Source organism: Streptomyces sp. NPDC046349 (assembly GCF_055587885.1).
The window spans coordinates 1-112,973 of the sequence record NZ_JBVJFK010000005.1 but is presented as its reverse complement, the minus strand read 5'-3'; the positions used below and the strand labels follow the sequence as shown (position 1 = coordinate 112,973).

Here is a 112,973-nt window from a genome sequence, read left to right as displayed (position 1 = left end):
CACCGCAGCCCGGGCTCGACGGCCGCCGTACCTACGAGCCGCGCGGGAAGGCCCCCGGCGGCAGCAGCAACCTCTACATCATGATGCACATCCGCGGCCACGCCTCGGACTTCGACAACTGGGCCTACCAGGGCGCGGCCGGCTGGGCGTACGAGGACGTGCTCCCGTACTTCGCCCTGCTGGAGGGCCAGGAGGACGTCACCGCCGCCACCACCGGCACCCGCGGCCCGCAGCGGGTCACCAACGCCGGGCTCCACGGCCCCAACCCGGTCTCCCGTGCCTTCATCGACGCGGCCGTCGAACTCGGGCACGAGGAGATCGCCGACTTCAACACCGACGGGCCCCGGCGCGGCCTCTTCGGCACCGGCTGGCACCACATCGACGTGGCCGACGGCCGCCGCCAGGGTGCCCTGGCCGCCTATCTGGAGCCGGCGCTCGACCGGCCGAACCTGACCCTGCGCACCAACGCGCACAGCAGCCGGCTGCTCTTCGACGGGGACACCTGCACGGGCGTCGAGTACGTCCAGCTCCAGCCGCCCGCCCCGCCTGCGGACGGCGGCGTACCCGGCCGGACCGTCCGGGACGGCCACAGCAGCGTCTCCGCGCCCGGACTGCACACCGTACGGGCGCGGCGCGAGGTGGTCGTGGCCGCCGGGGCGATCGAGTCGCCGAAGCTGCTGCTGCTCTCCGGCATCGGCCGGCCGGAGCAACTGCGCGAGCACGGCATCGAGGTCACCGCGGCCCTGCCCGGGGTCGGCGAGAACTTCCACAACCACGTCCTGACCGGGCTGATGGCCGAGGTCACCCAGGAGCTCCCGCCGCCCGCGCAGAACCTCTCCGAGAGCGCTCTGTTCCTGTCCTCGCAGCCGGGTCTGCCCGCCCCCGACCTGCAGATCGCCTTCGTCCACGTGCCGTTCGACGTGATCGTCGGCAGGGACCACCCGAACACGGTGTCCATCCTGCCCGGCGTCGTACGCCCGGTCTCGCGCGGCTGGATCAGGCTGGCGAGCGCCGATCCGCTGGCCCACCCACTGATCAACCCGAACTACCTGGGCGACCGGTGGGACCTGGAACGCATGGTGCAGGGCGTCAAAATCGCCCGGGAGATCTTCGCGACCTCGGCGTTCTCGCCCTGGTACAAGCAGGAGCTCCAGCCCGGTCCGGGCCATGCGTCCGACGACGAGCTGCGCACCTTCGTGAGGCAGAAGTCGGAGAGCTACCACCACCAGGCCGGATCCTGCCGCATGGGCATCGACGACCTCGCCGTCGTCGACCCCGAGCTGAGGGTGCACGGCGTGCGCAACCTGCGCGTCGTGGACGCGAGCGTGATGCCCGCGGTCCCGTCGGGCAACTGCCACACCGCCATCGCGATGATCGCCGAGCGCGCGGCGGACTTCCTGAGGGGGATCTCCCGTGCCTGATGCCGTCCTGCGCGAGGGCGCCCTGTCCGGGACCCGGATCGCGGTCCTGGTCGAGAGCGACTACTACGAGCCGGAGATCTTCTACTACCGGCACCGGTTCGCGGAGGAGGGCGCCGAGGTCGACTTCCTGACCCGGCTGTGGGGCAACGACTCCATCACCTTCACCGGTCACGAGTACCGGGCGCCGTTCACCGTGAACCGCTCCCTGGAGGGCTTGGGCGACGAGGAGCTGCGCCGGTACGCGGCGATCATCGTGCCCTCGGGCATGGTGGCCGACCGGCTGCGCTACACCGAGGACGTGGACGTCCTGGCCCCGGCGACCGAGCTGCTGCGCCGGGCCTTCGAGGAGCCGACGGTCCTCAAGGGGATCATCTGCCACGGCATGTGGCTGGCGTCCTCCATCCCCGGCAAGATCCGCGGCCGCAAGGTCGTCTGCCACAACAACCTGATCGGCGACGTCCGCAACATGGGCGGGGAGTACGTCGACGAGGACGTGGTGGTCGACGGAGACCTGGTCACCGGCCGCACCGGAGCGCACCACCACCTGTTCGCACGCCGGATCATCGAGCTGATCTCGGCCGGCCGGGGCCGGGGGGCCGGCTGATGCCGGGGGCCGCGGACCGGCCGATGGTCTGGTCGCACGTGGGCCTGAACTGCGTGGACCAGAAGACCACCGAGGACTTCTACACGCGGTACTTCGGCTTCTCCCGGGCCCGGGTGGTCGACCTCGGGGACTCCCGCATCGTGTTCCTGCGCAAGGGGGACGCGTACTTGGAGCTCTTCGCGGCGGGCGCCGAGCCGTCCCGTACGGCGCCGGGGGTCGGGGTCCCCCCGGCGGCAGCCGGGGGAGACGGGCCGCAGGCCCCGGGCCGGATGCGCCACCTGGCGTTCCAGACCGACAGCGTGGACGCGTTCCTGGCCGAGCTGGGCGACGCGGCGGAAGTGACCCTGGGGCCGCTGGACTTCGACGACTTCATCTGCGGCTGGCGGACCGTGTGGGTCCGCGATCCCGACGGGGTGATCGTCGAAGTGAGCCAGGGATACGAGGACGACAGCACTCACGACAAGGACGGTGCATGACATGGCGGACGCCGTGAGCTTCTCCTTCTCCGACACCATCGCGGGCTACGTCGTCCGCTTCGACTCCGGTACGCGCCTGCTGCGGCTGAAGACCTCGGACGGCCGCGAGTTCGACGTCTCGCTGGCCGGCGATCCCAGCGCCGAGCTGGTCCGCAACCTGGACGAGCCCTACATCGACGCTTCCGGGCACATCGACGAGATGCTCTCGCCGGGCCGGTTCCTCTTCGTGTACGGCGTCCACTACCCGGAGCACGGCGGTCGCTTCGACGCCAAGCGCCTGGTGTTCCTCGGCCGCGGCGCCGAGGACTACCGCTTCGAGGAGGGCAGCTGGTGGATCAAGCAGATCGAGTCGCTGGCCGACTTCTACCGGCGGGCGCAGTTCGGTGACGGCCCGGTGGACTTCACCGAGTACCGCACCGAGATCCGGCTCGGTGGCGACAAGACCGCCAGCCACGTCCAGGAGACCGACACGATCTCCCGGCTGGTCTACGGCATGGCCTCGGCCTACCTGCTGACCGGCAAGGACGAGTACCTGGAGGTCGCCGAGCGCGGGACCGAGTACCTGCGCAAGCACATGCGGGTCGTGGACGGCGAGGAGGACGTGGTCTTCTGGTACCACGGCATCAGCGTCGACGGGGACAGCGAGCGCAAGCTGTTCACCTCGGAGTTCTCCGACGACTACGACGCGATCCCGATGTACGAGCAGATCTACGCGCTGGCCGGCCCCGTCCAGACGTACCGGGTCACCGGCGACGTCCGGATCAAGAACGACGCCGACGCCACGATCCGGCTGTTCGACAAGTTCTTCTTCGACCCGGAGCAGGGCGGCTACTACTCCCACATCGACCCGATCCTCTTCAGCGCGGACCACGAGTCCCTCGGCGAGAACGCCGAGCGCAAGAACTGGAACTCGGTCGGCGACCACGCCCCCGCCTACCTGATCAATCTCTACCTGGCGACGGGCGACCAGAAGTACGCCGACTTCCTCGAGTACACCTTCGACACGATCGCGGACAAGTTCCCCGACTACAAGAACAGCCCCTTCGTCCAGGAGCGCTTCTTCCGCGACTGGTCCCACGACAAGGCGCACAGCTGGCAGCAGGACCGCGCGGTCGTCGGCCACAACCTGAAGATCGCCTGGAACCTGATGCGGATGAACTCGCTGAAGGCCAAGCCGGCGTACGAGGAGCTCGCCCGGAAGATCGGCGAGATCATGCCGGCTGTCGGCAGTGACGTGCAGCGCGGCGGCTGGTACGACGTCGTGGAGCGCGTGAAGGTGGGCGACCAGGAGACGTATCGTTTCGCCTGGCACGACCGCAAGGCCTGGTGGCAGCAGGAGCAGGCGATCCTCGCCTACCTCATCCTGAACGGCACGGTCGGCGGCGACGCGAACCTGCGCGAGGCCCGGCAGGCGCAGGCCTTCTACAACACCTTCTTCCTCGACCACGACGAGGGCGCCGTCTACTTCAACGTCCTCGCCAGCGGCACGCCGTACCTGCTCGGCACCGAGCGGCTCAAGGGCAGCCACTCGATGTCCATGTACCACTCGGCGGAGCTCTGCTACCTCGCCGCCGTCTACAACAACCTGCTGATCAACGGCCGGGAGATGGACTTCCACTTCCAGCCCGACCCGACCGGCCTGCCCGACCGCGTCCTGCGCGTCTCGCCCGACCTGCTGCCCGCAGGCTCGGTGCGGATCGCATCCGTGGAGATCGACGAGAAGCCGTACACCGACTTCGACGCGGAGGCGCTCACCGTGCGCCTGCCCGACGTCCAGAGCCGCGTCAAGGTGAAGGTCCGGCTGCGGCCGACGGCCAAGAAGTAGCGCTCAACGGGGGGCGCCCCAACCAGAGGGGAAGGCAATGACTCTCAACATCAAGGAACGCCGGAACAAGACGGCCACCGTGCTCGTCGCCACCGGTGAGATCAACAGCGAGACGTCCGGCACGCTGCTGAAGTCCCTGCTGCCGCTGGTCCGCGAGGGCAAGCCGCTGCGGATCGACCTCACGGCGGTGACCTACGTCTCCAGCGCGGGCCTGCGCACCCTGCTCGTGGTCTACCGCGAGGCTCAGCACGCCGGCGTGGCCGTCACGCTCTACGGGGTGAGCGAGGAAGTCCGGTTCGTCATGTCGGCCACCGGCTTCCTCGACTTCTTCGAGACCGGCGAGGCCGCCGCGGCGGCCGCCAAGGCCAAGGCCGCGCGATGAGCGAGACCCGGTCCGAGCAGGTCCTGCGCGTCGACGCGTACCCGACCCACGAGGTGGGCGGGTACCGCGTCCGCGCGGGCAAACCGTTCCCCTTCGGGGCCAACGTGGTCCCCGGCGGGGTCAGCTTCTCCGTCTTCTCCGACCAGGCCACCTCCATGACCCTGGTCATCTACCGGCGCGGAGAGCCCGAGCCGATGGCCGAACTGGAGTTCCCCGAGGAGTTCCGCACCGGCAGCGTGTTCGCCATGACCGTCTTCGGCCTCGACCACGAGAACATCGAGTACGGGTACCGGGCCGACGGCCCCTACGACCCGGTCACCGGCCACCGTTTCGACGCCCGCCAGGTCCTCTCCGACCCCTACGCCCGGCTGATCGCCGGCCGGGACGTGTGGGGCGTGGAGCCGGACTACAGCCGCGGCTACCAGTACCGCTCCCGCGTCTGCCTCCAGGACTTCGACTGGGGCGACGACACCCCCCTGGGCATCCCCGCCGAGGACCTCGTCGTCTACGAGGCCCACGTGCGCGGCTTCACCCGGCACCCCAACTCGGGCGTCACCGCCCCCGGCACGTTCGCCGGTCTGCGCGAGAAGATCCCGTACCTCAAGGAGCTCGGGGTCAACTGCATAGAACTGCTGCCGGTGTTCGAATTCGACGAGAGCGACAACCCGCGCTCCAACCCGGAGACGGGCGAGAAGCTCTTCGACTACTGGGGCTACAACACCGTCTCCTTCTTCGCGCCCAAGGCCGGCTACGCGGCCACCGGACGCTACGGAATGCAGGGCGACGAGTTCCGCACCCTGATCAAGGACCTGCACGCGGCCGGCATCGAGGTCATCCTCGACGTCGTCTTCAACCACACCGCCGAGGGCAACGAGCAGGGGCCGACGATCTCCTTCAAGGGGCTCGACAACGCCACCTACTACATGCTCACGCCCGAGGGCTACTACTTCAACTTCAGCGGCACCGGCAACACGGTCAACTGCAACCACCCCGTCGTGCGCAACTTCGTGCTCGACTGCCTGCGCCACTGGGTCGCCGACTACCACATCGACGGCTTCCGCTTCGACCTCGCCGCCATCCTCGGCCGGTCCCTGGACGGCACGCCGCTGCCCAACCCGCCGCTCCTCGAACTGCTCGCCTACGACCCGGTCCTGCGGCACACCAAGCTCATCGCCGAGGCCTGGGACGCCGGCGGCCTGTACGAGGTCGGCAACTTCCCGGCGTACGGCCGCTGGGCGGAGTGGAACGGCAAGTACCGCGACACCGTACGCCGCTTCCTCAAGGGCGACCCCGGGGTCACCGGCGAACTGGCCACCCGCATCGCCGGCTCGCCCGACCTCTACTCCAGCCGCGGCACCGCCGCCTCCGTCAACTTCCTGACCGCGCACGACGGCTTCTCCCTCGCCGACCTGGTCTCCTACAACGACAAGCACAACGAGGCCAACGGCGAGGGCAACAACGACGGCGCCAACGACAACAACAGCTGGAACTGCGGAGCCGAGGGTCCCACCGACGACCCGGCGATCAACACCCTGCGCACCCGCCAGATGAAGAACGCCCTCGCCATCCTCCTCACCAGCCAGGGCATCCCGATGCTGCTCTCCGGCGACGAGGTCGGCAGGACCCAGCAGGGCAACAACAACACCTACTGCCAGGACAACGAACTGTCCTGGTTCGACTGGGACCAGGTCGACGACAACGCCGAACTGCTCCGCTTCACCCGGCAGATGATCGCCTTCCGCAAGCGCCACCGCGAGCTGCGCTCCACCTCCCACCCCACCGGGCGGGTCCGCGAGCACCTCGGCCTGCCGGACATCAGCTGGCACGGGGAGCGGGCCTGGCAGCCCGACTGGTCGGCGGAGAGCCGGCTGGTGGCGGTCGCCCGCTGCGGCGCCGGCGACGACGACGTGGTCTACGTGGCCATGAACGCGCACTGGGAGTCCCACGACCTGGAACTGCCCGCCCTGCCCGGCGGACGCAGCTGGCACCTGTTCGCCGACACGGGGGCCGACGCACCGCACGACATCCGCACCCCGGGGACCGAGCCGGAGCTGGACAACGCCGGCAAGTACCTGATCGGCCCCCGTTCGGTGGTGATCCTCGTGGGCCGCACGAACGAACCCGACGCATTCGACACGCCCTGACCGAAGGAGACCTGACATGCCGCTTTCCGTGTCCCTGAGCATCGAGGGCGACACCACCGTGATCGAACTGTCGGGCGAACTGGACGCCAAGACCGCGCCGGACTTCCACCGGACCATCGAGAAGGCCGCCGGCCACGGCACCACCGTCGTCGAGATCAGGATGGCCGGCGTCGGCTACATGGCCAGCGCCGGCCTGCGCTCCCTGGTCTTCGCCCAGCAGAAGATCGCGGACCACGTCACCATCAAGGTGGTCGGTGCCATCGAGCCCGTCTCCCGGACCATCCGGACGGCAGGCCTCGACCGCAGCATCGTCCTCTCCGATGAGTGACGACCGTGAGTGACATGGTCGAGCTGGCGAGGACGCCCGTCGTACTGGAGGTGCCCGCGACGGTCGGGGCACTGGGCGACATCGCCGCGTTCGTCCTGCGGCTGGCCGGCCGGGCGGGGCTCGACAAGCGGGCCGCCTACCGGCTCCGGCTGGCAGTCGACGAACTGGCCACGAACATCGTGATGCACGGATACCGGGGCGGCGACGGACGGATCACCGTCCGCGGCCGCTCCGGCCCGGGCGGTGTGCAGATCGCCATCGAGGACTCCGCCCCCGCCTTCGACCCCGTCGAAGGCCGCCTGCCGCCCTGCCCAGGGGTCCCCCTGCAGGACCGGCGGGTCGGCGGCCTCGGCATCCACCTCGCCCTGACCAGCGTGGACGAGTTCGCCTACGCGCACAGGGACGGCCGCAACATCAGCACGCTGACTGTGAAGGCTGAGGGGACGGACCCATGCCCTCCACGACCGTGATCATCCTCGACGCGCACCCGGCACCGCCGCCCGAACTGCTCGACGCCCTGCGGACGATGGACGCCTCCCTCGTCACCCGCACGCTGACGGAGCTGCGCGAAGGGCCGCTGGAACTGCTGCCCGTCGCGGACGTGCTGCTGGCCCCGGCCGAGTCCGACGGGGACGCCGTACGGATGGCCGTACGGCGGCTGCGCCGCTGGGCCGGAGCCCCCATCGTGGTCGTGTGGGCCGTGACGGAGTTCGCCGCCCTGGAGGAGCACGTCCGGATCGGGCACGACTACCTCGTCCCACCCTTCCTCCCCGCCCTCGTCGGGGCCCGGCTGCACAGCTGCTCGGAGCGCGCCGGACTCGGCCGCACCCTGCGCGAGGCCGACGCCCGCGCCGAACTCATGGGCTACGAGAAGGAACTGGAGATCGGCCGCGAGATACAGGCGGGCTTCCTGCCCGAATCGCTGCCCGTCCCCGACGGCTGGGAGATCGACGTACGCTTCCGGCCCGCCCGACAGGTCGCCGGGGACTTCTACGACGTCTTCGAGATCTCCCGCGGCCGCCGGCTGGCCTTCGTCGTCGCCGACGTCTGCGACAAAGGGGTCGGCGCCGCGCTGTTCATGGCGCTCATCCGCTCCCTGCTCCGCCACACCGCGCAGAACAGCGGACTCCAGCACCTGGTCGCCGCCGGCCGGGCCGGCGGCAGCCGGCGGATCCCGGTCGTCGGCGCGACACCCCTGCTCAACGCGGTCACCGCCACCAACGGCTACCTCACCAGCAACCACCTGCGGCAGGGCTACTTCGCCACTCTCTTCTTCGGGGTGCTGGACCCGCTCACCGGCAGCCTGGTCTACATCAACGGCGGCCACAATCCGCCCCTGCTGCGGCCCGCCGACGGCAGCCCGCCCGCGGCCCTGGACATCACCGGACCGGCCGTCGGGGTCCTGCCCGACTGCGTCTACACGCTCGGCTACGCCCAGCTGGACCCGGGCGACACCCTCTTCGTGTTCACCGACGGAGTGCCCGAGGCCCGCTGTCCCAACGGCAGCTTCCTCGGCGACGAACGCATGCTGGAACTGCTTGCCGGACCACTGGTGAGCGGCAAGGACCTGGTCGACCGGATGGACCTGGCGGTCCGCGAGCACACCGGCACCGCCGAGCAGCACGACGACGTCACCATGCTCGCCCTGCACCGGCCGCGTACGGCGCGGGGGCCGTACGCGGCCGGCCCCGGCCATCAGGTGGTGGCCTAGATGGCCCGGACCATCGTGGTGCACTCGCACCGCGGCGGGACGGGCAAGTCCTCGGTCCTGGCCAACCTCGCGCTGCTGATCGCCGCCGGGGGACGCCGGGTGGGGGTGGTGGACACCGACATCCAGTCACCCACTCTGGACCTGCTGTTCCGGCTCGGCCCCGGTCCCTCCCTGGCCGACTACCTGCTCGGCCGCTGCGAGATCGAGGCCGCCGCCCAGCCGGCCGGTGTGCCCGGGCTGTACGTCGTACCGGCCCGGACCGGGACGGCGGCCCTGCGGGAACTGATGGCCGGCGGCTATGACGTGGGCCTGTTGCCGGAGGGCTTCGACCGGTTGGCCGAGCACTACGCGCTGGACGTGCTGCTGCTCGACACCCACGCCGGGCTCAACAACGAGTCGGTGACCGCGATGGCGAGCGCCGACGTGCTGATGATCATGGCCCGGGCCGACCGGATCGACCTCTCCGGGGTCGAGGAGACCATCGCCCTCGCCGGGCGCCTGGCCTGCCGGCGGACCCTGGTGCTGAGCATGGCGCCCGCCGGCATCGACCGGGACTCGGCCCGGCGGCGCTCCGAAGAGGTCTACGGCGCACCCGTGGCCGGAATCCTTCCCTACTCGCCGGAAATGGCCTCCCTGTACGGGGAGCGCATATTTGCAGAAGCCCATCCCGACCATCCCCTGGTCGATGAATTCCGCACCATCATCTCGGCGTTGGACGCACGTGACGAAGTATCGCGGGCCTGACGTCACCCCCTTACGCCCCCTGCGGGGGGCGTGTTGAATCGGCAGCGAATCCAGAACAAGGAGAGAATCATGAAGATTCTCGTCGTCATGACGGCCAAGGCGACCCTGCACCTGCTGGACGGCGAACAGCATCCCTCGGGATTCTGGGCAGAGGAATTCGTCGTTCCCTTTTCGCTCTTCAAGGCCGCCGGCCACGACGTGGACGTGGCGACGATCGGGGGCCGCGCTCCCACCGTCGACCGGACGAGCATCGACCCCCAGTTCCTCCGGTGGGTCCGCCCCCAGGGTTCCCCCGACGAGGACGCGGCCAACGCCGCCGAGTACGTCCGGGTCATCGAGAACACCCCCCAGCTGCGGGCCCCCCTGGCGCTGGAGTCGCTCACCGAGAAGGACGTCGCCGACTACGACGGCGTCTACGTCAGCGGCGGCCACGGCGCGATCGGCGACCTGCCCAAGTCCGACGAACTCGCGCAGGTCCTTCGCTGGGTCATCGCCCAGGACAAGCCCCTCGCCACCGTCTGCCACGGCCACACCTCGCTGCTCGCGCTGCGCGACGGCGAAGGCCGCTGGCCTTTCGAGGGCTACCGGATGACGGCCTTCTCCCACGACGAGGAACTGGTCACCAACATGGCCGGCCGGCTCCCGCTGATCCTCGAGGTCGAACTCACCCGCCTCGGCGCCCGCTACGAGAAGGCAGACGCGATCTGGGACTCCCACGTGGTCGTCGACCGCAGGCTGACGACCGGCCAGAACCCGTACTCCTCCAAGGCCCTCGCGGAGACGTTCCTGCGCGAGCTCGCGAAGGGCTGAGGGGACAGACCCCCACCCCCGCCCCGCATCCGACACCGGAAGGCAGCCATGACCAAGCGTGAGCTGAGCGGCCCGCCCCTCGCCAACCCCGGGAAGCTGTTCATCGGCGGCACATGGGTCCCGGCCCTGGACGGCCGGACCGAGCCGGACGTCAGTCCCGTCGACGGACAGGAGATCGTGCCGGTCGCCCAGGCCGCCGCGGCCGACGCGGACGCGGCCGTCGCCGCCGCCCGCGCGGCGTACGAGGAAGGTCCGTGGAGCAGACTGTCCGCCCAGGAGCGGGCGCTGCGGCTGAACCGGGTCGGTGAGCTCATCGAGCGCGACCTGGAGGAGATCGCACTGCTGGAGACCGTGGACATGGGCAAGCCGTTCGCGTTCTCCAGCACCGTCGACGCCCCCATGGCCGCCCAGCTCATGCACTACTACGCCGGGGCCGTGACCCGCGTCGACGGCTCCTCGCGTGCCCCGGCGGGCGGACAGCTGGCCTACACCCTGCGCGAACCGCTGGGCGTCGTCTGCGCGATCACCCCGTTCAACTTCCCGCTGCTGCTGTCGATGACGAAGATCGCACCGGCGCTGGCGGCGGGGAACACGGTCGTCCACAAGCCCTCCCCGGCCACTCCGCTCACCGCACTGAAGATCGCCGAGCTCTTCCAGGAGGCGGAGATCCCCGACGGGGTGCTCAACGTGGTCACCGGCCCCGGCGTGGAGCTGGGGGAGACGCTCACCGACCACCCCGGCATCGACAAGATCGCCTTCACGGGCTCCACCGTCGTCGGCCAGTCGATCATCCGCAGGGCCGCCGGCACCCTGAAGAAGGTCACGATGGAGCTCGGCGGCAAATCCGCCAACATCGTCTTCGCCGACGCCGACCTCGACGCCGCCGAGGAGCTCGCCTTCTTCGGCATCTACTACAACAAGGGCGAGATCTGCACGGCCGGATCCAGGCTGCTGCTCCAGCGCCCCATCCACGACGAGCTGGTCGAACGCCTCGTGCGCCGGGCCGCCGCCCTCAGGCCCGGCGACCCGCGCGACCCGGCCACCCTCTTCGGGCCCCTCGCCCACCGAGGCCAGTTCGACAAGGTCAGCTCGTACATCGAGATCGGCGAGAAGGAGGGCGCGGTCCTGCGGACCGGCGGCACCGGGTGGACCCCCGAGGGAGCCTCCGCCGAGGGCCTGTACTTCCTGCCGACCGTCTTCACCGGCGTCGACAACGGGATGCGCATCGCCCAGGAGGAGATCTTCGGCCCCGTCCTGTCGATCATCCCCTTCGACACGGAGGAGGACGCCGTCCGCATCGCCAACGACAGCGCGTACGGCCTCGCCGCCGGCGTCCACACCAAGGACCTGCGCCGCGCCCACCGCGTCGCCTCGCAGATCAAGGCCGGCACAGTCTGGGTCAACTGCTACAACCAGTACGACCCCGCGGTGCCCTACGGCGGCTACAAGGCCTCCGGATTCGGGCGCGAGTGCGGGCCCGAGTCCCTCGAGAGCTACACCCAGACCAAGTCGGTCTGGATCGGCATGGACTGAGAAGGCCGGGCCCGACCCGGACACCCCTTACCCGAGGAGCGTCAATGCGGACAGCCGTCATCGGCACCGGGCGGATCGGCACGGTCCTTTCGAGGATCCTCGTGGCGGCAGGCCACCGGGTGGTCCTCGCCAACGCCCGGGGCCCCCAGACCCTCGGCCCGCTCGTGGCCGAGCTGGGACCGGCGGCCTCGGCGGCGCACCCCGCCGAGGCCGCCGCCCAGGGCGAACTCCTGGTGCTGATGGTGCCCTTCGAGCGCGTTCGCGGACTGCTCCCGCCGCGCGCCGTGCAGGACAAGGTGCTGGTGGACGCGACGAACGCGTTCGGCGGCCCCGGCGCGCCCGCCGACCTCGGCGGGCGCGGCTCCAGCGACCTGGTCGCCGAGTGGTACCCGGACGCGCAGGTCGTGAAATCACTGAACACCATGCATTTCGAAACCCTCGCCGTCGCGGGAACCGCACCCGGAGAGCGCCTGGCGCATTTCACCGCGGGCGACGACGGAAAAGCGAAGGAAATCGTCGCGGGAATCATCACGGATATCGGATTCGCGCCCGTCGACACAGGCCCGCTGCACTCCGGGGGAATTCTCCAGCAGCCCGGCGGGCCCCTCTTCAACCGGCCGCTCACGGAAGCGCAGGCGCTGGCATGGATATCACACTGAACGTGAACGGAAGACCCGAGCAGTTCTCCGCGCAGCCGAACGAACTGCTCGTCGAACGGCTCCGCGACGGCCTCGGCCTGACCGGCACCAAGGTCGGCTGCGACACCGGCCAGTGCGGCTCCTGCGTGGTCCGCCTGGACGGCCGGTCCGTCAAGAGCTGCCTGGTCCTGACCGCCTCCGCGGCCGGCAGCGAGGTCGCCACCATCGAAGGCGTCACCACCCGGGGCGGAGAACTGTCCGTCCTCCAGGAGGCCCTGCGCCAGGAGCACGGCACCCAGTGCGGCTTCTGCACCCCCGGCATGGTGATGGCCCTCGGCGAGCTCGTCGACGCCGCCGCCGACCGCCCGGCCCCCACCGAGCCCGAGATCCGCGAGTGGCTCACCGGCAACCTGTGCCGCTGCACCGGCTACCACAGCGTCGTACGGGGGGTGCAGCGCGCCTGCGCCGCCACCCGCGACGAGGTGCCCGCCGGCTCCGCCGCATCCACCGCAGCCGCACCGGAGGTGTGAGGGAGATGACCACAGCGACGGGGGAGGCCCCGGCCGACCGCGGCCGAGTGCTCGGTCAGCCGCTGGACAGCCGCGAGGACCCGCAACTGCTGCGCGGCGAGGCCACGTACGTGGCGGACATCGACCTGCCGGGCACCGCGCACATGGCCATCCTGGGCAGCCCGGTGGCCCACGCGAGGATCCTGTCCATCGAGACCAAGGCGGCCGAGCAGCTGCCCGGAGTGCTGAAGGTGGCCACAGCGGCCGACTTCGCCGACGTCATGCCGCTGCCCTGCATCTGGATCCCCGGCGGGGTCGAGAGCCACTTCCCGCCGCACCCGTACGGACTTCCGGGCGCCCGCCCGGTCCTGACCGGCGACACCGTCCGCCACGTCGGCGACCCCATCGCCGTGGTCGTCGCCGAGACCCCCCGCCAGGCCGCCGCCGCGCTGGCCGCCATCGCCGTCGAGTACGAGCCGCTGCCCGTCGTCACCCGCGCCGACGAGGCCCTCGCCGACGGTGCGCCCCAGCTCCACGAGGCCGTCCCGGGAAACCTCAACGCGTACTGGACCTGCGGCGACCAGGAGCGCACCGACGCAGCCATCGCCGCCGCCGAGGTCACCGTCGAGCTCGACCTGGTCAACCAGCGCACCATCAACAGCCCCATCGAGCCGCGCGGCGCGGTCGGTCACTACGACCCGGCCACCGGCGACTACACCCTCTACGCCTCCACCCAGGGCCCGCACAACCACCGCTTCCTGCTCGCCGCGCTGGTCCTCGGCATCCCCTTCAACAAGCTCCGGGTGATCGCCCCGACCGTCGGCGGCAGCTTCGGCACCAAGGGGTACCTGTACCCCGACATGCCCCTGGTCCTGCTGCTCTCCAAGGCGCTCGGCAGGCCCGTGAAATGGGTGGACACCCGCACCGGGCTGATGAACTCCACCGTCCAGGGCCGCGACCACCGCCAGCACGTCACCCTCGCCGGCACCCGCGACGGCCGCATCACCGCCGTGCGCTGCACCAGCCACGCCAACCTCGGCGCGTACCCCTCGACGATCGGGCCCGGCGTCGCCACCGCCCTCATGGGCCGCTCCATCAGCGGCATGTACGACATCGACGCCGCCTTCTGCGAGGTGTACGCCGCCTTCACCAACACCGTCCCCCTGGGCGCCCAGCGGGGCAGCGGACGCGCCGAGGCAGCCTTCCTCATGGAGCGGCTCGTCGACCGGTACGCCTGCGAGATCGGCATGGACCCGGCGGCGGTGCGGCGCAAGAACCTCGTGCCGAAGGAGAAGTTCCCCTACGACAACGGCCTCGGCTGGACCTACGACTCCGGGGACTACCGGCTGAACTTCGACAAGGCCATCGAGCTGTCCGGCTACGCCGACATGCCCGCCCGCAAGGCCGAGGCCCGCGCCCGCGGCAAGCGCCTCGGCGTCGGCATCGCCACCTACGTCGCGATCTGCGGCGTCGGCCCCTCCACCCGGATGTCGCAGGAGGGCATGCTCGGCGGCACCTGGGAGAGCGCCAACATCCGCGTCCACCCCACCGGAGAGGTCACCGTCACCGTCGGCTCCGCCTCCACCGGTCAGAGCCACGGGACGGTCTTCGCGCAGGTCGCCGCGGACGAGCTCGGCATCGACCCCGCGACCGTCCAGGTCCACGAGGGCGACACGCAGAAGGCCCCGTACGGGCAGGGCACCTACGGCTCCCGCTCCTACAGCATGGCGGCGCCGGCGGTGGCCCTCACCGCCCGCAAACTCAAGGCCAAGCTGGTCAGGGCGGGCGCCGTCTTCCTGGGCGTGCCCGAGGGCAAGGTCGTCTACCAGGGCGGCGCGATCCACGAAGAGGGCAACCCGGAGAACACCAAGACCTTCGCCGAACTGGCCATGGCCATGTGGTACGGCTGGGGGCTGCCCCCGGAGATCGAGCCGGCGCTGGACGAGACCACGCACTTCGACCCGCCGGACTTCAACTACCCCTTCGGCACACACGTCGCCGTCGTCGAGATCGACGAACTGACCGGCGAGACCGAGGTGGTCGCCTACACCGCCGTCGACGACGCCGGCCACATCGGCAACCCGAAGATCGTCCAGGGGCAGATCGAGGGCAGCATCGTGCACGGCCTGGGCCAGGCCCTCATGGAGGCCGCCGAATACGACGAGAATGGCCGGCTGATCAGCGCCGACCTGGGCCACTACGCCCTGCCGCGCGCGGCCGACGTGCCGTTCTTCGCGCTCGACAAGACCGTCACGCCCAGCCCGCACAACCCGCTCGGCGCCAAGGGAGCGGGCGAGATCGCCACCGTCCCGCCCGCCGCCGCCGTGGTCAACGCCGTCGTCGACGCCCTCGGCGACCTGGGCGTCCGGCACATCGACATGCCGCTCACCCCCGAGAAGGTCTGGCGCCGCCTGAGAGGGGAATCCCAGTGATCCTCACCGAGTTCGACTACGCCCGCCCCGCCGGCCTCGACGAGGCGCTCGCCCTGCTGGCGGAGACCCGCGGCGCCCGGGTGCTGGCCGGCGGCCAGAGCCTGCTGCCCGACCTGCGTGCCGGAGCCGACGACGCCCGCCTGCTCGTCGACATCCGGCAGTTGGCCGAGCTGCGCGGCACCGGCCGCACGCCCGACGGCCGCCGCCTGCGCATCGGGGCCCTCACCACGCTCGCCGACCTCGCCGCCGACCCACTGGTCCTCGCCGAGACACCGGAACTGGCCGCCGCGGCCCGCGCCAACGGAGACCCGCAGGTCCGCAACCTCGGCACCGTCGGCGGCAACCTGGCGGCCGCCGGGCGGGCCACCGACCTGCCGGCTGCCGCCATCGCCGCCGACGCCGTCGTCGAACTGGCCGGCCCCGGCGGGCGCACCATCCTTTCGGCCGAGGAGTTCGCCGCCGGCCCCGCACCCGCCGGCCAGGTGCTCACCGCGCTGCTCGTGCCCGCAGCCGGCCCGGCCGCCGCCTTCGAGAAGTCCGCCGACCGCGCCACCCGCTACCCGGTCTGCGCCAGCGCCGTACGGATCATCCCCGACGGGCCGCGCATCGCCGTCACCGGGGCCACCCCCCGGCCCCTGCGCCTGCGCGCGGTCGAGGACCGGCTGCGCGGGGGCCCGTACGGCACCGAAGCCGTACTCGCCGCCTTCCGAGCCGAACCCAGGGAGCTGTTCGTCCCCGGGCGCGGCACCTCGGCCGAATACCTCGGCCACCTCGCGGGAGTCCTCACCGCCCGAGCCCTGCAGAGGGCCGAGCGGTCCCTCGCCTGACCGACCGACCACAGGGCCCGCCCGGGTCCCTCACGGGGGAGTTGAGTGAAGCAGTGGCCGAACCGTCCGAAACGACCACGGCGTCGACCGCGCAGCCGGCCGCTCACGCGGCCGGCGCGCCGCCCGGAGGCTCCGGCTTCTGGGTGGTGGGCGCCGTCCTCGTCCTGCTGATGCTCTCCTCCTCCGTGCCCTCCGCCCTCTACGTGCTCTACCAGCAGGAGTGGGGCCTGTCCTCCGGCACGATCACGGTGGTCTTCGCCCTGTACGCGGTCACCGTGCTGGCCGGGCTGCTGCTCTTCGGCTCCCTCTCCGACACCCTGGGCCGGCGCCCCGTCCTGGGCGCCGGACTGGTCCTGGCGATCGTCTCCATGGCCCTGTTCGCCGGAGCGCAGGGGCCCGGACTGCTCCTCGCCGCCCGCGCCGTGCAGGGCCTCGCCGTGGGCCTCGCCACCGGCGCGATGGGGGCGGCCCTGCTGGAACTCACCCCTGCCGCACGGCCCGCCCTCGGCGCGCAGGTCAACAGCGCCGGACCGACCGTGGGTATCGGGCTCGGCGGGATCGGGGCCGGACTGCTCGTCCAGTATGCGCCCGCACCGACCGTCCTGAGCTACCTGCTGCTCATCGGGGCTTTCGCCGTGACCCTGGCGGGGGTCGTCCGCATGCGCGAGAGCGCTCCCGGCGCCGGCGGCCGGCTGCGGGTGGTCCCGCACCGGATCCGCGTACCGGCAGGTGCCCGGGGCCGCTTCCTCGTCCTCGCCTCGACCATCGTGGCCGTCTGGTCCGTGGGCGGCTTCTACCTCTCCCTCGGCCCGCACCTGGCCCTGTCCCTGCTCCGGTCCACGAACTACCTCGTCGGCGGGGCCACGGTCGCGCTGCTCGCCGGCGCCGCCACCGTCGCCCAGCTGATGCTCGGCCGCACCGCGGCGCTGCGCACCGCCGTGCTCGGGCTGCTCGGCCTGCTCGCCGGTCTCGCGCTGGTGCTGCTCGCGCTGGGCCTCGGATCGGCCCCCGTGTTCCTGGTGGCCACGGCCGTCCTCGGGAGCGGCTGGGGAGCCGCCTTCCTCGGCTCCTTCCGGGCGCTGAGCGGGCTGGCCGAACCGGCGCACCGCGGTGAACTGACCGCCGCCGTATACGTCTTCGCGTACCTCGCGATGAGCGTGCCGGCCGTGCTCGCCGGGATGCTCACCAACGTCCACGGGCTGCACCGCACCTCGGTCGGCTTCATGGCCGCCGTCGCCGCGGTGTGCGCGGGGGCCCTGCTGGCCACCCTGCGCCTGGCCGCCCGTACCGAGGCCGAAGGGAGCACCGCATGACCGCACCGGGCACGACCACGGCGGAGCTTCGCTCCGCCCTGCGCGGACTGGAGGTCTTCGCGGGGATCACCGAGGAACAGCTGGACTGGCTCGTCTCGGTGTCCCGGCCGCAGGTCCTCTCCGACGGGGAGGTGCTCTTCCGGGACGGTGAGGAGGCCACCGCCTTCCACGTGCTGCTCTCGGGCGGGCTCGTCGTCACCAAGGTCGTCGACGGCCGGGAGGAGGTCCTGACGCGGCATTCCACCGAGGAGGAGAGCGCCGCCGCCGAGGACCACGACGGCAAGCCCCCGGCCGCCCACCGCTTCACCGGTGAACTGCCGCTGCTGACGGACGGCTCGTACGTGGCCACCGCCGCCGCGAGCGGGCCGTCGACCACGGTCGTGGCCTACCCCAGGGCGGTCTTCTTCGAGATGCTCACGCGTTGCCACGGCGTGGCCGCCGTACTGATCCCCGTCCTGGCCTGGCGCATCAAGTCCTCTGAGGTGCAGGCCCGCAAACGGGCCACCGTGGAGGCGCTGGGCACGCTGGCCGCCGGTCTCGCGCACGAGCTCAACAATCCGGCGGCAGCGGTGGCCCGGGCCGCGCAGGAACTGGCGCCCGCCCTGGACCGGCTCACCCGGACCGCCCAGGACTGGGGTGCGGCCGCCACCGCCGCCGAGCGCTCGGTCCTCGACCGGCTCACCGGGGAACTGGACGCGCTGCCGCCGCCGGCCACCACCGACCCGCTGGCCCAGGCCGACGCGGAGGAGGAGATCGCCGACTGGGCCGAAGGGGTCGGCGCCGAGCGCTCCGGTCTGCTCGGCTCGGGCGTTTCCGATCTCGGACTGGAACTGGGGTGGCTCCTGGAGCGGATCGAGGGCGTCGGCAAGGACGCCCGCGCCCGCGCCCTGGACCACCTGGCGGCGCTGCTGGAGGTCCGGTCGCTCACCGCGGAGCTGCGGGCGGCGGGCCCCAGGATCTCCCAACTCGTCTCCGCCACCCGGGATTACGCCAATCTCGACCGGGCGCCCGAGCAGCGCTTCCCGGTGACCGAGGGACTGGAGAACACGCTGGTCGTGCTGCGTGCCAAACTGGACGGCATCAGCATCGTGCGTGCGTACGAGCCGGACCTGCCCGAACTGACGGGCTATCCGGGTGAGTTGAACCAGGTGTGGACCAACCTGGTCGACAACGCCGTCGAGGCCATGGAAGGCGCCGGCGTGCTGACGCTGAGCGCCCGGTCCGAGGGCGTCTGCATGGTCGTGGAGGTCGCCGACACCGGTCGGGGCATCCCCGCGGAATCCCTGCCGCGGATCTTCGAACCCTTCTACACGACCAAGGACGTGGGCAAGGGCACCGGTCTGGGGTTGCACCTCAGCTACCGCATCGTGACCCAGCGCCACCGCGGGTCGCTCACCGCCCGCTCACGTCCCGGCGAGACCCGGATGGTCGTGCGGCTGCCCTTCGCGGGCAGCGCCCAGTCCTGCGTCTCACGTGCGAGAACACCCGATACCGCACGCGAAGGCGCACCTGCCGAGAGTACCTCTCCCCGTTGAAACGGAGTCGACATGGCCCAGTACGACATCTCCAAGCTGCACCCGGTGTTCGTCCGTCAGATGGAGGCGCTGGCCGCCCTGGACATCGAGGCGGTGATGAAGAACTACACCGACGACGCGGTGCTGTTGCGGTTCGAGGGCGTCTCGGAGGGCATCGAAGCGGTTCGTGAGACGTTCACCGGCTATCTCACCGTGAAGCCCACGCTGGTGGAACTCCAGGAGTACGTCGAGACCGAGGACACCATCTTCTATCGGGCGATCATGAACCTGAACGGCGAACCGGAGCACGCGTTCGGGACACTCGTGGTCCGCGATGGCCGAATCTGGCGCCAGACGGCCGGCTTCGGCCGCTGAGACCGGAAATCTGGGTAGCGTGTGCGGGGAGAGCGGGTGAACGCGCTCTCCCCGTATGTGCGGCCCACGGCGCGCACGTCGGGAAATGGTAAAGGGGAGGTCATGGAAAATGAAACCGGGCGGGTCGAGGCATTCAGTGATGGTGTATTTGCCATCATTATTACGATCCTCGTTCTGGAATTAAAGGTTCCGGAAGAAACCGGGTCGGCCTTCTGGCACGGAGTCCGTGAACAATGGCCCCATTACGCCGCCTATGTGGTGAGCTTCCTCATCATCGGCGTGATGTGGGTGAACCACCACACCATCTTCAGTCACCTCAAGAGGGTCGACCGCCCGCTGTTGTTCCTGAATCTCCTGGTGCTGATGGTGGTCTCGGTGATCCCGTACACCACCAACGTGCTCGCCGAGCACCTCACCGAAGGCGGCGACGCCAACCCGGCCGCGGTCCTCTACAGCCTCGTCACCGTGGCCTACGCCTTGGCGTTCCTGCTGTTCTGGTGGTACGTGACCCGGGTCGGGCACCTCTTCCACGAACAGGTGGACAAGGACGGGGCGCGGGCCACCAGGATGCGTTTCGGCCTCGGCGCCATCGCCTACCCCTGCACGGTCGTCCTGGCCTTCTTCTCCGCACCTCTCACGCTTGTCGCACACTTCCTGATCGCGATCTACTATGCGGCGAACCAGATCCCCATCCCCCTCGTGGTAGAGGAAGAGCGGCTCGAATCTGCCAGCGACCTCAGGAAGTAGCCGCAGGGGCCTACGGCCGTTCTCGGCGGTCAAGTAGGGTATTGGATCTAGCTGGTCGCGGGGGAGGCCCGGATGGCTCGCGCAGTCCTGCCGGAGGATTCCGTCGAGGAAGTCTCCGAATTGATCGACGTCATGATCTCTCTTCTCTTCGAGTCCTTACCCCGGCGGGACCAGCGAAACTGGGCCCGCGTTTATCTGAACGGCCTCGTGCGGACCAACGGGAAGAAAACAATCCGTAACATCGCCGGAACCGGAGCGAGTTCTGTCGAGCAGAGCCTGCAGCAGTTCATCAGCAAGTCCCCCTGGGACTGGACACCGGTGCGGCGCTCCCTGGCCCAGTACCTCGAACGCACCGCACAGCGCCCGCTGGCCTGGGTGCTCCAGCCCATGGTCATCGAGAAGGCCGGCGACCGCTCGGTCGGCGTCGGCCGGCAGTTCGTCCCACAGCTCGGCCGCACCGCCAACTGCCAGCAGGCCGGCGGGATCTGGCTCGCCTCCAGCGAAGCCAGTTTCCCGGTCGAATGGACCCTCACCCTCCCCGGGCCCTGGACCAGCGAGCTCATGCGCCGCAGACGGGCCGGCATCCCGGACACCGCCCGCTCCCTCACCCCAGCCCAGGACGCCGTACACGCCGTCCAGCGGATGGCCGCCAGCTGGCAACTCCAGCGCCGGCCCGTGGTGATGGAGGTCGCCAACTGCGACCTGGCGCAGTGCATCGACTCCTTCGCCCTCCAGGACATCCCGTTCGTCTTCAAGGTCGACGGCTCCCTACCCGTCTCCTTCGGCGGGGCGGGCCGGCACAAACCCGGTCCGCACACCGCACCCGCACGCGAACTCATCGACTCCCTGCGCTCCCAGCGCCGCGTCGTCGAATGGACCCGGCACGGCCGGGGGGAGGGAGCCGTGACCCTGCTGACCTCGGCCCCGATCTTCGCGACCCCCTGTGAGGACCGCCCCGCGCCCGCCTCGCCCACCCCGCTGCTGCTGGTCGGCGCCTGGACCGAAGCGGCCCTGCTCCCCTCCGAGTTCTGGGTCACCAACATCGCAGACCGGCCGCTCGCCCAGCTCTTCCTGCTCGCCAAGCTCACCGACCGGGTCTCCTTGGACTTCACCGAGACCTGCGAACCCGTCGGGATCCGCGACTTCGAAGGCCGCTCCTTCCGCGGCTGGCACCACCACGCCACCCTGGCCAGCGTCGCCCACGCCGCGAAACTGCTCGGCGCCCAGCCGCACGCCCGCGACCGGTACCCCGGCCCCGCCCGCCCCGCCCCCCTCACCCGGCCGGCAGCGCTCGCGCCCCGGCCCGCCGCAGCCCGCCCGGCCACCCCGGCCGTGCTGCCGCCGCACCCGCACCTGCCCGGACAGACCCCGCGCCGCGAATACATCCGCTGATGCTCGACATCGCCGAGGAGCTGCGCGCGTGGTGCGCCGCGCGCCGGGATTTCGCACTGGCCACCGTGGTCGCCGTCAGCGGCAGCGCGCCGCGCGGCCCCGGAGCCTCGCTCGCCGTGGACGACCGGGGCACCGCGCTCGGGTCCGTCTCGGGGGGCTGCGTGGAATCCGCCGTCCACGAGCTGTGCCTCGACGCGATCGCCTCGGGCCGGGGCGGCCTGCACCGCTTCGGCTACAGCGACGACGACGCCTTCGCCGTCGGCCTGACCTGCGGCGGAGTCCTCGACGTCCTGGTCACCCCGGTGCGCGGCCGCGACCCTGTGCGGCCCGTACTCGGCTCGGTCCTCGACGCTGCCGCGGACGGCACCCGGGCCGCGCTCGCCCGTGTGGTGTCCGGCCCGCCGCGCCAGCTCGGCCGGGCGCTCGCCGTGCACGCCGACGGCTCCTACGAGGGCGGGCTCGCCGGCGGCACCGCCCTCGACCGGGCGGCCGCCGGCCGGGCCCGCGCCCTGCTCCTCGCCGGGCGCACCGGCACCACCGAGCTCACCGCCGCCGGCGGGCCGTGCGGGCAACCCCTGACGCTGCTCGTCGAGTCCGCCGCCGAACCGCCCCGGCTGCTCGTCTACGGGGCGATCGACTTCGCCGCCGCCCTGGCCCGGATCGGCGCCTTCCTCGGCCACCGGGTCACCGTGTGCGACGCCCGGCCCGTCTTCGCGACCCCGGCGCGTTTCCCGGACGCCCACGAGGTGGTCGTCGACTGGCCGCACCGTCATCTGGCCGCGCAGTGGGAGGCGGGCCGACTGGACCCCCGTACCGCCGTCTGCGTCCTCACCCACGACGCGAAATTCGACGTGCCGCTGCTGGAACTGGCCCTGCGGCTGCCGCTGGGCTACGTGGGCGCCATGGGATCGCGGCGCACGCACGCGGAACGTGACAGACGCCTGCGCGACGCAGGGGTGACGGACTCCGCCCTGGCCCGGCTGCGCTCACCCATCGGCCTCGACCTCGGCGGCGCCACACCCGAGGAGACCGCCCTGGCCATCGCCGCCGAGTTCACGGCCTTCCGGCACGGCGGAACCGCACTCCCCCTCACCGGCGGCGCCGCCCCCGTCCACCGCAGAGCGGCCCCCGCACCCCGCCACGGGGCCGCCCTCAGCCGGCCCCGCCCCTGACGTGCTCCACGACGCGGTGGAACTCGGCGGTCGGGGAGAAGTCGACGTACTCCGTGTCGGCGAGCGCCACGGGAACGTGCCCCGGAGCCCAGTAGAAGGCCTGCCCCTCCTCGTACACCTGCTCCCCGTCCCCGGTCCGCATCAGCAGACGGCCCTTGAGGAGGTAGCCCCAGTGCGGGCACGGGCACATGTCGTCGGGAAGCCCCTTGAGCGCCTCCGTGAGATCCGTGCCCTGCGGGAGCCGGAAGAACCCGACGCTGAGATCACCGCCGATCTCCTGCACCCTCACCTCCAGTCCGCCGCCCTCCACCGCGATGGGCGCCTCGTCCCGCGTCGTCGCCGTCATGGATCCTCCACGCTGCTCGGCCCGGACACGCCGGGACCCGTCCGGACCCTTCCACTGTGACCCGGACCGGTGCATCCCGCCTCTGCGGAAGCGGCCCGCCGCAACCCCCCGCGGGACCACGGTCCCGTAGGAATCCACCACACGGCCCGCAATGCCTTGGACGATCGGCCCGGGCGGTGTGAACGCCAGGTCGTGGGAGAATGAAGTACGTGCGTTTCCTCGGCTGCCCCCTGTCGAGGCACCTCCGATTGACTGGGATGTTCAGCACGTGCGTTTCCTCAATGACCTGAAGCCGCCGTACGACCTGACGTACGACGATGTGTTCATGGTGCCGAGCCGCTCCGCGGTCGGTTCCCGCCAGGGCGTCGACCTCTCCTCGCCCGACGGGACCGGCACCACCATTCCCCTGGTCGTGGCGAACATGACCGCGATCGCCGGCCGCCGGATGGCCGAGACCGTCGCCCGCCGCGGCGGCATCGTCGTCATCCCCCAGGACATTCCGATCGAGGTCGTCACCGACGTCATCTCCTGGGTGAAGACCCGCCACCTCGTGCTCGACACCCCGATCACGCTGGCGCCCACCCAGACCGTCGCGGACGCACTGTCCCTGCTGCCCAAGCGCGCCCACGGCGCCGGCGTCGTCGTCGACGCCGAGGGCCGCCCGGTCGGCGTCGTCACCGAGCACGACCTGACCGGCGTCGACCGCTTCACCCAGCTCTCCGAGGTCATGTCGAAGGAGCTGCTGCTCATCGACGCCGACATCGACCCCCGCGAGGCCTTCAACCAGCTCGACGCCGGCCACCGCAAGCTGGCCCCGGCCGTCGACGAGGACGGCAAGCTCGTCGGCATCCTCACCCGCAAGGGCGCCCTGCGCGCCACCCTCTACACCCCGGCCACCGACGCGAACGGCAAGCTGCGCATCGCGGCCGCCATCGGCATCAACGGCGACTTCGTGGCCAAGGCCAAGCAACTCCTCGACGCGGGCGTGGACACGCTCGTCATCGACACGGCCCACGGCCACCAGGAATCGATGATCAACGCGATCAGGGCCGTCCGCGCCCTGGATCCGCAGGTCCCGATCGTGGCCGGCAACATCGTCGCCGCCGAGGGCGTCAAGGACCTCATCGACGCCGGCGCGGACATCATCAAGGTCGGTGTGGGCCCCGGCGCCATGTGCACCACCCGCATGATGACCGGGGTGGGCCGCCCGCAGTTCTCCGCAGTGCTGGAGTGTGCGGCCGAGGCCCGCAAGTACGGCAAGCACGTCTGGGCCGACGGCGGCGTCCGACACCCGCGCGACGTGGCGATGGCGCTGGCCGCCGGCGCCTCCAACGTCATGATCGGCTCCTGGTTCGCCGGTACGTACGAGTCCCCGGGCGACCTTCAGCAGTCCGCCGAGGGCCGCCTCTACAAGGAGTCCTTCGGCATGGCCTCCGCCCGCGCGGTGCAGAACCGCACGAGCGAGGAGTCGGCCTACGACCGCGCCCGCAAGGGCCTGTTCGAGGAGGGCATCTCCACCTCGCGCATGTTCCTCGACCCGGCCCGCCCGGGCGTCGAGGACCTGATCGACTCGATCATCGCGGGCGTCCGCTCCTCCTGCACCTACGCCGGCGCCGGCTCCCTCGCGGAGTTCGAGGAGAAGGCCGTGGTCGGCATCCAGTCCGCCGCAGGCTACGCCGAGGGCAAGCCGCTGCACGCCAGCTGGAGCTAGTTCCTGCGAGATCCCGCCCGTCTCCCGCGCCCCCGGGCCCGTCCGCCACGGACGGACCCGGGGGCGCGGGCGTTCAGGACCGGGGCGGCGGGACCTGCCCCGACGGGGAACTGTGCACACCCGCACGGTACTTGGGGATCCGTACGGTCACCTTCATGCCGGCGCCGACCCCCGTCTCCATCACGGGGCCGTACGCGTCCCCGTACACCTGCCGGATCCGCTCGTCGACATTGGGCAGCCCCACCCCCGACGAGGAGCCCGCACGCTCCCCGGCCAGGATCCGGCGCAGCAGGGCAGGATCCATCCCCACCCCGTTGTCCTCGACGGTGATCACCGCGTCCGGGCCCGCGTCCTGCGCCGTGATCGTGATCCGGCACTCCTTGGTGGAGTCCTCCAGCCCGTGCTTGACCGCGTTCTCCACCAGCGGCTGCAGACACAGGAACGGCAGCGCCACCGGGAGCACCTCCGGCGCCACCTGCAACGTCACCTTCAGCCGGTCACCGAACCGGGCCCCGGCCAGCGCCAGGTACTGCTGGATGGAACGCAACTCCTCGGCCAGGGTGGTGAAGTCCCCGTGCCGCCGGAATGAGTAGCGCGTGAAGTCCGCGAACTCCAGCAGCAGTTCCCGGGCCCGCTCCGGATCGGTCCGAACGAACGAGGCGATCGCCGCCAGCGAGTTGAAGATGAAGTGCGGCGAGATCTGCGCCCGCAGCGCCTTGATCTCCGCCTCCATCAGCCGGGTCCGCGAACGGTCCAGCTCGGACAGCTCCAGCTGCACCGACACCCACCGCGCCACCTCCGTCGCCGCCCGCACCAGCACCGCCGACTCCCGGGACCCGTACGCCACCAGCGCCCCCAGCACCCCGTCCTCGCCGGTCAGCGGGGCGAACACCGCCCACTTCAGCGGACAGTCGGCACGCTGGCACTCGGTCCGCACGCTCTGGCTGCGCCCCGACTCCAGCATCACCGCCACCCGGGCCATCGCCCGCCGCTGGTGGTGGTCGGCGCCCGGGCCGTCCCACGCCAGCACCGCCTCCCGGTCCGTCAGGCACAGCGCCTCCGTCCCCAGCAGCGACCGCAGCCGCCGGGCCGCCTTGCGGGCCGCGTCCTCGGTCAGTCCGGCGCGCAGCGGGGGAGCGGCCAGCGAAGCCGTGTGCAGCGTATGGAAGGTGGCCCGCTCCACCGGAGTGCCCAGGTCCAGCCCCGCCAGCCGCTCCCCGCGGCGAGCGTGCCAGCGTCCCGCCGCCCAGCCGACGCCCACCATCAGGGCCGCGCCCGCCACCGCGAGCACGGCGAGCAGGGCCCCGGTCACCGCAGCCCCCCGGCCCGGTCCCCGGCCACGACCTCCGGCAGGTGCAGCCGGGCCAGGGTGGCCGCCGTCCCCGCCGGGATCCGGGACCGGGTGGCCAGCGACACCGCCACCATCGTCAGGAAGCCGAGCGGCACCGACCACGCCGCCGGCCAGGCGAGCATCGTGTGCGTCCAGCCCGCCGGAGCCAGCCCGGCCCGCGTCGCCAGCACCGCGCTCAGCGCCGCCCCGCCGCCGGTGACCAGCCCGGCCACCGCACCCGGCGGGGTCAGCCCGCGCCACCAGATGCCCAGCACCAGCAGCGGGCAGAACGACGACGCCGACACGGCGAAGGCCAGGCCCACCGCATCCGCCACCGGCACCTCCGTGGCCGCCACGCTCCCGCCCAGCGGTACCAGGATCGCCACCAGCGCCGCCCAGCGGAAACTGCGCGCCCCGCACTTCGGCAGCACATCCTGGTGCAGCACCCCGGCCACCGCCATGGTCAGTCCCGAGGCCGTCGACAGGAACGCCGCGAAGGCGCCGCCGGCCAGCAGAGCCCCCAGCAGCTCGCCCAGCACCCCGCCCAGCATCCGCTCGGGCAGGACCAGCACCGCCGCGTCCGCGTCACCCGTCAGCGCCAGCTCGGGGGCGTAGATCCGGCCCAGTGCCCCGTACACCGGCGGCAGCAGGTAGAACGCGCCGACCAGCCCCAGCACCACCAGGGTGGTGCGCCGCGCCGCCCGCCCGTGGGGGCTCGTGTAGAACCGCACCGCCACGTGCGGCAGCCCCATCGTCCCGAGGAACGTGGCCAGGATCAGCCCGTACGTGGCGTACAGCCGGTACTCCCGCAGCTCCCCGGACGGCGGCTCCGACCACGGGCCCACCCCGGCGCCCGGCTCCGCCCTGGCGTCCGGCACCGGCGTGGCCGGGGCGAACTCCAGCCGCGCCCGGGCCCGTACGGAATGCTCGCCGACGGCCAGCACCAGCGGCTCCGCCACGTGGGTGCGCCCGTCCACCTGCCCGGTCACCGTCACCGCGAGAGGCTCCTTCACCGACAGCCGCACGTCCTGCGCGAGCGTCACCGCCGTGGCCTCGCGGAAGACCGCCGGCGCGTCGAAGGTGGCCCGCGGCGCACCGTCCCCGGCCCACGCGGCGATCAGGAAGAACGCCGGGACCAACAGGGCGGTGAGTTTGAGCCAGTACTGGAAAGCCTGCACGAAGGTGATGCTGCGCATCCCGCCGGCTGCCACCGCCACGCTCACCACACCGGCCACGACCAGCCCGCCGACCCAGTGCGGGGCCCCGGTGAGGATCTCCAGGGTCAGCCCGGCCCCCTGCAGCTGCGGCAGCAGGTACAGCCAGCCGACCCCGACCACGAACAGCACCGCGATCCGGCGCACCGCCCGGGACTCCAGCCTCGCCTCCGCGAAGTCGGGCAGCGTGTACGCCCCGGAGCGCCGCAGCGGGGCCGCCACCAGCGCCAGCAGCACCACGTATCCGGCGGTGTAGCCCACCGGGTACCAGAGCATCCCGGGCCCCTGGAGCAGTACCAGCCCGGCCACCCCGAGGAAGGACGCCGCGGACAGGTACTCCCCGCTGATCGCCGCCGCGTTCAGCCCCGGCCCCACGGTGCGCGAGGCCACGTAGAAGTCGGAGGTGGTCCGCGACATCCGCAGGCCGAGCGCGCCGAGCAGCAGCGTGACCAGGACGACGACGGCGACCGCGGTCAGCGCGTACGTCTGGTTCACCAGGGCGGTCCTTCGGGGCGGGGAGCGGGGTGACCGGAGTCTACGCACGCCCCCGACCGGGGCGACAGGCACGATTCGGACCCCGAGGGTCCGCCGCGGTCAGATGGCCGGGTCGTGGTGCTCGGTGCAGTCGCGCAGGGCGATCTCCAGCTCCACGTACGACTCCTCCGCCCGCCGGAAGGCCAGCGTCAGCGCCGCCTCCGCGCGCGGTGGGACCTGATCGCGGACACCCTCGCCGGCCTCGTACAGGATGTCCGCCCAGCGGGCGGCCGCACTGCGCAGCAGGGCGAGCAGGGCCTCGGCCTCGACGGGCCCCGCCGGCCGCCTGCGCGGCAGCCCGCTGAGGGCGTCGACCAGCGCCTGGACCTCGGACATCTCGCTCCTCCCGCGCCGGGAAGATCCACGATACGCAGCGGCGACGGCATCGGCGGGCCGTTCACGCCACCGGTGCGGCAGGCGGCTCCCGCGGATCGCCGTACGCCCTCCCGGTGCGGTGAACGGCCCCCCGCGCGCGCCCGGCGGTCGCCCCACCGGGCCCGGCGGCGGCCGGCGCCGACCGGTTTCAGCCGGTCGCGTGCCGCATCAGCAGGTCCCGCAGTTCCCGTGAGTGCCTGCGGCTCACCTGCAGTTCCGCCGATCCGACCCGGACCGTGGTGGTGCCCGAGTCCAGCCGCAGTTCGTCGATCCTGGCCAGCGACACCAGGTGGCGCCGGTGGATCCGCACGAACCCGCGCGCCGCCCACCGCTCCTCCAGCGTGGACAGCGGGATCCGCACCAGGTGGCTGCCCTCGTCGGTGTGCAGGCGGGCGTAGTCCCCCTGCGCCTCCACGTAGGCGATGTCGGCGATCGCCACGAAGCGGGTGACGCCGCCCAGTTCGACCGCGATCTGCTCCGGCCCGCGGTCGGCGAGGGCGGCCTCCGGAGCCGGGCGGGGTGCCGCCACCACGGCAGGCGGTCCCGCCGCGGACGCCGATGCCTCCTCGGCCCGTCCCAGCTGCGCGCAGGCCCGCCGGACGGCCTCGGCGAGCCGCTCCGGGCGCACCGGCTTGAGCACGTAGTCAACGGCCTTCAGGTCGAAGGCCTGTACGGCGAAACCCTCGTGGGCGGTGACGAACACGATCAGCGGCGGCCGCGCGAACCCGGCCAGCAGCCGGGCGATGTCCAGCCCGGTCAGACCGGCCATGTGGATGTCGAGGAAGACCACGTCGATGCCGTCGGGCCCGTCCGGACCGGACTCCAGCGCCCGGGTGACCCGGCGCAGGGCCCCGGTGGCGTCCGAGGCGCCCTCCGCACTGCGCACGCGGGGGTCCGAGCGCAGCAGGTAGAGGAGTTCCTCCAGGAGCGGCTTCTCGTCGTCGACAGCGAGCACACGCAGCATGCGGCCGAGTCTATGGCCTGCCCGGCGCACTCCCGGAGGGCCGCAACGAGGCGCGGCCCCTGCCCGGGGGGAGGTGGGGCAGAGGCCGCGCGGACCGCGGTGGGGGGTCGGGGCGAGCGGACCGGCTACTGGACGGTGATCAGCTTGCCGTCGGGGGAGACGGCGTACCAGGTGCCGCCCACGCCCTGCCCGTTGGTGTCACCGGGCTTCTTGTCGCCCGAGAACGTGTAGACGGGCCAGCAGTCGACGGTCTGCTGCTTCTTGCCGTCGGGGCGGTCCATGACCCGGTAGTTCTTCTCCGTGATGCCCTTGGCGTTCGCCTTGTCCACCGGGGGCACGACCGGCCACTTCGCCAGGCAGTCGCCGGTGCAGTTGGAGACCATCGGCCACGCGGTGTCCTTCTTGAAGCGGTAGACCGTCATGCCCTTGCCGTCGACGATGTGCTCGCCCAGCTTCGGGTCCTTCGCCACGGACAGGCCGGGAGCCGGCTCGGCCGCCTCTGCGGGAGCGCCCTCCGCGGGGGCGGCCGGGGCGGCCTCGGCCGGCGCCGCCTTTGCCGCCTTCTTGCCGTCCGGGCCGAAGGCGAACCACACCCCGCCGACGCCCTGCCCGTTGACGTCGCCCGGCTTGGCGTCCTTGTTGAACCGGTACGCGGGCCAGCCCGCCACCGTCAGCTGCTTCGTGCCGTCGGCGCGCACCACCTCGCCGAGCAGCGACGGGTCCATGCCCGAGGCGGCGGTGACGTCACCGGCCGCGACCACCGGCCAGGTCTTCGCGCAGTCCCCCTCGCAGTTGGACTTCGGGGGCTTCGCGGTGTCCTTGTCGAAGCGGTAGAGGGTCAGGCCGGCGCTGTCGGTGAGGACGGAGCCGAGCTGCTCGGTGACGGACGCCGCCAGCTGGCCGCCGGGCTGGTTGCCCGGGCCGGCCGCCGGCGCGGCCTCGGCTGCGGCTCCGGCGGGCTGCGTCGAGTCCGAGGCCTTGTAGTCCGAGGGGCCGCAGGCGCTGGCCGCCAGGACGACGGCTACGGCGGCCGCGGCGAAGGTGGTTGCGCGCTTCATGCCCATGTTGATCTCTCCCACGTCGTGTCTGTCTGTGCCGTCGCCCCCAGCGGCGGCAACTGTGCACAGGACACGCCCCGGTGGGCGGGATCTGTTCACCGCGTCCGGTGTGGGCTGTTTCACTCACCCCGTGCCGAACCCGGTGCGCCGCAGGGCCGTGGCCACAGCGAGGCCGAGCACCTGGTGTCCGGAGTCGTTGGGGTGCAGCCCGTCCGCGAGGTGCTCGGGTCCGAGCAGGTCACGGCCCGGGAGGACGGCGAGCCGGTCGTCGCCGGCGGCGATCCGGTCGCGGGCGGCGCGCTCCATCGCGTCGCGCAGCGCGCCCAGGGTGGCGCCGAGTCTGTTCGGGGTGCGCTCGGCGTCGGGCCGCAGCACGGGGGAGACCAGTAGCAGGGGGGTCCGCGGGTGCCCCTGGCGGACCAGTTCGATGAAGGCGCGGGTGGTCTCGTAGAGCAGCGGTGCCGAGAAGGGCACCCGGGACCAGCAGTTGGTGCCGAAGGCGAGGGTCAGGACGTCCGCCGGCAGGCTCGCGAGCTGTTCGGCGGTGGCCAGTTCGCCGCGGGCGGCGCCCGCGTAGCCGAGGTTGACGGTGTCCCAGCCGAGGGCGCGGCCGGCGACGGCGGGCCAGCCGTGGGCGGGCCGGGTGGACCACCAGCCCTCGGTGATGGAATCGCCGTGCACCACCCAGCGCGGCGCCGGCGGCGCGGGGGCGAGGGCGCCGCCGATCCCGCGCAGGCCGAGGACGAGGGGCGACTGGTTCTCGGGCGGGTGGATGGTGAAGGGGCCGTGGAAGGGGCCGCCGCCCAGCCCGATGCGTACGACGGCCTCCGCGGCCGGCTCGGTGAACACCTCGTCGACCACCCCGTGGCGGTCCCACAGGGCGAAGCCGTGCGCGAGGTCGCGCAGGGCGTCCGTGGGGCCGGGCACGGTGGCCCGGTAGCGGATCTCGACGGCCGTCGCGGTCTCGGTGGTGAACTCCAGTCGGACCCCGATGGGCAGGGTGGCCCGTTCGCCGGTGTCCCACGGCAGCCGCATCGTGTCGGCGGGGTCGGCGCGCACGGGCCGGCCCTTGTCCAGCCAGGCGACCCCGCGCAGGAAGGGCTGCGGATCCTGCCACCCGCCGGGAACCCCGTCCCACGCCTCGCCCCGCTGTTGCGGCCACGGTGCCCGTTCCCGTCGCCCGGCCCGCTCCTGCCACGGACCGGGCCGGCCCTCGTCGTGCACCGGTGCGCTCATCCTTCGCCTCCGATCGTCGGATACGGGAACTCCGCGCCGACCCGTCCACCACGGGCGTCTGCCCCGTCACGTCCGAGGTCAGCGGCGCGGCGGGGAAATGCAGGGCGGCCGCGAGGTCCGCACTCCCGGCCGTCCGGCCCGGAGGTGCGTTCGCCGCGTCGCGCCGCCGCCCCTCGGCGCCCGGGAGGGCGGCGGGCCGGGGGCCCGCTCGACCCCCGGTGCCACGCGTTGACCCGTACCCCGCACGGGCCCGGTTCCACCGCCGCCGCGCGCACCAATGCTCTCGGGGCGGCCTCGGCGGCCCGGCTCCGCGGCGGCACCCTGCGACAGATCTGACGAGGTGTCAAGAAAGGGGGGCCCGGGTGGCCTGCGCAGCGATCGATCATCCCTACGCAACAAACAACTGTCAGTGACCGATCCGCGCAATGATCGTGCGCCAATGTGCAAGGATGGTCCATTACGGGCGGTATCACTCAGCTCGTAGGCTCACTCGCTGTACGTGGAGTGGCGCGGATCGCCTGCTCGGCGGTCCCCCATGCAGGCCCTTCCCCCGTCGGGCCCTGTCCTGCTCCGGACCGTCGCGGTCGACGCCTCATCCCCGACCTCTCCGATCCGCAGTGACAAGGAGTCCCCTCGTGCTCGACCACGGCCAGGCGCCACCGCTCGCTTCCGAGCCCCGCAGGCCCGCCAACCCGCTGCTCCGCCGCAAGCCGGTCGAGCAGTTGGTCGCCGAAGGCGGCCAGGGTGAGGGCGGCGCGCTCAAGCGTTCGCTCACCATGTGGCAGCTGACCATGATCAGCATCGGCGCGACCCTGGGCACCGGCATCTTCGTCGTCCTCGGCGAGGCCACCCCGATCGCCGGCCCGGCCGTCTTCATCGCCTTCATCGTCGCGGGCCTGACCGCGCTGTTCTCGGCGCTCTCCTACGCCGAGCTCGCCGGCTCGATCCCGGTCTCGGGCTCCTCGTACTCCTACGCCTACGCCACCATGGGCGAGCTCATAGCCTGGGTCTGCGGCTGGTGCCTGGTCCTGGAGTACGGCGTCTCGGTCGCGGCCGTCGCCGTCGGCTGGGGCCAGTACCTCAACGAGCTGCTCGACGGCACGCTCGGCCTCACCATCCCCGAGGGCTTCTCCGCCCCCCTCGGCGAGGGTGGATACATCAACCTCCCCGCCCTCGTGGTGGTGCTCCTGTGCATGGTCTTCCTGCTCCGCGGAGCCAAGGAGAGCGCCCGGATCAACACGATCATGGTCGCCGTCAAGATCGTGACGCTGGCCCTCTTCATCGTCATCGGCTTCATGGGCATCAAGGCCGGCAACTACACCCCCCTGGCCCCGCTCGGCATCACCGCCATCAGCACCGCCGCCTCCATGCTCTTCTTCTCCTACATCGGCTTCGACGCGGCCTCCACCGCCGGTGAGGAAGCCAAGAACCCGAAGAAGGACCTGCCCCGCGCGATCATGCTCTCGCTGCTGATCGTCACCGCGATCTACTGCCTCGTCGCCCTGGTCGCCGTCGGCGCCATGCCGTGGCAGGAGTTCGAGGGCAGCGAGGCCGCTCTGGCGAAGATCATGGAAAACGTCACCGGCCACTCCTTCTGGAGCGTCATCCTGGCCGCAGGCGCGGTCGTCGCCATCGCCAGCGTCGTCTTCGCCGTGCTCTACGGCCAGACCCGCATCCTCTTCGCCATGTCCCGCGACGGCCTGATGCCCAAGGCCTTCGCCAAGGTCGACGAGAAGACCGGCACCCCGAAGATCAACACGATCATCGTCTGCCTCTTCTGCGGCCTGCTCGCCGCGTTCATCCCCCTGGGTGAACTGGCCAACGCCACCAGCATCGGCACGCTCTTCGCCTTCGGCCTGGTCAACGTGGCCGTCATCATCCTGCGCCGCACCCGCCCCGAGATGAACCGCACCTTCAAGGTCGCCCTCTTCCCGGTCACCCCGATCCTGGGCTTCCTCTTCTGCGCGTACCTCATGATCGAGCTGCCGATGGCCACGTGGCTGTGCTTCGGTGGCTGGATGGCGCTCGGGCTCGTGATCTACTTCTTCTACGGCATGCGCCGCTCCAGCCTGGCCACTGTGGCCGACGTGGCCGCTCCGGCCGCGGAGGTCGCTGAACAGAAGTGATTCACCCCCCGTGCGACTGAACGATCTCGACGAACGCATCGTGCACGCCCTCGCCGAGGACGCCCGCCGCTCCTACGCGGACATCGGCTCCGAGGTCGGGCTCTCCGCCCCTGCCGTGAAGCGGCGCGTGGACCGGCTGCGCGCCGAGGGCGCCATCACCGGCTTCACCGTCCGCGTCGACCCGGCCGCCATGGGCTGGGAGACCGAGGGCTTCATCGAGATCTACTGTCGCCACAACACCTCGCCGGACGACATCCGGCGAGGACTGGAGCGCTACCCCGAGGTGGTGTCCGCGTCGACCGTCACCGGCGACGCGGACGCCCTCGTCCAGATCTTCGCCTCCGACATGCGCCACTTCGAGAGGGTCCTGGAACGCATCGCGGGCGAGCCGTTCGTGGAACGCACGAAGTCGGTCCTCGTCCTCTCCCCGCTCCTGCGCCGCTTCACCTCGGGCGCCCCCGCGTAGACCGGCCGCGGCTCCCCCTGTGCCGGGCCCCGCGGGTCGCAGGTTCAGGCGTGCTGCGGCGCCTCGTCCTTCAACATGCCGCGCAGCGAGCCGCGGAACTCCGGAGTGTCCTCGTGGCCGTGAACGGCCGCGGCGTGCTGGGCCGCCGCCGCGATGACCTCTTCCTCCTCGCCCGAGATGGCGAGGGTGCAGTTCATCTCGCTGGGGTAGTCCCTGCAGTCCATGACCTTGCGCATGACGAGCCTCCCGGGACGGGTATCCGTTGTCCGCCGGCGCCGGGCCGACGCCGGACGGTGCACCTCCCACGATCCTCTTCGCGGGCCCACGGCGACACCCGGGCGGGCGGCCGTACCGCCCCAGCTGCCGCCCCCACGGCGCGCCCGGAAAAACCGGATGCCCGGACCGGCCCCGACCGCGACAGTGTCCGAGTGAACCGAGAAACGATCTCCCACCTGGCCCACACCCACCACCCCGTCGCCGCCCCGCTCGGCGACGCCACCGTGGCCCGGCTCCTGGACCGTGCGCTGCCCCGCGGCACCGAACGCGTCCTCGACCTCGGCTGCGGCCCCGGCGAATGGCTGCTGCGGGCCCTGCGCGACCGCCCGAGCGTGCGCGCCGTCGGCGTCGACGTCTCCCGCACCGCACTCGACCGCGCCGCGGACGCCGCACAGGCACTCGGCGTCACCGACCGGCTGTCCCTGCACCTGCGGCCCGCCGCGGACCACACCGACCCGCACCCCTACGACCTCGTCCTCAGCGTCGGGGCCGCCCACGCCTTCGGCGGGCTCCTGCCCACCCTCGACGCGGCCCGCGCCCACCTCGCTCCCGGCGGCCACGTCCTCGTGGGAGACGGCTACTGGGAGCACCCGCCCACCCCCGGCGACCTCGAGGCCTTCGGCGGCCTCCCCGACCTGCCCACCCTCGTCGACCAGGTCACAGCGGCCGGCTGGACCCCGGTGTACGGTCACCTCAGCACCCGCGAGGAACTCGACGCCTACGAGTGGTCGTGGACCGGCTCGCTGGCCGCATGGGCCCTCGACCACCCCGACCACCCGGACAGCGCCGAAGCCCTCGACGCGGCGAACGGCCACCGCACCGAATGGCTCCGCGGATACCGTGCCACCTGGGGTTTCGCCACCCTCCTGCTGCGCCGGACCGCCGACTGACCGGCGTCCCCGCGTGCGGCGCGCAACGAATCGCCGCGAGAGGCCCTCAACGCGCAACGAATCGCACACCAGCGCGCAACATCGGCGCCTTGTTGCGCCGGGAGGGCGAAACGTACCGTTCATAGGACCGCACCCACCCCTCCTGCCACAGAGGTACGCCCATGCCCCCGCTGCGCACCGCCCTCCTCCAGAGCTCCGGAGTCCTCGGCGACGTCGCCGAGAACCTCAAGGCGCTCGACGAGGCCGCCGAGCGCGCCGCACAGGCGGGGGCCGGGCTGCTGGTGGCGCCGGAGATGTTCCTGACCGGGTACGCGCTCGACCTCGACGCCCTCCCCGGCCTCGCCGAGGCGAGCGACGGCGACTCCGCCCGCGCCATCGGCGAGATCGCCCGCCGCCACGGACTCGCGGTCCTCTACGGCTACCCCGAGCGCGACGGCGCCACCGTCTACAACTCCGCCCAGCTCATCGGCCCCGACGGCGCCGCCCTCGCGAACTACCGCAAGACCCACCTCTTCGGCTGCTTCGAGCAGGACGCCTTCACCCCCGGCGACACCCCCGTCGTCCAGGCCGACCTCGGCGGCATCCGCATCGGCATCATGATCTGCTACGACGTGGAGTTCCCCGAGAACGTCCGCGCCCACGCGCTCGCCGGCACCGACCTCCTCCTCGTGCCGACCGCCCAGATGCACCCGTTCCAGTTCGTCGCCGAGCACCTCGTCCCCGTCCGGGCCTTCGAGAACCAGATGTACGTCGCGTACGTCAACCGCACCGGCCCCGAGGGCGAGTTCGAGTTCGTCGGCCTCAGCTGCCTGGCGAGCCCCGACGGCACCACCCGCACCCGCGCCGGCCGCGGCGAGGAAATGGTGTTCGGCGAGGTCGACCCCGAGCTGCTCGGCGCCTCGCGCGAGAACAACCCGTACCTGCGCGACCGCCGGCCCGGGCTCTACGCCTCGCTCGTCTGACCCGCACCAGCCCCCCGCCCCACCCCGCCCCCACCGCTCCACCCCCCGAGCCCTGCCCGCAAGGAGTCGTACCCCATGACGTCCACGGTGCCCACCACCGCCGTCCCGCACAGTGACGGACAGCCGCCGATCACCATGTTCGGTCCGGACTTCCCGTACGCCTACGACGACTTCCTCGCCCACCCGGCGGGCCTCGGCCAGATACCCGCAACCGAGTTCGGCACCGAGGTCGCCGTCATCGGCGGCGGACTCTCCGGCATCATCTCGGCCTACGAGCTCATGAAGATGGGCCTCAAGCCCGTCGTCTACGAGGCCGACCAGATCGGCGGCCGCCTGCGCACCGTCGGCTTCGAGGGCGCCGAGACCGAGGGCCTCACCGCCGAGATGGGCGCCATGCGCTTCCCGCCCTCCTCCACGGCCCTGCAGCACTACATCGACCTCGTCGGCCTGGTCACCGAGCCCTTCCCGAACCCGCTCGCCGAGGCCACCCCCTCCACGGTCGTCGACCTCAAGGGCGAGACCCACTACGCGGAAACCATCGCGGACCTCCCGCAGATCTACCGCGACGTCGCCGAGGCCTGGAACGCCTGCCTGGACGAGGGCGCCGACTTCTCCGACATGAACACCGCGATGCGCGAACGGGACGTCCCGCGCATCCGCGAGATCTGGGCCAAGCTCGTCGAGAAGCTCGACGACGAGACCTTCTACGGCTTCCTGTGCAAGTCGGAGGCCTTCAAGTCCTTCCGCAAGCGCGAGATCTTCGGCCAGGTCGGCTTCGGCACCGGCGGCTGGGACACCGACTTCCCGAACTCCATCCTCGAGATCCTGCGCGTCGTGTACACCGAGGCCGACGACCACCACCGCGGCATCGTCGGCGGCTCCCAGCAGCTGCCGCTGCGCCTGTGGGAGCGCGAGCCCGAGAAGATCGTCCACTGGGCCCAGGGCACCTCCCTGTCCACCCTCCACGACGGCACCCCGCGCCCCGCCGTGACCCGCCTGCACCGCACCGCCGGCAACCGCATCACCGTCACCGACTCCTCCGGCGACATCCGCACCTACCGCGCCGCGATCTTCACGGCCCAGTCCTGGATGCTCCTGTCGAAGATCGAGTGCGACGACACGCTGTTCCCGATCGACCACTGGACGGCGATCGAGCGCACCCACTACATGGAGTCGTCCAAGCTGTTCGTCCCCGTCGACCGGCCGTTCTGGCTGGACAAGGACGAGGAGACCGGCCGCGACGTCATGTCGATGACGCTCACCGACCGCATGACCCGCGGCACCTACCTGCTCGACAACGGCCCCGACAAGCCGGCCGTCATCTGCCTCTCCTACACCTGGTGCGACGACAGCCTCAAGTGGCTGCCGCTGTCCGCGAACGAGCGGATGGAGGTCATGCTGAAGTCCCTCGGCGAGATCTACCCCAAGGTCGACATCCGCCGCCACATCATCGGCAACCCGGTCACCGTCTCCTGGGAGGACGAGCCCTACTTCATGGGCGCGTTCAAGGCCAACCTCCCCGGCCACTACCGCTACCAGCGCCGCCTCTTCACCCACTTCATGCAGGACAGCCTCCCCGAGGACAAGCGCGGCATCTTCCTCGCGGGCGACGACATCTCCTGGACGGCCGGCTGGGCCGAGGGCGCGGTCCAGACCGCCCTCAACGCCGTCTGGGGCGTCATGCACCACCTCGGCGGGTCCACGGACTCCACGAACCCCGGCCCGGGCGACGTCTACGACGAGATCGCCCCGGTCAAACTCCCGGAGGACTGATCCTCCCGGCCCACTGATCAGGGCCTCCAGATCACGGGCCGCCGCCCCGCGCCGTCAGCACGCGGGCCGGCGGCCCGTTCTCATACGCGCGTCCCCGCCCCCGGGGCGCCGGCCTGCTCGGCACTGCCACAGCAGTGCCGCCCGGCCGCACCCGCCGCACACGTGGGCGTACGCCTGACCGGACCCGAAGTTCACGGCCGTGAGCGGGTCCGGCCCCTCCTCCAGGCCCGCCACGGACCCCATCGGCCGGGCGCACGCTGGGCAGTGGGGTGTCTCGTCGTACTGCAGCCAGTCGGGCTCGCCACCGAGCGACCCCAGCACCGCCCGCCCGTCCGCCGCGGCCCCCGCGGGCACGGCCGCCCGCACGGCGCCCAGCCCCAGCACTTCCGGATCCGCACCGCGCGGCACCGGTACGGGTACCAGCCCCCCGGCGGGCAGCAGCAGGGCCGGGTTCCCGGCCCCGGAGGGGCTCCACTGCTCGCACTCGCCGGGCCGGTGCGCGTACATGAACAGGGCCGGCACGCCCGTGGCGAGCACGATCCGGGCGGGGAACCGCAGCGGGCCCGCGCATGCGCGGCACACGGGCCAGACCATCCCGGCGGGGCCCAGCGGCACGCCGCCGGTGCGGCTGACCGGGGCGTCCGGGGCGACCGGCCCGCCGTCGAGGGGAAGGGTCGTCATGGCCGCAATCCGTCCGCCGGCCGACCGTGCGGCCCGCGCCGGGCCGGGCCGCACGGCGTCTCAGCCCCGCGGGGTCAGCAGACAGCGGCCGACCAGGCCCACCCCGGCGTCCAGGGAGTCCGCGAACTCCTCGGCCAGGTCCGGCGCCCGGCGCAGCGTCCACAGCAGCCGAGCCGCCGACCAGGCCCCCGCGCGGGCCCGCTCCAGGCTCCACGAGCCGACCAGGTGGGTCAGCGGGTCGGCGATCTCCAGCAGGTCAGGACCGGGCATGAGGTCCTCCCGGATGTGCTCCTCCAACGAGACCAGCGTGTCGCCGACCCGGTCGAAGTCCGCCTCCAGGGCCCGCGGTTCACAGTCCAGCTCCCCGCACGTGGCCACCACCGCGAGAGCCAGGTCGTGGCCGATGTGCGCGTTGATCCCGGCCAGCGCGTGCTGGAGCGGCCGGATCCCGGGGTGGCGGCGGTACTGCAGCAGCGGGCGCCAGCAGGCCGGGGCCCGGTCCGCCTCCACCGCCGTCAGGTAGCGCTCCGCGAACCGCACGCTGAGCGTTGCCGCCCGCCGCGGCGCCGGGAAGCCCCCGTGCTCGATCCGATGGTGCAGGGTCTCCGTGACCGTCAGGTAGACCCGGTTGAAGACGGCGACGCCGTCCTGCGGCGGGAGCCGCTCCTCCAGGGCGCGCATCCGCGCCAGCACCGCTTCCATGGGAGGCAGGGTCGCAGGCGCCGGCGCGGATCCGGGGAACTTGGCCGGACGCTTCCCCGGTTCGGGCGAAACCCCGTCAACGCCGCTTGTCCTCCGCCTCCCCGCCGTCGTCGTAGGCGGACGTGCCGGCGTCGAGCAGGGGCTCCTGGGGCTTCAGGTGCGCGGGGGCGAGGCACCGCAGCGCGTGGTAGCCGCCGATCACCACAATCGTGCCCAGCGCGATGCCGCCCAGCTCGAAGCTGTCGGTGATCTGCAGCTTCACCCCGCCGACGCCGATGATGATGCCCGCCGCGGCCGGCACCAGGTTCAGCGGATTGCGCAGGTCCACCCGCCCGTTGACCCAGATCTGGGCGCCGAGCAGGCCGATCATGCCGTACAGGATGACGGTGATACCGCCCAGGACGCCGCCCGGGATCGCCGCGACGACCGCGCCGAACTTCGGGCACAGGCCGAAGAGCAGCGCGAAGCCCGCCGCCGCCCAGTAGGCCGCCGTGGAGTAGACCCGGGTGGCCGCCATGACACCGATGTTCTCGGAGTACGTGGTGTTGGGCGGGCCCCCGACCGCCGTGGACAGCATCGACGCGGCGCCGTCCGCCGCGATGGCCGTGCCCAGCTCGTCGTCGAGGGGATCACCGGTCATCTCTCCCACGGCCTTGATGTGCCCCGCGTTCTCGGCGATCAGCGCGATCACCACGGGCAGGGCGATCAGGATCGCCGACCACTCGAAGGACGGCCCGTGGAAGGACGGCAGCCCGACCCAGTCGGCCTTCGCGACCGCGGAGAGGTCCAGGCGCCAGTGGTCGACGGCCGCCTCCCCGCCCACCGTCGAGTGGATCTTCCCGAAGAGCAGGTCGAAGAGCCAGGAGACCGCGTACCCGAAGACCAGCCCCAGGAAGATCGCGATGCGCGACCAGAAGCCGCGCAGGCACACCACGGCGAACCCGGTGAACAACATGGTCAGCAACGCCGTCCACTGGTCCTGCGGCCAGTACGTCGACGCCGTCACCGGCGCCAGGTTGAAGCCGATCAGCATCACCACCGCGCCCGTCACGATGGGCGGCATCGCCGTGTGGATGACGCGCGCGCCGAAGCGCCGCACCGCGAGACCGGCCAGGAACAGCGCGACACCGACGACGAACACGGCGCCCGTGACGACCGCGCTGTCACCGCCCGACGCCCGGATGGCCGCCGCGACACCGACGAAGGACAGCGAGCAGCCCAGGTACGAGGGAACCCGCCCCCGCGTCGCGAGCAGGAAGACCACCGTCGCGATGCCGGACATCATGATGGCCAGGTTCGGATCCAGGCCCATCAGGACCGGCGCGACGAAACTCGCACCGAACATCGCCACGACGTGCTGGGCGCCCAGCCCGGCGGTCCGCGGCCACGACAGCCGCTCCTCCGGCCGGACCACCGCGCCGGGGGCGGGAGTCCGCCCGTCTCCGTGCAGGGTCCAGCCCACGCCGAGGCCCATGTTCCACTCCTCTGTCCCGGTCTTCCCGGTCTTCCCGGCCATCCGGACGGGCACGGCCGGGGCCGTGCACACATCGAAGCCGCAGCGCACCCGCGCCGCTGCGGCCATCGACATATTAAGGCCGGATATCAGCAGGTTCGTCCCGCTCGGCCGGACCGGCCTTCCCGGCGAACCCGCCCCCAGCCTGCCCCACCGGCGGCTTGGGGCGCAGCACCGCGGCACCAGCCACCAGCGCGAACGCCAGCACGGTCACCAGCCCGAACGACACCACCAGCGAGGTCGCGTCCGCCACCGCGCCGATCGCCGACGGCGCGATCAGCCCCGAGGTGTACGTGATCGTCGCGACACCCGCGATCGCCTGTGCCGGGGCCGGACCGCTGCGCCCCGCCGCAGCGAAGGCCAGCGGTACCACCACCGCGATGCCGAGCCCGATCAGCCCGAACCCGGCCAGCGCCCCCGCAGGATGCCGGACCCCGACGACGAGCAGGCCGCCCAGGGTGGCCAGCACCCCGCCGACACGGACCGTGCGCACCGGCCCGAAACGGTCCACCACCCGGTCGCCGACGAGCCTGGCCACCGCCATGGTCAGGGCGAAGGCGGTGGTCGAGGCGGCCGCGAGGCCCGCGTCCGTGTGCAGGACGTCCCGCAGGTAGACCGCCGACCAGTCCAGGCTCGCGCCCTCGGCGAACACCGCGCAGAAGCCGATCGCGCCGATCAGCAGCGCGGACCTCGGCGGCAGCGCGAAGTGCGGGGGCGCCTGCCCCTCCCCGTCGCTGCGCAGGTCCAGTACGCCCTGTACGGCGACCAGTCCGGCCACGGTCAGGACGAGCGCGGCGACCAGGTGGTGAAGCCGGGCGTCCGTCCCGGCGTGCGCGGCGACCGTACCGGCCGCGGACCCGAGCAGCGCGCCCACGCTCCACATGCCGTGCAGGGAGGACATGATCGAGCGGCCCAGCCGGTTCTCGGTCTCCACGCCCAGCGCGTTCATCGCCACGTCCGACATGCCCGCGGTGGCTCCGTAGACGAGGAGCGCCAGGCACAGGACGGGCAGGTTCGGGGCGAGGGCCGGCAGGATCAGCGAGAGGGTCCACAGCGCCAGCAGCCCCCGCAACGCGGCCCGCGCGCCGAACCGGTGGTTGATCCGCCCGGCCAGCGGCATCGCGAGCGCGGCGCCCACGGCGGGAAAGGCCAGCGCGAGCCCCAGGGTGCCCGCGCTGAGCTGGGCGTGCTCCTGGATCCACGGGATGCGGGTGGCGAAGGAGCCGGTGACGGCGCCGTGGGCGCAGAACACGGCGGCGATGGCATGGCGGGCACGGCGCAGGCGCGCCGGGCTGAGGTCGGTGTCCCCGGTCATGACGCATAAACTATCAGGGACCCTGCCTGATAGATAATGGTCCCGACTCCTAGGATGGGCGCCGTGACTCCAGCCCACGCCCCGGTACCGTCTCCCGCCTCACCCAGCACGGCCCGTGCCATCAACGACCGCCTCGCCCTGCAACTCCTCCAGGACTTCGGGCCGCTGACGGCAACCCAGCTCAAGACCATGACCGGCCTCTCCCGTCCCTCCGTCGCCGACCTCGTCGACCGGCTCACCGCAGCCGGCCTCATCGAGGTAGTCGGCGAATCCGGCGAACAGCGCCGGGGCCCCAACGCCAAGCTCTACGGAATCGTCGCTCGCCGAGCCCACCTCGCCGCCCTCGACGTCCGCACCGACCGGGTCACCGCCGTCGTCACCGACCTGCTCGGCCACCCGCTGGCCGAAGCCGCCCTGCCCGTCGGCGCCCCCGAGGACGCGGTCGCGGCCCTGCTGCGCACCGCCCGCGAGGCCGGCGCCGCCGAACTCCACACCGTCGTCGTGGGCGCCCCGGGCCTGGTCGCCCCGACCACCGGCGAACTCCGCGACACCATCGGCCTCCCGGCCTGGCACCGGGACCTGGTCACGGCCCTGCAGCGGACCCTGCCCGCCGTCGTGGCCGTCGAGAACGAGACCAACCTGGCCGCCCTCGCCGAGCAGCGCCTCGGCGTCGCCCGCGACCTGGACTCCTTCGTCCTGCTGTGGCTCGGCGCCGGCGTGGGTGCGGCCGTCGTCCTGGACGGCCGGCTGCGGCGCGGCGCCTCAGGCGGCGCGGGCGAGATCGGCTTCCTCCCGGTGCCGGGCACCGGGGGGCTGCCTTCGGCCGTCGACTGCGCGGGCGGGTTCCACGCCCTGGTCGGCCGGGACGCCGTGACCGCCCTGGCACGCGGACACGGCTTCGCCGGCCCGGCGGAACAGGCCGTGGCGGGAGCCGCCGGCGAGCCCTTCCTCGAAGACCTCGCCGAACGCCTCGCCCTGGGCGCGGCGGCGGCCGCGGCCCTCCTCGACCCGGGCTGCGTGGTCCTGGCCGGAGAACTCGGCCGCGCCGGCGGCCCCGCCCTGGCCGCCCGCGTCTTCCACCGCCTGGCGGAACTGACGCCGGTCCCGACGGAGATCCGCGCCACGACCCTGGGCGACCCGGCAGTCCTGGCGGGCGCCCGCCTGGCGGCCCGCGAAGCGGCCCAGGGCGTGCTGTTCGGGGGGTGAGGTCCGCCGGCCCTGCCCGCTGACCGTGATGTCTGCGCGGGGTGGGGGTGGGGGGGCGGGTTTCGGCGGGGCGGGAGCGCGGAGTGCGGCGGGGTGGTGTGGGTGCGGGGTTTCGGCGGGCCGGGTCGGGGGTGTGCTGGGGGCTTCCCGGCAGTCTTTCGGATGTCCGGGGCGGGACGGTCGGTCAAGGGTGGAGCGCAGCGACATCGCGAAGCGACGCGAGGAACGAGCGCCCTTGAGGGGCCGGCACGACACGGAGAGACGATGGGACTGACGGGAAACCCCCAGAACGTCACTGGCCACGGGTCGAGGAGATCCCGCCCCACGCAAACCCCCCTCCCCAGAACCCCCTCACGTCTTCGATCCGGCTCCGCCGCCGCCGGCCCCGGCGCCCGCGCCGCCCCCGGCCCCGGCGGCCCCGCGCCTCGCCGCGAACTGCTCGAACGTTTCGTGGCCGACGGCGCGGGACGGGGTGAGGTGGCCGCCACGGCGGAAGGCCGCGTAGGCCTTGCCCGCCAGGGGGACCGGGAGGACGCGGCGGTTGCGTCCCGTCGCCCGAAGGTAGACGCGGGCCAGGTCCGGCAGGGTGCGGATCTGCGGTCCGCCCATGTCCGGGACCCGGCCCGCGGGGGTCGGGACCGCCAGTTCCGCCATACGGGCGGCGACCTCGCCCACCGCGATGGGCTGCACCGGTACGCCCTTGGGGACCGGCACGACGGGCAGCCTCGCCACGGTGTCCGTCGCCATCGCCACGAGGTCGTGGAACTGCGTCGTGCGCAGGATGGTCACCCCCAGCCCGGACGCCTCCAGCAGCCGCTCCACCCGGAGCTTGCGCCTGTAGTAGCCGAGCGGGACCACGTCCACCCCGACGATCGAGATGTAGACGATGTTCCCGACGGTCCCGGCGCGCCGGGCGGCCTCGATGAGATGCCCGGCGGCCACGTCGTCCCCCTTGCCCGCCCCCCGGGTGTTGCTCGCGCAGTGCACGACCACTTCCGCGCCCGCCAGGGCCGCGTCCAGGCCCGTGCCGTCCCGGAGGTCGACGGGATGCTCCGGGGCGTGCCGGCTGAGCACCCGGACCTCGTGCCCGGCCGACCGCAGCCGTTCGGCGACGAGCGAGCCGAGGGTTCCGGTGCCTCCGGTGACGACGATGGTGCCCATGGTGTCGGTCCTTCCCTGGTGGGGTGAGGGGTGCGTGCACCAGGGAAGGACCGGACAGCCCTCAGGAATGTGACAGCTGTCGCCGGAGGAACGCCAGCTTCTCCGGGTTGACCACCGCGCTGATGCCGCTGACCAGCCCATTCTCGATTTCGACCAGCAGGACCGCCACCTCACCGAAGAGCAGTGCGGGCGATCCGTTGACCTCCGCGACGCTGACCGGCACCCCGGATACGTACTTCGCCATGGCGCCCATCGCGAACCGGGCCACGTTGTCCCGCCCCAGGATCGGCCGGCGCGCCGCGCTGACCACGCCACCGCCGTCCGACACGTACCGCACGTCGGCCGCCAGCACCCCCTCCAGCCGGGTGAGGTCCCCGCTCTGCGCGGCGGTCAGGAAGCTCTCCACGAGTCCCTGCCACCGCTCGCGGTCTGCGGAGAAGCGCTTCTCCCGTGTGGCCTCGCGCCCGGCGGCGACCCGGCCCGCCGCGCGCCGGTAGATCTGGCGGCAGTTGGCCTCGCCGAGGTCCAGGAGGCCCGAGATCTCCCGGTGGCTGTAGGCGAAGGCTTCGCGCAGTACGTACACGGCGCGCTCGACCGGGGTGAGTTGTTCCAGCAGCAGGAGCAGGGCCATGGACACGCTGTCCCGCTGCTCCGCCGACTCCAGCGGGCCGAGGGTGCCGTCGCCGGTGAGGACCGGTTCCGGAAGCCAGGGGCCGACGTAGCTTTCGCGTCTGGCGCGCGCAGACGTGAGGCTGTTGAGGCAGAGGTTGGTGACGACCTTGGCGAGCCAGGCGCCCGGGTGCTCGATGGCGGCGCGGTCCGCCGAGTCCCAGCGCAGGTAGGCGTCCTGCACGATGTCCTCGGCCTCCGCGGCGGAGCCGAGGATGCGGTAGGCGATGCCGAACATCCGGGGCCGGTGTTCCTCGAAGTCCGCTACGGATGCGGTGACATGTGTGATCACCGGGTCAGCCTACGAGGCCTGGCGGGACGCGAACCGGCGAGGACCCGGTGGCCGCCGGGCCACCGGGTCCTCGCGTTGTCAGCAGGCGCCCTGGTCCTTCCAGACGCCCCATTCACCCGTGGTGCCGGGTTCCTCGTTCTGCGTCCACCACTGGGCCTTCCAGTTGCGGCCCTTGTGGGAGACGACGTTGCCGCTGTTGTAGACGGTGCCCGCTGTGTAAGCCGGGTTGGTGCAGGTCCCGCCGGTCGGCGGCGGGGTCGTCGGAGGCGTGGTCGGCGGTGTGGTCGGGGGAGTGGTGGGCGGGGTGGTGCCGCCCGGCTCCCCGACCGTGGTGCCTCGCGCCAGGTCGCCGGCGAGGGCGTACGTCGTGCCGGAGATGTTCACCGTCCAGTTGGAGGGGGTGGACACGGGCAGGTAGTAGTTGAACGCCAGGTCGACGGAGGCGCCCGGGGCCAGGGACTGCCAGGCCGGCAGCTTCAGCGAGACCCGGTGGAAGTCGCCCTTCAGGCCGCCCACGTTGCTGCCGGTGTGGCCGCTGCTGATGATCTTCGTGCCGAAGCCGGACTGGTCGGAGGCGTTGTTCGGGGCCGAGGTCGAGTAGTCGAACTGGAACTCGGTGCCGCCGGGCAGTGCCGTCCCCGTGTTGTTGGTGATCTTGATCTTCGGGGTGATCGGGTAGTTGGAGTCGCCGAGCTTGAACTCGGTGAACTCCGTCTTGATGTCCACGGCCTGGGTCGGCAGGGCGGTGGCGCCCGCCTTCTTCGCCCCGTACGGGGACGCCGCCTTGAACTTGTCGTACATCAGCGAGGTGAGCGTGGAGCCCATCTCGTACTGGCCCTTGGCCGCGTTCCAGCCGTAGTCGCCGGCCATCTCCCAGACCATGGTGCCGCCGATGCCGCGGTCCACCACGTAGTCGGCCTTGGCGGCCACCGACTGCTCGTCCTCGGTGGAGAGGAAGACCTTCTTCTGCGCGTTCCAGAGCCACGGCGCGACCAGCGTCGAGTCGTACTTGCGGGCGTAGGTGCCGGTCAGCGAGGTGTTCGCCGGGAAGCCGTACTGGCTGACGTAGTCGCCGACGATGCCCTTCTCCAGGTTCTTGGCGTGCCACATCGGGTTCGAGCCGGCGGGGGACTCGTTGCCGTTGTCGTCCTTGTCGTGCCACAGGTTGTCGATGCCGACCGCGCCGTCACCGCACTTGGTCAGTCCGGAGCCGGCCGGGCAGCTGGTCGCCGAAGCCTTGCCCCACAGGCCGTCGGTGCCGCCCTGGACGTTCTTGTGGCCGCGGGTGTAGTAGGGCAGGCCGATGTTGATCCGGCCGGCCGGCATGGAGCCGCGGAAGTAGTGGTAAGCCCAATCGGTGTTGAGGTAGCCGATGCCGCCGTACTGCTGGGAGCCGTAGACGCCGGCGGCGGCGAGCTCGCCGTCCTTGCCGTCGTCGAAGAGCGAGGCGTTCGGGCCCACGTACTCGTTCCAGGCACCGTGCAGGTCGTAGGACATGATGTTGACGTAGTCCAGGTACTGCTGCATCTGGAACGTCTCCATGCCGCGCAGCAGGTAGCCGGAGGACGGGGCGGCGACGGTCAGCATGTAGTGCTTGCCGTCGGCGGCGCCGGCCGCGTCCAGCTTCTGGCGCAGGCTCTTCATGAGGGCGTCGTAGCCCTTGACCAGGCCGGCCCGGCGGGCGTTGGCGATCGGCCAGTCCAGCGGGTTGCCGGCGTCCTTCATCGTGGTCGGGTACTCGTAGTCGATGTCGACGCCGTTGAACCCGTACGTGCGGATGAAGTCGACCGAGGACTGGGCGAAGGTGTCGATGCCCGCCTGGTTGACCGATCCGTCCGCGTTGGTGGCCATGCTGTAGAAGCCGCCGGAGGCGACGCGCTTGCCGTCCGCGCCGAAGTAGCCGCCGGTCTCGGCCCAGCCGCCGACGGAGATCAGGGTCTTCACGTCGGGGTGCTGCTTCTTGTACTTCGTCAGCAGGTTGAAGTGGCCCTTGTAGGGGAGCGAGGGGTCCATCTCCGCCCCGGCGACGCCCGGCCAGGTCATCCCGGTGGCCTCGTTCGTCGGGCTGTCGGCGCCGACCGAGATCTTGTTGTCACTGCCGACGTGTGCGAAGGCGTAGTTGATGTGGGTGATCTTGTCCCACGGGATGTTGTTGACGAGGTAGGACGGCTGGCCGTTCTTGCCCGTGCGCCAGCCGGTGAAGTAGCCGATGACGCGGCGCTGGTGGTCGGCGCCCATCTTCTCGCGGCCTTCGGTGTCGTAGACCGAGCAGTAGGGAACGTCGACGCCGGCCGTCTTGTAGAGGCCGTCGGGGCGACAGCTCTCGTTGTCGGCCGCGTGCGAGACGCCCGTCGAGAGCCCGCCGACCAGCAGTCCGGCGATTGCGGCGCCGGATGCCAGGAGCATCGCTCTCGTACGTGTGGGGGACGGCATTGTGCCTCCTGGGGAGGGGAGGATGCAGGACACGGGTGGATGCAACATGGAGCAACGTGACTGGTGCAGACGCTTGTTGGCCCGTGACGTGCGCACATCTGACGGGCTGTTCCCGGGAAGATGAAGGGAACGTTAAGAGGACTAGACCAACCCGTCAATAGGTCTGGACCAACCGCGCTTCCACTTACCCCCGGTCCGTACCGCCGCGGCCTCCCGCTCGAGCCGGCGTACCCTCGGAGTCACCCTCTGTGAGCCAGGCCACACCGCATCACCCGCATGGCGGCCGATCGGCCGTGGCAAACTGGCTGGAGTACCAGTAGCAGCGCACTCCGGGGTCGGTGTAATTCCGAACCGGCGGTATAGTCCGCGACCCGTCCGCAGCCAGCGGCCGGTTGACCAGGTGAAATTCCTGGACCGACGGTTAAAGTCCGGATGGGAGGCAGTGCGCGGCGGGCCAGTCACCGGTACGCCGCCGTCGGCGGTTCATCGGCATATCCCCGTGGATGTGTCGGGTCGAACCGTTTCTCCGGCCCCGGCGTCCCCGCGTGAGCTGTTCCGCTCCATCTGTCGTATCCCGACAGGCCCCGGAGTCCGTGCCCGATGAGGCAGGAGGACCCGGTGGCGACACACGCCGCGCACGCCGCACCCGACGCGGGGACCCGTGCCATGCGGCGAGCCGTCGAGCTCGCCGCCCGCGGACTCGGCTCCACCAGCCCCAACCCGATCGTCGGCTGCGTCATCACCGACGCCTCCGGCGCCGTCGTCGGCGAGGGCTGGCACCAGCAGGCCGGCGGCCCGCACGCCGAGGTCCACGCCCTGCGCGCCGCAGGCGACGCGGCCCGCGGCGGCACCGCCTACGTCACCCTCGAACCCTGCAACCACACCGGCCGGACGGGACCCTGCGCACAGGCCCTCGCCGATGCCGGCATCGCCCGCGTGGTCTACGCCGTCCCCGACCCGAACCCGCAGGCCAGCGGGGGCGCCGCCACACTGCGCGCCGCCGGGATCGACACCGAGGCCGGGCTGCTCCGCGCCGAGGCCGAGGCCGGCAACACCGTATGGCTGACCTCCGTACGCCTCGGCCGCCCCCACGTGACCTGGAAGTACGCCGCCACCCTCGACGGCCGCAGCGCCGCCGCGGACGGCAGCAGCCGCTGGATCAGCTCCGCCGAGGCCCGGGCCGACGTCCACCGGTTGCGCGCCGAGGCCGACGCCGTCCTGGTCGGGGGCGGCACCCTGCGCGCCGACGACCCGCACCTGGCCGTCCGCGGCATCGACGGCGCCACCCAGCCGCTGCGCGTGGCCCTCGACACCCGTGCCGGCCTGCGCCCGACCGCCCGCATCCTCGACGACGCCGCGCCCACGCTGCTGGTCGTCGCCGAGGACGCCGACACCCGCCACCTGCCCGGCGTCGACCTGCTCCGGCTGCCCCCGCACGACGGCCGGCTCCCCCTCGACCGGCTCCTGGCGCAGCTGTACGCCCGCGGCGTGCGCTCCCTCCTCCTGGAAGGCGGCCCCACCCTCGCGGGCGCCTTCCTCGAAGCCGGAGCCGTCGACCGCGTCGTCGGCTACCTCGCCCCCGCCCTGCTCGGCGCCGGCCCCGCGGCCCTCGGCGACGCGGGCATCACGAACATCACCCACGCCCTGCGCCTCGACATCACCGAGGCCGTCCGCGTGGGCCCCGATCTGCGCATCACCGCCCTTCCCGCCACCGCCCCCAAGGAGCACTGAGTGTTCACCGGAATCGTCGAAGAACTGGGCGAGGTCACCGCCGTCGAGCCGCTCCAGGAGGCCTCCCGCTTCCGGCTGCGCGGGCCCCTCGTCACCCAGGACGCCAAGCACGGCGACTCCATCGCCGTCAACGGCGTCTGCCTGACCGTCGTGGAGACCGCCGACGGCGAGTTCACCGCAGACGTCATGCAGGAGACCCTCAACCGCTCCAGCCTCGGCGCCCTGGCCAAGGGCTCCCGGGTCAACCTGGAGCGCCCGATGGCCCTCGGCGGACGGCTCGGCGGCCACCTGGTCCAGGGCCACGTGGACGGCACCGGCGAGATCCTCTCGCGGACCCCCTCGGAGCACTGGGAGATCGTCAAGGTCGCCCTCCCGCGGAACCTCTCCCGCTACGTGGTCGAAAAGGGCTCCATCACCGTCGACGGCGTCAGCCTCACCGTCGTCGAGGCCGCCGCCGACTGGTTCACCATCAGCCTCATTCCCACCACCCTCGCGCTGACCACCCTCGGCATCAAGCAGCCCGGCGATCCGGTCAACCTCGAGGTGGACGTCCTCGCCAAGTACGTCGAGCGCCTGCTGGCCGCCGGCGTGGACCCGCTGCACGCCGACCCGACGGGAGAAGCCCGGTGACCGCCCTGAGCTGGCTCAACGCCGAAGCTTTCACGGTCCTCGGTCAGAAGGTCATCTGGTCCGACATGATCGGCAACCTGATGGGCCTGGCCGCGCTCGCCCTCGGCTGGCGCCGCTCGATATGGACCTGGCCCGCCCAGCTCCTGTCCGGGCTCATCCTCATCGCCGCCTACGCCTCCGCGCACCTCGCCGGCGGCGTCGGCAAGCAGCTCCTGGTCATCGGCGTGGCCGTCTTCGGCTGGCGCGCATGGCAGCGGGGCAAGCAGGAGGCCCAGGACGGCTCCATCGCCGTACGCACCGCCACCTGGACCGAACGCGGACTGCTCCTCGGCGGGGCGGCACTGGGCACCCTCGCCGTCGGCGGCCTGTTCACGCTCTACCCGTCGCTGTCCTGGAGCCCGTGGGCCGACGCCTACATCTTCGTCGGCACCATCGTCGCGATGGTGGCCCAGGCCCGCGGCCTCGTCGAGTTCTGGTTCGCCTGGCTCCTGGTCGACCTGGTGGGCGTCCCCCTCGCCTTCACCGGCGGCCTGGCCTTCTCCGGACTGGTCTACGTCGTCTACTTCGCCCTCGTGGTGTGGGGCGCCTACGACTGGTACCAGCGCTCCCGCACCACTCCCGCCCCGGCCCTCGAAGGAGCAGCGGCATGACCAGCCTCAAGCCCGTGCCCGACATCCCCGAAGAGACCTTCCCCCTCGACCCCGTCGAGCAGGCGATCCGCGACATCGCGGCCGGCCGGCCCGTCGTCGTCGTCGACGACGAGGACCGCGAGAACGAGGGCGACCTCGTCATCGCCGCCGAGAAGGCCACCCCCGAGATCATCGCCTTCATGATGAGCGAGTGCCGCGGCCTGATCTGCGCCCCCATGGAGGGCGACGAGCTGGACCGGCTCGAACTCCCGCAGATGGTCCAGAACAACACCGAGTCGATGAAGACCGCCTTCACCGTCTCCGTCGACGCGAGCGCCGCCCACGGCGTCTCCACCGGCATCTCCGCCGCCGACCGCGCCACCACCCTGCGGCTCCTCGCCGACGGCGTCAGCGGCCCCGGCGACTTCGTCCGCCCCGGCCACGTCTTCCCGCTGCGCGCCAAGCCCGGCGGCGTCCTGGTCCGCAACGGCCACACCGAGGCAGCCGTCGACCTCGCCCGCCTCGCCGGCCTGCGCCCGGCGGGCGCCATCGTGGAGATCGCCGGCGAGGACGGCGTCATGCTGCGCCTGCCCGAGTTGATCCCCTTCGCCCGCAAGCACGGCCTGACGATCATCTCCATCGAGGACCTGATCGCCTACCGCCGCTCCGCCGAGCCCAAGGTGCGCCGCGAGGCCGAGGTCAGCCTGCCGACCGCCTTCGGCGACTTCACCGCGCACGGCTACCGCTCCACCGTCGACGGCGTCGAGCACGTCGCCCTCGTCCACGGCGAGATCGGCGACGGCTCCGACATCCTCGTCCGCATGCACTCGGAGTGCCTGACCGGCGACATCTTCGCCTCCCAGCGCTGCGACTGCGGCCCCCAGCTGCACGCCTCCATGGAACGGATCAAGAACGAGGGCCGCGGCGTCGTCGTCTACCTCCGCGGCCACGAGGGCCGCGGCATCGGACTGCTGTCCAAGCTGCGCGCGTACGAGCTCCAGGAGCGCGGCCGCGACACCCTCGACGCCAACCTGGAACTGGGCCTGCCCGCCGACGCCCGCGACTACGCCGCCGGTGCTCAGATCCTGGCCGACCTCGGCGTGCACAGCGTCCGGCTGCTGACGAACAACCCCGACAAGTCCGCCGCCCTGGAGGCGCACGGCATCACGGTCGCCAGCCGCGAGTCGATGCCGGTCGAGGCCGGCGAGCACAATCTGCGGTACCTGCGCACCAAGCGGGACCGGATGGGCCACGACCTGCCCTGGCTGGACGGGGCCGTGACCACGTCCGCCTGCGGCAACCAGTAGGCACGCACCACCCCTGTACGCAATTCCCGAACCCCCGTACCCACGAACCACCGAGGAGCAGAGCTGTGAGCGGCAAGGGCGCACCCGAACTGAGCGTGAAGAACTGCGGAGACCTGCGAGTCGCCGTGATCGCGGCCCAGTGGCACGAGAAGGTCATGGACGGACTGGTCGACGGCGCCCTGCGGGCCCTGCACGAGCTGGGCATCGACGAGCCCACCCTGCTCCGCGTGCCCGGCAGCTTCGAGCTCCCGGTCGTGGCGAAGGTGCTGGCCGGCCGCGGCTACGACGCCATCGTCGCCCTCGGCGTGGTCATCCGCGGCGGCACCCCGCACTTCGACTACGTCTGCCAGGGCGTCACCCAGGGCCTGGTCCAGGTGTCGATCGACACCGGGGTCCCCGTTGGCTTCGGCGTTCTGACCTGCGACAACGACGAGCAGGCGCTGGACCGCGCCGGCCTCGAAGGGTCGAACGAGGACAAGGGCCACGAAGCGGTCACCGCCGCCGTCTCCACCGCGATGACCCTGCGCACCGTCAGCGAGCCCTGGCGGTAAGTCGTGTCCGAGGGGTGAACCCCGGCACCGGGACACCCGGGTGAGCCCGTACTCTAAGGACATCATGGCGAACACACCATCCAAGACCTTCGAAGAGCTCTTCGCCGAGCTCCAGCACAAGGCCGCCGAAGGCGACCCCAGCACCTCCCGCACCGCCGAGCTCGTCCACAAGGGCGTCCATGCCATCGGCAAGAAGGTCGTCGAGGAGGCCGCCGAGGTCTGGATGGCCGCCGAGTACGAGGGCAAGGAAGCCGCCGCCGAGGAGATCTCCCAGCTGCTGTACCACGTCCAGGTGATGATGGTCGCGCGCGGGATCTCCCTCGACGACGTCTACGCGCACCTCTGAGCCCCGCACCTCCGAGTCCGGGCCGCACCCGCGCCCGTCCGCAACCACGTAAACCACGCACACCACGCATCAAAGGAAGCCCCATGCTGCGCATCGCCGTCCCCAACAAGGGTTCACTCTCCGGACCGGCGTCGGCGATGCTCCATGAGGCCGGCTACCGGATGCGCAAGGAGTCCAAGGAGCTCGTGGTCGTCGACCCCGAGAACGAGGTGGAGTTCTTCTACCTCCGCCCCAAGGACATCGCGATCTACGTCTCCTCGGGCAAGCTCGACATCGGCATCACCGGCCGCGACCTGCTGCTCGACTCCGGCGCCAGCGCCGAGGAGATCCTCCCGCTGAACTTCGGGCGTTCCACCTTCCGCTACGCCACCACCCCCGGCACGGCGAAGGGCCCCGAGGACTTCGCCGGCATGACGATCGCGACCTCGTACGAGGGAATCGTCGCCAAGCACCTGGCCGACCAGGGCATCGACGCCTCCGTCGTGCACCTCGACGGCGCGGTCGAGACCGCCATCCAGCTCGGCGTCGCCCAGATCATCGCGGACGTCGTCGAGACCGGCACCAGTCTGCGCAACGCCGGCCTCGAGGTCGTCGGCGAGCCGATCCTCACCTCCGAGGCCGTCGTCATCCGGGGCAACGGCGCCGACGCCGACGACCCGCAGGTCCAGCAGTTCCTGCGCCGCCTCCAGGGCGTCCTCGTGGCCCGCAGCTACGTGATGATGGACTACGACTGCCGCGCCGAGCACCTCGAGCGCGCCGTGGCCCTCACCCCGGGCCTCGAGTCCCCGACCGTCTCCCCGCTGCACAACGAGGGCTGGGTCGCGGTCCGCGCCATGGTCCCCGCCAAGGAGGCCCAGCGCATCATGGACGACCTGTACGAGCTCGGCGCACGCGCGATCCTCACCACCTCGATCCACGCCTGCCGCCTCTGAGGACCCGCGTGCCCGACCGGCACGCCTCCCCCTCACCCGCACGCCACGCCACCCCAGAAGGCAACGCACCATGGCCGAGTCCGCCGCACCGCCCGAACCGCCCACCCTGCCGGTCACCTTCCGGCCGACCCGCACCCGGGCGGTCCTGCTGGGCGTCGGGCTCGCCATGTTCGCCACCATCACGGCCATCGCCGTGATGCTCGAACGCCTCCAGCCGGGTGAGCGGATCAGCTTCATCTTCACCGCCGTCCTGCTGACCTCCGTCCTGGTCCTGCTCAGCCGCCCCAAGGTGGTCGCGGACGAGGACGGCGTCACCGTCGTCAACCTCACCAACACCCGCCGCCTGGCGTGGGCCGAGATCCTCCGGGTCAACCTCCGCCCCGGCGACCCGTGGGTGTTCCTGGATCTCAGCGACGGCACCAGCCTGCCCGCGCTCGGCATCCAGCCGGGCGTGGCCAGGCAGCAGGCCATCAGCGACGCGCGCGCCCTGCGCACCCTCGCCGAAATCCGCGGAACCGGCCCGAACGACAGCTGACTGCGCCCATCCTCGTCGCCGCCTACCGTTGCGGCCGCGATCCCAGTGACTACCCTGGTGGCGGGGCGCAGCCCTGCGCCCTCCCACCGGCCCCGGGACCCCGAGGCCCGCGGGCACCTGCAACTCGAGGAGTGACTCCCTCCAGCAATGGACGGATCGTCCGGTAATACCCGCGCCGCCCTCCCCACGGAGGCGGCGGCATGACCATCCCGCTACTCCTGCTCGCGGCGGCATTCGCCCTGATCCTCGCCAACGGATTCTTCGTGGCGGCCGAGTTCGGCCTCGTCACCGTGGAACGCCCCGAGGCCGAGCGCGCCGCAGCCGACGGGGACCGCCGTGCCCGCACGGTCGTCAAGGCCCTGCGAGAGCTGTCCTTCCAGCTCTCCGGCACCCAGCTCGGCATCACCATCACATCCCTCGTGGTCGGCATGCTCGCCGAGCCCGCCCTCGCCGCGCTGCTGGCCGGGCCGCTCTCCGCGACCGGCCTGCCCGAGGGAGCAGCCTCCGGCGTCGCCGTCGTCATCGGCATGCTGCTCGCCTCCGCCGTCCAGATGGTCGTGGGGGAGCTCGTCCCGAAGAACTGGGCGGTCTCCCGCCCCCTCCAGGTGGCCCGCTTCGTCGCCGGCCCGCAGAACGCCTTCTCGCGCGTCTTCCGGCCGGTCATCGCCGGCCTCAACGCCGTCGCCAACCGGCTCGTGCGGGCCCTCGGAGTGGAGCCCGCCGAGGAGATGGCATCCGCCCGCACCCCGGGCGAACTCGTCTCCCTGGTACGCCATTCGGCCCAGGCCGGCGCCCTGGAACAGGACACCGCCGATCTCTTCGTACGGACCCTGTCGCTGGGCGAGCTCACGGCCCAGCACGTCATGACCCCCCGGGTGAAGGTCAGTGCCCTCCAGGACACGGCCACCGCGGCCGACGTCCTGAACCTGACCCGCGCCACGGGCCTGTCCCGCTTCCCGGTCTACCGCGAACGCATCGACGAGATCACCGGCGTGGTCCACCTCAAGGACGCCCTCGCCGTCGCCGAGTCCGAACGCGACCGCATCAGCGTGGGCCGGATCTGCGTCGCCCCCCTGCTGGTGCCCGGCTCCCTGCCGGTGCAGCCGCTGCTGGAGCGGCTGCGCAGCGAACAGCCGATGGCCGTCGTCGTCGACGAGTACGGCGGCACCGCCGGCGTCGTCACCCTGGAGGACATCGTGGAGGAACTCGTCGGGGAGGTCCGCGACGAGCACGACCTCGCCGAGGACGAGACCCCCGAACTCGCCGCCGTCGCCGCCGAGGACGGCCGCCCCTCCTGGGAGGCCGACGGCAGCTGCCGCGTGCAGACCCTGCGCCGGATAGGCCTGGAAGTGCCCGAGGGCCCCTACGAGACCGTCGCCGGCCTCGTCGCCGACCTGCTCGGCCGGATCCCCGCCCCCGGGGACCGTGCGGACCTCCCGGGCTGGAAGCTGTCCGTCCGCAGGGTCGGCCGCAACCGGGCCGAACGCGTCCGGCTGGTCCGGCTGACGGCCGTACCCGCCGCCGGAGCCTACCGGCAGCCCGCCGGCCCCGCAGGTGCCACCGTGCCCGGCACCGGCCGCCACGGCGACACCGCCCTGCAGCCGGCCGAGCTGGAAGGCGCCGCCCGGTGAACGCGCTCCAGCTCGTCTTCGCGCTGCTCCTCGTCCTCGCCAACGGTTTCTTCGTCGGTGCCGAGTTCGCCCTCGTCTCCGTACGGCGCAGCCAGATCGAGCCCCTCGCGGCCGAGTCCAAGAGGGCCCGCCAGGTGCTCCACGGCCTGGAGAACCTGCCCCGCATGATGGCCGCCGCACAGTTCGGCATCACCGTCTGCTCCCTCACCCTCGGCGCGGTCGCCGAACCCACCGTGGCCAGGCTGCTGGAGCCCGTCTTCCACGCCGTCCACGTACCGCAGGGCCTGATCCACCCCCTCGGCTACGCCCTCGCGCTCGCCGCCGTGGTCTTCCTGCACCTGGTCATCGGCGAGATGGTCCCCAAGAACCTCGCCATGGCCGCCCCCGAGAAGACCGCCCTGTGGTTCAGCCCCGGCCTGGTCGCCTTCGCCCGCCTCTGCGGGCCGGTCACCACCGCGCTCGGCGCCTGCGCCAAGCTCGTCCTGAAGCTCTTCAAGGTCGAGCCCAAGGACGAGGTCGAGGCCGCCTACACCTCCGCCCAGCTGGGCCGGCTCCTCAAGGACTCCCGGCAGGCCGGGCTCCTGGAGCCGGTCGAGCAGGAGCGGCTGGAGGACGCGCTGGAACTGGGCAGCCGCCCGGTCACCGACGTCCTCCTCGACCGGGACCGCCTGGTCACGGTCGGTCCGGCCGTCACCCCCCGCCAGATCGAACAGCTGACCGTGCGCACCGGATACTCCCGGTTCCCCGTCCGTGCCGACAGCGGCGCCTTCATGGGCTATCTGCACGTGAAGGACGTACTGGACCTGGAAGACCGGGAACGGGCCGTGCCCCAGCGGGTCTGGCGCCGCATGACCACGCTGTGCGCCACGGTCCCGCTGGACGACGCCCTCGGTGTCATGCGCCGGGACGCCACGCACCTGGCGCAGGTCGCGGACCAGAGCGGCCGGGTCCTCGGCCTGGTCGCCCTGGAGGACGTCCTGGAAATGCTGGTCGGCGAGGTCCGCGACCCGGCGCACCGGATCCCTGCAGGCCGCACCTAGGCCGTGTCTTCCGGGTCCTGCCGGGCCCGCGCCGCCCGGCACCGCACCTCGCCGCGTCGGGGGCACCCACGTCAGTGCGGTGCTCGGGCGCCCCCCGTCCTGCGATGCCTTCCCCTCGGCCCTGGGGCCCGGCGAGGCCCCAGGGCGACGTACGCCCCGGTCCTGACCGGCGCCACCCCGGCGACAGGACCCCGGCCGAGGAGGGCCGGGAAGGACCGCGCCACGGCCCCTTCCCGCCCGGCGGCGTCACACGGGCGGCTCAGGCCGTTCCTGGGGTCCCCGGCCCGACAGGACCTCCCCGTACGCCTGCATCAGATCCGGCAGCCGCAGCGTGGCCAGGTCGTCCCGCGACGGCTCGCCGGCGAAGCCCGCCAGCCGCAGGTCCCGGTACGCGCAGCTCTTCTCGTACAGGGTGCGAAGGAAGCGGCCGTTGCCGAGCTCGTCGATCCAGCCCTGCTCCACCACGTGCCCGCTGATGCTGCGCAGCTCCTCCAGGGCCTCCTCGTCCCAGTGGTCCCCGTTGGCGTCGGCCAGCACGCCGCCGATCGCGGTCAGCTCCGGCGGCCGGTAGCTGGGGAAGTCCACCCGCGTGGTGAACCGCGAGGACAAACCCGGGTTGGCGGCCAACAGCCGATCCATCCCGGCCGGGTAGCCGGCCAGGATCACCACCAGGTGGTCCCGGTTGTCCTCAGCCCGCTTGAGGAGAACCTGCAGGGCCTCGTCGCCGTACGCGTCGCCCTTGCTGTAGCCCGTGTTCGACAGCGAGTACGCCTCGTCGACGAACAGCACCCCGCCGATCGCCGAATCGATCAGCTCGTTGGCCTTCACCGCGGTCTGCCCGAGGAACTCACCCACCAGGTCGGCACGTTGGGCCTCGACCAGATGGTCCCCGCCGAGCAGGCCCAGCGCGTAGAAGACCCGGCCCAGGATCCGCGCCACGGTGGTCTTGCCCGTGCCCGAGGGGCCGGAGAACACGAAATGCCGTTTCGGCGGCTGCACCGGCAGTCCCTGACCCGCCCTCAGCCGTGCCATGTGCAGCTGCGCGGAGAGCGCCTTCACCTGCCGCTTGACCGGCTCCAGGCCCACCATCCGCTCCAGCTCCGCCAGCGCCTCGGCCAGCGCCTCCGGGTCCGACGGCCCGGTCGGCAGCCCCTCCGCCGAGCCCTGCGGCGGCACGGCCGCCTTGCGCCGTACCCCCTCCATCCGGCCGGGCGGGGGAGGCGGCGGCACCAGCGGGTCCAGCCCCGCCGGGCCGTCCCCGGCGATGTCCTTGACCGGCCCGCCACCCGGCGGGCCGCCCAGGGCGACCGCCGCGAAGTCCCCGCCGACCGGGGAGGGGCCGTGCCCCGCGTAGCCGCCGTACCCGGAGTAACCGGCCAGGCCCGCCAGGTCGGCCATGCCGTCGGTGTCGTCGCCGTCCTCGATGGCCGTCAGCCGGGCCGCGGTGTCCATGAACGAGGGATCCACCCGGTGCACCGCCCGGTACAGCGGCAGCGCCGCCGCACTGCGCCCCGTCCCCTCGTGCGCCCGCGCCAGCCAGTACCGCAGCTCCTTGCGCTGCGGCTGCTCGCTGCGGCAGCGCATCAGCGCCGCCGACAGCAGCGGCTCCGCCTGCCCGTACATCTCCAGCCGCACCCGTGCCATTCCGCCGAACAGCCCCGACTCGATCCCCAGCAGCGGATCGTCGACCAGCGGCTCGGTGTGCCGCACCAACTGCTCCCAGTCCTTGACCAGATAGGCCCGGCAGGCGTGCAGGAACCGCACCTGCGCGTCCGTGTCGACCGGCGGCAGCGCGGCCAAGGCCTGGTCCAGCTCGGGGACGTGGCGGCCGTCCAGCCAGTGCGAGGCATGGGCGAGCAGCAGGTCCCGCCGGTTCTCCAGCACCGGCTGCACCCACCAGCCCAGCCAGTACCAGGAGTTCAGGGTCCTGCGGTGCCGGGCCCGCTGCTCGCCGAAGCGGTCCCGGTGCGCGTACATGCGCAATAACGCGTTCCCCGTGTCGACCCGGAGCGCGTGCAGGCCCAGCCACGCGTCGGCCATCGAGGGGTCCAGCCGCACGGCCGTCCGGAACTCCTCCTCGGCCTGCGGGTACGCGCCCATGGTGCAGGCGTCGACCCCCCGCAACCAGGCGAGTTCGGCCGGGGCGTGCATGCTGCCCGGCGTGCCGAAATCCATCACGTCCCCCACAAGCCTGCCCCGTGGTGCGCCGCAACCCCCGCTTCGAGCGCGCGAGTTGTCCGGTGCTCCCGACTGGCGTCGCTGAAATCAGGGCTGCATCGTACCTGCGCTTTCGCGCCTTACGTAGGGTGCGGTGGGCCGGGTTCCGGCGGGAGCCCAGGGCGCGTCCGGTGACACAGGGTGAACATCCGGGGGGTGCCTGCCCCGCGCGGTACGCCTGCGGAGGGGGTCCGGGGGCAGAACGAAGCCCCCGATCACGGGGGAACAATCGGGGGCTCCGTGTGCGCGGCGGCCGGTAAAGGCCCCGCATTGAGAACGTAAGGCCGCTGCGGGCCCCAGGTCAAGCAGGTCGGCGCAGGCCCGGCAGGACGCAGTTCCGAGGTGGTTCAGGCCCGGGGGAGTCCGTCACCGTCGGTGAGGGAAACGGGGGTTCCTGCTGTCCCTCCGGTCCCGGAAGACCACTCGTATCCCGTACCGCTCTGACGTACCAGAGTGTCGGCGAAGGGGCGCGAAGGATCACTGGAGAAGTGCGCGCGCTCCGCGCGCTCCCATCCGTCCCAGAAGCCGGAGAGTTCACGCCCGTCCCGGCTGCGGCCCCGCAGCCACGACTCCGCGCGCGGGGTCTCCATCCACAACAGCCGGGCCAGGTGCGGGCGCAACGCCCGCCGCCCGGCGCCGACGCCCTCCACCAGGAGCACGGGCGCGGGCTCCAACACCCGCTCCGGTCCGAAGCGGCGCTCCACCCAGTCGTACGGCGCCCAGTGTGCGGGCCGGCCGTCGGCGAGGGGCTCCAGCACCTGGCTGCGCAGCCGCTCCTCCCAGCCGAACAGCTCCTCGTGGCTGGCCACGTCGTCCAGGTGCAGCACGGGAGCCCCGTCCAGGGCTTCGGCGAGCCGCCCCGCGAAGGTGCTCTTGCCCGAGCCGGCGTGGCCGTCGATCCCGATCAGGCGCACCGGGCCGAGGGAGCACGGCAGGGCGGCGAGCTCCCGTGCGAGTGACTCGATTGATGGGTGTGACCGGTGTGACTCCACCCGACCAGCGTAGACAAGCACGACACGACCCGTGGCTTGGGCCTTCGGCCGCCGGGAACCTGGAAGGGTGACACCACCGAAGCGCCGACCCGTCCCGGGGGACCACGCGATGACCGCACCCACGCCACGCAGGGCCGTACTCGTCGCCGCACTCGCGGTCGCCACCGCGGCCACCGCCGCCGCCGTCCCCGGCGGTGGTGCCCCGGCGGCCGCCGCGCCGGCCCCCCGCGCCCAGGGCCGCGGTGTCGACAACCGCTTCTGGTTCTCGTACGGCCACTGGCGGGCCGGCACCCACCTGGGCACCGCGGCCGCCGCCGGGGCCCGCCCCGGCCTGGAGATCCGGACGCCCGTCGGGCGCACCGAGTACGCCGACCCGCACACCGGGCGCAAAACCACCTGGGAGTACGCCACCTGGACCTCCCCGCTGCACCGCTCCACGGTGCCCGCCACCGAGGCCGTCGCCTCCTGGAACGCCCGTACCCCGGCCGGCACGTGGATCCAGGTCGAGCTGTGCGCCACCTACACCGACGGAGCCACCGGCCCCTGGTACGTGATGGGCCGGTGGGCGTCCGGCGACACCGACATCAGGCGCACCTCGGTGGACGGCCAGACCGACGGCCGCTCCACCGTCTGGACCGACACGCTGGCCGTCGACGCACCCGCCGCGGCCGGGGGTCTGCGCATCGCCTGCTGGCGGCTGCGCCTGACCCTCCACCGCCGGCCCGGCGCCGTCGACGGCCCGACGGTGTGGCTGGCGGGCGCCATGGCCTCCGACATCCCCGACCGCTTCACCGTCCCCGCCTCCCGCCCCTCCGGCACCGCCCACGAACTGCTGGTCCCGCGCTACTCGCAGCAGATCCACACCGGGCGCTACCCCGAATACGACAACGGCGGCGAGGCCTGGTGCAGCCCCACCTCCTCGCAGATGGTCATCGAGTCCTTCGGCCGCAAGGCGGAGCCCGCCGCACTGGCCTGGGTGGACCCCGCCTACTCGGACCCCCAGGTCTGCCACGCCGCCCGCTCCACCTACGACGCCGCCTACCAGGGCTGCGGGAACTGGTCCTTCAACGCCGCCTACGCCGCCACGTACAGCGGCCTCGCCGGGGTCGTCACCCGCCTCGCCTCCCTGACCGAGCTGGAGACCGTGGTGAGGGCCGGCATCCCAGCCATCACCTCCACCTCCTTCCGCGCGGACGAACTCACGGGCGCGGGGTACGGCACCGCCGGGCACCTGATGACCGTCGTCGGCTTCACCGCCGCCGGGGACGTGGTCGTCAACGACCCCCACGCCCCGGACAACCCGTCCGTACGCCGGGTCTACCAGCGCGCCGAGTGGGAGAACGTGTGGCTGCGCACCAAGCGCACCGCCACCGCCGGCAAGACCGCCTCCGGAAGCGGCGGGGTCTGCTACCTCTACGCCCCGGCCCTGCCGTCCCCTGCGCAGATCCTGGCCCTGCGGACCGTGGGCGTGCTGTGAGGAAGCGGGGAAACAGCCGGAATTGCCCGTTGACCAGGCAGCCGGGTAAGCGGAACATTATGGGGTAAATGGCACATAAAGGCTTCTCGTAGGAGGCGGCCGCCATGACCACCCATCCCAGCATCGAGCACCACCCGGACCTCGCCGAGATGCGCACCCGCTTCGAGCGGGTGACCAGCACTCCCCGCGCCCAGGCTGTCGAGGCACTGGCCCTGATCACGGGCCTCTACCTGGCCGCCTCGCCGTGGATCGCGGGATTCGGCATCCTGATCCCCCTGGCGATCAACAACCTGATCGTCGGCCTCGCGTTCTGCCTGTGCATGGGCGGCCTGGGATCCGCCTACGAGCGCACCCATGCGATGGCGTGGACGGCGGTCGTCCTGGGTGCCTGGACGATCATCGCCCCGTGGGCGATCGCCGGCGAGATGGACGCGACGCGGGCGGTGGTCAGCAATGTGATCGCCGGAGCCGTCGCCCTCTGCCTCGGCCTCGCGATGGCGGCCATGGCCGGCCGCAGCCGCGACACCAGGGTCTGACACGGAAACCGACCCCGGACGGGACCGGGCGCCGGGCCCCGACCGCACCGCGTACCAGCCGGAGCGGCCGGGGCCCCGCGCGTGACGTGCGCCACCCGTGACGCTCGTCTCTACCGCGAATGCCGCGAACGCTGGCACATTGGACACCATGACCGCAGACACCGCCGCCCCGACCGCATCAGCCGCGAACCTTGCTCGCACCGGAGGTCCCAAGGACGACTCCAACTGGCTGGAGCACGTCCTCGGCTGGACCCTCGTGGTCGTCGTGGCCATGTTCGTCACCCAGGTCGGCTGGCTCTGACGCCTCCCCGGCGCAGGTTCCCGCACTCCTGACTGCCATACTTCGCCCGTCCTGTGGCAGTTCAAGGCTGGGGCCGGAATTGAACAACAGTCAACAGCGCGGAACGACCGGGCGCTCACAGATGCGGCGAGCCGAACTCCTGGCCATCGGGCGCAAGTTGTTCGCCGACACCCCCTACGACGCACTGTGCATGGACGACATCGCCAAGCACGCGGGCGTCGCCAAGGGCCTGATCTATTACTACTTCAAGAGCAAGCGCGGCTACTACCTCGCCATCGTCGAGGACTCCGTGGCCGACCTCGTCGCCCGCGCCGGCGGCGACACCGGCCTCCCGAACGCGGAACGCGTCCGCCGCGCCGTCGACGGCTACCTCCACTACGCCGAGCACCACCGTGCCGCCTACCGCACCATCGTCACCGGAGGCGTCGGCTGCGACGCCGAGGTGCTCGCCATCCGCGACGCCGTACGCGAGGAACTGCTCGCCGCCATCGCCGAAGGCGTGTACGGGCGCCGCACCCTCCCGCCGATCGCCCGTCTCGCCCTCGTGGGCTGGCTCTCCGCGGTCGAAGGGACCACCCTGGAATGGATCGGCGGGCCGAGCGCCCCGGACCGGCCCGGACGCGCCCGGCTCGGAGCCCTGCTGGTACGCCAGCTGCGCGCGACATTGGCGGTGATCGAGGAGTTCGCCCCGGAGTGTCCGGCACCTCCCCCTGCCGAAGAGCCGTTCGAAACGGCCGGTGATCTTGCCCCGGTGACGGGAAGCCCCTGATCGGGCATACTCAAGCCGCCGCAGCCGCTGAGCAGCCTCTTCCGTGACCCGGGAGGGCAGCACCGGCTGCACAGAGCCCGAGACCCGGCGGCGCGTCCCACACCTCACGCGCCGCCGCCGTGCCCGACCAGGGAGGAGAGCGCCGCCATGACAGACCGCGCCCCGCAGCCGGTGGACCGACAGCTGCCCACCGAGGAGTCCCGCGACCTCCTCACCCTCGTACGCGATATCGCCCAGCGTGAGATCCGCCCCCGGGCTGCCGAGGAGGAGGACTCCGGACGGTTCCCCCGAGAGGTCTTCACGCTGCTCTCCGAGGCCGGGCTCCTCGGCCTGCCGTACCCCGGCGAGTACGGCGGCGGCGAGCAGCCCTACGAGGTGTACCTCCAGGTCCTGGAAGAACTGGCAGCGGCCCGCCTGACCGTCGGCCTCGGCGTCAGCGTGCACTCCCTGGCCTGCCACGGTCTCGGCGGCTACGGCACCAAGGAACAGCAGGCCGCCCACCTGCCCGCGATGCTCGGCGGGGGCCTCCTGGGCGCCTACTGCCTCTCCGAGCCGGCCGCCGGCTCAGACGCCGCCTCGCTCACCACCAAGGCGGTGCGCGACGGCGACGACTGGATCATCACCGGCACCAAGGCCTGGATCACCCACGGCGGGGTCGCCGACTTCTACACCGTCCTCGCCCGAACCGGCGTCGAGGGCCCCAAGGGCATCACCGCCTTCCTGGTCCCCGGGGACGCGGCGGGCCTGACCGCGGCAGTGCCCGAGAAGAAGATGGGCATGAAGGGCTCGCCCACCGCCCAGCTGCACTTCGACGGCGTACGCGTACCGGACTCCCGCCGTATCGGCGAGGAGGGGCAGGGCTTCTCCATCGCCCTCGCCGCGCTCGACGCGGGGCGGCTGGGAATCGCCGCCTGCGCCATCGGTGTCGCCCAGGCGGCCCTGGACGAGGCGCTCACGTACGCGCTGGACCGCAAGCAGTTCGGGCACCCCATCGCGGACTTCCAGGGGCTGCGGTTCATGCTTGCCGACATGGCCACCAAGATCGAGGCCGGCCGGGCGCTGTACCTCGCTGCGGCGCGGCTGCGGGACGCCGGCAAGCCGTTCTCCCGGCAGGCGGCCATGGCCAAGCTCTTCTGCACGGACGCGGCGATGGCCGTCACCACGGACGCCGTGCAGGTCCTCGGCGGCTACGGCTACACCGCGGACTTCCCCGTCGAGCGCCTGATGCGTGAGGCGAAGGTGCTCCAGATCGTGGAGGGCACCAACCAGATCCAGCGCATGGTCATCGCCCGCCACCTGGCGGGACCCGAAACGCGCTGACGCGCTCCGCCACCGGCGGGGTCAGTACAGCCCGCTGCTGGTCGAGGGCCAGACCGGGGACGACGTGAGCCGGGACCACTCGGGGTCCCGCCGGCCGGGCAGGGTCCGGCCGGCGTCGGCCCACCGGGCCAGCAGGTCGCGGTAGATCGGCGGATCGGGCGCCTGCTGCTCGCGTTGCGGCTCACGCGGAAGCGGGCGCTGAACCGATTCTTCGAAACCCGACGGCATCGGACGGCGCCTTCGGCCCGTTGAAGACTGAAGCGTGCTCATGCACGGCCAACGCGGGACGGAAGCCACGGGTAATCGCCCTCGGGGTGCGCGTATCCGTTCGAGGGTTCCCCAGGCCACCGCCGGGCCACCCGCCGGGCCGCCCCGCCGGGCCGCCCCCCAAGGCCTGCCGGATGTGCGGCGAGGGTGTGGGGGGCGGGATTCGGCGGGGCGGGATCGGCGGGGGCGCGGGGTGGTGTGGGGGCGGGATCTCCTGGGCCCGTGGCCAGTGACGTTCTGGGGGTTTCCCGTCAGTCCCATCGTCTCTCCGGTTCGGGCCGGCCCGTCAAGGGCGCTCGTTCCTCGCGTCGCTTCGCGATGTCGCTGCGCTCCACCCTTGACCGACCGTCCCGCCCCGGACATCCGAAAGACTGCCGGGAAGCCCCCAAAGGAACGGGCCGGGGCAGTAGGAGGGAGACGGGGCGTCGGCGCCGTGCGGGCAAAGCCCCCAGCGCCCCCCATCGCTACGCGCTCCTGACGGTAGGCGTCCGCAGGCCCCGTGGGCTGGACATAAGCCGCCATCGATCGCTACGCGCTTCTCGATCACGCGTCCGCAGGCCTTTTGGGTCGGGCATAGGCCGCCCCAGATCGCTACGCGCTTCTCGATCACGCGTCTGCGATCCCTCTGGGCTGGTCATAGGCCGCAGGCGCCCGATTCGCTCCCCATGGACGGCGACCGGGGGCTGTCCGGGGGAGGAAAGGCGTCAGATGACGGCTGAGGCGAAGCCAATCCAGGTCTGGGCGAGGGCGCGCCTCAAAAGGCCGTCAACACGCCCCAATTGCTCCCCCAGCACACCCCCGGCCCCGCCCGGGCGGGACGTGGCTTCGGTCCTCGGCCGCGCTTCGCGCTTCCGCTCGGGCGGGGCGTGGCTTCGGTCCGCGGCCGCGCTCTGTGCTTCCGTCCGGGCGAGACCCCACATCCCCTCCGCCGCCGCGCCCGGTGCCCCCCTCCTCCGCCGCGCTCCGCGCTCCCGCTTCCGCTCCGCCGCAGCCCCCGCCCCCTGCCTCCGGCCTCCCGGGCCCTCGCTCCCTGCCTCCCGGCCCCGTGCCCCACCCGCCCCCCGCCCCCTGCCTCCGGCCTCCCGGGCCCTCGCCCCCCGCCCCCTGCCTCCCGGCCCTGTGCCCCACCCGCCCCCTGCCCCCGGCCCCGCCCCCCGGCCCCCCCGGCATCCCGACCCGCGACACCCGCCCGCTTCGTGACCGGCTGTCAGGCCGTGCCGGAAGTCTGGTCGCGCGGCGCATTTCTGACGTACCGTCATATTCGCCCGCGCCGCCCCCGAAGTGAGCCGACCCGACGCCGCCCACCCCTGCCACGGAGGTTCGTCATGCCCGTAGACCGGCCCGTCGCCCTGGACGAATACCCCATCCACCAGGCCCCCTTGTCGATGAAGCACCTCGTGAGCGGTGACCGGAACGCCTACGACCGGTGCATCTTCCACGTCTTCGACCACGCCGGCCGAGCCGTCCTGATCCTCGGCCTCGGCGTCTATCCCAACGCCGGTGTCATCGACGCCTACGCCACCCTCCGCCTCGGCGACGACCTGCTGGCGGTCCGCGCCTCCGATGCCCTCACCGACGACCGGATGCACCTCTCGGTGGGACCCCTGTCCATCACCGTCGACGTGCCGCTCAAGCAGCTCACGCTGCGCTGCGCTCCCGATTCCGGCGACCCGCACGGGCTCTCGTGCGACATCACCTGGACCGCCGAGTTCCCCGCGGTCTGGGAGCCGCACCACATCCAGCGGCGCGGCGACCGGCTCATGTTGGAAGGCCGCCGCTTCGTCCAGGCGGGCAACGTCGCCGGCACGATCCGTGCGAAGGGGGAGGAATTCACGCTCACGGCGGGGGAGTGGACCGGCACCCGGGACCGGAGCTGGGGCGTGCGCCCCATCCCCGGCGAGGAGGGCGGCAGGGCGGCCGAGGAGCACCGCCCCGAGGGCTTCCACTGGCTCTGGATCCCGGTCCGCTTCGCGGACCGCTTCGTCATGGTCATCGCCCAGGAGGACGCCGACGGCCACCGCACCCTGAACGAGGCCCTGCAGGTCTTCCCCGAGGGCGGTGGCCGCGCGGACGTCCAGCTCGGCTGGCCGCACACCGAGATCCGCTACCGCCCCGGCAGCCGGCACCCCGAGAGCGCCGTCATCCACCTCACCGACCCGTCCCGCAAGCCCCTGGAGCTGGGCGTGGAGATACTGAACTCCTCCCCGCTCGCCGTAGGCGCCGGCTATCCGCCCGCAGGCGACTGGCAGCACGGCACGTGGCAGGGCCGCGGCTGGAGCGACCGCCGCGTCTACGACCTCTCCCACCCCGGCGCCCACCCCATGGCCGCTTTCGGGGTCACCGACCACTCGGCCCGCTTCACGCTCGACGGGCAGACCGGGTACGGCATCTTCGAGCACGGCAGCTTCGGGCGCCACGACCCGAGCGGCTTTGCCGACCACTCCTCCGTCGCCCCGTAGGGCCGCACCCTCCGGCACGTCCCGCAGTCCAGGTCCGAGCAGGAGAAGGGGTACCCATGGCAACCGCACCACGACCGCGCACCTCCACCCGAGAGCCCGAGGAGCTCGGCCGCCGCCTCGGCGCCTGGCTCGAGAGCCGGCTTCCCGGGGCCGAGGTCACCAACATCTCCGTCCCCGGTTCCAACGGGATGTCCAGCGAAACCCTGCTCTTCGACATAGAGCACGCCGACACCCCGCTGCGCGCCTGCGCGCTGCGGCTCGCCGCCGACCCTGCGGCCTACACGGTCTTCCCCACGTACGACATGCCGCGCCAGCACCGCGTGATGCAGCTGGTCGCCGAGCACACGGACCTGCCCGTCCCGCACGTGCAGTGGCTGGAGGAGGATCCCGGGCCGCTGGGGGCACCGTTCTTCGTGATGGCCCGCGCAGAAGGCCGGGTCCCGCCCGACGTCATGCCCTACACCTACGAGGGCAACTGGCTGCACGCGGCGACCGAGGCCGAACGCGACGCGCTCCAGGAGGCGAGCATCTCGCTGCTGGCCCGGCTGCACGACCAGTTCCCCGCCAAGGAGGCGGAGTTCCTCCTGCCCGCCGGCCAGGGCAGCCCCCTGCGCCGGCATGTGGACTCCCAACGCGCCTACTACGCCTGGGTGGTGGGCGGACTGGCGCCCTCCCCGCTGATCGAGCGGGCCTTCGCCCGCCTCGAGGAGCTGTGGCCGGCCGACGAGGGGCCCGCCGTGCTGAACTGGGGCGACGCCCGCATCGGCAACGTCGTCTACGACGCCTTCACGCCCGTTGCGGTCCTGGACTGGGAGATGGCAGCGTACGCCCCGCGCGAGGTGGACCTCGGCTGGACGGTGTACCTCCACCGCTTCTTCCAGGACCTCACCGTGAGCTTCGGCCAGCCCTGCCTACCGGACTTCCTGCGGCGCGAGGACCTCGAGCGCCGCTACGCCGAACTGACCGGCCACACACCGCGGGACATGGAGTTCCACACCCTCTACGCCGCCCTGCGGCACGCGATCGTGATGCTGCGCATCGCCTACCGGCAGGCCCACTTCGGCGAGGTCGAGGTCCCGGCGGACCCGGACGCCCTGATCATGCACCACGCCAGCCTGACCGCCATGGTGCAGGGAACGTACTGGTAGGGGGCAAGCGGGAGCGCAGGGGTGGCGGACGTGCGGGCCCTCAGGCCGCCTGTGCGTGCTGCTGACGCGTCTGCGCCTGCGGCTGCGGCAGGACCGGGCGCACGACGCGGATCGGGCGTGAGCCCGGGCCCCCGACGTGCGAGAACGGCTGCGTCCGCCAGTCGAGGCCCTGGGGCAGGGCCGTCGGGGCCACGGGGGCGGGCTCCGGCGCCGCCTCCGCAGACTGGTCCACGCCGACGGCGGAGAGGGCCTCGGCGGCGGGCCGGCCGGTGCCGGCGCACACGGTGAGGCCGAAGGGGTTCCAGGGGGTGAGGCAGAGCGCGTGCTGCGGCAGGTACTCCTCGTCCGCGACGAGGGCGATCGACTGGCCGCAGTCGGGGCAGATCGCGTGGTGGATCTCGAACCCCTCGCCGTCGTCGAGGTATTCGCCGTCCTCGGCGTACGCGTCGTCCCCGGAGTCGAGCGGTTCGAGAGGATCCGGTTCGGTGCGCCCGGCGCGCTTGGTGTTCAGCATGGATGTACTCCCCCTTGGGTGGGCCGGGCGGGCAGGTTCTTCGGCCTCGGCCACAGCAACCACTTCCCGTCGAGCGTCACGAGTAACCACAACAGACCAGCCTCCATATGCATACCCCTGTGGCCTTGGTCACATGCCCGGCGCAGATGCCTCCAGTGGGCGGACAGCACTGGGCCTGGAGTGCCTTTGGCCGTAAGTTGAGCGGCTATGAGCGCAATGGAGGAGCTGGACCGCCAGATCGTGGATCTGCTCGTGCGGGACGGGCGGATGAGCTACACGGATCTGGGCAAGGCCACGGGACTGTCCACGTCGGCGGTCCATCAGCGGGTACGCCGACTGGAGCAGCGCGGGGTGATCCGCGGCTACGCGGCCGTGGTCGACCCGGAGGCCGTCGGCCTGCCGCTGACCGCATTCATCTCGGTCAAGCCCTTCGACCCGAGCGCCCCGGACGACATCGCCGACCGGCTGGCCGGCGTACCCGAGATCGAGGCCTGCCACAGCGTCGCGGGCGACGAGAACTACATCCTCAAGGTGCGCGTCGCCACCCCCCTGGAGCTGGAGGACCTCCTGGGCAGGCTGCGCGCCCTCGCCCACGTGGCGACGCGCACGACGGTGGTCCTCTCCACCCCCTACGAGGCACGCCCGCCGCGCGTGTGACGCCCGCAGGGGGTCCTCGTGGGGACCCGGCGGTCGGAGGGGGCCGGGGGACGCGGGACACTGGTCGGCATGACTGACCGCACCGCCCATTCCGCCGACGCCGCCGGAGCACCGACCAGGACCGTCCTCCTCCGCGGGGGCGAAGTACACAGCCCCGCCGACCCCTTCGCCACGGCGATGGTCGTCGAGCGCGGCCGCATCGCCTGGGTCGGTTCCGAAGGCGCGGCCGATGCCTTCGCACAGGGTGTCGACGAGGTCGTCGATCTCGGCGGGGCGCTCGTGACCCCCGCCTTCACCGACGCGCACGTCCACACGACCTCCGCAGGTCTGGCCCTGACCGGGCTGGACCTCACCGGAGCGCCCTCACTGGCCGCCGCGCTGGACCGCGTACGCGCGTACGCGGCCGCCCGGCCCGCCGACCGGGTGCTGCTCGGGCACGGCTGGGACGCCGCCCGCTGGCCCGAGCGGCGCGCGCCGCGCCGGGGCGAGCTCGACGAGGCCGCCGGGGGCCGCCCCCTCTACCTCAGCCGCATCGACGTGCACTCGGCCGTGGTCACCACGGCCCTGCTCGACCTGGTCCCCGGGGTGCGTCCCCAGGAGGACCTGCCGCTGACCGCCGACGACCACCACGCCGTACGGCGGGCCGCGCTCGCCGCGGTCACGCCCGCCCAGCGTGCCGAGGCGCAGCGGGCGGCGCTGGACCGGGCCGCGTCCCTGGGCATCGGCTCGCTGCACGAGTGCGGGGGGCCCGACATCTCCTCCGCCGAGGACTTCGCCGGCCTGCTGGCCCTGGCGGCCGAGCGGCCGGGGCCGCGCGTGTTCGGGTACTGGGCCGACCGGGACCTGGACCTGGCCAGGGAGCTGGGGGCCGTCGGGGCGGCGGGCGACCTCTTCGTCGACGGCGCCCTCGGTTCGCACACCGCCTGCCTGCACGCCCCGTACGCCGACGCCGCGCACACGGGCACGGAGTACCTGGACGCGGTGGCGGTCGCCGAGCACGTGGCGGCCTGCACCGAGGAGGGCCTCCAGGCCGGCTTCCATGCCATCGGCGACGCGGCGATCACCGCGGTGGTCGAGGGGGTCCGGGCGGCTGCCGAGAAGGTCGGGGCGGCCCGGGTCCGTGCGGCCCGGCACCGGGTCGAGCACGCCGAGATGATGACCCCGGCCTCCATCGCCGCGTTCGCGGAGCTGGGGCTCACCGCCTCGGTGCAGCCCGCCTTCGACGCGGCGTGGGGAGGCGAGGACGGGATGTACGCCGACCGGCTCGGGGCCGACCGTGCCCGCACCCTCAATCCGTACGCGGCCATGCTCAAGGCCGGGGTGCCGCTGGCCTTCGGTTCGGACGCGCCGGTGACGCCGCTCGATCCGTGGGGAACGGTCCGTGCGGCCGCCTTCCACCGGACGCCCGAGCACCGGGTTTCGGTGCGGGCTGCGTTCACCGCCCACACCCGGGGCGGCTGGCGGGCCCTGGGCCGCGACGACGCGGGGATCCTCGTCCCCGGCGCCCCGGCCGACTACGCGGTCTGGCAGACGGGCGAACTGGTGGTGCAGGCCCCGGACGACCGGGTGGCCCGCTGGTCGACCGACCCCCGCTCGGGCACCCCCGGACTGCCCGATCTGACCCCCGGATCCGAACTGCCGGTGTGCCTCGCCACGGTCGTCGGCGGGCGGGAGGTATTCGTACGCCCACAGGGGTGATCCGGTCGGCCTCGGTTCGGTGCGGGCGGTCGGACCCGGATAGGTTCGGCCGGGTCCACCACAGGACGTCGTGCCGGACGGATCCGTCTGCTCAGCGCGCCCGCGCCTCGGGGGCGAGTGAAGGTTTCGCCGGGCGGCGGGTGGCCCCAGGTCGGGGTCCGGCGGTCCAGTAGACAACGGTCACGGCGGCCCGCAGCCAGCGGGAGTCTGATCGGCCCGAAGGACCGCGGGCCCCGATCACCCGACCCGCAGGGGCCGGGAGGCCACCGGCACCCGCACCGCCGGGGCGGGCCGCGGCCGATGTTCTAGAGTCATCCTCTGCGACCAGACGTACAGGACGTGCAAGAGCACAAAAGGGGACTCAGTGAGCGACGGCGGACAGCGGACCTACGGGCCGCTCGGTACAGCCTTGGTGATCATTCCGACCTACAACGAGGCGGAGAACATCGGGCTGATCGTCGGCCGCGTCCGGGCGGCGGTTCCCGAGGCCCACGTCCTGGTCGCCGACGACAACAGCCCCGACGGCACGGGCAAGCTCGCCGACGAGCTCGCGGCCGGCGACGACCACGTGCACGTGCTGCACCGCAAGGGCAAGGAGGGGCTGGGCGCCGCCTACCTCGCGGGTTTCGTCTGGGGCCTCGACGAGGGCTACGGCGTGATCGTGGAGATGGACGCCGACGGCTCCCACCAGCCCGAGGAGCTGCCCCGCCTGCTGACCGCACTGGCCGGCGCGGACCTGGTCCTCGGCTCGCGCTGGGTGCCGGGCGGCCGCGTCGTCAACTGGCCCAAGTCCCGTGAGTTCCTCTCGCGCGGCGGGTCGACGTACTCCCGGCTGATGCTGGACGTCCCGATCCGGGACGTGACCGGCGGCTACCGCGCCTTCCGGCGCGAGACCCTGGAGGGTCTGGGCCTGGAGGACGTGGCCTCCGCGGGCTACTGCTTCCAGGTGGACCTGGCCCGCAGAGCCGTGCAGAAGGGTTTCCGCGTGGTGGAGGTCCCCATCACGTTCGTCGAGCGTGAGTTCGGCGACAGCAAGATGAGCAAGGACATCGTCGTGGAGGCCCTCTGGCGGGTCACCCAGTGGGGCCTGAAGGCCCAGGCGGCCAAGCTGCTGGGCAAGGACAGAGGCGCGGACGGCGGCAAGGACACCGGCAAGCGGGACGGCGGCGCCTGATCCGGCCCGATCGGTACGGCGCACCCCTTAGGGGGTGCCCCGTACCTCCGGCTGAGGACACTTTTATCCGGCCCCAGGCACACTGGGTGCTATGACGACCGGCACTGGATCCCTGCGAACGGGCACCCCGACGGCCCCCCGTCGGCGCTCGCCCGCCCGAACCTTCCTCCCCCTGGCCATCGCCGCCTGGCTGATCCTGGAGATCTGGCTGCTCGGCCTGGTCGCCGACGCGGCCGGCGGGCTGGCAGTGGCCGCGCTGATCGTCGGCGGGCTGGTCCTGGGCGCGGTGGTCATCAAGCGCGCCGGGCGCCGGGCCTTCAAGAACCTGACGGACACCTTCCAGCAGGCGCAGCAGGGGCGGCAGCCGGCCCCGCAGCAGCCCGGCCAGGGCAACGGCCTGACCATGCTGGCCGGCCTGCTCCTCATGCTGCCGGGCCTGCTCTCGGATGTCGCGGGCCTGGTCCTGCTGCTTCCGCCCGTCCGGGCCTTGGTCGGCCGCAGGGCAACGCGTTCCCTGGAGCGGAAGATGGCCGCGGCCCCCGCCGGCAGCTTCGGCGACGCCTTCCAGCAGGCCCGCATCCACTATCCCGACGGAAAGATCGTCCAGGGTGAGGTCGTCCGCGAGGACCGGCCGGGACCGCAGGACGGCCCGGACACGGCGTACCGCCCGCCGATCACGCCGTAGGACACCACGCGAGCAAGCCGAGGGGCCCCGCCACACGCTGTGTGGCGGGGCCCCTCGGCTTGTGCGTTCGTCCGGCTGTCAGGCGGACTTGCGGCTGTCCCGCGGATGCACGGCAATGTTCATGGCGCCGGAGCGCAGGACCGCCAGCCGTTCGGCCAGCACTTCCTCCAGCTCCTCGCGAGTGCGTCGCTCCATGAGCATGTCCCAGTGCGTTCGCGCAGGCTTGCCCTTCTTCTCTTCGGGCCCGTCCCCGTCAACCAGGAGTGCCATGGCGCCGCACGCCTTGCACTCCCACTCCGGCGGAATCTCTGCCTCAACCGAGAACGGCATCTCAAATCGATGTCCGTTCTGGCATGCGTACTCCACCGCCTGGCGCGGGGCCAGATCGATGCCGCGGTCCGTCTCGTAGCTGGTAACCACGAGGCGCGTACCGCGGAGAGCTCGCTCACTCATGAATCGTGCCTCCCGGGCTTGTCGCCCACAGGACAGGTGTCGCTGTCGTCGTCATCCGGTCAACGTCCGGTCGGCGGTATAGATTCCCGCTCCGGGTCGTGCGTCGCCCGTCGTACCGCCCCTTGTTGTACCCACCAGTGCCCGTTTTGTCACATCTGGCAGCAGATGTCACCCAACGTCTAGACTTCTTTGGCGCGCAGTAACGGTCCGCCTGGCAGGCCAAAGGCGTACACTACCGGCCCTTCGCCGCAACGTCTAAATCCGTTCGGAATTCGTTCGTGGATCCGGACCGGGCGCAGGCGGGGTGCCCGGTCTCAGAGCCGCTCCGGTACAGGATTGCCCGCCGCCTCCACCGCGCGCCGCACCGGCACTCGCGCGAGCAGCAGGAACCCCAGTGCGAAGAAGGCCACCAGCGAGATGATCGCGTCCCGGTAGCTGCCCGTCACCTGGTACGTCAGGCCGAACACCAGCGGTCCCACCCAGCTCAGGCCGCGGTCGCTCATCTCGTACGCCGAGAAGTACTCCGCCTCCTTGCCCGCGGGCACCAGGTGCGAGAAGAGCGAGCGGGACAGCGCCTGGCTGCCGCCCAGCACCAGTCCGATCATGGCGGCGAGGGCGAAGAACCACACCGGCGTCCGCGCGGGCAGGAAGTAGCCGACCCCCAGCGTCACCGCCCACGCGGCCAGCGAGCCCAGGATCGTCCGCTTGGCACCGTAGATCCGCGCCAGCCGGCCCATCCCCAGCGCGCCGCCGACCGCCAGCACCTGCACCAGCAGCACCGCGCCGATGAGCGTGCCCTGCTCCAGCTCCAGCTCCTCCGAGCCGTAGATGGAGGCCTGGGAGATCACCGTCTGCACGCCGTCGTTGTAGATGAGGTACGCCAGCAGGAACGACAGGGTCAGCGGGTAGCGCCGCATGTCCTTGAAGGTGGCGACCAGCTGCTTCCAGCCGCTGACGGCCGGCGCCGCCCCGGGGTCCCGGACCACCCCCCGGTCCCGCAGCCGGCGCAGCGGGATCAGTGCGAAGGCGCCCCACCACAGGCCCGCCGAGGCCAGGCAGATCCGGACGGCCATGCCCTCCGAAACGCCGAAGGCGTCGTGGCCCAGGTAGAGGGCGAGGTTCATGACCAGCATCACGGAGCCGGCGGTGTAGCCGAAGGCCCAACCGCGCGAGGACACCGTGTCGCGCTCGTCGGGGGTGGAGATCTGCGGCAGATAGGCGTTGTAGAGCACCATCGACACGGACAGCGAGGCATTCGCCACGATCAGCAGGAAGCCGCCCAGCAGGTACCGCTCGCCGCCCAGGAGGAACATCGCGGTCGTCGCCGCGGCCCCGGTGTACGCGGCCACCGCCAGCAGCGGCTTCTTGCGGCCCGTCCGGTCCGCGACCGCGCCCGCGAGCGGCATCAGCAGGACGGCGAGGATCACGGACGCCGAGACCGAGTAGGCGAAGAAGGATCCGGCGCGCACCGGTATGCCCAGCGGGTGCACGAACCCCTCGGCGTCCGCGGCGGCCTTGGCCACCGAGGTGAGGTACGGCCCGAGAAACACCGTCAGCACGCTCGCCGAGTACACCGAGACGGCGAAGTCGTAGAAGTACCAGCCGCGCTGCTCGCGCTTGCGGGCGGCCGCGGCGGCCGCCTTCTCGGTCGCGGTGGCTCTGCCGTCCTCCGCCCCGGGTTCCGCTTCCTCGGTCCTGCTGCTGTTGTCCGCGCTCACTCGGTGTCCCCCTCGGTGGTCCTGTACCGCGACGGCCGCCGCATCCGCCGCGGCGGCCGAGAGCGGGTCAGGCCCAGGCGCCGCGCCGGTCCAGCACCGTGCGCAACAAGTCGATGTGGTCGGTCATGATGCCATCGACACCCAGGTCGAGGAGAGCCTCCATACGTTCCGGTTCGTTCACGGTCCACACGTGGACCTGCAGGCCCCGCTCGTGCGCGGTCCGGACGAAGCGCCGGTCGACCACGCGGATGCCCGCCTGGGTCTCCGGGACCTGGGCGGCGACCGCCCCGACGCGCAGCGCGGCCGGGATCGCGTACGAGCGCAGCCGCAGCCCGACCACCCCGCGCACGCCGTACGAGGTCGCCAGACGCGGGCCGGCGATCTTCTGGGCGCGGGCCACCCGGCTCTCCGAGAACGAGCCCACGCAGACCCGGTCCCAGATCCCGGTGCGCGCGATCAGGTTGACCAGCGGGTGCAGCGCCGACTCGGCCTTGACGTCGATGTTCCACCGGGCGTCCGGGAACTCCTCCAGCAGCTCCTCGAAGAGGGACAGGGGCTCGGCGCCCCCCACCCGGGCCTCGCGGACCCGCTTCCAGGGCAGCTCGGCGATCCGGCCCCGGCCGTCGGTGACCCGGTCCAGCGTGGAGTCGTGGAAGGCGACGAGCTTGCCGTCGGCCGTGGCGTGCACATCGGTCTCGAAGTACCGGTAGCCCGCCCCGGCGGCCCGGCGGAAGGCCGCGGCGGTGTTCTCCAGCCCGTCCGCGGCACCTCCCCGGTGCGCGAAGGGAATCGGAGCCGGGTGGTCCAGATACGGATGGCGAAGGCGTACGTGCGTCACGGCGGCAGTATCCCCCGCCGCGGCCGGGGCCGGTGGTACGCGAGGTGAACGAGATGCGGGCGGGCGCGTACAGCCCTGGTGCAGGTGGACTGACCCGTGGCACGCTGGGCCCCTGAGAGCAATCCAATAGAGGCTTCTGTCGAGGCCAATCGGACGAAAGTGGACCGCACGCCATGGCCGAATGGACCTCAGCGGTCGGTGCCGCTCAGCTGGCCCGCCTCATCACCTCGCAGCAGGACCGGAACCCCGTACCCGGCGCCCGCAAGCCGCCCGCCTACCGCACCCTCGCCGACGGCATCCGGCTGCTCGTCCTGGAGGGCCGCGTCCCGGTCGCCGCCCGGCTCCCGGCCGAGCGGGAGCTCGCCGTCGCCCTGTCCCTCAGCCGTACCACCGTCGCCGCCGCCTACGAGGCCCTGCGGGGCGAGGGCTTCCTCGAATCCCGCCGCGGCGCCGGCAGCTGGACCTCGGTCCCGGCCGGCAATCCGCTGCCCGCCCGGGGCCTGGAGCCGCTGCCGCCCGAGTCCCTCGGCTCGATGATCGACCTCGGCTGCGCCGCCCTCCCCGCCCCCGAACCGTGGCTGACCAGGGCCGTCCAGGGCGCTCTGGAGGAACTGCCGCCGTACGCGCACACGCACGGGGACTACCCGGCGGGCCTGCCGGCGCTGCGCCGGATGCTCGCCGACCGCTACACCGAGCAGGGCATCCCGACGATGCCCGAGCAGATCATGGTGACCACCGGCGCGATGGGCGCCATCGACGCGATCTGCAGCCTCTTCGCCGGGCGAGGCGAGCGGATCGCCGTCGAGTCCCCCTCCTACGCCAACATCCTCCAGCTCATGCGCGCCGCCGGGGTCCGGCTCGTACCGGTCGCCATGGGCGACGGTCTGACGGGCTGGGACATGGACGTCTGGCGGCAGGTCCTGCGCGACTCCGCCCCGCGCCTCGCCTATGTGGTGGCCGACTTCCACAACCCCACCGGAGCCCTCGCCTCCGAAGAGCAGCGCCGCGCGATGGTCGAGGCGGCCCGTTCCGCGGGCACCGTCCTCGTGGCCGACGAGACCATGCTCGAACTCCAGCTGGAGCCCGACATGGAGATGCCCCGCCCGGTCTGCTCCTTCGACCCGGCCGGCAGCACCGTGGTCACCGTGGGCTCCGCCAGCAAGGCCTTCTGGGCGGGCATGCGGATCGGCTGGGTCCGCGCGGCCCCCGACGTGATCCGCAGCCTGGTCGCCGCCCGCGCCTACGCCGACCTGGGCACGCCGGTGCTGGAACAGCTCGCGGTGAACTGGCTGATGCGGACCGGCGGCTGGCAGGAGGCGGTGGAGATCCGCCGGCAGCAGGCCAGGGAGAACCGCGACGCGCTGGTCGCGGCGGTCCGGCGGGAGCTCCCGGACTGGGAGTTCGAGGTCCCCGCCGGCGGCCTGACGCTGTGGGCCCGCGCGGGCGGCCTGTCCGGCTCCCGCCTGGCCGAGGTGGGGGAGCGGGTCGGGGTACGGGTCCCCTCGGGGCCGAGGTTCGGCGTGGACGGGGCCTTCGAGGGCTACGTCCGCCTGCCCTTCACGGTGGGCGGACCCGTGGCCGAGGAGGCCGCCACCCGCCTGGCGGCGGCGGCGAGCCTGGTCGGCAAGGGCGCGGGCGACAGCGGCGCGGAACCCCCGCGCACGTTCGTCGCGTAGCGCGCGGCGGGGCGGGCGGACGACGCCCCGCACGGTCAGGGCGCCCGAAGGGCCGGGGGCAGGGCGGCCAGGGACGCAGGACGTGATGTGCCGGCGCGCCATCCCTCCCGCCGGCGGAGCGGGGGTCGGGGCGCCGGCAATCATGGGTCCCGGACCGCATCCCCGTGGAACCGGCCCGCCCCGCCCGCGGAGCTACGAAGCCTCCGGTGCGTCGAGAGCCTTGACCAACGCCGGCCCCGCAGCCCCGGCGGCCCCCGCCGGCCCCTGCTGCCGCTCCGGCAGGAGCTCCAGCACGGCCTGCCGGTGCGCCGGGTGCGTGGCCTCGTCGTACGGGTCCGGCGTCGCCGGCACCTGGAGCCGGTGCACCGGCCCCGTGCCGAGCCGCGCGTACCCCCGACCCGGCGGCACCAGGGTCGTGGGCGTGGTGTGCGGCGGCAGCCCCAGCACGTCGGTGATCTGCTGGATCGCTGCGGGCCCGAGCACGATCCGCGCGCGCGTGTGCTGCCACACGGCGTCGTGCAGCATCTCCAGGTGGTCGAACTGCTCGGCCACGACCACCGTGACGTGTGCGGGCCGCCCGTGCCGCAGCGGCACCTGGAGGTGGCTCATGGGGTCCGGGCCGCCCTCGGCCACCGCGAGGTGTGCGAGCACGCTCGGCCGGTCCAGCAGGATCCACAGGGGGCGCCGGGTGTCCTCCGGCGCGGGCCGGCCGGCCTCGCGGGCCCGGTGGGTGGCGATGAGCCGGCGTTCGGTCTCCTGTGCCGCCCATTCGAGTGTGGCCACCGCGCCGACCGGTCCGCACTCGACGGCGAGGACGCCGGCGCGGCCGTACAGGCAGGCGTACTCGCCGCTGCCGCCGCCGTCGACGATCAGGACGTCGCCGCCGTGCCGCAGGGCCTGCAGGGCGAGGGAGCGGAGCAGGGTGGAGGTGCCGCTGCCGGGCTGGCCGACGGCGAGCAGGTGGGGTTCGGTGGAGCGGGGGCCGGTGCGCCAGATGACCGGCGGGACGTCGCGGGGCTGCTCGCCCTCCAGCACGGGCAGGGTGCGCTGCACGCTTCCGGAATCGGTGAAGCCGAGCACGCTCTCGCCGGGGGAGGTGACGAACGGCTGGGCGGCGATGCCCGTCGGCAGCGCCGCCAGCACGCTCAGGTCGAGCTGGTTGCTCTCCTCGTCCCAGTCGAAGAGATACTCCCGTCCGCGCCCGGACTTGGCGTGCAGCAGTGCCTCGATGCGGGCCCGTGAGGCGGCCTCGCCGTCGGTGAAGTAGGCCGGGTAGCGGATGTGGAGCCGGGTGAGCCGGCCCGCCTCGTCGAACTCGTAGCCGCTGAAGGCCTTGTCCCACTCGCCGCCGTGCGCGAAGAGCGGACTGGGGTCCTCCGGGACGGAGAAGTACGGCACGAGGGCTTCGTAGAGGGCGCCGAGCCGTTCGGCCTCGGCATCGCTGGGTCCGGCCTTCACCGGGGTGCGGTCGCGCCCGTGCCAGGCCGCCGCCGCCATGAGGGTCAGCAGAGCGAGGAGCGGGCCGTAGGGGACGAGTGCGACCACGAGGATGCAGGCGGCGCCCAGGAACAGCGCGGGACCGCGCTTGTCCTTGGGGGTCTCGGACCACCTGCGCCGCCCGGCCGCGGCCAGGATGCGCAGGCCGCGTCCGACGACGAGGAGCGGATGGAGGACGTCCGTGGCACTGTCGGCGGCCGTGCGAGCGAAGTCGCGGCCCCGGGCCAGCGACGCGGTGCCGCTGCTGAGAATGCGGGGAAGTGGGCGCCGGGCCACGGGCGTCTCCTGGAGTTGTGGTCGTGAGCGGTCTTTCGGGTGGGGCTGGAGTTCCTGCTCGGGGGGCGGCTAGAGCTTGATCCCGCCGAGCAGGCTCGCGAGGCTCGCGGTGCTCGCCGTGATGCTCGGGGCGATGGCGGAGCCGGCGAGGAAGAAGCCGAAGAGCGAGCAGACGAACGCGTGCGTCAGCTTCATCCCGTCCTTCTTGAAGAACAGGAAGCAGATGATGCCGAGCAGGACCACGCCTGAGATGGACAGGACCATGAGGGGCTCTCCTGGTTGGTGGGGACAGTCACCATCAGTTGTTCCAGGCTCACAGGAAGTATCAATGCGAAAAAAGGTGCATACGGGTGAATCCAGTGGTTTTTCACTTGACCGGCTCATCCCGGCTGGCGCGTCCGCCGGACAGTGGTCCGGGGTGATCCATCCCACGGACCGGCCCGGACATGCGCAGGCCAGGGCGCTACTCTGACGGTTCACCCGTACGGACGCAGCGCCGTGCACCCCCCTGCCCGCACGGCCTGGGGAAGCTTCATGCCAGCAGCGAGTGAAAGGCGGTACGCACGATGAGCGAGCAGCACCCCGAAGGCACCTCTCCGGAAGGCCCCGACGAGGACGTCATCGAGCTGGCGACCAAGATCTTCGACCTCGCCCGCCAGGGTGAGAGCGCCCGGCTCGCCGCGTACCTCGACGCCGGGGTCCCGGCGAACCTCACCAACGACCGCGGCGACACCCTCGTCATGCTCGCGGCCTACCACGGACACGCCGATACCGTCGCCGCCCTGCTGGCCCGCGGCGCCGAGGCCGACCGTGCCAACGACCGCGGCCAGACCCCGCTCGCCGGCGCGGTCTTCAAGGGCGAGGAGGCGGTGATCCGCGCCCTGCTCGCCGGAGGGGCGGACCCGAAGGCCGGAACCCCCTCCGCGGTGGACACCGCGCGCATGTTCGCCAAGGCCGACCTGCTGGAACTCTTCGGAGCCGAGTAGTCCGCTTTTTGCCGGGCGGAGACCGGTACAGACCTCACAGGTTGATCACGGCGGCCGTAAATGTGGTCGCGGCGCACAAACCGGCTGGGTCATCATGGCGTCGGATTCGATTCGCGAGCACGGGGGACGGGCAGACGGCCAGGACACGACAGGTGTCCGGGCCCGGTCCGGCCACCCCTTGGTCACGAACCACCGACGAGAGTGAGAAGGCAATGGTCTACATCGAGCGGAACAAGACGGCGGACGTCCTCACATGCTGTTACGCGGCCCTGTGAATCCCGATTCCCGGTTGCGTCCCCAGCTTGATTTGAGGCCATTCCCATGTTCGAACCAGTCATAGCGCCGAGCGGTACCCTGCTCGGCCTCCTCCAGCGGGGCCGTGGCGACGGCACGCTGCACGCACTCGCGGCGCCCAGGGCGGAGGCCCTCGCGGCCCTCAACCAGTGCGTGCTCCGTGATCCGCGCCAGGACTGGCAGGTCGAGAACCGCTCGCTGTACTACGCCAGGCTCTACCTCGACCTCGACGGCCCCCTCGGCGAGATCGAGAGCCACCTCTTCAGCGCCGACGACCTCGTCGACGACACCGACCACCGCACGGGCCTCGCCCTGTCCGTCCTGGGCCACCTGGCCTCGTACGGCCGCGACGACGCGCTCATGCTGCTGCGCCGCTACGCCGCGTCCGGAGCCAACTGGGCCTGGGCCCTCGACGAGCTCGCCCTGCGCGACGACGACGAGGGGCTGCGATCGCTGGCCGCACCCGTCCTCGCCCGCTTCCCCGCCACGGCGGAGGGCGAGGCGCGGCTGGCCGCCGCCGTCCGTGACGCCTATGAGCCCCGGCCCTGGTGCCTGTGGGAGGAGTCACCGCTGTACGGGGACCGCTTGAGCGCCGCCCGCCGACAGGGCTCCTTCGACCGCTGGCAGCGCCAGCTGACCCCGAGCGGCCCCCGGCCCGGCTGGGGCGTCCAGGCCGTCTTCGACTGGGCCGCCGACGGCCTGCGCCGCGGCACCCCGCTGCACGTGCCCGCAGCCCGCTGCCTGGCCGCCGTGGCCCAGCCCGACGATCGCTCCGCGATCCTCGCGGCCGCCGCCGGCGCCGACGGCGAGGCCGCCCGCGCCACCGCCCTGCACCACCTGGTCCTCGCCGAACCGGACAACCCGGCCGTCCTGGACCTCATCGAAGCGGCCGCCGACGAGCCCGCCGTGGCCGCCTACGAGCGCATGTGCGGCCCCGCGGCCGTCGAGCGGGCCCGGCGCTGGGTCCACCGCCCCGACGCCCTCGGCGAGGCAGCCGCGGCCATGCTGGCCGCCCGGGGCGGAGCGGAGGACGCACCCCTGGTCCTGAGTGCCCTGCGCTCCACCGTCCGCGGTTCGGGCCCCGACACCCCGCGGCTGTTCACCCTGGTCGACGGGGCGGGCCGACTCGCCATCGGCTGCGCGGCCCCCGTGCTGCGCCACATCTACCGCGAGACGTCCTCGTCCCACCTGCGCGGCCGCGCCGCACGGGCCCTCGCCAGCACCGACCCCTCCTTCGCAGCCGGCTTCGCCGTCGAATGCCTCTGGGACTGCGAGGAGACCACCCGCGAGGTAGCCGCCCGCCACGCCGAGACGGCCGACGCCCGAGTGGCCCCCCGTCTGCGCCGCCTGGCCGCGGACCCGGCGGAGGAGGAGGACGTGCAGTCCGCCGTCCGCAGCCGCATCACCCCGGAGTCGGCCGTGTAGCGCCCCTGGGAAGCCGAACCCCGCGCCCGGGCCCCGCGACGACGGAGCCCGGGCGCGACACGTTTCCGCACTCCGTCGGCCGCGGGCTGCGTACGAGGGGCACGCGGGCCGCGATCGGCACCGGGACCCCTGCCACGGCCGGCCCCGCGATGCCCCGATGCTGCGCCACTCCGAGCGGAGGACCGCGGACACCGCTCCGCCCCGGCCCCCGTGGCGGGGGCCGGGGCGGAGGCCCGTTCTGCCAGGCCCGGCGGGCGGAGGGTCAGTGCGGCGGCGGGGGAGCGTCCAGCGAGAAGTCGACCTCGCACGGAGTGACCTTCGAGCTCTCCTTCACACCGGCCCCGATGTACGGGTCCGACGAGTCCGCCGACTTCGTGAACACGAGCGTGTACCCGGGCGGAACCGTCTTCGCGTCGATCCTCAGCGTCGGCGAGCCCCCGGGGCCCTCCAACTGGGCCTCGCGGTCGGCCTGCGGCCCCCGCCACCCGCCTCCCGGGGCGGTGCACTCCGATGCGGGCCTCCTCTCCGTCACTGCGACGTCCACCCCCTGCGCCTGGAGGCTCCTCACCAGTTCGGACAGTTCACCGGCCGTCCTGGGGCGGGGGACCTCGATGGCCCTGCCAGGGTCCTTCGGCGGCTCGGAGGCCGCCTTCAGCGCTTCCTCCAGCCCCTCGGACCGGTCGACTTCACAGGAGGGCACCCTGGAGGTCTCGATCACTCCGAAGCCGATCCCCTTCGCCCCCAGCGGGTAGTACTCCGCCCAGTTGAACGTGAGCGTGTAACCCGGCGGGACCGTCTTCGCGTTGACCTTCAAGGCGGTGTCGCCGTCGCCGGACTGCATGATCTCGGCTTCGGGGTCGGCCTGCGGGCCGCGGTACCCGCCGCCCGCCTCGGAGCACTGTGACGGCGGTCGCATCGGCACCACCGCCGCGCTGACCCCCATGGCCCTCAGCCGTTTCACGAGGCCCGGGACCTCGGGCTGCTCGGGCAGCCGGAACCGCAGGGAGCCGTCCGGATCCTTCTTGATCTCGAGCTCCGCCGGACCGTGGGCTGGCCCGGACCCGCCGCGGGTGCTCCCGGGCACGGTCATCACCGCGACGACCGCCACCGTCGCCGCGCCCACCGCGAGGGGGACGCCGTAGCGCCGCCCGAAGGAGCGGGCCGGCGCAGGGAGCGGGGTCTGCGGGAGACGGGCCAGGAGGGCCGCCCTGAGGCGGTCCTCGAAGCCGCGGGGCCTGCTGCTCATCGGGCTACCTCCAGCTGGGATTTGCTCACGGGCCCCGAGGCGCGCAAGGCGCGCCGGGCACGGTGCAGGCGGACGCGGACCGTCGCCTGGGTGATGCCGAGGGCCTGCGCGGCCTCGGCCGGGGTGAGCTCGTCCACCACCACGAGGTCGAGGACGGCCCGCAGCGGCTCCGACAGGGCGGCGTGGCGCTCGGCCAGCTCGCGGAAGGCCCGCTGCGCGTCGATGCGCTCCTCCAGCGCGGCCACGTCCTCGTCGTCCAGCAGCCGCCTGCCGCTCAGGCGCGCCAGCGCGCCGCCCTCCCGCGCCTTCCCGCGGGCATGCCCGGCCAGGACGTTCCGGGCGATCCCGAACAGCCAGGCGACCGGGGCTCCCCTGTGACCCCGGTACGTGCCGGCCGATCCCATCGCCGCGAGGAAGATGTCCGCCGTCAGGTCGGCCGCCAGGTGCGGATCGGTGACCCGGCGGGTGACGAAGCCGAGTACGGCGTCGATGTGGTCCTCGTAGAACGTCCCGAATCCCTCGGCCGTCGTGAGATCCGGCGGACCGGTTTCTTGTCGTGGGCTGCGCACCCGGTTCCTCCCCTGCACAGGGGACCCGGTCGGTCCCCTCACCCCGTACTTGGCCGCAGCCCCCGAAAACGTTTCACCGGGCCCGCACGAACCTGACCGGAATACCCGGCCGGGCCTGCGCGGCCGCGTCCAGGGCAGGGCCCGGCGCCACCACCCCCACCACCGGGTAGCCCCCGGTCACCGGGTGGTCGGCCAGGAACACCACCGGCAGGCCGTCCGGGGGCACCTGGACCGCGCCGAGCACCATGCCCTCGCTCGGCAGCTCCCCGGCCCGGGCGCGGACCAGCGCGGGACCGCCCTCCGTGCGCAGCCCGATCCGGTTGGAACGCGGCGACACCCGCAGGGCCGAGCGCCACAACCCGGCGAGGGACGCCCCGGTGAACCAGTCCGCCCGCGGCCCGAGCCGCAGCGGGAGCAGCAGTTCCGAGGGCGCGGCGGGCAGCCCGCACGCGTCCGCCCCGGGCACCGGGTCCGGCCCCGCGGAGCCCACCGGCAGCGTCATCCCGTCCGACAGGACCGGCGGCCCGAGGCCCGACAGCAGGTCCGTGGAGCGACTGCCCAGAACCGGCGGGACGGCCAGGCCTCCCCGCACCGCGACGTAGCCGCGCAGTCCCGACTCCGCCCGGCCCACCTCCAGCACCGCCCCGGCCGACAGCCGGACCGGTGCTCCCCAGGCCACCGGGCGCCCGGAGACCCGTACCGGACAGGGTGCGCCCGTGACCGCCACGACCGTCGCAGCCGGGGCGCGCAGCGACACCCCGTCCAGGGTCGTCTCCAGCGCCGCCGCGCCGGGAGGGTTGCCGACCAGCCGGTTCGCCAGCGCGTACGCCGCCGTGTCCAGCGCTCCCGACCGGGGGACCCCGAGGTGCGCGTACCCGGGGCGGCCCCGGTCCTGGACCGTGGTCAGCGCCCCCGCCCGCACCACCATCAGCTCGGTCACGGCCGCCCCTCCTGCGTGAACCGCACCCGGACCCCCGGCGCGAACAGGGCCGCCGGTTCCCGCCCGGCGTCCCACAGCACCGCGTCGGTGGAGCCGATCAGCTGCCAACCGCCGGGGGAGGAGCGCGGGTAGACCCCGGCGTACTCGCCCGCCAGCGCCAGCGAGCCCGCCGGGACAGCCGTGCGCGGAGTGTCCCGGCGCGGCACGCGGAGGTGCTCCGGCAGCCCCGTCAGATAGCCGAAGCCCGGAGCGAACCCGCAGAACGCCACCCGGAACCCGGTCGCGCCGACGATGCCCGGCACCTCCCCGGGCGCCACCCCCCACAGCCGGGCCACCTCCGCCAGGTCCGGCCCGTCGTAGCGCACCGCGACGGTGACCAACGGGCCCTCCTCGCGGGCGAGCGGCGGTACCTCCCAGCGCGCGATCCGGGCCCCGAGCGCGGCCGGGTCCCGTACGCCGTCCAGCAGCACGGTCCGTGCCGCGGGCACGACGTCCTGTACGGGGCCCAGCGCGCCCGCGTCACGGCGGCGCAGCAGCTCGGCGTGGAGCGCCGCGACCTCGTCGGCCGAGTCCAGCTCGATCAGCAGCGCCTGCGCCCCCACCACCAGCGTCCTCACGTTCACGTGAAGGCCTCCACCCGTACCCCGGCGGCGCCCAGCGCCTCCCGGACGCGCAGGGCGAGTTCGGCCGCCCCGGGGGTGTCCCCGTGCAGGCAGAGCGAACGCGCGGCGACGGCGACCGTGGAGCCGCCGGCGGCCTCGACCGAGCCTCCGGCCGCCATCCCCACGGCCCGCGCCACCACCGCGTCCGGGTCGTGCAGCACCGATCCGGGCTCGCCGCGCGGCACCAGCGTCCCGGCGGGGGTGTAGGCGCGGTCGGCGAACGCCTCCGGCACGGGAGCCAGCCCCGCCTCCTCGGCGGCGGCCAGCAGGAGCGAGCCGGGCAGCCCCAGGACGGGCAGGCCGCCGGTCGCCCCGGCGCCCGCCGCCAGCCGGACGCCCGCTACGACCGCGGCGGCCTGGGCGGCGTCGTGCACGGTCCGGTTGTAGAGGGCGCCGTGCGGTTTCACGTAGGACACCCGGGAGCCGGCCGCCCGCGCGAACACCTCCAGCGCGCCGATCTGGTAGGCCACCTCGTCGGCGAGCTCGCCGGGCGGCACGTCCATGGCGCGCCGGCCGAAGCCGGCCAGGTCGCGGTAGGAGACCTGGGCGCCGATCCGCACGCCCCGCTCGGCGGCCAGTTCGCAGACCCGGCGCATGATGGACGGGTCCCCGGCATGGAAGCCGCAGGCGACGTTGGCGCTCGTGACGACGGAGAGCAGGGCGTCGTCGTCGGTGAGCGTCCACCGCCCGAACCCCTCGCCGAGATCGGCGTTGAGGTCGATCACCGGAGTGGATGCGATCATGGAAGCCATGCGCCGAGCGTAGAGCAGGGGGCCGGGGACGATCCGGCCGAACCATGCCGTTTGGGATGTTGTCAGCAACAGGACCTAGTCTTTGTCCGTGACTCTCCCTGCCCCGGCGAAGACCCTTCCGTCCCCGGCGCCGGGCCCGGCCGCCGACGAGGGCCTGGCCCGGCGGCTGCGCGCCCTCGCCTGCACCGCCCCGCTCCACGACCTCGACGTACGCAAGGCCAATCTGGCGGGCGAGTACGGCATCTACGCGATGGCGGAGGTCGCGCTGGCCGCGATCGACCTGGTCACGCTCAACATGGACTTCGACACGGGCGCCGACCACGAGCAGATAGTGGCCAGGCTGCTGCCGCGCGTGGCGGCCCAGGCCCCCTCGCGGCCCGCGGCCGAGCACGAGCGGGTGGCCCGCTGGGTGCTGGAGAACCTGATCAACGTCGGCAGCGTGGACCGCGGCTTCCGCGCGATCTACGGCACCTTCGGCCCCGACGGCGTCTACGTGCGCCGCGACTACGACTTCAAGCTGATCGAAGAGGTCCCCTACGGCGGCGCCGTCTACCTGCGCACCACCGACGAGGCCGTCAACGTCCTGGTCGGCGCCCTCGACACCGACGTCACCAGCGCCCAGATCGCCGCCGAGGTCAAGCTGGAGGTGCTGATCAGCCGCGGGCGGCTGGCGGACGCCCAGCTGGCCGCCGAGCAGGCCCGCTACCGGACCGTGCAGTACGCGGAGACCCTGCGCCGGACCCTGGACGCGACCCGGCGCAACGTCCGGGCGGTCGACTGGCTCCAGGCCGTCCCGGACATGATCGCCGAGGCCCTCGAGCACGTCGCCGACCGCTACCGCCACGAGAACGCGATCCTGACCAACATCCGCAAGGCGCGCGACGAGGCCGAGGAGCCGGAGAACAAGCGCCGCGCCGCCGAACTCGTCGACATCGTCAAGGACTGCATCCGCCGCCACACCCAGCTGCAGTCCCGGCTGCTGGACGCCGGCCCGCTCTTCCGCGCCGAGCAGGACCGCCAGGCCTTCGCGGCCCCGGCGCCGCGCACCGGCATCGACCTGTACGGGCAGCTCGTCGCCCCGATCCTGCCGCTGCCCGTGGAGCAGGCGCGCCGGGTCACCGACGCCTTCTTCGCCGCCGGCGCCGGGCTGCGCACCCCCGTCTCCGTGCGGGTGGCCGACCTCGTCGAGATCCTGCTCACCCCGCCGGTGGAGCGCGAACACCTCGGCGCGGAGATGCCGGAACCGGACCTGATCGCCACCCCGGACGACAGCCGCTTCAGCGAGGAGCAGCTCGCCGCGGCGATGCAGCTCCTGGACCTGCCGCACGACGCCCCCCGCCGGCTGTCGGGACTCCTCGCGGAGGCCCGCCGCAGCGATCCCGACCTGCCCTACCTGGTGGCCCTGCTGGCCGTCCACGCCGCGAGCCCGGCCGTCGGCACCGCGTACCGCCAGGGCGAGGAGCGGCTGCTCTTCGCCGTGGACGACGGCACGCAGCTCGAGGACCCCGAGTTCGGCGGCGCCGACCTCATCGTCGGCACGGCCCTTCTGGACGCCGCCGGCATGGCCGCCGACCGCGCGGAGGCGTCATGACCTGCCGCGTCCTTCCTCCGGCCGGAGGTGTGGCGGCTGCCGCCCCGCCCGTGCCGAACCCGGCTCCGCCCGTGCGGAATCCGGCCACGGTTGTGCCGCGCCCGGCCCTGCCGGCGCCGCATCCGGCCTCGCCGGCGTTCGGGGCGCGGCGTCCGGGGCGCAGCCCCGGGAGGCCCGGCGGATCCGGGGTCCGGGTTCTGCCCGGCCCTTTCCCCGGCCACCGCCGGGCGGTACCCCCTGGTCGCAGGCCCGCGCAGCCGAGCCGTATCCCCCCTACGCCCCGTACGACCCGCACCGCCGAGGAGACGCACCCGTGAGCGACCACCACGCCGAGCACCCCGCGTGGAGCGAGCCCGACACCTCGTCGGCCCCCGTCGCGCCCGCCACCGCAGGGTCCGTGACCCCGGCGGACGCCGCCGACGCGGCCCGGCTCGTCGGCTTCGGGCTCCAGCCCAAGCTGGCCCCGGCCCGAGACGCCGAGTACGCCGAACTGCTGCGCCGCTACCGCGAGGAACCCGCCTTCGGACGCCTCGCCGACGCCGTCGCGACCGGCCTCGGCCTCGTCGTGCTGGAGGTGTCCCCGCGCGCCGGCATGGCCGTGGCCGCCGACGAGGACTCCGTCTTCGCCGTCCGGATGGGTGACTACGCCCGCCGCACCGCCGCGGACTCCGCCGACCGGTTCCTGCACGGCCTCGCCCACCTCGCCGTCGCCGCCCTCGCCTTCCCGCGCCCCGAGGACCTCGCGGACGACGGCTACATCGGGCGCGTCACCGTCAACGGCGTCGACGCCTTCGTCCGGCAGACCTGCCGCCGCCTGGAGGAGCGCGCGGAGGAGCTCGGCGAGAACACCGACCCGGCTTCCGACGCCCCCGGCCTGGAGGCCGCCTGGCGCGTCTACGCCCGCCGCAGCGCGACCGGCGCCACCAAGGACGCCCGCCGCCTCGCCGGTTCCACCACCGGCATCGTCGGCAAGGCCGCCGCCTTCCTCACCGACTCCGGCTTCCTCCAGCGCACCGGTGACGAGGCCGGCGGCACCTACCGCACCACCCCCCGCTACCAGCTGCAGGTCCGCGACATGGCGGGCAGTTCGGCCATGGCCGAACTCCTGGAACTCGGTGTCGTCCCCGTCAGCGACGGCTCCGCCACCCTTCTGCCGCCGCCCGAGGGCGACGACCTGGAGCTGGCCGCCGACGCCGGGCTGCCCTTCCACGCCTGAGTCCCGTTCCCCGCCTGAGCCCCGCTTCCCCGTAGCCCCCGCTTCACCCAGACACCACGAGAGTCCGCCGCCATGTACGAGCTGTCCCGGATCCGCCTCTACTCCATCGGGCCCGCCGGCGCGCGCTACGCCGACACCGTGCTCGACCTGCGCGGAGTCGGCGAGCCGGTGCCCCACCCGGCGCCGGCCCAGGCGGAGTTCTTCGAGGAGGAGCCGACCGGGCCGCCGCGCCGCCCCGCGCCCGCCGGCGTGCTCTTCCTGGAGAACGGCGGCGGCAAGTCCGTCCTCCTCAAGCTGATCTTCTCGGTGATGCTCCCCGGTCACCGCAACACCCTCGGCGGCGCCAGCTCCGGCGTCCTGCGCAAGTTCCTGCTCGCCGACGACTGCGGCCACGTGGCCCTGGAGTGGCAGCACACCCAGACCGGCGAGTGCGTGGTCGTCGGCAAGGTCAGCGAGTGGCGCGGCCGCCAGGTCTCCAACGACCCCCGCAAGTTCGCCGAGGCCTGGTACTCCTTCCGACCCGGCCCCGGCCTGAGCCTCGACAGCCTGCCCGTGGCCGAGTCCACCGCCGTGCGCCCGCCCGTCGAAGGCGCCTCGGGCGCCCAGGGCCGCCGCCGCACGATGAAGGGCTTCCGCGACGCGCTCACCGAAGCGGGCAAGGCCTACCCGCACCTCGAGGTCTACTTCGAGGAGATCCACGACCGGTGGAACGAGCACCTCACCGAGCTCGGCCTCGACCCCGAACTCTTCCGCTACCAGCGCGAGATGAACGCCGACGAGGGCGAGGCGGCCGGCCTCTTCGCGGTCAAGAAGGACTCCGACTTCACCGACCTGCTGCTGCGCGCGGTCACCGACACGCGCGACACGGACGGCCTCGCCGACCTCGTCCACGGCTTCGGCAACAAGCTCGGCCGCCGCGCCGAGCTCATGGCCGAACGCGACTTCACCGCCGGCTCGGTGGACCTCCTCACCAAGATCGTCGAAGCCGCCGCGACCCGCTCGCGGCTGCGCGACGTCCACGCGGGCGCCGAGCGCCGCACGCGCACCCTCGCCCGCCGGCTGTCGGCCCGCGCCGCCGAGGAGCGGGGCCGGGCCGCCGACCTCGCGCAGCGCGTCACCGCCGCCGCCCACGACGTCACCGCCGCCGAGTCCGCCCGAGCCCGCAGTGCGGCCGTCTCCGCCGAACTCGCCTACCGGCACGCCTCCCTCGCCCTCACCGTCGCCGACAAGGCCGCCGCCGCGCAGCGCCGCGAACTGCTCGAGGCCCGCACGTTGCACTCCGCCTGGCAGGCCGCCGAGACCGTGCTGCGCCACCGCGCCGCCGCCGACCGCTCCGCCCGGGTCGCCGCAGCGATCCGGGAGGCCGAGCGGGACGCCGCCCCGGCGCTGGCCGCCCGCGCCACGGCCGCGGGTGAGCTCGTACGGGCCCTGCACACCGCCGCCGAGGAGGGCGAACGGCTCGCCAACGAGGAGGAGGAGCGCTCCGCCGCGCTCCAGGCCACGGGCGAGGACTCCCACCGAGACGCCACCGCCGCCGCCACGGCCGCCCAGCGGGCCCGCAGCGAGGCCGAACACCTCCGGGCCAGGCTCAGCGAGGTCCAGCAGGAGACCGCCGAGGCCGTCCGCGCCGGCTGGCTCGACGACTCCGCGCCCGACGCCGACCCGGCCCGCGCAGCCCTCGCCGCCGCCGACGCCGAGAAGGCCGCCGTGGCCGCCTGGGACGAGTCCCGCGAGGCGGCCCGCACCGCCGCCGAAGCCGCCCGTGAGGCCGCCGCCGCGGAATCCCGGGCCGAGCTGACCGCCGCCCGCGCCGCGGACGCCGCCGAGGCCGCCGAAGCCGCCCACGACGCCGAGCACCGCGCCGCCGCCTCCCTCGCGGCGTCCCCCCGCCTCGCCGAGCTCCTCGGGCTGCCCTCGGCCGCGGACGCCGCGGACGTCTCGCTCCCCTCGCCCCGCACGGGCGACGCCTCCACCGGCCCGTCCGCCGCGGTCACGGGCACCCCCGGCGGCCCGCACGGCGAGACGCCGGGTGCCGGCCGCGCCGCCCTGGCCACCGCCGTCGGCCTGCTCACCGCCGAAGACCTCGACCGGGGCGCCGACGACCTGCGCGAACTGCTGGCCGACCGGATCGCCTCCGCCGAGCGCCAGTTGTTCGAGCTGCGCACCGCCGCCGCCGACGACGCCCGCATCCTCGGCGCGCTCGGCGACGGCGGCCTACTGCCTCCCGGCCCGGACGTCCTCGCCACCGTCGAGTACCTCGGCGAACACGGCATCCCCGCGCTGCCCGGCTGGCGCTACCTCGCCCAGGCCGTGGACCCCGCCGACCACGCCGCCGTCCTCGCGGCCCGCCCCGAGCTCGTCGACGGCGTCGTCATCACCGACCCGGACACCCACGGCCGGGCCCGTGAGGTCCTCTCCGGAGCAGCCCTGCTGCCCCGCTCCACCGTCGCCGTCGGTACGGCCGCAGCCCTGCTCGCCCCCGTGCCCCCGGCCGGACCGGACGACGCCGTCTCCGGCATCTTCATCGTCACGCCGAACCCGGCCATGCACGACGAGCACGCCGCCGACGAGGAACGCCAGGCCCTGCGGACCCGCGCCGGCGCCCGCGACACCGAGATCCGCGAGCTGGCCGCCCGCCTCGCAGGCGACCGCGAGCTGTCCGCCCGGCTCGCCTCCTGGCGCACCGGCTGCCCGACCGGCCGCCTCACCGAGCTCGCCGAACAGGCCGCCGCCGCCCGGATGTTCGCCGAGGAGACGGACGCCGAGCTCGCGGAGGCCCGTACGGTACGCGCCGAGGCCGACGAGGCCGCCGCCGACGCCGCCCGCGTCCGCGATGAGCGCCAGGACACCGCCCAGCGCGCCCGCCGCGCCGCCGACGCCCTCGCGGGCCTCGCCTTCCGCCTGCGCGAGCGCGCCGGCTGGCAGGCCCGCGTCCGCGAACTCACCGACGAGGCGGCCGAGTCCGAGGCCCGCGCCGAGGTCTGCCTCGACCGCGCCCGCGCCGCGGACGAGGACCGCCGCGCCGCCCAGCGCGCCGCCGACGACGCCCGCCGCACCGCCCGAGCCCTGCGCGCCGAGCGCGCCGAGATCGCCGGTGCCCCCGACCAGCTGCCCGACCGCGACGACCTCCCGCGTGTCCCGCTGCCCGACCTGCGTGAGGCCTACCGCGCCGCGTCCCGGCTCTACGAGAAGGTCGGCGTCGGCGCCGACCTGCGCGCCGAGCAGGCCCGCGCCGAGAGCGACGAGAGCGCCGCCCTCGCCGAACTCGACCGCCTCACCAACAAGGTCCGCACCCGCGCCGCCCAGCTCCTGGAAGGCACCGACGGCGCGGACGGCCCGTCCCGCCAGGCTGCGGCCGCCCGCGCCGAATCCCTCGTGCAGATGCTGGAGACCCGGGCGTCGGCCGCCAGCGAGCAGCTCGGCCGACTGCGCGGCGAGGCCGAACGGCACGCCCCGACCGAAGGCGAGGCCCACACCGAGCTGCCCGAGGAACTGGTCCCCGGGGACGTCGACCAGGCGCAGGCCCTGCTGCGCACGGCCACCGCCCAGCTCGCCGCCCACACCGCGGCCGTCGAGGGGGCCCGCGCCGCCCACGCCGACCTGCTGCGCGCCCACCGCACCTCCGAGGACGGCGCCGGCGGCTTCGAGGAGACCGCGGCGCTCCTGCGGGACCTGCTGCGCGACCACACCCACCAGGACGACGAGCAGGAGCCGGCCGCCCACCCCGGCACGCTGGAGGAGGCCCGCCAGTCGGCCACCGAGGCCCGCCGGTCCCTGCGCGGATGCGCCGCCGACCTGTCGGCCGCCGAGTCGGCGGTGCGCGAGGCGAGCGACATCCTGGTCCGGCACGCCAACGCCACCCGCTACGAGCAGGTACGCACCCCCGCACGCCAGCAGATCCGCGAACTGCCCGCCTCCGCCCTGCCCGAGCACGCGGCATCCTGGGCGGCGGCCTTCGCGCCCCGGCTGCGCGTCCTCACCGACGAGCTGGCACAGCTGGAGCGCAACCGCGACAGCATCGTCGACCGGCTGCGCGGCCTGGTCGAATCCGCCCTGGCCACCCTCCGCTCCGCGCAGCGCCTCTCCCAGCTCCCCGAAGGCCTCGGCGAATGGTCCGGGCAGGAGTTCCTGCGGATCCGCTTCGAGGAGCCCGACCAGGCCACCCTCACGGAGCGGCTGGGCGAGGTCATCGACGAGGCGACCCGTACGGCCGTGAAGAAGAACAGCAGCGCCTCCTTCGGCGAGGGCCGCCGCGACGGGATGTCCCTGCTGCTGAGGGGCGTCCAGGCGGCCCTCGAACCCAAGGGGATCTCCGTGGAGATCCTCAAGCCGGACGCGGTGCTGCGCGCCGAGCGGGTGCCGGTGGGGCAGATGGGCGACGTGTTCTCCGGCGGGCAGCTGCTGACCGCCGCGATCGCGCTGTACTGCACGATGGCGGCGCTGCGCAGCAACGACCGGGGCCGTGACAAGCACCGGCACGCCGGCACGCTGTTCCTCGACAACCCGATCGGCCGTGCCAACGCCACGTACCTGCTGGAGCTCCAGCGGGCCGTCTCGGACGCGCTCGGCGTGCAGCTGCTCTACACGACCGGGCTGTTCGACACGACAGCCCTGGCCGAGTTCCCCCTGGTGATCCGCCTGCGCAACGACGCGGACCTGCGGGCGGGCCTGAAGTACATCAGCGTCGAGGAGCACCTGCGCCCGGGCCTGCCGCAGCAGTCCCCGGAGGGGGAGACCATCCACGGCGAGATCACGGCCACCCGGATGTTCCGGCGCGGCGCCGCCGCGCCGACCGCCTGACGCGCCCGCGCGGGCGTCCGCGTGGGCGCGAGGCCCGCGCGCACGTGGGCCCGCGGCCCCTGTCATGGCTCCCGCGTGCCCGTCGGGCCCCTGCGTGGGCGCCGGCTCCACAGGCGCTCGGGCCGTGGGACGTCCTCTCAGCGCTGGCCGAACCCCGCCAGGGGCCCGTCCTCGCGGGCTATTCGGGCCGGGCCGGCGAGCTTGCGCGCCGCCCGCGCCGCTTTGGCCGCCCGGCGGGCCTCATGGCGGCGCAGCCGCGCGGTACTGCTCGGCTCGGACACGACCCCGTACCGCTGGTTCCACGTCTGCCGGGTGATCCACACGTCCAACACGGCCCACGTCGCCACGATCGTCGCCGCGACCGCGCCGAGAACCATCGGGAAGGCCAGCCAGGAGCCGGTCAGGCTCAGGAAGAACGTGATCGTCGCCTGGGTCAGGGTCACGGCCACGACCAGCACCGCCCGCACCGCCGAGACCCGCACCGGATCCGGCATCCGGCGCCGGCGCGCCGGCTCCTCCACCCACAGGCCGCGCCTCGCCGCTCCGGCGCCGCCGCCCTCGCCACTGCTCATGGTCCGCCCACTCCCCACCGCGGTCCGCCTCGCCTACCCCCACACGTCTACCCCGACGTGTCCCTCGTACTGACAGACGTCCGACGGCGCCGGGAGATTCCCGAATCCCGGACGCCTCCTCAGGCACCGAAGATCGCGGAACGAATAATTCCAGCCATCCATCAGGGTGCGGGAACTGACGCCCCACCAAGTGTCATCTGCCACATATCGGGCCGCTCTTGACCGGAAGTATCGGACAACTGGTGATCTTCACACGAGGGGCAGGCCGAAAACGTCCGGACACGCCTTCGAACCTACTCCCCAGCAGTAGTAGGCTCACGCCGTTTAAATGACGGAACACCGACCCCCGGCAACGGGGTTGACCTGGGGGAGGCTGGGGAGGCCATGCGCTTTCGCGGGAAATCCATCCGCCGGAAGATCGTGGCGTTGCTCCTTGTGCCGCTCGTCTCCCTGACCGCCCTCTGGGGCTTCGCCACGGTCATCACGGGCCGTCAGGCCATCCAACTCTTCGACGTGGCCTACGTCATCGACAAGGTCGGATACCCCATCGAGGACGTCGCCCGCGTCATCCAGAAGGAGCGGCGCCAGACCCTCGTCGTCCTCGGAGACCCCCGGGCCGCCACCGCCACCGCCGAACTCGCCAAGCGCCGCGCCGAGACCGACCAGGCCGTCGAGAAGATCAGCGTCAGCGCCCGCGACCCGAAGGTCGTCGACGAGCTCAGCCCGCAGAGCGCCCAGCGCCTGCGCTCGATCGTCACCGCGTTCCACGGCATCGGCTCCATGCGCCGCTCCGTCGACCAGAACGCCCTCGACCCCGGCCAGGCCCTCGAGCTCTACAACCGTCTGGTCGACCCCTGCTACGACTTCCTCATGAACCTCCACGGCCTGGACAACGTCGAGGTCGACAAGGAGGGTCGCGCCCTCGTCGGCATCAGCCGCGCCCGCGAGCTCCTCTCCCGCGAGGACGCCGTGATCGCCTCGGCCCTCGCCGCGCGCAACATCACCGCGGGCGACGTCCGCCGCGTCTCCGACTTCGCCGCCAACCGCACGCTGCTCTACGAGTTCAACCTCGTGACCCTCCCCGCCGGCGACCGGGAGACCTTCGAGCAGTACTGGAAGGACCCCCAGACCCACCCGCTGCGCGACGCCGAGGAACGCTTCATCTCCGGCGGCGCCGTCAACAAGCCGCGCAACCTCACCGCCGCCCAGTGGGACGAGGCCTCCTCCAAGGTCCTCGAGGACCTGGCGAGCATGAACACCGAAGCCGGCGACCGCTACCAGCGGCGCATCGAGCCCGTGGCCACGGACGTCATGATCCAGGCCGCAGGCGCCGGCATCCTCGGCTTCTTCGCCCTGATCGTGTCCCTCGTCCTCTCCGTCCGCATCGGCCGCGACCTGGTCCGCGACCTGTCCCGGCTGCGCAAGGAGGCCCACGAGGCCTCCGGCGTCCGCCTGCCCAGCGTCATGCGCCGCCTCGCCGCCGGCGAACACGTGGACGTCGAGACCGAGGCGCCCCACCTCGAATACGAGAAGGACGAGGTCGGCCAGGTCGGCCAGGCCCTCAACACCCTCCAGCGCGCCGCCGTCGAGGCCGCCGTCAAGCAGGCCGACCTGCGGCGCGGCGTCTCCGAGGTGTTCGTCAACCTCGCCCGCCGCAACCAGGTGCTGCTGCACCGCCAGCTGACCCTCCTCGACACGATGGAGCGCCGCACCGAGGACACCGAGGAGCTCGCCGACCTCTTCCGCCTCGACCACATGACCACCCGCATGCGCCGCCACGCAGAGGGACTGGTGATCCTCTCCGGAGCCGCCCCCTCCCGCCAGTGGCGCAAGCCCGTCCAGCTCATGGACGTCGTACGGGCCGCCGTCGCCGAGGTCGAGGACTACGAGCGGATAGAGGTACGCCGCCTCACCCGCCTCGGCATCGTCGGCCCGGCCGTCGCCGACGTCACCCACCTCATCGCCGAACTCCTCGAGAACGCCACGGTGTTCTCCCCGCCGCACACCGCTGTACAGGTGCACGGCGAGCGCGTGGCCAACGGGTTCACCCTCGAGATCCACGACCGGGGCCTCGGCATGACCCCGGAGGCGCTGCTCGACGCGAACCTCCGGCTCGCCGAGACCCCCGAGTTCGAACTCTCCGACACCGACCGCCTCGGCCTGTTCGTCGTCAGCCGCCTCGCGCAGCGCCACAGCGTCAAGGTCGTCCTCCAGCCCAGCCCGTACGGGGGCACCACCGCGGTGGTCTTCCTCCCCTCGGCCCTGCTCACCGACGCCCCCGAGACCAGCGGCAGCGGCGTACGCCTCGACGGCCCCCGGCCCGGCAAGTCCGGCAGCAGGGCCGCGAAGGCCGGCCAGATCGGCAGGACGCACTCCGAGCGGCCCGTGACCTCCACCGCGGAGCGGGCGACCGCCGGCCGTCCGCTGCCCACCGCGGAACTGCGCGGCCCCGTCGAGCTGGAGGCCCCCCTCGTGGGCCGCGGCCTGGACGGCCTGGACGTCCTCGACGACCCCGCCGCCCTGGACGACCGTCCGGCCCCCGCCGGCCGTCCCGGCGCCGCCCGCCCGGCCATGGCGACCCTCGACGACGAGACCCCCCCGAACGGCACGCCGCGCAGCGCCCTGCTCGGCCTGCGCCCCGCGGACCGTCCGCACACCGACCGGCACGCCGAACGCAACGGCGTCCGCGGCGGCGACCGCGACCGTGAGCCGCTCGCCCCCACCGGACCGGTCCGGCTGGACGCCCAGCGCCTGGAGGTCCCCCGCCCCGACGGCCCGCGCTCCCAGGGAGCCGTACCGCTGCCGCGCCGCCGTCCCACCCCGACCCTGGTCGCCGAACACGGCCGCCGGGTGGATCCCCGCCCGGTCTCCGTGGTCCCGCAGCAGGCGCCCACGGCCGGATCCGACGCCACGGAACCTGCCGTCGGCCCGGACACCGGCGGGCTGCCCCGCCGCATCCGCCAGGCCAGCCTGGCACCGCAGCTCAAGAAGTCCGCGTCGTCCGCGCCCGCCGAAGCCGCCCCCGACCAGGTGGCAGACCGTGACGCGGAGGACGTACGCACGCGCATGTCCGCACTCCAGCGTGGCTGGACGGCGGGCCGCAACCGGCACGCACAGCAGCAGTCCGAGACCGAGGCGGGCGCAACCCCCGCCGGCGGTCCCGCGAACGAGAACGAAGGGGACGGTCGATGACCGCACCGCAGACCGGCAACGACACCAGGGGCCGCGGCTCCGGCCCGCTCAACTGGCTCCTCGACGAGCTCGTCGACCGGGTCGGGTCCATCCGCAAGGCGGTGGTCCTCTCCGGCGACGGACTGCCCACGGGCAGCTCCAAGGACCTGACCCGGGAGGACAGCGAGCACCTGGCGGCGGTCGCCTCCGGGTTCCACAGCCTGGCCAAGGGCGTCGGCCGCCACTTCGACTCCGGCCGGGTCCGCCAGACCGTGGTCGAGCTCGACGAGGCCTTCCTCTTCGTCATGGCCGCGGGCGACGGCAGCTGCCTGGCCGTGCTGGCCGACGCCGACTCCGACGTCGGGCAGGTCGCCTACGAGATGACGCTGATGGTCAAGCGGGTGGGGGACCACCTGGCGACCGCCCCACGCACCGGGCTGCCAGCCGGAGGGTGAGTCGGAAGGCATGAGCGACCCAGGCCAGGACCATCTCGCCGACATTCCCGCCGGCATGCCCTTCGACCCGTCCGCCCCCGACCACGCGCACTGGTTCGACGACGACGCCGGACCCGTCGTACGTCCCTACGCCATGACCCGCGGGCGGACCAGCCACGCGGGCCAGCACCGCCTCGACCTGATCGCCCTCGTCGTCGCCGAACCGGCGGCCGACGATCCGGTCTGGGACATGACCCTCTCCCCGGAACACGCCCACATCCTCGGGCTGTGCCGGGACCGACCCCAGTCGGTCGCCGAACTCGCGGCCGACCTCGACCTCGCGGTCGGGGTCGTGCGCGTCCTCATCGGCGACCTCGTCGATGAGGAACTGGTCCACGTGACCAGGCCGGTACCCCCGGCAGAACTGCCCGATGAATCCATTCTGCGTGAGGTGATCGATGGCCTTCGGGCGCTTTAGCCGCACCGGTGCCATGCACGCGGTGTCGCCGGTCGAGCCGCTGACCTTGAAGATCCTGGTCGCGGGCGGCTTCGGGGTGGGCAAGACCACCCTCGTCAGCGCGGTCAGCGAGATCAGACCGCTCCGGACCGAGGAACGGCTCTCCGAGCCCGGCGTCGGCGTCGACGACACCGGGGGAGTGGAGGGCAAGAGCACCACGACCGTGGCCATGGACTTCGGGCGCATCACCCTCCGCGAGGACCTGGTGCTGTACCTGTTCGGTACGCCCGGACAGGACCGCTTCTGGTTTCTGTGGGACGAGCTGGCCCAGGGCTCACTGGGTGCCGTGGTCCTCGCGGACACCCGCCGCCTGGCCGACTGCTTCGCCGCGATCGACTACTTCGAGCGGCGTGCGATCCCGTTCGTGGTCGCGGTCAACTGCTTCGACGGAGCGGACCGCCACCCCGTGGTGACCGTGCGCACGGCACTCGACCTCGACCCCGGGGTGCCGGTACTGCTGTGCGACGCACGGGACCGGGAGTCCGTGAAGGACGTGCTGGTGGGAGTCGTGGAACACGCGATGTCCCTGGCCCGCGAACGGCGCCGGAGCCTGTCCGCGGGGGCCTGAACCGGAAGCGGCCCTTCCGACGGGCCGCCCGGGCCCGGCACCGGTGCGACGAGATGGGCGCGGCCCGTACCCCCGCCGACTGGGGTACGGGCCGCAGCTCTCACGGGGGGTTCGCGGTCCCGGTCGCGGCGCGGGACTGTGGAGCGAGTGTGAACCTGCCGCCGGGGGCCGTCAAGCGGTCGGACGACACGAATTGCCGGCGCGATCCTTCAGGGCGGCGCGAACTGCTCAGCGCACGGCGACGACAGCCGACCCGTGCCCGAACAGCCCCTGATTGGCGGTGATCCCCGCCCGCGCTCCCGGTACCTGCCGCTCCCCGGCCGTCCCGCGCAACTGCCACGTCAGCTCACAGACCTGCGCGATGGCCTGGGCCGGTACCGCCTCCCCGAACGAGGCCAGTCCGCCACTGGTGTTGACCGGGATCCGCCCGCCCAGGGCCGTCGCCCCCTCCCGCACCAGTTTCGCCCCCTCGCCCTCGGCGCACAGCCCGATGTCCTCGTACCACTCCAGCTCCAGGGCGGTGGACAGGTCGTACACCTCGGCGAGCGAGAGGTCCTGCGGCCCGAGCCCCGCCTCCTCGTAGGCGGCGCGCGCGATCGAGGACCGGAAGGATCCGGCCACCGGGTCCGCGGCCGTCGTCGAGTCGGTGGCGATGTCCGGCAGGTCCAGCACCGTGCGCGGATAGGCGGGCGTCACCGTGGACACGGCCCGGATCCGCACCGGATCGGCCACCCCGCGCGAGCGGGCGAAGTCCATGCTGGTGAGCACCAGGGCCGCCCCTCCGTCGGAGGTCGCACAGATGTCGAGAAGCCGCAGCGGATCGGCGACCACCGCCGAGGCGGCGACCTCGTCCGAGGTGACGGCCTTGCGGTAGCGGGCGTATGGGTTGAGCCGTCCGGCAGCCGCGTTCTTCACCTTGACCTGGGCGAAGTCCTCCACGGTGTCCCCGTGCACGGCCATCCGGCGGCGGGCGTAGAGCGCGAAGTACGCCGGATTGGTCGCGCCCAGTATGCGGAACCGCAACCAGTCCGGATCGTCCGGCCGCTCGCCGCCGGCCGGCGCGAAGAACCCCTTGGGCGCCGCGTCCGCGCCGACCACGAGCACCGCGTCGGCCAGACCCGCCAGGATCTGCGCCCGGGCCGCCCCGATCGCCTGGGCCCCGGAGGCGCAGGCCGCGTACACGCTGGTCACCCTGGCTCCCTGCCAGCCCAGGGCCCGGGCGAAGGTGGCTCCGGCCACGTAGCCCGGGTACCCGGAGCGCACGGTGTCGGCTCCGACGATCGACCCCACGTCCGTCCAGTCCAGTCCGGCGTCCGCGAGCGCCGCCCGCGCCGCGGTCCGCCCGTACTCGACGAAGCTGCGGCCCCATTTGCCCCATGGGTGCATGCCGGCCCCCAGGACGGCGACATCGGCGGTCACGCGCCCCCTCCCACCGGCTTGAACTGCCAGGTCACCCACGTGGTCTCGGCGTCCTCGTCGAGCACGCCGCCCACCACCTCGACCTCCGTGCCGACCGCCAGGTCGGCGACCCCGGTCCCGGGTGCGGCCTGCCCCAGGACGACCATTCCCTCGGCCTCCAGCTCCACCGCGAGCAGGGTGTACGGCTCCCAGGGCTCGGCCGGGTCGGACACGTACGGCGCGGGCGGACGGTAGCGCCCGTCGGTGTAGGACCAGACACGGCCCCGGGGGGAGAGCGGCACCTCGGCGAGCTCTCCGCCGCCGGGGCACCGCGGGTTGCGGCAGTAGGCGTCCTCGCGGGGGAAGAACACCGCGGTACAGGCCGAGCACCGGGTGCCGAGCAGCCGGAAGCCGCCCCCGTCCGGCGCGTTCTCGGTGAACCACCCGCTCACGACGGGTGTGCGTGTGCGTGCCAAGACCCCTCCCATGCCGAAGAGCTGACGCATCGTCAGAAGCTAGAGAGTCTGCCACGGCCGACCGGCCCGGGTCACCGGTTCTCGGCGAGCCACTTCCGGGCGATCTCGTCCAGCTCCGCGTCCCGCCCGGCCAGCATCATCCGGATCATCTGCGCATCCCCGCGCAGCGACCATGCCGGATGGCCGAAGGTGGCCGGATTGTTGCCCTCTATCAGGAAGTGCGCCGGCCAGGCGGTCCCGTACCCGATCAGGGGAAGGGCGGCGAGCCACCGCTTGCGGCCGCGCGCCGCCCCATAGGCGGTCAGCGCCAGACCGGTGAGCGTGCCGGCGAGATGCACCCAGCGGGTGGCGGCGCGTGAGTGCATCGCCACGTAGTACGGCCAGAATTCCTCGTACGAGCTGAAAGTCATGCGGGCACGGTACTCACGGCCGCACCTCGGCGACAGCGACGGGGAAGTCGAAATACGTGTCCGGGTACGCCTCCGGCCTGTAGGTGAAGTGCCACCATTCCTCGGGGAGGTTCACGAAACCCTGCTCGCCCAGCACCCGCTTGAGCAACTGCCGGTTGGCGCGGGCGGCGGCCGTCACCCGCGGGTCGTCCGTGTGCGACAGCGGATCGAAGAAGTCGAACGCGGTCCCCATGTCGACCTCCCGGCCACGAAGTTCCACCAGCGTCACGTCGACCGTGCTCCCACGGCTGTGCCCCGACCTCTCCGCGATGTACCCCTCGGGAATGAGCCGGCCGCGCTCCACCCGCGGATAGAACTCAGCCTTGCGCGCCAGATCCTCCGGACCGTCCTCCGCCCGCGCCCACCGCACGAACCGGTCGACCGCCCGCTGCGGCCGGTAGCAGTCGTACACCCGCAGCGAGTAACCCCGCCGCAACAGCACCCGCTGCGCCCGCCGCAGCGCCTCCGCGGCCGGCCTGGCCAGCAGGCACTCCGGCTCCTCGTACCCGTCGACCACCGCACCGGTGAAGTTCCGCCCGCCCGCGTACCGCATGTCCTGCCGGATACTCGGATCCACATCCCGCAGCGCAGCGAATCCGGGTGGAGCCGCGGCCCCGCCCGCCAGCATCCCCATCAGCACTGCAACAGCCGTCATCCGCATACCCCTTGGCATACCATCACCGCATGCCGGAACACCTGAGGGACTCGCACTGCTCCACCTGCGGAGCGCCGTACGGTACGACCGCCTGGCCCCGCGCCTGCCGGTCGTGCGGGGCCACCGCCTACCGCAACCCCCTCCCCGTGGCCGTCACCCTCCTCCCGGTCGAGGACGCGGACGGCACCGGCCTCGTGGTCATCACCCGCACGATCGAACCCGCCCTCGGCGGCATCGCCCTCCCCGGCGGCTTCATCGACTTCGGCGAGGACTGGCGCGACGCCGTCGTCCGCGAGCTGCGCGAGGAGACCGGCATCACCGCCCCGGCCTCGGACGTCACCCTGGCCGACGCCCTCAGCTCCCCGGCCGGCCACCTCCTCCTCTTCGGCCTCCTCCCGACCCGTCCCGCGGACACCCTCCCCGCCTCGAAGCCGACGGACGAAACCACGGGCTGGCACGTCCTGCGCACCCCCACGCCCCTGGCCTTCCCCCTCCACACCCAAGCGGCGGCATCCTGGTTCGCGGGCCGCTACGCCTGATGTCCCCCACCCGGCCCGCCGCGGACCGGGGCAGGCCCGGTTCCCCGCGAAGGCCGGTTCGAGCGGTCCGCCGCCGTGGGGTGCCTTCCAGCGTCACAGAAGTGTCACGCGCCCCTCACGCAGCGTGCGCATCGGCCACCATGGCGCGATGCGCACACATCACGCCACCGCCCTGCTCGGGACGGCCGCCGCCCTCGCCCTCACTGCTTGCAGCCCCGCCGAGATCACCACCAAGCCCGACACCGCGCCCAGTTCGCCCACGGCAGGTACGACCAGCGCCGTGCCGACCCCGCCCGCGCAGGCCGCGACCATCGGCGACACGCTCACGCTGAAGGGGAACGAGGAAGGCGAGCAACTCGCCGTCACCATCAAGAAGTGGGCCGACCCCGCGCAGAGCGAGGACGACTTCATGAAGCCCGATGACGGCAAGAGGTGGGTCGCGGCCCAGTTCGAACTCGTCAACACCGGCACCGCCGTGTACAGCGACAGCCCCAGCAACGGCACCCAGGTCGCCGACGACCAAGGACAGCAGTTCCAGACCACGTTCGCGGAGATCACGGCCGGTCCGGCGATGACCAGTGCGGCCAAGGTGGCGCCCGGTGCGAAGGTCCTCGGCTGGGTCACCTACGAGGTCCCCAAGGACTCGAAGATCGCCAAGGTGCAGTTCACGATGAACTCCGGCTTCGCCTCCCAGACCGGCGAGTGGACCGTCAAGTGACACCCCCTGTACCCCGCTGGGTCGCGAGACCGGACCCCTCTGCGGCCGGACCGGGCATGGCAGGCCACTGAACCCCAGGTCAGCCCCGCAGCCCGACAGGGTTGACGCACCAGCCCGACCCGTCCGTCTCGGCCTTCCGCACCCGGACGAGGCGGGTCCCGGGTGCCCCGCGGACCCGCCGGCCGCCCCTCACAGTCCCCGCACCACCACGCCCTCCACCGGCGCCCCCGTCTCGTCCTCCACCACCACCGCGTCCCCGGCCCACCGCGAGGTGTACCGCTCGACCCGGCCCGCCCCGAACCCCGGCCCCCGGTCCCGGACCACCACCCCGCCGCCCGTACGGCCCCGGGCCGGCGCCCAGACCTCCAGCTCCACCCCGTCGCCCGCCGCGGACCGCACCGGCAGCAGCGCACCCGCCCGCGCCAGCACCGGGATCCTGCCCTGCGGGGCGTCCAGCAGGATCTGCCCCGGCCCCTCGTACGCCGCCCCGGTGGCGGTGTCGTACCACCGGCCCCGTGGCAGCCGTACCGCCCGCCGGTCCGCCCCGCATTCCAGCACCGGCGCGACCAGCAGCGCATCACCCAGCAGGAAGGAGTCCTCGCAATCCCGCAGCCGCCGGTCCTCCGGAGCCCCCCACCACACCGGCCGCACGTACGGGGCGCCCGTCCGCCGCGCCATGTGGGCCAGTGTCACGAAGTACGGCCGCAGCCGCTCCCGTTCCGCCATCACCGCCCGCGCCCGCTCCTCCACCTCCGGCCCGAACTCCCACGGCTCCCGCCGCCCGGCCCAGATAGCCGAATGCGTACGGAACAACGGCAGGTACGCGCCCAGTTGCAGCCACCGCACATACAACTCCGGAGACGGTGAACCGCCGAACCCGCCCACGTCCGGCCCTGAATACGGCACGCCGCACAGGCCCAGCCCCAGCACCAGGGCCAGCGAGGCCCGCAGCCCCTCCCAGCTGGTCTCCACGTCGCCCGACCACGTGCCCCCGTACCGCTGCATGCCCGCCCAGCCCGACCGGGAGAACAGGAACGGCCGTTCCTGCGGCCGCAGCCGGACGAGGCCCTCCCACCCCGCACGCGCCATTCCCAGCGCGTACACGTTGTGCCCCTCGCGATGGTCGCCGCCCGCCCCGTCCATCGCGTGGCGCGCCGATCGCGGCAGGGTGGTGTCCCCGAACGCCGCGAAGGACACCGGCTCGTTCATGTCGTGCCAGAAGCCGGAGAAGCCCTGCGCGAGCCGTTCCTCGTACAGTCCGCCCCACCATTCCCGCACCGCGGGATCCGTGAAGTCCGGGTAGGCGCATTCGCCCGGCCACACCTCCCCGCGCACCTCCCGGCCGTGCGCGTCCCGCACGAAGGCGCCCCCCGACCCCACCGTCAGCCCGGCCGCGTGCAGCGCGTCACCCGCCTTGACCGCCGGGTCCACGATCGAGACGAGCCGGACCCCCTGCTCCCGCAACTCCCTCGCCAGCCCGGGCAGATCCGGGAACCGGTCCTCGTCCACCGTGAACACCCGGTGCCCGTCGTAGTGGTCGATGTCCAGGTGCACGGCCGACAGCGCGAGCCCGCGCGACGCGTACCCCGCGACGACCCGCCGCACCTCCGACGCACTCCCGAAGCCCCACCGCGCATGCTGGTACCCCAGGGCCCAGTCCGGTGGCACAGCGGCCCCGCCCGTCAGCCCCGACCAGCCCTGCAGCACCCGCGCCGGCGTTCCCACCAGCACCCAGCAGCGCAGCGGCCCGCCCTCCATGCGCAGTTCGCTCGTCCCCGGACGGTCCTGCCCCGAGCCGACGCCCTCCTCACCCTCACGCAGCACCACCCGGCCGTCCCAGCAGTTGTCGTGGAAGACCAGGTGGGTCCCCGCGTCCGCCACGACCATCTGCACCGGCATCGTGAGGTACAGCGGGTCGACGCCCGGCCCGAAGCCCCCCTTGGGGTCCGTGTTCCACAACCGGTACGCCCCGTCGCGCAGCCGCGGGCCCGACGCCCGCCCGCCCAGGCCGAAGAACCGCGCGTCCGCCGGCACCTCGCTCCGCACCACCCACCGGGCAACCCCGGCCCCGCCCCCTCGGCTGCCTGCCGCCCCGGCCCCACCGCCGTTCCCGCCCCCTCCGGAGCCCACCCCGCCCCCTCCGGAGCCCACCCCGGATCCGCCGGCACCGGCTCCGGATCCGCCGGCACCGGCTCCGGATCCGCCGGCACCGGCTCCGGATCCGCGCGCACTGCCTCCGGATCCGCCGGCACCGGCTCCGGCCCGGCCGGAGGCCGTCCCCGGCGCGCCGTCGACCGCCTTCGGCCCTGGGTCGCCGCCCCTCTCCCCGCCGGGCGCCGCACCCGGCCCGCCGCAGCCGTCGCCCGTGACGTCACGGCACACCCCCGGCCCGCCGGAACCTCCCCCGCCCGCCGCCGCCCGCGCCGTCGCCGTCCCACCCGCGGCGGAGTCCCCCTCCGCGGCCTCCCCGGCGAGGGGAGCAGGCTCCCACCACCGCGGCGGCGACTCCCGCCGCAGCACCGTCCCGCCCGGAGTGCGCAGCTCCAGCGCCCCGTGCCGGGACACCGCCACCGTCACCCGCTCCGACACCACCCGCCAGCCGCCCCCGGTGTCCGGTTCCAGTACCGCCCGCAGGTCCGGTTCCGGCCCGCTCCCCACCACCGCGTACGACGGCGTCGCCCCGGCCCCGTCCCAGGACCAGAACACCACCCCGCCCACCATCACCCGCACCACCAGCTCCGAGCGTGCGAACCGCAGCACGCCCCCGCCCGGCCGGGGCTCCGTACCCACCAGCAGACCCGGCACCCGCGCCCGTTCCGCGCCCCGGCGCGGGAGCCCCACCGCGTCCGCGCGCCGCCGGCGCCAGGCCGAGAGCCAGGCGCGCCGGCCGCGCTCCGTACCGATGTCCTTCACCGCACGCACCAGATCACGACCGTCCATGCCGCTCACCCTGCCACCGGCCCCCGGCCGAGGGGGCGGCGTTCAACTGCCGTTCACCCGCCGACGCCGTCCGCCGACGCTCACCCGACCGGCCAGGTCGACCCTGGTGCAGCCGTCGATCGCATGGCATCGTCCCTGTGAGCCGCCGCGCGCACCCCCGCGCGACGGCACCGTACGCACACGTACACGCATACGCACACGAAGCGCGAGCCGCAGACTTGACCGGGAGCCGACCCATGACCTCAGCCACCCAGCCGGAACCCCTCTGGGCGCCGGGCCCCGACCGGATCGCCGGGGCCCGGATCACCGCCTTCCAGGCCTGGGCCGCGGCGCGCTTCGGAGCCCCCGCGGAGGGCGGCTACCCCGCCCTGCACCGCTGGTCCGTCGACGAGCTCGACACCTTCTGGCAGGCCCTCGCCGAATGGTTCGACGTCCGCTTCACCACTCCGTACGAGTCCGTACTCGCCGACCGGTCCATGCCCGGCGCGCAGTGGTTCACCGGAGCCACCCTCAACTACGCCGAGCACGCGCTGCGCGCCGCGGAGGACCCGGCCCGCGCCGACGACCCCGCCCTGCTGTACGTCGACGAGACCCACGAGCCCGTCCCCGTCAGCTGGGCCGAACTCCGCCGCCAGGTCGGGTCCCTCGCCGCCGAACTGCGGGCCCTCGGCGTACGCCCCGGTGACCGCGTCAGCGGCTACCTCCCCAACATCCCCCAGGCGACCGTCGCCCTCCTCGCCACCGCTGCGGTCGGCGGCGTGTGGACCTCCTGCGCGCCCGACTTCGGCGCCCGCAGCGTCCTCGACCGCTTCCAGCAGGTCGAGCCGGTCGTCCTGTTCACCGTGGACGGCTACCGCTACGGCGGCAAGGAGCACAACCGCCGCGAAGCCGTCGCCGAGCTCCGCGCGGAGCTGCCCTCCCTGCGCGCCGTCGTCCACATCCCGCTCCTCGGCACGCCCGCACCCGACGGCGCCCTCGACTGGGACGCGCTCACCGCCGCGGACACCGAGCCCGTCTTCGAGCCGGTCCCCTTCGACCACCCCCTCTGGGTCCTCTATTCCAGCGGTACGACCGGCCTGCCCAAGGCGATCGTCCAGTCCCAGGGCGGCATCCTCCTCGAACACCTCAAGCAGCTCGGACTGCACTGCGACCTCGGCCCGGAGGACCGGTTCTTCTGGTACACCTCCACCGGCTGGATGATGTGGAACTTCCTCGTCTCCGGACTTCTCACGGGCACGACGGTCGTCCTCTACGACGGCAGCCCCGGCTACCCGGACACGGGCGCCCAGTGGCGCATCGCCGAACGCACCCGCGCCACCCTGTACGGCACCTCCGCCGCCTACGTCATGGCCTGCCGCAAGGCCGAGGTCCACCCGTCCCGTGACTTCGACCTCTCCACGGTGAAGTGCGTGGCGACCACCGGTTCGCCGCTGCCTCCCGACGGCTTCCGCTGGCTCCACGACGAGGTCGCCGAGGACCTCTGGATCGCCTCCGTCAGCGGCGGCACCGACGTCTGCAGCTGCTTCGCGGGCGCCGTCCCCACCCTCCCCGTGCACATCGGCGAACTCCAGGCCGCCTGCCTCGGCACGGACCTCCAGTCCTGGGACCCCTCGGGCAAGCCGGTCGTCGGCGAGGTCGGCGAGCTCGTCGTCACCAACCCCATGCCGTCCATGCCGATCCACTTCTGGAACGACCCCGACGGCAGCCGATACCGCGACAGCTACTTCGAGATGTTCCCGGGCGCCTGGCGCCACGGGGACTGGATCACGATCACCGACCACGGCTCGGTGATCATTCACGGTCGCTCCGACTCCACGCTCAACCGCCAGGGCGTCCGGATGGGCTCCGCCGACATCTACGAGGCCGTCGAACGGCTCCCCGAGATCAAGGAGTCCCTGGTCATCGGCCTGGAGGAACCGAACGGCGGGTACTGGATGCCGCTCTTCGTCCACCTCGCCCCCGGCGCCACCCTCGACGACGGCCTGCGCTCCCGGATCAAGGCGACGATCCGCGAGGAGCTCTCCCCCCGCCACGTCCCCGACGAGATCATCGAGGTGCCGGCCATCCCGCACACCCTCACCGGCAAGCGCATCGAGGTCCCGGTCAAGCGTCTCCTGCAGGGCACACCGCTGGCCAAGGCGGTCAACCCGGGCTCCGTCGACGACATCGGCCTCCTCCGCTTCTACGAGGAACTGGCCCGCACCCGCGGCTGACGTCACTGTCAGTGGCGGTGATTACTCTGAGTGAGCAAGTGATCGCACTCAGGGGGAGCCCGCCATGCCACGCAAGAACGACCCCGCTGCCGCCACCGGAAGCCACCGAGACCGCAGCACCGACCGGCGCCGCGCACTGCGCCGCGAGGTCCCCAGCACTGTCGGCCTCCTCGCCGACGCCGGAGACTTCGCGGCGATGTGCGCCTACCGCAGCTTCGGCTTCGACCACCGTTCCGACTACACCGACTACCTCCACCACGTCGACGGCCTGCTCCGGTCCCTCGCGGCCCGGGGCATCCACACCACCGTCGCGCTCTTCGACCCGGACGAGTACGCCGAGTACTGCGGGGAGAACGGCCTGGACCCGGACACCTCCGAGACCCGCACCCGCTTCACCGCCGAGCTCGCCGGCAGCGGGACCGTCCTGCCCTACACCGGCCAGCCCATCGACGAGCTCGTGCCGCTCCTCGTGGACGAAGCCGTCCGCCATGCCACCTGGGAGTACGCCACCGCCGTCCTCGCCGGGGTGGGCCGCTGCGCGGACTGCGGCGAGGACATCGGCCACGCCTCCTTCGACCGCGCCGCCGACGCGCTCAAACGCCTCGTGGCCGGCGCCGGACCGGGCCACCACCACTTCGTCTGCAGCATCCCGACCGAGGACGAGCAGCTCGTCGCCGTCCTGCACGCCGACAGCAGCGGCGACCCGGGCACGGCGCCGCGCATCGAGGGCCGCGAGAGCCTCGACTTCGTGACGGTGCTCGCCGCGGGCCTGGCCCTGGGCGGACCCGGGGGGCTGGTGGTGCGCAGCACCACCGAAGGCCATCGGGACCGGGTCCACGGCTGGCGACTGGACCGCGGCCGCCTCACGGCACTCTCGGCGGCCGCCGTCTTCAACGCGTACTGCACCGACGCCGACACCGGTGACCTCGTCGCGCCGGAACCGGGCGTCGAATACTGCCCGGGCTACGAGGTCGACGACCCCGGCCCGCACCACTGATACGCCGAGGGGCCCCCACCACCGGCGAGGGCCCCTCGGTCCGTACGACACCCCCTCCGGCTACTCGCCCGAGAGCACCGCCTGGGCGGCCACGCGGGCCTCCTCGGCACTGTCCGCCGCCCGGGCCGCCGCGGCGGCCCGCTCACACTGCGCCAGCGTGTGCTTGGCGAGCGTCGCCCGGACGTAGGGGATCGACGCGGCACCCATCGACAGGGAGGTGACACCCAGACCGGTCAGCACACAGGCCAGCAGCGGGTCGGACGCGGCCTCACCGCAGACGCCGCAGCTCTTGCCCTCCGCCTTGGCGGCCTCGGCCGACATGGCGATCAGGTCGAGCAGCGCGGGCTGCCACGGGTCCTGGAGCCGGGAGACGGCGCCGACCTGCCGGTCGGCGGCGAAGGCGTACTGCGCCAGGTCGTTGGTCCCCAGCGAGAGGAACTCGACCTCCTGCAGGATCGAGCGCGCACGCAGCGCGGCGGAGGGGATCTCCACCATCGCGCCGAACTTCGCCTGCAGACCGGCCTCACGGCAGGCGTCGGCGAAGGCTCTCGCGTCGGCGCGGTCGGCCACCATCGGGGCCATGACCTCGAGGTGGACCGGCAGGCCCTCGGCCGCCTTCGCCAGCGCGGTGAGCTGGGTGCGCAGCACCTCCGGGTGGTCCAGCAGCGAGCGCAGGCCGCGCACGCCCAGTGCCGGGTTGGGCTCGTCGGCCGGGGTCAGGAAGTCCAGCGGCTTGTCGGCGCCCGCGTCGAGCACGCGTACGACGACGCGCCCCTCGGGGAAGGCCTCGAGCACCTTGCGGTAGGACTCGATCTGCTTCTCCTCGGACGGAGCCTGCTTGCTGTCGTCCAGGAACAGGAACTCCGTGCGGAACAGGCCCACACCCTCGGCCCCGGCCTCGACGGCCGCCGGCACGTCCGCGGGACCACCGACATTCGCCAGCAGCGGCACCTTGTGGCCGTCGGAGGTCGCACCGGGACCGGACGATGCGGCCAGCGCCGCCCTGCGCTCGGCGGCCGCGGCCTCGAGTTCGGCCCGCTTCTGCGCGGAGGGGTCGACGAACAGGTCGCCCGTGCTGCCGTCCACCGCGATCACGGTGCCCTCGGCGATCTCACCGGCTCCAGGCAGCGCCACGATCGCCGGCACGCCGAGCGCCCGGGCGAGGATCGCGCTGTGGCTGGTGGGCCCGCCCTCCTCGGTCACGAAGCCGAGGACGAGGGCCGGGTCGAGCAGGGCGGTGTCGGCAGGGGCCAGGTCCCGGGCGATCAGCACGTACGGCTCGTCGCTGTCGGGCACACCGGGCATCGGGACCCCGAGCAGCCGTGCCACGATGCGGTTGCGTACGTCGTCCAGATCGGCCACCCGGCCGGCCATGTACTCGCCGGCGCCGGCGAGCAGGTCGCGGTAGGCGGCGAAGGCGTCGTACACACCGCGCTCGGCGGTGCTGCCGACAGCGATACGCCGGTCCACGTCCGCCATCAGCTCGGGGTCCTCGGCGATCATCGCCTGGGCCTCGAGCACGTGCTGGGCCTCGCCACCGGCCAGCTGGCCACGCGCGATCAGGTCGGCCGCGACGGCACTCACGGCCTGGCGGGCGCGCCCCTGTTCGCGCGCCGCCTCGTCGGCGGTGATCTGCCTGGCCGGCGGCTCGAGGACCGCCGTGCCCATGTGCCGCACCTCGCCGATCGCCACCCCGTGGCTCACGCCGACGCCTCGCAGCGTTGTCTCCATTTCACCCGTCTCCGATTGGGCGGCGGCCCTGGCCGCCGCGATGGATGTCCGTCACGCCCGCGCGGGCGGAAGGGTCACTGCCAGCTGAAGAGCGCGTCGTCGGCCTTGACGTCGCCGGACTCTACGAGGTCGGACAGGGACTCGGCCGTGGCCTCGAGTGCCACGACGGGGCAGATCGGGGACTTGCCGAGGGCTTCGACGGCAGCGGGATTCCAACGGATGACCGCCTGGCCGCGGGTCACGGTGTCGCCCTTGTTGACGAGCAGCTCGAAGCCCTCGCCGTTGAGCTGGACCGTGTCGATGCCGAGGTGCGTGAGTACACCGTGCCCCTCGCCGTCGACGACCACGTACGCGTGCGGGTGCAGGGAAACGACCACACCGTCGACGGGGGACACCGCCTCCGAGGGCTCGCGCACGGGGTCGATGGCGGTGCCAGGCCCCACCATCGCGCCGGAGAACACCGGATCCGGCACTGCCGCGAGTCCGATGGCGCGACCGGCAAGAGGGGACGTCACGCTGGTCATGAGGGGCCTCCCAGGGGTGGGGCTTCGGTGTCGCCGTCACAGACTGTTGCGAACGGCGTACTCTTATGAAGGATAAGTCACTAGATGTTCGGGTTCGTCCGATGTAGGGCCCGATACGAACTGGCCCTTCGGGACGGAGACTAGTGGACTAGACCGGTGGACTAGACCATACGCCTGAATCGATTTGCTTGGGCACCCCCCGGCCTGTACTGTCGTGAGTCCCGCCAGGACGCCCCGCGTGAACACCTCGCGAACGGCAGATGGACGGGCACCCCCTCATTCAGCTTCGCTCTCAATCTCCGACTCTCCTCCGTGTGCCCTTTCGGGAATGCGGCGAACGGGTCAGGTAGAGGGAAATTCGCTGATAGAGTCGGAACCGCCGGAAAGGGAAACGCGAAAGCGAAAACCTGGAAAGCACCGAGGAAGTCGGACACGAAAGAGTCTGATAGAGTCGGA

At 72.8% G+C, this 112,973-nt stretch carries 101 protein-coding genes and 1 riboswitch (1 of these 102 running past the window's edge); of the genes, 64 read left to right on the top strand and 37 right to left on the bottom strand.

The window, feature by feature from the left end:
- The 22 genes from ACZ6JS_RS13490 to ACZ6JS_RS13385 form a co-directional block, all read left to right on the top strand.
- A protein-coding gene (locus ACZ6JS_RS13490; protein ID WP_469297759.1) for a GMC family oxidoreductase crosses the window boundary here: on the top strand, positions 1–1,421 show its 3' portion. Its footprint begins 199 nt before the window's first position; only the last 1,421 of its 1,620 coding nucleotides appear in the window; its start codon lies beyond the left edge, outside the window; it ends in the stop codon at positions 1,419–1,421.
- A complete protein-coding gene (locus tag ACZ6JS_RS13485; RefSeq protein WP_469297758.1) occupies positions 1,414–2,025 on the top strand; it encodes a DJ-1/PfpI family protein in 612 nt (203 codons plus the stop codon). Before ACZ6JS_RS13490 ends, ACZ6JS_RS13485 begins: the two co-directional genes overlap by 8 nt.
- Before the next feature lie 23 nt (positions 2,026–2,048).
- Positions 2,049–2,501 carry a VOC family protein gene (locus ACZ6JS_RS13480; RefSeq protein ID WP_469297757.1) on the top strand — a complete coding sequence of 151 codons (453 nt, stop codon included), beginning with the start codon at positions 2,049–2,051 and terminating at the stop codon, positions 2,499–2,501.
- A 1-nt stretch (position 2,502) separates the two neighbouring features.
- Complete coding sequence (locus ACZ6JS_RS13475) at positions 2,503–4,326, top strand: AGE family epimerase/isomerase (protein WP_469297756.1); 1,824 nt, start codon at positions 2,503–2,505, stop codon at positions 4,324–4,326.
- Between the two features lie 37 nt (positions 4,327–4,363).
- Entirely contained in the window at positions 4,364–4,708 is a 345-nt protein-coding gene (locus tag ACZ6JS_RS13470) for an STAS domain-containing protein (protein WP_469297755.1), read from the top strand.
- The gene (gene glgX / locus ACZ6JS_RS13465) at positions 4,705–6,852 is read left to right on the top strand and encodes a glycogen debranching protein GlgX (RefSeq protein WP_469297754.1); all 2,148 of its coding nucleotides are present in this window, start codon (positions 4,705–4,707) and stop codon (positions 6,850–6,852) included. The genes ACZ6JS_RS13470 and glgX overlap by 4 nt, the downstream gene beginning before the upstream one ends.
- Before the next feature lie 16 nt (positions 6,853–6,868).
- On the top strand, positions 6,869–7,180 hold the full coding sequence (locus ACZ6JS_RS13460; protein WP_469297753.1) for an STAS domain-containing protein: 312 nt from the start codon (positions 6,869–6,871) through the stop codon (positions 7,178–7,180).
- A 14-nt stretch (positions 7,181–7,194) separates the two neighbouring features.
- Positions 7,195–7,650 carry an ATP-binding protein gene (locus ACZ6JS_RS13455; protein ID WP_469298108.1) on the top strand — a complete coding sequence of 152 codons (456 nt, stop codon included), beginning with the start codon at positions 7,195–7,197 and terminating at the stop codon, positions 7,648–7,650.
- The gene (locus tag ACZ6JS_RS13450; protein ID WP_469297752.1) at positions 7,632–8,891 is read left to right on the top strand and encodes a PP2C family protein-serine/threonine phosphatase; all 1,260 of its coding nucleotides are present in this window, start codon (positions 7,632–7,634) and stop codon (positions 8,889–8,891) included. The genes ACZ6JS_RS13455 and ACZ6JS_RS13450 overlap by 19 nt, the downstream gene beginning before the upstream one ends.
- A complete protein-coding gene (locus ACZ6JS_RS13445; protein ID WP_469297751.1) occupies positions 8,892–9,635 on the top strand; it encodes a MinD/ParA family ATP-binding protein in 744 nt (247 codons plus the stop codon).
- Positions 9,636–9,704: 69 nt separating this feature from the next.
- Positions 9,705–10,445 carry a type 1 glutamine amidotransferase domain-containing protein gene (locus ACZ6JS_RS13440; RefSeq protein WP_469297750.1) on the top strand — a complete coding sequence of 247 codons (741 nt, stop codon included), beginning with the start codon at positions 9,705–9,707 and terminating at the stop codon, positions 10,443–10,445.
- A gap of 48 nt (positions 10,446–10,493) precedes the next feature.
- Positions 10,494–11,978 (top strand): aldehyde dehydrogenase family protein, encoded by a 1,485-nt coding sequence (locus ACZ6JS_RS13435; protein WP_469297749.1) that lies wholly within the window; start codon positions 10,494–10,496, stop codon positions 11,976–11,978.
- Positions 11,979–12,022: 44 nt separating this feature from the next.
- The gene (locus tag ACZ6JS_RS13430; protein ID WP_469297748.1) at positions 12,023–12,637 is read left to right on the top strand and encodes an NADPH-dependent F420 reductase; all 615 of its coding nucleotides are present in this window, start codon (positions 12,023–12,025) and stop codon (positions 12,635–12,637) included.
- Positions 12,622–13,146, top strand: coding sequence for a (2Fe-2S)-binding protein (locus ACZ6JS_RS13425; RefSeq protein ID WP_469297747.1), 525 nt, complete (start codon positions 12,622–12,624; stop codon positions 13,144–13,146). The genes ACZ6JS_RS13430 and ACZ6JS_RS13425 overlap by 16 nt, the downstream gene beginning before the upstream one ends.
- 5 nt (positions 13,147–13,151) lie before the next feature.
- Positions 13,152–15,557, top strand: a complete 2,406-nt coding sequence (locus ACZ6JS_RS13420; protein ID WP_469297746.1) for a xanthine dehydrogenase family protein molybdopterin-binding subunit — start codon at positions 13,152–13,154, stop codon at positions 15,555–15,557.
- Entirely contained in the window at positions 15,554–16,384 is an 831-nt protein-coding gene (locus ACZ6JS_RS13415) for an FAD binding domain-containing protein (protein ID WP_469297745.1), read from the top strand. The genes ACZ6JS_RS13420 and ACZ6JS_RS13415 overlap by 4 nt, the downstream gene beginning before the upstream one ends.
- Positions 16,385–16,437: 53 nt before the next feature.
- A complete protein-coding gene (locus ACZ6JS_RS13410; protein WP_469297744.1) occupies positions 16,438–17,697 on the top strand; it encodes an MFS transporter in 1,260 nt (419 codons plus the stop codon).
- Positions 17,694–19,232: an ATP-binding protein gene (locus ACZ6JS_RS13405; RefSeq protein WP_469297743.1), complete on the top strand. Its 1,539-nt coding sequence runs from the start codon at positions 17,694–17,696 to the stop codon at positions 19,230–19,232. Before ACZ6JS_RS13410 ends, ACZ6JS_RS13405 begins: the two co-directional genes overlap by 4 nt.
- Positions 19,233–19,244: 12 nt before the next feature.
- Positions 19,245–19,586, top strand: a complete 342-nt coding sequence (locus ACZ6JS_RS13400) for a nuclear transport factor 2 family protein (protein WP_469297742.1) — start codon at positions 19,245–19,247, stop codon at positions 19,584–19,586.
- 36 nt (positions 19,587–19,622) lie between these two features.
- Positions 19,623–20,333 (top strand): TMEM175 family protein, encoded by a 711-nt coding sequence (locus ACZ6JS_RS13395; RefSeq protein WP_469297741.1) that lies wholly within the window; start codon positions 19,623–19,625, stop codon positions 20,331–20,333.
- A 72-nt stretch (positions 20,334–20,405) separates the two neighbouring features.
- On the top strand, positions 20,406–21,725 hold the full coding sequence (locus ACZ6JS_RS13390) for an IS701 family transposase (RefSeq protein WP_469297740.1): 1,320 nt from the start codon (positions 20,406–20,408) through the stop codon (positions 21,723–21,725).
- Entirely contained in the window at positions 21,725–22,897 is a 1,173-nt protein-coding gene (locus ACZ6JS_RS13385; RefSeq protein ID WP_469297739.1) for an XdhC family protein, read from the top strand. The genes ACZ6JS_RS13390 and ACZ6JS_RS13385 overlap by 1 nt, the downstream gene beginning before the upstream one ends.
- Here ACZ6JS_RS13385 and ACZ6JS_RS13380 read toward each other — a convergent pair.
- Positions 22,878–23,243, bottom strand: a complete 366-nt coding sequence (locus ACZ6JS_RS13380) for a cupin domain-containing protein (protein WP_469297738.1) — start codon at positions 23,241–23,243, stop codon at positions 22,878–22,880. The two genes, ACZ6JS_RS13385 and ACZ6JS_RS13380, sit on opposite strands and share 20 nt — an antisense overlap.
- A 247-nt stretch (positions 23,244–23,490) precedes the next feature.
- On the opposite strand from ACZ6JS_RS13380, the gene ACZ6JS_RS13375 reads away from it, so the two are divergent.
- Positions 23,491–24,954, top strand: coding sequence for a GuaB1 family IMP dehydrogenase-related protein (locus ACZ6JS_RS13375; protein WP_469298106.1), 1,464 nt, complete (start codon positions 23,491–23,493; stop codon positions 24,952–24,954).
- A gap of 73 nt (positions 24,955–25,027) precedes the next feature.
- On the opposite strand, the gene ACZ6JS_RS13370 is transcribed toward ACZ6JS_RS13375, so the two are convergent.
- The 6 genes from ACZ6JS_RS13370 to ACZ6JS_RS13345 form a co-directional block, all read right to left on the bottom strand.
- Positions 25,028–26,266 carry a sensor histidine kinase gene (locus ACZ6JS_RS13370; RefSeq protein ID WP_469297737.1) on the bottom strand — a complete coding sequence of 413 codons (1,239 nt, stop codon included), beginning with the start codon at positions 26,264–26,266 and terminating at the stop codon, positions 25,028–25,030.
- Complete coding sequence (locus ACZ6JS_RS13365) at positions 26,263–27,993, bottom strand: sodium/solute symporter (protein ID WP_469297736.1); 1,731 nt, start codon at positions 27,991–27,993, stop codon at positions 26,263–26,265. Before ACZ6JS_RS13365 ends, ACZ6JS_RS13370 begins: the two co-directional genes overlap by 4 nt.
- A gap of 99 nt (positions 27,994–28,092) precedes the next feature.
- Positions 28,093–28,368, bottom strand: coding sequence for a hypothetical protein (locus ACZ6JS_RS13360; RefSeq protein ID WP_469297735.1), 276 nt, complete (start codon positions 28,366–28,368; stop codon positions 28,093–28,095).
- Positions 28,369–28,555: 187 nt separating this feature from the next.
- A complete protein-coding gene (locus ACZ6JS_RS13355; protein WP_469297734.1) occupies positions 28,556–29,371 on the bottom strand; it encodes a LytR/AlgR family response regulator transcription factor in 816 nt (271 codons plus the stop codon).
- Between the two features lie 125 nt (positions 29,372–29,496).
- A complete protein-coding gene (locus ACZ6JS_RS13350; protein ID WP_469298104.1) occupies positions 29,497–30,435 on the bottom strand; it encodes an SCO0930 family lipoprotein in 939 nt (312 codons plus the stop codon).
- Positions 30,436–30,552: 117 nt separating this feature from the next.
- Positions 30,553–31,665, bottom strand: a complete 1,113-nt coding sequence (locus tag ACZ6JS_RS13345) for a GDSL-type esterase/lipase family protein (protein WP_469297733.1) — start codon at positions 31,663–31,665, stop codon at positions 30,553–30,555.
- Between the two features lie 635 nt (positions 31,666–32,300).
- Between ACZ6JS_RS13345 and ACZ6JS_RS13340 the strand changes: the two genes are divergently transcribed.
- Together ACZ6JS_RS13340 and ACZ6JS_RS13335 are read left to right on the top strand one after the other, a co-directional pair.
- Positions 32,301–33,791: an amino acid permease gene (locus tag ACZ6JS_RS13340; protein ID WP_469297732.1), complete on the top strand. Its 1,491-nt coding sequence runs from the start codon at positions 32,301–32,303 to the stop codon at positions 33,789–33,791.
- A 10-nt stretch (positions 33,792–33,801) separates the two neighbouring features.
- The gene (locus ACZ6JS_RS13335; protein WP_030027017.1) at positions 33,802–34,257 is read left to right on the top strand and encodes an Lrp/AsnC family transcriptional regulator; all 456 of its coding nucleotides are present in this window, start codon (positions 33,802–33,804) and stop codon (positions 34,255–34,257) included.
- Positions 34,258–34,301: 44 nt separating this feature from the next.
- Here the strand turns inward: ACZ6JS_RS13335 and ACZ6JS_RS13330 are convergent, their stop codons facing one another.
- The gene (locus tag ACZ6JS_RS13330; RefSeq protein WP_469297731.1) at positions 34,302–34,493 is read right to left on the bottom strand and encodes a DUF1059 domain-containing protein; all 192 of its coding nucleotides are present in this window, start codon (positions 34,491–34,493) and stop codon (positions 34,302–34,304) included.
- A gap of 192 nt (positions 34,494–34,685) precedes the next feature.
- On the opposite strand from ACZ6JS_RS13330, the gene ACZ6JS_RS13325 reads away from it, so the two are divergent.
- The 3 genes from ACZ6JS_RS13325 (at position 34,686) to ACZ6JS_RS13315 (ending at position 38,158) form a co-directional block, all read left to right on the top strand.
- The gene (locus ACZ6JS_RS13325) at positions 34,686–35,423 is read left to right on the top strand and encodes an SAM-dependent methyltransferase (protein WP_469297730.1); all 738 of its coding nucleotides are present in this window, start codon (positions 34,686–34,688) and stop codon (positions 35,421–35,423) included.
- Positions 35,424–35,584: 161 nt separating this feature from the next.
- Positions 35,585–36,385 carry a carbon-nitrogen hydrolase family protein gene (locus ACZ6JS_RS13320; protein ID WP_469297729.1) on the top strand — a complete coding sequence of 267 codons (801 nt, stop codon included), beginning with the start codon at positions 35,585–35,587 and terminating at the stop codon, positions 36,383–36,385.
- A 75-nt stretch (positions 36,386–36,460) separates the two neighbouring features.
- Positions 36,461–38,158, top strand: coding sequence for a flavin monoamine oxidase family protein (locus tag ACZ6JS_RS13315; RefSeq protein ID WP_469297728.1), 1,698 nt, complete (start codon positions 36,461–36,463; stop codon positions 38,156–38,158).
- Positions 38,159–38,212: 54 nt separating this feature from the next.
- Here ACZ6JS_RS13315 and ACZ6JS_RS13310 read toward each other — a convergent pair whose 3' ends face one another.
- From ACZ6JS_RS13310 to ACZ6JS_RS13295, 4 genes are all read right to left on the bottom strand, one after another.
- Positions 38,213–38,839 (bottom strand): hypothetical protein, encoded by a 627-nt coding sequence (locus ACZ6JS_RS13310; protein WP_469297727.1) that lies wholly within the window; start codon positions 38,837–38,839, stop codon positions 38,213–38,215.
- A gap of 60 nt (positions 38,840–38,899) precedes the next feature.
- The gene (locus ACZ6JS_RS13305) at positions 38,900–39,541 is read right to left on the bottom strand and encodes a DUF5995 family protein (protein ID WP_469297726.1); all 642 of its coding nucleotides are present in this window, start codon (positions 39,539–39,541) and stop codon (positions 38,900–38,902) included.
- A 76-nt stretch (positions 39,542–39,617) separates the two neighbouring features.
- The gene (locus ACZ6JS_RS13300; RefSeq protein WP_469298102.1) at positions 39,618–41,015 is read right to left on the bottom strand and encodes a uracil-xanthine permease family protein; all 1,398 of its coding nucleotides are present in this window, start codon (positions 41,013–41,015) and stop codon (positions 39,618–39,620) included.
- 115 nt (positions 41,016–41,130) lie between these two features.
- Positions 41,131–42,369 carry an MFS transporter gene (locus ACZ6JS_RS13295; RefSeq protein WP_469297725.1) on the bottom strand — a complete coding sequence of 413 codons (1,239 nt, stop codon included), beginning with the start codon at positions 42,367–42,369 and terminating at the stop codon, positions 41,131–41,133.
- Between the two features lie 54 nt (positions 42,370–42,423).
- Between ACZ6JS_RS13295 and ACZ6JS_RS13290 the strand changes: the two genes are divergently transcribed.
- Positions 42,424–43,575 (top strand): ROK family transcriptional regulator, encoded by a 1,152-nt coding sequence (locus ACZ6JS_RS13290; RefSeq protein ID WP_469297724.1) that lies wholly within the window; start codon positions 42,424–42,426, stop codon positions 43,573–43,575.
- Positions 43,576–43,926: 351 nt separating this feature from the next.
- Here ACZ6JS_RS13290 and ACZ6JS_RS13285 read toward each other — a convergent pair whose 3' ends face one another.
- From ACZ6JS_RS13285 to ACZ6JS_RS13275, 3 genes are all read right to left on the bottom strand, one after another.
- The gene (locus ACZ6JS_RS13285) at positions 43,927–44,736 is read right to left on the bottom strand and encodes an SDR family oxidoreductase (protein ID WP_469297723.1); all 810 of its coding nucleotides are present in this window, start codon (positions 44,734–44,736) and stop codon (positions 43,927–43,929) included.
- 61 nt (positions 44,737–44,797) lie between these two features.
- Positions 44,798–45,697 carry an RNA polymerase sigma-70 factor gene (locus ACZ6JS_RS13280; RefSeq protein WP_469297722.1) on the bottom strand — a complete coding sequence of 300 codons (900 nt, stop codon included), beginning with the start codon at positions 45,695–45,697 and terminating at the stop codon, positions 44,798–44,800.
- A gap of 78 nt (positions 45,698–45,775) precedes the next feature.
- Positions 45,776–48,130, bottom strand: coding sequence for a chitinase C-terminal domain-containing protein (locus tag ACZ6JS_RS13275; RefSeq protein WP_469297721.1), 2,355 nt, complete (start codon positions 48,128–48,130; stop codon positions 45,776–45,778).
- 320 nt (positions 48,131–48,450) lie between these two features.
- Positions 48,451–48,580, top strand: a riboswitch (FMN riboswitch).
- A gap of 150 nt (positions 48,581–48,730) precedes the next feature.
- On the opposite strand from ACZ6JS_RS13275, the gene ribD reads away from it, so the two are divergent.
- The 10 genes from ribD to ACZ6JS_RS13225 all read left to right on the top strand — a co-directional run bounded on the left by ribD (position 48,731) and on the right by ACZ6JS_RS13225 (position 57,462).
- Positions 48,731–49,861, top strand: coding sequence for a bifunctional diaminohydroxyphosphoribosylaminopyrimidine deaminase/5-amino-6-(5-phosphoribosylamino)uracil reductase RibD (gene ribD / locus ACZ6JS_RS13270; protein ID WP_469297720.1), 1,131 nt, complete (start codon positions 48,731–48,733; stop codon positions 49,859–49,861).
- The gene (locus ACZ6JS_RS13265) at positions 49,862–50,491 is read left to right on the top strand and encodes a riboflavin synthase (RefSeq protein ID WP_469297719.1); all 630 of its coding nucleotides are present in this window, start codon (positions 49,862–49,864) and stop codon (positions 50,489–50,491) included. It abuts the gene before it with no gap.
- The gene (locus ACZ6JS_RS13260; RefSeq protein WP_469297718.1) at positions 50,488–51,141 is read left to right on the top strand and encodes a nicotinamide mononucleotide transporter family protein; all 654 of its coding nucleotides are present in this window, start codon (positions 50,488–50,490) and stop codon (positions 51,139–51,141) included. Before ACZ6JS_RS13265 ends, ACZ6JS_RS13260 begins: the two co-directional genes overlap by 4 nt.
- A complete protein-coding gene (locus tag ACZ6JS_RS13255; RefSeq protein ID WP_469297717.1) occupies positions 51,138–52,427 on the top strand; it encodes a bifunctional 3,4-dihydroxy-2-butanone-4-phosphate synthase/GTP cyclohydrolase II in 1,290 nt (429 codons plus the stop codon). Before ACZ6JS_RS13260 ends, ACZ6JS_RS13255 begins: the two co-directional genes overlap by 4 nt.
- A 65-nt stretch (positions 52,428–52,492) precedes the next feature.
- Positions 52,493–52,978, top strand: coding sequence for a 6,7-dimethyl-8-ribityllumazine synthase (gene ribH, locus ACZ6JS_RS13250; RefSeq protein ID WP_007262951.1), 486 nt, complete (start codon positions 52,493–52,495; stop codon positions 52,976–52,978).
- 64 nt (positions 52,979–53,042) lie between these two features.
- Positions 53,043–53,324: a phosphoribosyl-ATP diphosphatase gene (locus ACZ6JS_RS13245; RefSeq protein ID WP_350996898.1), complete on the top strand. Its 282-nt coding sequence runs from the start codon at positions 53,043–53,045 to the stop codon at positions 53,322–53,324.
- An 83-nt stretch (positions 53,325–53,407) separates the two neighbouring features.
- Positions 53,408–54,256: an ATP phosphoribosyltransferase gene (hisG, locus tag ACZ6JS_RS13240; RefSeq protein ID WP_469297716.1), complete on the top strand. Its 849-nt coding sequence runs from the start codon at positions 53,408–53,410 to the stop codon at positions 54,254–54,256.
- A gap of 70 nt (positions 54,257–54,326) precedes the next feature.
- Entirely contained in the window at positions 54,327–54,791 is a 465-nt protein-coding gene (locus ACZ6JS_RS13235) for a PH domain-containing protein (RefSeq protein WP_469297715.1), read from the top strand.
- Between the two features lie 200 nt (positions 54,792–54,991).
- Positions 54,992–56,422, top strand: a complete 1,431-nt coding sequence (locus ACZ6JS_RS13230; RefSeq protein ID WP_469297714.1) for a hemolysin family protein — start codon at positions 54,992–54,994, stop codon at positions 56,420–56,422.
- Positions 56,419–57,462, top strand: a complete 1,044-nt coding sequence (locus ACZ6JS_RS13225; RefSeq protein WP_469297713.1) for a hemolysin family protein — start codon at positions 56,419–56,421, stop codon at positions 57,460–57,462. The genes ACZ6JS_RS13230 and ACZ6JS_RS13225 overlap by 4 nt, the downstream gene beginning before the upstream one ends.
- Positions 57,463–57,708: 246 nt before the next feature.
- Here the strand turns inward: ACZ6JS_RS13225 and ACZ6JS_RS13220 are convergent, their stop codons facing one another.
- Both ACZ6JS_RS13220 and ACZ6JS_RS13215 read right to left on the bottom strand, forming a co-directional pair.
- Positions 57,709–59,637, bottom strand: coding sequence for an AAA family ATPase (locus ACZ6JS_RS13220; protein WP_469297712.1), 1,929 nt, complete (start codon positions 59,635–59,637; stop codon positions 57,709–57,711).
- A gap of 389 nt (positions 59,638–60,026) precedes the next feature.
- Positions 60,027–60,644 (bottom strand): uridine kinase family protein, encoded by a 618-nt coding sequence (locus ACZ6JS_RS13215; protein WP_469298100.1) that lies wholly within the window; start codon positions 60,642–60,644, stop codon positions 60,027–60,029.
- 136 nt (positions 60,645–60,780) lie between these two features.
- Here ACZ6JS_RS13215 and ACZ6JS_RS13210 point away from each other — a divergent pair, with 136 nt between their 5' ends.
- From ACZ6JS_RS13210 to ACZ6JS_RS13190, 5 genes are all read left to right on the top strand, one after another.
- The gene (locus ACZ6JS_RS13210; RefSeq protein ID WP_469297711.1) at positions 60,781–62,148 is read left to right on the top strand and encodes a C39 family peptidase; all 1,368 of its coding nucleotides are present in this window, start codon (positions 60,781–60,783) and stop codon (positions 62,146–62,148) included.
- 104 nt (positions 62,149–62,252) lie between these two features.
- Entirely contained in the window at positions 62,253–62,684 is a 432-nt protein-coding gene (locus ACZ6JS_RS13205; RefSeq protein ID WP_469297710.1) for an SPW repeat protein, read from the top strand.
- 148 nt (positions 62,685–62,832) lie between these two features.
- Entirely contained in the window at positions 62,833–62,985 is a 153-nt protein-coding gene (locus ACZ6JS_RS13200) for an SCO1431 family membrane protein (protein ID WP_469297709.1), read from the top strand.
- Between the two features lie 79 nt (positions 62,986–63,064).
- Positions 63,065–63,754, top strand: a complete 690-nt coding sequence (locus ACZ6JS_RS13195; RefSeq protein WP_469297708.1) for a TetR/AcrR family transcriptional regulator — start codon at positions 63,065–63,067, stop codon at positions 63,752–63,754.
- Between the two features lie 147 nt (positions 63,755–63,901).
- Entirely contained in the window at positions 63,902–65,074 is a 1,173-nt protein-coding gene (locus ACZ6JS_RS13190) for an acyl-CoA dehydrogenase (protein ID WP_469297707.1), read from the top strand.
- A 21-nt stretch (positions 65,075–65,095) separates the two neighbouring features.
- Here ACZ6JS_RS13190 and ACZ6JS_RS13185 read toward each other — a convergent pair whose 3' ends face one another.
- On the bottom strand, positions 65,096–65,302 hold the full coding sequence (locus tag ACZ6JS_RS13185) for a hypothetical protein (RefSeq protein ID WP_469297706.1): 207 nt from the start codon (positions 65,300–65,302) through the stop codon (positions 65,096–65,098).
- Positions 65,303–66,666: 1,364 nt separating this feature from the next.
- Here ACZ6JS_RS13185 and ACZ6JS_RS13180 point away from each other — a divergent pair.
- Positions 66,667–67,800, top strand: a complete 1,134-nt coding sequence (locus ACZ6JS_RS13180) for an Rv3169 family protein (RefSeq protein ID WP_469297705.1) — start codon at positions 66,667–66,669, stop codon at positions 67,798–67,800.
- Positions 67,801–67,856: 56 nt separating this feature from the next.
- Positions 67,857–68,948, top strand: a complete 1,092-nt coding sequence (locus ACZ6JS_RS13175; protein WP_469297704.1) for a phosphotransferase family protein — start codon at positions 67,857–67,859, stop codon at positions 68,946–68,948.
- Positions 68,949–68,988: 40 nt separating this feature from the next.
- On the opposite strand, the gene ACZ6JS_RS13170 is transcribed toward ACZ6JS_RS13175, so the two are convergent.
- Positions 68,989–69,462, bottom strand: a complete 474-nt coding sequence (locus ACZ6JS_RS13170; protein WP_469297703.1) for a hypothetical protein — start codon at positions 69,460–69,462, stop codon at positions 68,989–68,991.
- A 216-nt stretch (positions 69,463–69,678) separates the two neighbouring features.
- Here ACZ6JS_RS13170 and ACZ6JS_RS13165 point away from each other — a divergent pair, with 216 nt between their 5' ends.
- The 4 genes from ACZ6JS_RS13165 to fxsA all read left to right on the top strand — a co-directional run bounded on the left by ACZ6JS_RS13165 (position 69,679) and on the right by fxsA (position 73,676).
- Complete coding sequence (locus ACZ6JS_RS13165; protein ID WP_030030904.1) at positions 69,679–70,119, top strand: Lrp/AsnC family transcriptional regulator; 441 nt, start codon at positions 69,679–69,681, stop codon at positions 70,117–70,119.
- A 69-nt stretch (positions 70,120–70,188) separates the two neighbouring features.
- Positions 70,189–71,817, top strand: coding sequence for an amidohydrolase (locus tag ACZ6JS_RS13160; protein ID WP_469297702.1), 1,629 nt, complete (start codon positions 70,189–70,191; stop codon positions 71,815–71,817).
- A gap of 364 nt (positions 71,818–72,181) precedes the next feature.
- Complete coding sequence (locus tag ACZ6JS_RS13155; RefSeq protein ID WP_469297701.1) at positions 72,182–72,991, top strand: polyprenol monophosphomannose synthase; 810 nt, start codon at positions 72,182–72,184, stop codon at positions 72,989–72,991.
- Positions 72,992–73,082: 91 nt separating this feature from the next.
- Positions 73,083–73,676, top strand: coding sequence for an FxsA family membrane protein (gene fxsA / locus ACZ6JS_RS13150; RefSeq protein ID WP_469297700.1), 594 nt, complete (start codon positions 73,083–73,085; stop codon positions 73,674–73,676).
- A 78-nt stretch (positions 73,677–73,754) separates the two neighbouring features.
- On the opposite strand, the gene ACZ6JS_RS13145 is transcribed toward fxsA, so the two are convergent.
- The 3 genes from ACZ6JS_RS13145 to ACZ6JS_RS13135 all read right to left on the bottom strand — a co-directional run bounded on the left by ACZ6JS_RS13145 (position 73,755) and on the right by ACZ6JS_RS13135 (position 76,685).
- Entirely contained in the window at positions 73,755–74,129 is a 375-nt protein-coding gene (locus ACZ6JS_RS13145) for an RNA polymerase-binding protein RbpA (RefSeq protein ID WP_007262928.1), read from the bottom strand.
- 314 nt (positions 74,130–74,443) lie between these two features.
- Positions 74,444–75,847, bottom strand: a complete 1,404-nt coding sequence (locus ACZ6JS_RS13140) for an MFS transporter (protein ID WP_469297699.1) — start codon at positions 75,845–75,847, stop codon at positions 74,444–74,446.
- 67 nt (positions 75,848–75,914) lie between these two features.
- Entirely contained in the window at positions 75,915–76,685 is a 771-nt protein-coding gene (locus tag ACZ6JS_RS13135; RefSeq protein WP_469297698.1) for a glycerophosphodiester phosphodiesterase family protein, read from the bottom strand.
- 173 nt (positions 76,686–76,858) lie between these two features.
- On the opposite strand from ACZ6JS_RS13135, the gene ACZ6JS_RS13130 reads away from it, so the two are divergent.
- The gene (locus ACZ6JS_RS13130) at positions 76,859–78,361 is read left to right on the top strand and encodes an SCO1417 family PLP biosynthesis transcription factor (protein WP_469297697.1); all 1,503 of its coding nucleotides are present in this window, start codon (positions 76,859–76,861) and stop codon (positions 78,359–78,361) included.
- A 192-nt stretch (positions 78,362–78,553) separates the two neighbouring features.
- Here the strand turns inward: ACZ6JS_RS13130 and ACZ6JS_RS13125 are convergent, their stop codons facing one another.
- Both ACZ6JS_RS13125 and ACZ6JS_RS13120 read right to left on the bottom strand, forming a co-directional pair.
- The gene (locus ACZ6JS_RS13125; RefSeq protein ID WP_469297696.1) at positions 78,554–80,134 is read right to left on the bottom strand and encodes a hypothetical protein; all 1,581 of its coding nucleotides are present in this window, start codon (positions 80,132–80,134) and stop codon (positions 78,554–78,556) included.
- Between the two features lie 69 nt (positions 80,135–80,203).
- Entirely contained in the window at positions 80,204–80,398 is a 195-nt protein-coding gene (locus tag ACZ6JS_RS13120; RefSeq protein ID WP_030031218.1) for a hypothetical protein, read from the bottom strand.
- A gap of 302 nt (positions 80,399–80,700) precedes the next feature.
- Here ACZ6JS_RS13120 and ACZ6JS_RS13115 point away from each other — a divergent pair, with 302 nt between their 5' ends.
- Together ACZ6JS_RS13115 and ACZ6JS_RS13110 are read left to right on the top strand one after the other, a co-directional pair.
- Positions 80,701–81,120: an ankyrin repeat domain-containing protein gene (locus ACZ6JS_RS13115; protein ID WP_469297695.1), complete on the top strand. Its 420-nt coding sequence runs from the start codon at positions 80,701–80,703 to the stop codon at positions 81,118–81,120.
- A 321-nt stretch (positions 81,121–81,441) separates the two neighbouring features.
- A complete protein-coding gene (locus ACZ6JS_RS13110; RefSeq protein ID WP_469297694.1) occupies positions 81,442–82,839 on the top strand; it encodes a HEAT repeat domain-containing protein in 1,398 nt (465 codons plus the stop codon).
- A 262-nt stretch (positions 82,840–83,101) separates the two neighbouring features.
- Here the strand turns inward: ACZ6JS_RS13110 and ACZ6JS_RS13105 are convergent, their stop codons facing one another.
- From ACZ6JS_RS13105 to ACZ6JS_RS13085, 5 genes are all read right to left on the bottom strand, one after another.
- A complete protein-coding gene (locus ACZ6JS_RS13105; RefSeq protein WP_469297693.1) occupies positions 83,102–84,085 on the bottom strand; it encodes a hypothetical protein in 984 nt (327 codons plus the stop codon).
- The gene (locus tag ACZ6JS_RS13100; RefSeq protein ID WP_469297692.1) at positions 84,082–84,654 is read right to left on the bottom strand and encodes an RNA polymerase sigma factor; all 573 of its coding nucleotides are present in this window, start codon (positions 84,652–84,654) and stop codon (positions 84,082–84,084) included. Before ACZ6JS_RS13100 ends, ACZ6JS_RS13105 begins: the two co-directional genes overlap by 4 nt.
- A gap of 73 nt (positions 84,655–84,727) precedes the next feature.
- Positions 84,728–85,582, bottom strand: a complete 855-nt coding sequence (locus tag ACZ6JS_RS13095) for a 5-oxoprolinase subunit C family protein (RefSeq protein WP_469298099.1) — start codon at positions 85,580–85,582, stop codon at positions 84,728–84,730.
- 8 nt (positions 85,583–85,590) lie between these two features.
- Complete coding sequence (locus ACZ6JS_RS13090; protein ID WP_469298097.1) at positions 85,591–86,211, bottom strand: 5-oxoprolinase subunit B family protein; 621 nt, start codon at positions 86,209–86,211, stop codon at positions 85,591–85,593.
- A gap of 2 nt (positions 86,212–86,213) precedes the next feature.
- Positions 86,214–86,981, bottom strand: coding sequence for a LamB/YcsF family protein (locus tag ACZ6JS_RS13085; RefSeq protein WP_469298095.1), 768 nt, complete (start codon positions 86,979–86,981; stop codon positions 86,214–86,216).
- A gap of 115 nt (positions 86,982–87,096) precedes the next feature.
- Here ACZ6JS_RS13085 and ACZ6JS_RS13080 point away from each other — a divergent pair, with 115 nt between their 5' ends.
- The 3 genes from ACZ6JS_RS13080 to ACZ6JS_RS13070 all read left to right on the top strand — a co-directional run bounded on the left by ACZ6JS_RS13080 (position 87,097) and on the right by ACZ6JS_RS13070 (position 94,615).
- On the top strand, positions 87,097–88,599 hold the full coding sequence (locus ACZ6JS_RS13080) for a hypothetical protein (RefSeq protein ID WP_469297691.1): 1,503 nt from the start codon (positions 87,097–87,099) through the stop codon (positions 88,597–88,599).
- A gap of 313 nt (positions 88,600–88,912) precedes the next feature.
- Positions 88,913–89,815 (top strand): hypothetical protein, encoded by a 903-nt coding sequence (locus ACZ6JS_RS13075; protein ID WP_469297690.1) that lies wholly within the window; start codon positions 88,913–88,915, stop codon positions 89,813–89,815.
- Between the two features lie 72 nt (positions 89,816–89,887).
- Entirely contained in the window at positions 89,888–94,615 is a 4,728-nt protein-coding gene (locus tag ACZ6JS_RS13070; protein ID WP_469297689.1) for a hypothetical protein, read from the top strand.
- Between the two features lie 137 nt (positions 94,616–94,752).
- On the opposite strand, the gene ACZ6JS_RS13065 is transcribed toward ACZ6JS_RS13070, so the two are convergent.
- Entirely contained in the window at positions 94,753–95,187 is a 435-nt protein-coding gene (locus tag ACZ6JS_RS13065; RefSeq protein WP_469297688.1) for a hypothetical protein, read from the bottom strand.
- Positions 95,188–95,571: 384 nt separating this feature from the next.
- On the opposite strand from ACZ6JS_RS13065, the gene ACZ6JS_RS13060 reads away from it, so the two are divergent.
- The 4 genes from ACZ6JS_RS13060 to ACZ6JS_RS13045 are packed head-to-tail and all read left to right on the top strand — an operon-like array spanning position 95,572 to position 99,877.
- Positions 95,572–98,379 (top strand): sensor histidine kinase, encoded by a 2,808-nt coding sequence (locus ACZ6JS_RS13060; protein ID WP_469297687.1) that lies wholly within the window; start codon positions 95,572–95,574, stop codon positions 98,377–98,379.
- Entirely contained in the window at positions 98,376–98,813 is a 438-nt protein-coding gene (locus ACZ6JS_RS13055) for a roadblock/LC7 domain-containing protein (RefSeq protein WP_030016314.1), read from the top strand. The genes ACZ6JS_RS13060 and ACZ6JS_RS13055 overlap by 4 nt, the downstream gene beginning before the upstream one ends.
- 55 nt (positions 98,814–98,868) lie before the next feature.
- On the top strand, positions 98,869–99,270 hold the full coding sequence (locus tag ACZ6JS_RS13050) for a DUF742 domain-containing protein (protein WP_469298093.1): 402 nt from the start codon (positions 98,869–98,871) through the stop codon (positions 99,268–99,270).
- On the top strand, positions 99,251–99,877 hold the full coding sequence (locus ACZ6JS_RS13045; protein WP_030016310.1) for a GTP-binding protein: 627 nt from the start codon (positions 99,251–99,253) through the stop codon (positions 99,875–99,877). The genes ACZ6JS_RS13050 and ACZ6JS_RS13045 overlap by 20 nt, the downstream gene beginning before the upstream one ends.
- Before the next feature lie 228 nt (positions 99,878–100,105).
- Here ACZ6JS_RS13045 and ACZ6JS_RS13040 read toward each other — a convergent pair whose 3' ends face one another.
- The 4 genes from ACZ6JS_RS13040 to ACZ6JS_RS13025 all read right to left on the bottom strand — a co-directional run bounded on the left by ACZ6JS_RS13040 (position 100,106) and on the right by ACZ6JS_RS13025 (position 102,855).
- Positions 100,106–101,296 carry a lipid-transfer protein gene (locus ACZ6JS_RS13040; protein ID WP_469297686.1) on the bottom strand — a complete coding sequence of 397 codons (1,191 nt, stop codon included), beginning with the start codon at positions 101,294–101,296 and terminating at the stop codon, positions 100,106–100,108.
- The gene (locus tag ACZ6JS_RS13035) at positions 101,293–101,751 is read right to left on the bottom strand and encodes a Zn-ribbon domain-containing OB-fold protein (protein ID WP_469297685.1); all 459 of its coding nucleotides are present in this window, start codon (positions 101,749–101,751) and stop codon (positions 101,293–101,295) included. The genes ACZ6JS_RS13040 and ACZ6JS_RS13035 overlap by 4 nt, the downstream gene beginning before the upstream one ends.
- Positions 101,752–101,822: 71 nt before the next feature.
- The gene (locus ACZ6JS_RS13030) at positions 101,823–102,161 is read right to left on the bottom strand and encodes an Mpo1-like protein (protein WP_469297684.1); all 339 of its coding nucleotides are present in this window, start codon (positions 102,159–102,161) and stop codon (positions 101,823–101,825) included.
- A gap of 13 nt (positions 102,162–102,174) precedes the next feature.
- Positions 102,175–102,855, bottom strand: a complete 681-nt coding sequence (locus tag ACZ6JS_RS13025; protein ID WP_469297683.1) for a M15 family metallopeptidase — start codon at positions 102,853–102,855, stop codon at positions 102,175–102,177.
- A 29-nt stretch (positions 102,856–102,884) separates the two neighbouring features.
- Here ACZ6JS_RS13025 and ACZ6JS_RS13020 point away from each other — a divergent pair, with 29 nt between their 5' ends.
- Entirely contained in the window at positions 102,885–103,394 is a 510-nt protein-coding gene (locus ACZ6JS_RS13020) for an NUDIX domain-containing protein (RefSeq protein WP_469297682.1), read from the top strand.
- A gap of 148 nt (positions 103,395–103,542) precedes the next feature.
- Positions 103,543–104,112, top strand: coding sequence for a DUF4352 domain-containing protein (locus ACZ6JS_RS13015; RefSeq protein WP_469297681.1), 570 nt, complete (start codon positions 103,543–103,545; stop codon positions 104,110–104,112).
- A 189-nt stretch (positions 104,113–104,301) separates the two neighbouring features.
- On the opposite strand, the gene ACZ6JS_RS13010 is transcribed toward ACZ6JS_RS13015, so the two are convergent.
- On the bottom strand, positions 104,302–107,052 hold the full coding sequence (locus ACZ6JS_RS13010) for a TIM-barrel domain-containing protein (RefSeq protein ID WP_469297680.1): 2,751 nt from the start codon (positions 107,050–107,052) through the stop codon (positions 104,302–104,304).
- Positions 107,053–107,288: 236 nt separating this feature from the next.
- On the opposite strand from ACZ6JS_RS13010, the gene ACZ6JS_RS13005 reads away from it, so the two are divergent.
- Positions 107,289–109,265, top strand: a complete 1,977-nt coding sequence (locus ACZ6JS_RS13005; RefSeq protein WP_469297679.1) for an acetoacetate--CoA ligase — start codon at positions 107,289–107,291, stop codon at positions 109,263–109,265.
- Between the two features lie 64 nt (positions 109,266–109,329).
- Positions 109,330–110,262: a hypothetical protein gene (locus tag ACZ6JS_RS13000; RefSeq protein ID WP_469297678.1), complete on the top strand. Its 933-nt coding sequence runs from the start codon at positions 109,330–109,332 to the stop codon at positions 110,260–110,262.
- Between the two features lie 60 nt (positions 110,263–110,322).
- Here the strand turns inward: ACZ6JS_RS13000 and ptsP are convergent, their stop codons facing one another.
- Positions 110,323–111,993: a phosphoenolpyruvate--protein phosphotransferase gene (ptsP, locus tag ACZ6JS_RS12995; protein WP_469297677.1), complete on the bottom strand. Its 1,671-nt coding sequence runs from the start codon at positions 111,991–111,993 to the stop codon at positions 110,323–110,325.
- Positions 111,994–112,067: 74 nt separating this feature from the next.
- Positions 112,068–112,517 carry a PTS sugar transporter subunit IIA gene (locus ACZ6JS_RS12990; protein WP_030856027.1) on the bottom strand — a complete coding sequence of 150 codons (450 nt, stop codon included), beginning with the start codon at positions 112,515–112,517 and terminating at the stop codon, positions 112,068–112,070.
- Between the last annotated feature and the right edge of the window lie 456 nt (positions 112,518–112,973).

Excerpts from the sequence above, each read along its gene's own strand:
- ACZ6JS_RS13315 (WP_469297728.1), top strand. The coding sequence starts at position 36,461 with ATGACGTCCACGGTGCCCACCACCGCCGTCCCGCACAGTGACGGACAG.
- ACZ6JS_RS13200 (WP_469297709.1), top strand. The coding sequence starts at position 62,833 with ATGACCGCAGACACCGCCGCCCCGACCGCATCAGCCGCGAACCTTGCT.
- ACZ6JS_RS13025 (WP_469297683.1), bottom strand. The coding sequence starts at position 102,855 with ATGACGGCTGTTGCAGTGCTGATGGGGATGCTGGCGGGCGGGGCCGCG.
- ACZ6JS_RS13000 (WP_469297678.1), top strand. The coding sequence starts at position 109,330 with ATGCCACGCAAGAACGACCCCGCTGCCGCCACCGGAAGCCACCGAGAC.
- ACZ6JS_RS13460 (WP_469297753.1), top strand. The coding sequence starts at position 6,869 with ATGCCGCTTTCCGTGTCCCTGAGCATCGAGGGCGACACCACCGTGATC.
- ACZ6JS_RS13020 (WP_469297682.1), top strand. The coding sequence starts at position 102,885 with ATGCCGGAACACCTGAGGGACTCGCACTGCTCCACCTGCGGAGCGCCG.
- ACZ6JS_RS13145 (WP_007262928.1), bottom strand. The coding sequence starts at position 74,129 with ATGAGTGAGCGAGCTCTCCGCGGTACGCGCCTCGTGGTTACCAGCTAC.
- ACZ6JS_RS13185 (WP_469297706.1), bottom strand. The coding sequence starts at position 65,302 with ATGCCGTCGGGTTTCGAAGAATCGGTTCAGCGCCCGCTTCCGCGTGAG.
- ACZ6JS_RS13210 (WP_469297711.1), top strand. The coding sequence starts at position 60,781 with ATGACCGCACCCACGCCACGCAGGGCCGTACTCGTCGCCGCACTCGCG.
- ACZ6JS_RS13055 (WP_030016314.1), top strand. The coding sequence starts at position 98,376 with ATGACCGCACCGCAGACCGGCAACGACACCAGGGGCCGCGGCTCCGGC.
- ACZ6JS_RS13310 (WP_469297727.1), bottom strand. The coding sequence starts at position 38,839 with ATGACGACCCTTCCCCTCGACGGCGGGCCGGTCGCCCCGGACGCCCCG.
- ACZ6JS_RS13295 (WP_469297725.1), bottom strand. The coding sequence starts at position 42,369 with ATGACCGGGGACACCGACCTCAGCCCGGCGCGCCTGCGCCGTGCCCGC.
- ACZ6JS_RS13120 (WP_030031218.1), bottom strand. The coding sequence starts at position 80,398 with ATGGTCCTGTCCATCTCAGGCGTGGTCCTGCTCGGCATCATCTGCTTC.
- ACZ6JS_RS13050 (WP_469298093.1), top strand. The coding sequence starts at position 98,869 with ATGCCCTTCGACCCGTCCGCCCCCGACCACGCGCACTGGTTCGACGAC.
- ACZ6JS_RS13005 (WP_469297679.1), top strand. The coding sequence starts at position 107,289 with ATGACCTCAGCCACCCAGCCGGAACCCCTCTGGGCGCCGGGCCCCGAC.
- ACZ6JS_RS13475 (WP_469297756.1), top strand. The coding sequence starts at position 2,503 with ATGGCGGACGCCGTGAGCTTCTCCTTCTCCGACACCATCGCGGGCTAC.
- ACZ6JS_RS13380 (WP_469297738.1), bottom strand. The coding sequence starts at position 23,243 with ATGACGGCGACGACGCGGGACGAGGCGCCCATCGCGGTGGAGGGCGGC.
- ACZ6JS_RS13015 (WP_469297681.1), top strand. The coding sequence starts at position 103,543 with ATGCGCACACATCACGCCACCGCCCTGCTCGGGACGGCCGCCGCCCTC.
- ACZ6JS_RS13190 (WP_469297707.1), top strand. The coding sequence starts at position 63,902 with ATGACAGACCGCGCCCCGCAGCCGGTGGACCGACAGCTGCCCACCGAG.
- ACZ6JS_RS13425 (WP_469297747.1), top strand. The coding sequence starts at position 12,622 with ATGGATATCACACTGAACGTGAACGGAAGACCCGAGCAGTTCTCCGCG.
- ACZ6JS_RS13230 (WP_469297714.1), top strand. The coding sequence starts at position 54,992 with ATGACCATCCCGCTACTCCTGCTCGCGGCGGCATTCGCCCTGATCCTC.
- ACZ6JS_RS13385 (WP_469297739.1), top strand. The coding sequence starts at position 21,725 with ATGCTCGACATCGCCGAGGAGCTGCGCGCGTGGTGCGCCGCGCGCCGG.
- ACZ6JS_RS13290 (WP_469297724.1), top strand. The coding sequence starts at position 42,424 with ATGGGCGCCGTGACTCCAGCCCACGCCCCGGTACCGTCTCCCGCCTCA.
- ACZ6JS_RS13420 (WP_469297746.1), top strand. The coding sequence starts at position 13,152 with ATGACCACAGCGACGGGGGAGGCCCCGGCCGACCGCGGCCGAGTGCTC.
- ACZ6JS_RS13450 (WP_469297752.1), top strand. The coding sequence starts at position 7,632 with ATGCCCTCCACGACCGTGATCATCCTCGACGCGCACCCGGCACCGCCG.
- ACZ6JS_RS13175 (WP_469297704.1), top strand. The coding sequence starts at position 67,857 with ATGGCAACCGCACCACGACCGCGCACCTCCACCCGAGAGCCCGAGGAG.
- ACZ6JS_RS13480 (WP_469297757.1), top strand. The coding sequence starts at position 2,049 with ATGGTCTGGTCGCACGTGGGCCTGAACTGCGTGGACCAGAAGACCACC.
- ACZ6JS_RS13350 (WP_469298104.1), bottom strand. The coding sequence starts at position 30,435 with ATGGGCATGAAGCGCGCAACCACCTTCGCCGCGGCCGCCGTAGCCGTC.
- fxsA (WP_469297700.1), top strand. The coding sequence starts at position 73,083 with ATGACGACCGGCACTGGATCCCTGCGAACGGGCACCCCGACGGCCCCC.
- ACZ6JS_RS13160 (WP_469297702.1), top strand. The coding sequence starts at position 70,189 with ATGACTGACCGCACCGCCCATTCCGCCGACGCCGCCGGAGCACCGACC.
- ACZ6JS_RS13070 (WP_469297689.1), top strand. The coding sequence starts at position 89,888 with ATGTACGAGCTGTCCCGGATCCGCCTCTACTCCATCGGGCCCGCCGGC.
- ACZ6JS_RS13445 (WP_469297751.1), top strand. The coding sequence starts at position 8,892 with ATGGCCCGGACCATCGTGGTGCACTCGCACCGCGGCGGGACGGGCAAG.
- ACZ6JS_RS13360 (WP_469297735.1), bottom strand. The coding sequence starts at position 28,368 with ATGTCCGAGGTCCAGGCGCTGGTCGACGCCCTCAGCGGGCTGCCGCGC.
- ACZ6JS_RS13440 (WP_469297750.1), top strand. The coding sequence starts at position 9,705 with ATGAAGATTCTCGTCGTCATGACGGCCAAGGCGACCCTGCACCTGCTG.
- ACZ6JS_RS13300 (WP_469298102.1), bottom strand. The coding sequence starts at position 41,015 with ATGGGCCTCGGCGTGGGCTGGACCCTGCACGGAGACGGGCGGACTCCC.
- ACZ6JS_RS13010 (WP_469297680.1), bottom strand. The coding sequence starts at position 107,052 with ATGGACGGTCGTGATCTGGTGCGTGCGGTGAAGGACATCGGTACGGAG.
- ACZ6JS_RS13245 (WP_350996898.1), top strand. The coding sequence starts at position 53,043 with ATGGCGAACACACCATCCAAGACCTTCGAAGAGCTCTTCGCCGAGCTC.
- ACZ6JS_RS13305 (WP_469297726.1), bottom strand. The coding sequence starts at position 39,541 with ATGGAAGCGGTGCTGGCGCGGATGCGCGCCCTGGAGGAGCGGCTCCCG.
- glgX (WP_469297754.1), top strand. The coding sequence starts at position 4,705 with ATGAGCGAGACCCGGTCCGAGCAGGTCCTGCGCGTCGACGCGTACCCG.
- ACZ6JS_RS13470 (WP_469297755.1), top strand. The coding sequence starts at position 4,364 with ATGACTCTCAACATCAAGGAACGCCGGAACAAGACGGCCACCGTGCTC.
- ACZ6JS_RS13060 (WP_469297687.1), top strand. The coding sequence starts at position 95,572 with ATGCGCTTTCGCGGGAAATCCATCCGCCGGAAGATCGTGGCGTTGCTC.
- ACZ6JS_RS13115 (WP_469297695.1), top strand. The coding sequence starts at position 80,701 with ATGAGCGAGCAGCACCCCGAAGGCACCTCTCCGGAAGGCCCCGACGAG.
- ptsP (WP_469297677.1), bottom strand. The coding sequence starts at position 111,993 with ATGGAGACAACGCTGCGAGGCGTCGGCGTGAGCCACGGGGTGGCGATC.
- ribD (WP_469297720.1), top strand. The coding sequence starts at position 48,731 with ATGAGGCAGGAGGACCCGGTGGCGACACACGCCGCGCACGCCGCACCC.
- ACZ6JS_RS13345 (WP_469297733.1), bottom strand. The coding sequence starts at position 31,665 with ATGAGCGCACCGGTGCACGACGAGGGCCGGCCCGGTCCGTGGCAGGAG.
- ACZ6JS_RS12990 (WP_030856027.1), bottom strand. The coding sequence starts at position 112,517 with ATGACCAGCGTGACGTCCCCTCTTGCCGGTCGCGCCATCGGACTCGCG.
- ACZ6JS_RS13355 (WP_469297734.1), bottom strand. The coding sequence starts at position 29,371 with ATGCTGCGTGTGCTCGCTGTCGACGACGAGAAGCCGCTCCTGGAGGAA.
- ACZ6JS_RS13130 (WP_469297697.1), top strand. The coding sequence starts at position 76,859 with ATGGCCGAATGGACCTCAGCGGTCGGTGCCGCTCAGCTGGCCCGCCTC.
- ACZ6JS_RS13030 (WP_469297684.1), bottom strand. The coding sequence starts at position 102,161 with ATGACTTTCAGCTCGTACGAGGAATTCTGGCCGTACTACGTGGCGATG.
- ACZ6JS_RS13400 (WP_469297742.1), top strand. The coding sequence starts at position 19,245 with ATGGCCCAGTACGACATCTCCAAGCTGCACCCGGTGTTCGTCCGTCAG.
- ACZ6JS_RS13435 (WP_469297749.1), top strand. The coding sequence starts at position 10,494 with ATGACCAAGCGTGAGCTGAGCGGCCCGCCCCTCGCCAACCCCGGGAAG.
- hisG (WP_469297716.1), top strand. The coding sequence starts at position 53,408 with ATGCTGCGCATCGCCGTCCCCAACAAGGGTTCACTCTCCGGACCGGCG.
- ACZ6JS_RS13285 (WP_469297723.1), bottom strand. The coding sequence starts at position 44,736 with ATGGGCACCATCGTCGTCACCGGAGGCACCGGAACCCTCGGCTCGCTC.
- ACZ6JS_RS13430 (WP_469297748.1), top strand. The coding sequence starts at position 12,023 with ATGCGGACAGCCGTCATCGGCACCGGGCGGATCGGCACGGTCCTTTCG.
- ACZ6JS_RS13275 (WP_469297721.1), bottom strand. The coding sequence starts at position 48,130 with ATGCCGTCCCCCACACGTACGAGAGCGATGCTCCTGGCATCCGGCGCC.
- ACZ6JS_RS13105 (WP_469297693.1), bottom strand. The coding sequence starts at position 84,085 with ATGAGCAGCAGGCCCCGCGGCTTCGAGGACCGCCTCAGGGCGGCCCTC.
- ACZ6JS_RS13255 (WP_469297717.1), top strand. The coding sequence starts at position 51,138 with ATGACCAGCCTCAAGCCCGTGCCCGACATCCCCGAAGAGACCTTCCCC.
- ACZ6JS_RS13320 (WP_469297729.1), top strand. The coding sequence starts at position 35,585 with ATGCCCCCGCTGCGCACCGCCCTCCTCCAGAGCTCCGGAGTCCTCGGC.
- ACZ6JS_RS13405 (WP_469297743.1), top strand. The coding sequence starts at position 17,694 with ATGACCGCACCGGGCACGACCACGGCGGAGCTTCGCTCCGCCCTGCGC.
- ACZ6JS_RS13045 (WP_030016310.1), top strand. The coding sequence starts at position 99,251 with ATGGCCTTCGGGCGCTTTAGCCGCACCGGTGCCATGCACGCGGTGTCG.
- ACZ6JS_RS13170 (WP_469297703.1), bottom strand. The coding sequence starts at position 69,462 with ATGCTGAACACCAAGCGCGCCGGGCGCACCGAACCGGATCCTCTCGAA.
- ACZ6JS_RS13205 (WP_469297710.1), top strand. The coding sequence starts at position 62,253 with ATGACCACCCATCCCAGCATCGAGCACCACCCGGACCTCGCCGAGATG.
- ACZ6JS_RS13065 (WP_469297688.1), bottom strand. The coding sequence starts at position 95,187 with ATGAGCAGTGGCGAGGGCGGCGGCGCCGGAGCGGCGAGGCGCGGCCTG.
- ACZ6JS_RS13455 (WP_469298108.1), top strand. The coding sequence starts at position 7,195 with ATGGTCGAGCTGGCGAGGACGCCCGTCGTACTGGAGGTGCCCGCGACG.
- ACZ6JS_RS13330 (WP_469297731.1), bottom strand. The coding sequence starts at position 34,493 with ATGCGCAAGGTCATGGACTGCAGGGACTACCCCAGCGAGATGAACTGC.
- ACZ6JS_RS13110 (WP_469297694.1), top strand. The coding sequence starts at position 81,442 with ATGTTCGAACCAGTCATAGCGCCGAGCGGTACCCTGCTCGGCCTCCTC.
- ACZ6JS_RS13220 (WP_469297712.1), bottom strand. The coding sequence starts at position 59,637 with ATGGATTTCGGCACGCCGGGCAGCATGCACGCCCCGGCCGAACTCGCC.
- ACZ6JS_RS13095 (WP_469298099.1), bottom strand. The coding sequence starts at position 85,582 with ATGGTGGTGCGGGCGGGGGCGCTGACCACGGTCCAGGACCGGGGCCGC.
- ACZ6JS_RS13390 (WP_469297740.1), top strand. The coding sequence starts at position 20,406 with ATGGCTCGCGCAGTCCTGCCGGAGGATTCCGTCGAGGAAGTCTCCGAA.
- ACZ6JS_RS13235 (WP_469297715.1), top strand. The coding sequence starts at position 54,327 with ATGGCCGAGTCCGCCGCACCGCCCGAACCGCCCACCCTGCCGGTCACC.
- ACZ6JS_RS13180 (WP_469297705.1), top strand. The coding sequence starts at position 66,667 with ATGCCCGTAGACCGGCCCGTCGCCCTGGACGAATACCCCATCCACCAG.
- ACZ6JS_RS13165 (WP_030030904.1), top strand. The coding sequence starts at position 69,679 with ATGGAGGAGCTGGACCGCCAGATCGTGGATCTGCTCGTGCGGGACGGG.